Annotated in this window: 104 protein-coding genes and 2 CRISPR repeat arrays (1 of these 106 running past the window's edge); of the genes, 69 read left to right on the top strand and 35 right to left on the bottom strand. The window is 61.3% G+C overall.

The window, feature by feature from the left end; translation table 11 throughout:
• A protein-coding gene (locus DD235_RS05790; RefSeq protein ID WP_109061128.1) for a methyltransferase domain-containing protein crosses the window boundary here: on the top strand, positions 1-266 show its 3' end. Its footprint begins 661 nt before the window's first position; the window shows 266 of its 927 coding nt (coding positions 662-927); its start codon lies beyond the left edge, outside the window; its stop codon occupies positions 264-266.
• A gap of 39 nt (positions 267-305) precedes the next feature.
• On the opposite strand, the gene DD235_RS05785 is transcribed toward DD235_RS05790, so the two are convergent.
• The 6 genes from DD235_RS05785 to rsmB are packed head-to-tail and all read right to left on the bottom strand — an operon-like array spanning position 306 to position 8,224.
• Complete coding sequence (locus DD235_RS05785; RefSeq protein WP_109061127.1) at positions 306-1,772, bottom strand: TrkH family potassium uptake protein; 1,467 nt, start codon at positions 1,770-1,772, stop codon at positions 306-308.
• Between the two features lie 34 nt (positions 1,773-1,806).
• Positions 1,807-3,186: a Trk system potassium transporter TrkA gene (gene trkA, locus DD235_RS05780; protein WP_109061126.1), complete on the bottom strand. Its 1,380-nt coding sequence runs from the start codon at positions 3,184-3,186 to the stop codon at positions 1,807-1,809.
• The gene (locus tag DD235_RS05775) at positions 3,183-3,887 is read right to left on the bottom strand and encodes a response regulator (RefSeq protein ID WP_109061125.1); all 705 of its coding nucleotides are present in this window, start codon (positions 3,885-3,887) and stop codon (positions 3,183-3,185) included. Before DD235_RS05775 ends, trkA begins: the two co-directional genes overlap by 4 nt.
• A gap of 11 nt (positions 3,888-3,898) precedes the next feature.
• Positions 3,899-6,253 carry a sensor histidine kinase gene (locus DD235_RS05770; protein WP_109061124.1) on the bottom strand — a complete coding sequence of 785 codons (2,355 nt, stop codon included), beginning with the start codon at positions 6,251-6,253 and terminating at the stop codon, positions 3,899-3,901.
• Positions 6,250-6,831, bottom strand: a complete 582-nt coding sequence (locus DD235_RS05765) for a DUF4390 domain-containing protein (protein ID WP_162300423.1) — start codon at positions 6,829-6,831, stop codon at positions 6,250-6,252. The genes DD235_RS05770 and DD235_RS05765 overlap by 4 nt, the downstream gene beginning before the upstream one ends.
• 46 nt (positions 6,832-6,877) lie before the next feature.
• Positions 6,878-8,224, bottom strand: a complete 1,347-nt coding sequence (gene rsmB, locus DD235_RS05760) for a 16S rRNA (cytosine(967)-C(5))-methyltransferase RsmB (protein ID WP_239990055.1) — start codon at positions 8,222-8,224, stop codon at positions 6,878-6,880.
• A gap of 67 nt (positions 8,225-8,291) precedes the next feature.
• On the opposite strand from rsmB, the gene DD235_RS05755 reads away from it, so the two are divergent.
• Positions 8,292-8,675 carry a SirB2 family protein gene (locus tag DD235_RS05755; RefSeq protein ID WP_109061121.1) on the top strand — a complete coding sequence of 128 codons (384 nt, stop codon included), beginning with the start codon at positions 8,292-8,294 and terminating at the stop codon, positions 8,673-8,675.
• Between the two features lie 90 nt (positions 8,676-8,765).
• A complete protein-coding gene (locus DD235_RS05750) occupies positions 8,766-9,590 on the top strand; it encodes a mechanosensitive ion channel family protein (RefSeq protein WP_109061120.1) in 825 nt (274 codons plus the stop codon).
• 63 nt (positions 9,591-9,653) lie between these two features.
• Here DD235_RS05750 and fmt read toward each other — a convergent pair whose 3' ends face one another.
• The 3 genes from fmt to pdxR all read right to left on the bottom strand — a co-directional run bounded on the left by fmt (position 9,654) and on the right by pdxR (position 12,742).
• Complete coding sequence (gene fmt / locus DD235_RS05745) at positions 9,654-10,589, bottom strand: methionyl-tRNA formyltransferase (RefSeq protein WP_109061119.1); 936 nt, start codon at positions 10,587-10,589, stop codon at positions 9,654-9,656.
• Between the two features lie 84 nt (positions 10,590-10,673).
• Entirely contained in the window at positions 10,674-11,186 is a 513-nt protein-coding gene (def, locus tag DD235_RS05740) for a peptide deformylase (RefSeq protein WP_109061118.1), read from the bottom strand.
• A gap of 47 nt (positions 11,187-11,233) precedes the next feature.
• Entirely contained in the window at positions 11,234-12,742 is a 1,509-nt protein-coding gene (gene pdxR / locus DD235_RS05735) for a MocR-like pyridoxine biosynthesis transcription factor PdxR (protein ID WP_109061117.1), read from the bottom strand.
• Between the two features lie 218 nt (positions 12,743-12,960).
• On the opposite strand from pdxR, the gene gabT reads away from it, so the two are divergent.
• The 6 genes from gabT to gabD all read left to right on the top strand — a co-directional run bounded on the left by gabT (position 12,961) and on the right by gabD (position 20,305).
• The gene (gabT, locus tag DD235_RS05730) at positions 12,961-14,220 is read left to right on the top strand and encodes a 4-aminobutyrate--2-oxoglutarate transaminase (RefSeq protein ID WP_109061488.1); all 1,260 of its coding nucleotides are present in this window, start codon (positions 12,961-12,963) and stop codon (positions 14,218-14,220) included.
• A 71-nt stretch (positions 14,221-14,291) separates the two neighbouring features.
• The gene (locus DD235_RS16995; protein ID WP_109061116.1) at positions 14,292-15,401 is read left to right on the top strand and encodes an ABC transporter ATP-binding protein; all 1,110 of its coding nucleotides are present in this window, start codon (positions 14,292-14,294) and stop codon (positions 15,399-15,401) included.
• A gap of 134 nt (positions 15,402-15,535) precedes the next feature.
• On the top strand, positions 15,536-16,579 hold the full coding sequence (locus tag DD235_RS05720; protein WP_239990053.1) for an ABC transporter substrate-binding protein: 1,044 nt from the start codon (positions 15,536-15,538) through the stop codon (positions 16,577-16,579).
• Between the two features lie 95 nt (positions 16,580-16,674).
• Positions 16,675-17,940, top strand: a complete 1,266-nt coding sequence (locus DD235_RS05715; protein WP_239990052.1) for an ABC transporter permease — start codon at positions 16,675-16,677, stop codon at positions 17,938-17,940.
• Between the two features lie 24 nt (positions 17,941-17,964).
• Positions 17,965-18,807 carry an ABC transporter permease gene (locus tag DD235_RS05710; protein ID WP_109061114.1) on the top strand — a complete coding sequence of 281 codons (843 nt, stop codon included), beginning with the start codon at positions 17,965-17,967 and terminating at the stop codon, positions 18,805-18,807.
• Between the two features lie 37 nt (positions 18,808-18,844).
• A complete protein-coding gene (gene gabD, locus DD235_RS05705; protein ID WP_109061113.1) occupies positions 18,845-20,305 on the top strand; it encodes an NADP-dependent succinate-semialdehyde dehydrogenase in 1,461 nt (486 codons plus the stop codon).
• Between the two features lie 97 nt (positions 20,306-20,402).
• Here the strand turns inward: gabD and DD235_RS05700 are convergent, their stop codons facing one another.
• The 6 genes from DD235_RS05700 to DD235_RS05675 form a co-directional block, all read right to left on the bottom strand.
• On the bottom strand, positions 20,403-22,763 hold the full coding sequence (locus DD235_RS05700; RefSeq protein WP_109061112.1) for a TonB-dependent receptor domain-containing protein: 2,361 nt from the start codon (positions 22,761-22,763) through the stop codon (positions 20,403-20,405).
• 87 nt (positions 22,764-22,850) lie between these two features.
• A complete protein-coding gene (locus DD235_RS05695) occupies positions 22,851-23,801 on the bottom strand; it encodes a FecR family protein (RefSeq protein ID WP_109061111.1) in 951 nt (316 codons plus the stop codon).
• Entirely contained in the window at positions 23,801-24,400 is a 600-nt protein-coding gene (locus DD235_RS05690) for a sigma-70 family RNA polymerase sigma factor (protein ID WP_109061110.1), read from the bottom strand. The genes DD235_RS05695 and DD235_RS05690 overlap by 1 nt, the downstream gene beginning before the upstream one ends.
• A gap of 115 nt (positions 24,401-24,515) precedes the next feature.
• A complete protein-coding gene (locus DD235_RS05685) occupies positions 24,516-25,505 on the bottom strand; it encodes an ABC transporter substrate-binding protein (RefSeq protein ID WP_239990051.1) in 990 nt (329 codons plus the stop codon).
• A gap of 272 nt (positions 25,506-25,777) precedes the next feature.
• A complete protein-coding gene (locus tag DD235_RS05680) occupies positions 25,778-26,599 on the bottom strand; it encodes an isocitrate lyase/PEP mutase family protein (RefSeq protein ID WP_109061108.1) in 822 nt (273 codons plus the stop codon).
• Between the two features lie 39 nt (positions 26,600-26,638).
• Positions 26,639-27,415 (bottom strand): enoyl-CoA hydratase, encoded by a 777-nt coding sequence (locus tag DD235_RS05675; RefSeq protein ID WP_109061107.1) that lies wholly within the window; start codon positions 27,413-27,415, stop codon positions 26,639-26,641.
• Positions 27,416-27,452: 37 nt separating this feature from the next.
• Between DD235_RS05675 and DD235_RS05670 the strand changes: the two genes are divergently transcribed.
• The 6 genes from DD235_RS05670 to DD235_RS05645 all read left to right on the top strand — a co-directional run bounded on the left by DD235_RS05670 (position 27,453) and on the right by DD235_RS05645 (position 34,190).
• Positions 27,453-29,234, top strand: coding sequence for a M61 family metallopeptidase (locus tag DD235_RS05670; protein WP_109061106.1), 1,782 nt, complete (start codon positions 27,453-27,455; stop codon positions 29,232-29,234).
• 69 nt (positions 29,235-29,303) lie between these two features.
• Positions 29,304-29,696 (top strand): GtrA family protein, encoded by a 393-nt coding sequence (locus DD235_RS05665; protein WP_109061105.1) that lies wholly within the window; start codon positions 29,304-29,306, stop codon positions 29,694-29,696.
• A complete protein-coding gene (locus DD235_RS05660) occupies positions 29,693-30,715 on the top strand; it encodes a glycosyltransferase family 2 protein (RefSeq protein ID WP_109061104.1) in 1,023 nt (340 codons plus the stop codon). The genes DD235_RS05665 and DD235_RS05660 overlap by 4 nt, the downstream gene beginning before the upstream one ends.
• Positions 30,702-32,189 (top strand): ArnT family glycosyltransferase, encoded by a 1,488-nt coding sequence (locus DD235_RS05655; RefSeq protein ID WP_162300422.1) that lies wholly within the window; start codon positions 30,702-30,704, stop codon positions 32,187-32,189. The genes DD235_RS05660 and DD235_RS05655 overlap by 14 nt, the downstream gene beginning before the upstream one ends.
• Positions 32,186-32,881, top strand: coding sequence for a response regulator transcription factor (locus DD235_RS05650; protein WP_109061102.1), 696 nt, complete (start codon positions 32,186-32,188; stop codon positions 32,879-32,881). Before DD235_RS05655 ends, DD235_RS05650 begins: the two co-directional genes overlap by 4 nt.
• 1 nt (position 32,882) lies before the next feature.
• Positions 32,883-34,190: a sensor histidine kinase gene (locus tag DD235_RS05645; protein WP_109061101.1), complete on the top strand. Its 1,308-nt coding sequence runs from the start codon at positions 32,883-32,885 to the stop codon at positions 34,188-34,190.
• Here DD235_RS05645 and DD235_RS05640 read toward each other — a convergent pair.
• Positions 34,169-36,067: an LTA synthase family protein gene (locus DD235_RS05640; RefSeq protein ID WP_109061100.1), complete on the bottom strand. Its 1,899-nt coding sequence runs from the start codon at positions 36,065-36,067 to the stop codon at positions 34,169-34,171. The two genes, DD235_RS05645 and DD235_RS05640, sit on opposite strands and share 22 nt — an antisense overlap.
• A 272-nt stretch (positions 36,068-36,339) precedes the next feature.
• Here DD235_RS05640 and DD235_RS05635 point away from each other — a divergent pair, with 272 nt between their 5' ends.
• Positions 36,340-37,284: an alpha/beta hydrolase gene (locus tag DD235_RS05635; protein WP_109061099.1), complete on the top strand. Its 945-nt coding sequence runs from the start codon at positions 36,340-36,342 to the stop codon at positions 37,282-37,284.
• Here DD235_RS05635 and DD235_RS05630 read toward each other — a convergent pair.
• The 6 genes from DD235_RS05630 to DD235_RS05605 all read right to left on the bottom strand — a co-directional run bounded on the left by DD235_RS05630 (position 37,246) and on the right by DD235_RS05605 (position 43,637).
• A complete protein-coding gene (locus tag DD235_RS05630; RefSeq protein WP_109061098.1) occupies positions 37,246-37,575 on the bottom strand; it encodes a DUF3325 domain-containing protein in 330 nt (109 codons plus the stop codon). The two genes, DD235_RS05635 and DD235_RS05630, sit on opposite strands and share 39 nt — an antisense overlap.
• Positions 37,572-39,062, bottom strand: a complete 1,491-nt coding sequence (locus DD235_RS05625; protein WP_109061486.1) for a PepSY-associated TM helix domain-containing protein — start codon at positions 39,060-39,062, stop codon at positions 37,572-37,574. Before DD235_RS05625 ends, DD235_RS05630 begins: the two co-directional genes overlap by 4 nt.
• A gap of 74 nt (positions 39,063-39,136) precedes the next feature.
• Positions 39,137-39,448: a DUF3649 domain-containing protein gene (locus DD235_RS05620; RefSeq protein WP_109061097.1), complete on the bottom strand. Its 312-nt coding sequence runs from the start codon at positions 39,446-39,448 to the stop codon at positions 39,137-39,139.
• 13 nt (positions 39,449-39,461) lie between these two features.
• Positions 39,462-41,936, bottom strand: a complete 2,475-nt coding sequence (locus tag DD235_RS05615) for a TonB-dependent siderophore receptor (RefSeq protein ID WP_239990050.1) — start codon at positions 41,934-41,936, stop codon at positions 39,462-39,464.
• Between the two features lie 188 nt (positions 41,937-42,124).
• Positions 42,125-43,141 carry a FecR family protein gene (locus tag DD235_RS05610; RefSeq protein ID WP_109061095.1) on the bottom strand — a complete coding sequence of 339 codons (1,017 nt, stop codon included), beginning with the start codon at positions 43,139-43,141 and terminating at the stop codon, positions 42,125-42,127.
• Positions 43,128-43,637 carry a sigma-70 family RNA polymerase sigma factor gene (locus tag DD235_RS05605; protein WP_109061485.1) on the bottom strand — a complete coding sequence of 170 codons (510 nt, stop codon included), beginning with the start codon at positions 43,635-43,637 and terminating at the stop codon, positions 43,128-43,130. Before DD235_RS05605 ends, DD235_RS05610 begins: the two co-directional genes overlap by 14 nt.
• 193 nt (positions 43,638-43,830) lie before the next feature.
• On the opposite strand from DD235_RS05605, the gene DD235_RS05600 reads away from it, so the two are divergent.
• The 3 genes from DD235_RS05600 to ttcA all read left to right on the top strand — a co-directional run bounded on the left by DD235_RS05600 (position 43,831) and on the right by ttcA (position 46,129).
• Entirely contained in the window at positions 43,831-44,631 is an 801-nt protein-coding gene (locus DD235_RS05600) for an SDR family oxidoreductase (RefSeq protein ID WP_109061094.1), read from the top strand.
• Positions 44,632-44,748: 117 nt separating this feature from the next.
• Positions 44,749-45,144, top strand: a complete 396-nt coding sequence (locus DD235_RS05595; protein ID WP_109061484.1) for a dihydroneopterin aldolase — start codon at positions 44,749-44,751, stop codon at positions 45,142-45,144.
• A gap of 10 nt (positions 45,145-45,154) precedes the next feature.
• A complete protein-coding gene (ttcA, locus tag DD235_RS05590; protein ID WP_109061093.1) occupies positions 45,155-46,129 on the top strand; it encodes a tRNA 2-thiocytidine(32) synthetase TtcA in 975 nt (324 codons plus the stop codon).
• Between the two features lies 1 nt (position 46,130).
• Here ttcA and DD235_RS05585 read toward each other — a convergent pair whose 3' ends face one another.
• Complete coding sequence (locus DD235_RS05585) at positions 46,131-46,922, bottom strand: TorF family putative porin (RefSeq protein ID WP_109061092.1); 792 nt, start codon at positions 46,920-46,922, stop codon at positions 46,131-46,133.
• A 207-nt stretch (positions 46,923-47,129) separates the two neighbouring features.
• The gene (locus tag DD235_RS05580; RefSeq protein WP_109061091.1) at positions 47,130-47,561 is read right to left on the bottom strand and encodes a DUF488 domain-containing protein; all 432 of its coding nucleotides are present in this window, start codon (positions 47,559-47,561) and stop codon (positions 47,130-47,132) included.
• Between DD235_RS05580 and DD235_RS05575 the strand changes: the two genes are divergently transcribed.
• Positions 47,556-47,816, top strand: a complete 261-nt coding sequence (locus DD235_RS05575; protein WP_420810445.1) for a SlyX family protein — start codon at positions 47,556-47,558, stop codon at positions 47,814-47,816. The two genes, DD235_RS05580 and DD235_RS05575, sit on opposite strands and share 6 nt — an antisense overlap.
• A 74-nt stretch (positions 47,817-47,890) precedes the next feature.
• Here DD235_RS05575 and DD235_RS05570 read toward each other — a convergent pair whose 3' ends face one another.
• Positions 47,891-48,844, bottom strand: a complete 954-nt coding sequence (locus tag DD235_RS05570) for an NUDIX hydrolase (protein WP_109061090.1) — start codon at positions 48,842-48,844, stop codon at positions 47,891-47,893.
• 51 nt (positions 48,845-48,895) lie between these two features.
• Here DD235_RS05570 and DD235_RS05565 point away from each other — a divergent pair, with 51 nt between their 5' ends.
• The 6 genes from DD235_RS05565 to DD235_RS05540 all read left to right on the top strand — a co-directional run bounded on the left by DD235_RS05565 (position 48,896) and on the right by DD235_RS05540 (position 56,450).
• Positions 48,896-50,407 carry a DUF2868 domain-containing protein gene (locus DD235_RS05565; protein ID WP_109061089.1) on the top strand — a complete coding sequence of 504 codons (1,512 nt, stop codon included), beginning with the start codon at positions 48,896-48,898 and terminating at the stop codon, positions 50,405-50,407.
• The gene (locus DD235_RS05560) at positions 50,404-51,798 is read left to right on the top strand and encodes a DUF3482 domain-containing protein (protein WP_109061088.1); all 1,395 of its coding nucleotides are present in this window, start codon (positions 50,404-50,406) and stop codon (positions 51,796-51,798) included. The genes DD235_RS05565 and DD235_RS05560 overlap by 4 nt, the downstream gene beginning before the upstream one ends.
• A 349-nt stretch (positions 51,799-52,147) precedes the next feature.
• Positions 52,148-53,596: a DEAD/DEAH box helicase gene (locus tag DD235_RS05555; RefSeq protein ID WP_162300420.1), complete on the top strand. Its 1,449-nt coding sequence runs from the start codon at positions 52,148-52,150 to the stop codon at positions 53,594-53,596.
• A gap of 143 nt (positions 53,597-53,739) precedes the next feature.
• The gene (locus tag DD235_RS05550; protein ID WP_109061481.1) at positions 53,740-54,366 is read left to right on the top strand and encodes a LysE family transporter; all 627 of its coding nucleotides are present in this window, start codon (positions 53,740-53,742) and stop codon (positions 54,364-54,366) included.
• 51 nt (positions 54,367-54,417) lie between these two features.
• Positions 54,418-55,947, top strand: a complete 1,530-nt coding sequence (locus DD235_RS05545; protein ID WP_109061087.1) for a DNA-3-methyladenine glycosylase 2 family protein — start codon at positions 54,418-54,420, stop codon at positions 55,945-55,947.
• Positions 55,944-56,450 (top strand): methylated-DNA--[protein]-cysteine S-methyltransferase, encoded by a 507-nt coding sequence (locus tag DD235_RS05540; RefSeq protein WP_109061086.1) that lies wholly within the window; start codon positions 55,944-55,946, stop codon positions 56,448-56,450. Before DD235_RS05545 ends, DD235_RS05540 begins: the two co-directional genes overlap by 4 nt.
• Positions 56,451-56,484: 34 nt before the next feature.
• Here DD235_RS05540 and DD235_RS05535 read toward each other — a convergent pair whose 3' ends face one another.
• Positions 56,485-57,186, bottom strand: a complete 702-nt coding sequence (locus tag DD235_RS05535) for a pirin family protein (protein WP_109061085.1) — start codon at positions 57,184-57,186, stop codon at positions 56,485-56,487.
• Positions 57,187-57,284: 98 nt separating this feature from the next.
• Between DD235_RS05535 and DD235_RS05530 the strand changes: the two genes are divergently transcribed.
• From DD235_RS05530 to DD235_RS05510, 5 genes are all read left to right on the top strand, one after another.
• On the top strand, positions 57,285-58,247 hold the full coding sequence (locus DD235_RS05530; protein ID WP_109061084.1) for a LysR family transcriptional regulator: 963 nt from the start codon (positions 57,285-57,287) through the stop codon (positions 58,245-58,247).
• A gap of 112 nt (positions 58,248-58,359) precedes the next feature.
• Positions 58,360-59,976, top strand: a complete 1,617-nt coding sequence (locus DD235_RS05525; protein WP_109061083.1) for a peptide chain release factor 3 — start codon at positions 58,360-58,362, stop codon at positions 59,974-59,976.
• A 9-nt stretch (positions 59,977-59,985) separates the two neighbouring features.
• Positions 59,986-60,657, top strand: a complete 672-nt coding sequence (locus tag DD235_RS05520) for a hypothetical protein (protein WP_109061082.1) — start codon at positions 59,986-59,988, stop codon at positions 60,655-60,657.
• 51 nt (positions 60,658-60,708) lie between these two features.
• Positions 60,709-61,176: a hypothetical protein gene (locus DD235_RS05515; protein WP_146193435.1), complete on the top strand. Its 468-nt coding sequence runs from the start codon at positions 60,709-60,711 to the stop codon at positions 61,174-61,176.
• A 35-nt stretch (positions 61,177-61,211) separates the two neighbouring features.
• Positions 61,212-61,844 carry a hypothetical protein gene (locus DD235_RS05510; protein ID WP_109061080.1) on the top strand — a complete coding sequence of 211 codons (633 nt, stop codon included), beginning with the start codon at positions 61,212-61,214 and terminating at the stop codon, positions 61,842-61,844.
• On the opposite strand, the gene DD235_RS05505 is transcribed toward DD235_RS05510, so the two are convergent.
• A complete protein-coding gene (locus tag DD235_RS05505; RefSeq protein WP_109061079.1) occupies positions 61,828-62,574 on the bottom strand; it encodes a YggS family pyridoxal phosphate-dependent enzyme in 747 nt (248 codons plus the stop codon). The two genes, DD235_RS05510 and DD235_RS05505, sit on opposite strands and share 17 nt — an antisense overlap.
• Before the next feature lie 125 nt (positions 62,575-62,699).
• On the opposite strand from DD235_RS05505, the gene DD235_RS05500 reads away from it, so the two are divergent.
• Both DD235_RS05500 and DD235_RS05495 read left to right on the top strand, forming a co-directional pair.
• A complete protein-coding gene (locus tag DD235_RS05500; protein ID WP_109061078.1) occupies positions 62,700-64,466 on the top strand; it encodes a nitrite/sulfite reductase in 1,767 nt (588 codons plus the stop codon).
• 71 nt (positions 64,467-64,537) lie between these two features.
• A complete protein-coding gene (locus DD235_RS05495; RefSeq protein WP_109061077.1) occupies positions 64,538-65,083 on the top strand; it encodes a DUF934 domain-containing protein in 546 nt (181 codons plus the stop codon).
• 63 nt (positions 65,084-65,146) lie between these two features.
• Here DD235_RS05495 and DD235_RS05490 read toward each other — a convergent pair whose 3' ends face one another.
• Positions 65,147-66,019, bottom strand: coding sequence for an EamA family transporter (locus DD235_RS05490; RefSeq protein WP_109061076.1), 873 nt, complete (start codon positions 66,017-66,019; stop codon positions 65,147-65,149).
• Positions 66,020-66,081: 62 nt separating this feature from the next.
• On the opposite strand from DD235_RS05490, the gene DD235_RS05485 reads away from it, so the two are divergent.
• The 5 genes from DD235_RS05485 (at position 66,082) to nrdF (ending at position 70,730) form a co-directional block, all read left to right on the top strand.
• Positions 66,082-66,600: a MarR family winged helix-turn-helix transcriptional regulator gene (locus DD235_RS05485; RefSeq protein WP_109061075.1), complete on the top strand. Its 519-nt coding sequence runs from the start codon at positions 66,082-66,084 to the stop codon at positions 66,598-66,600.
• 227 nt (positions 66,601-66,827) lie between these two features.
• Positions 66,828-67,052, top strand: coding sequence for a glutaredoxin-like protein NrdH (gene nrdH / locus DD235_RS05480; RefSeq protein WP_109061074.1), 225 nt, complete (start codon positions 66,828-66,830; stop codon positions 67,050-67,052).
• 28 nt (positions 67,053-67,080) lie between these two features.
• Positions 67,081-67,485 (top strand): class Ib ribonucleoside-diphosphate reductase assembly flavoprotein NrdI, encoded by a 405-nt coding sequence (gene nrdI, locus DD235_RS05475; RefSeq protein WP_109061073.1) that lies wholly within the window; start codon positions 67,081-67,083, stop codon positions 67,483-67,485.
• 5 nt (positions 67,486-67,490) lie between these two features.
• Positions 67,491-69,698: a class 1b ribonucleoside-diphosphate reductase subunit alpha gene (gene nrdE / locus DD235_RS05470; RefSeq protein ID WP_239990079.1), complete on the top strand. Its 2,208-nt coding sequence runs from the start codon at positions 67,491-67,493 to the stop codon at positions 69,696-69,698.
• Between the two features lie 48 nt (positions 69,699-69,746).
• The gene (nrdF, locus tag DD235_RS05465) at positions 69,747-70,730 is read left to right on the top strand and encodes a class 1b ribonucleoside-diphosphate reductase subunit beta (protein ID WP_109061071.1); all 984 of its coding nucleotides are present in this window, start codon (positions 69,747-69,749) and stop codon (positions 70,728-70,730) included.
• 198 nt (positions 70,731-70,928) lie between these two features.
• A CRISPR array of direct repeats spans positions 70,929-71,556; the repeat unit is 28 nt; unit sequence GTTCACTGCCGTATAGGCAGCTCAGAAA.
• Between the two features lie 109 nt (positions 71,557-71,665).
• Here the strand turns inward: nrdF and DD235_RS05460 are convergent.
• Positions 71,666-72,967: a type II toxin-antitoxin system HipA family toxin gene (locus tag DD235_RS05460; RefSeq protein ID WP_109061070.1), complete on the bottom strand. Its 1,302-nt coding sequence runs from the start codon at positions 72,965-72,967 to the stop codon at positions 71,666-71,668.
• Positions 72,964-73,266, bottom strand: a complete 303-nt coding sequence (locus DD235_RS05455) for a helix-turn-helix transcriptional regulator (RefSeq protein WP_109061069.1) — start codon at positions 73,264-73,266, stop codon at positions 72,964-72,966. Before DD235_RS05455 ends, DD235_RS05460 begins: the two co-directional genes overlap by 4 nt.
• A 176-nt stretch (positions 73,267-73,442) precedes the next feature.
• Between DD235_RS05455 and cas1f the strand changes: the two genes are divergently transcribed.
• On the top strand, positions 73,443-74,420 hold the full coding sequence (gene cas1f, locus DD235_RS05450; RefSeq protein ID WP_109061480.1) for a type I-F CRISPR-associated endonuclease Cas1f: 978 nt from the start codon (positions 73,443-73,445) through the stop codon (positions 74,418-74,420).
• Positions 74,417-77,818, top strand: coding sequence for a type I-F CRISPR-associated helicase Cas3f (cas3f, locus tag DD235_RS05445; protein ID WP_109061068.1), 3,402 nt, complete (start codon positions 74,417-74,419; stop codon positions 77,816-77,818). The genes cas1f and cas3f overlap by 4 nt, the downstream gene beginning before the upstream one ends.
• Here cas3f and DD235_RS05440 read toward each other — a convergent pair.
• Both DD235_RS05440 and DD235_RS05435 read right to left on the bottom strand, forming a co-directional pair.
• Positions 77,803-78,825 (bottom strand): nucleotidyl transferase AbiEii/AbiGii toxin family protein, encoded by a 1,023-nt coding sequence (locus DD235_RS05440; RefSeq protein ID WP_109061067.1) that lies wholly within the window; start codon positions 78,823-78,825, stop codon positions 77,803-77,805. The two genes, cas3f and DD235_RS05440, sit on opposite strands and share 16 nt — an antisense overlap.
• The gene (locus DD235_RS05435) at positions 78,818-79,429 is read right to left on the bottom strand and encodes a DUF6088 family protein (RefSeq protein ID WP_109061066.1); all 612 of its coding nucleotides are present in this window, start codon (positions 79,427-79,429) and stop codon (positions 78,818-78,820) included. Before DD235_RS05435 ends, DD235_RS05440 begins: the two co-directional genes overlap by 8 nt.
• A gap of 400 nt (positions 79,430-79,829) precedes the next feature.
• Here DD235_RS05435 and csy1 point away from each other — a divergent pair, with 400 nt between their 5' ends.
• From csy1 to DD235_RS05340, 19 genes are all read left to right on the top strand, one after another.
• Positions 79,830-81,182, top strand: coding sequence for a type I-F CRISPR-associated protein Csy1 (gene csy1, locus DD235_RS05430; RefSeq protein ID WP_204524205.1), 1,353 nt, complete (start codon positions 79,830-79,832; stop codon positions 81,180-81,182).
• Complete coding sequence (gene csy2 / locus DD235_RS05425; protein WP_109061064.1) at positions 81,179-82,204, top strand: type I-F CRISPR-associated protein Csy2; 1,026 nt, start codon at positions 81,179-81,181, stop codon at positions 82,202-82,204. Before csy1 ends, csy2 begins: the two co-directional genes overlap by 4 nt.
• A 26-nt stretch (positions 82,205-82,230) precedes the next feature.
• A complete protein-coding gene (csy3, locus tag DD235_RS05420) occupies positions 82,231-83,256 on the top strand; it encodes a type I-F CRISPR-associated protein Csy3 (protein WP_109061063.1) in 1,026 nt (341 codons plus the stop codon).
• Position 83,257: 1 nt separating this feature from the next.
• Complete coding sequence (gene cas6f / locus DD235_RS05415) at positions 83,258-83,821, top strand: type I-F CRISPR-associated endoribonuclease Cas6/Csy4 (RefSeq protein ID WP_109061062.1); 564 nt, start codon at positions 83,258-83,260, stop codon at positions 83,819-83,821.
• A gap of 128 nt (positions 83,822-83,949) precedes the next feature.
• Positions 83,950-84,697: a CRISPR direct-repeat array (repeat unit 28 nt; unit sequence CTTCACTGCCGTATAGGCAGCTCAGAAA).
• A gap of 82 nt (positions 84,698-84,779) precedes the next feature.
• Positions 84,780-85,538: a hypothetical protein gene (locus DD235_RS05410; RefSeq protein WP_109061061.1), complete on the top strand. Its 759-nt coding sequence runs from the start codon at positions 84,780-84,782 to the stop codon at positions 85,536-85,538.
• Between the two features lie 36 nt (positions 85,539-85,574).
• Positions 85,575-86,333 carry a hypothetical protein gene (locus DD235_RS05405; RefSeq protein ID WP_109061060.1) on the top strand — a complete coding sequence of 253 codons (759 nt, stop codon included), beginning with the start codon at positions 85,575-85,577 and terminating at the stop codon, positions 86,331-86,333.
• 34 nt (positions 86,334-86,367) lie between these two features.
• The gene (locus DD235_RS05400) at positions 86,368-87,003 is read left to right on the top strand and encodes an SMI1/KNR4 family protein (RefSeq protein WP_109061059.1); all 636 of its coding nucleotides are present in this window, start codon (positions 86,368-86,370) and stop codon (positions 87,001-87,003) included.
• 97 nt (positions 87,004-87,100) lie between these two features.
• Positions 87,101-88,060 carry a LysR family transcriptional regulator gene (locus DD235_RS05395; RefSeq protein WP_109061058.1) on the top strand — a complete coding sequence of 320 codons (960 nt, stop codon included), beginning with the start codon at positions 87,101-87,103 and terminating at the stop codon, positions 88,058-88,060.
• A gap of 272 nt (positions 88,061-88,332) precedes the next feature.
• On the top strand, positions 88,333-89,802 hold the full coding sequence (gene hydA, locus DD235_RS05390) for a dihydropyrimidinase (RefSeq protein WP_109061057.1): 1,470 nt from the start codon (positions 88,333-88,335) through the stop codon (positions 89,800-89,802).
• Between the two features lie 28 nt (positions 89,803-89,830).
• The gene (locus tag DD235_RS05385) at positions 89,831-90,766 is read left to right on the top strand and encodes an N-carbamoyl-D-amino-acid hydrolase (RefSeq protein WP_193519562.1); all 936 of its coding nucleotides are present in this window, start codon (positions 89,831-89,833) and stop codon (positions 90,764-90,766) included.
• Between the two features lie 46 nt (positions 90,767-90,812).
• The gene (locus DD235_RS05380) at positions 90,813-91,649 is read left to right on the top strand and encodes a transporter substrate-binding domain-containing protein (RefSeq protein WP_109061056.1); all 837 of its coding nucleotides are present in this window, start codon (positions 90,813-90,815) and stop codon (positions 91,647-91,649) included.
• 98 nt (positions 91,650-91,747) lie between these two features.
• Positions 91,748-92,509, top strand: coding sequence for an amino acid ABC transporter ATP-binding protein (locus DD235_RS05375; RefSeq protein ID WP_109061478.1), 762 nt, complete (start codon positions 91,748-91,750; stop codon positions 92,507-92,509).
• Positions 92,506-93,192 (top strand): amino acid ABC transporter permease, encoded by a 687-nt coding sequence (locus DD235_RS05370; RefSeq protein ID WP_109061055.1) that lies wholly within the window; start codon positions 92,506-92,508, stop codon positions 93,190-93,192. The genes DD235_RS05375 and DD235_RS05370 overlap by 4 nt, the downstream gene beginning before the upstream one ends.
• A 27-nt stretch (positions 93,193-93,219) precedes the next feature.
• The gene (locus DD235_RS05365) at positions 93,220-93,906 is read left to right on the top strand and encodes an amino acid ABC transporter permease (protein WP_109061054.1); all 687 of its coding nucleotides are present in this window, start codon (positions 93,220-93,222) and stop codon (positions 93,904-93,906) included.
• A gap of 40 nt (positions 93,907-93,946) precedes the next feature.
• Complete coding sequence (locus DD235_RS05360; RefSeq protein ID WP_109061053.1) at positions 93,947-94,624, top strand: aspartate/glutamate racemase family protein; 678 nt, start codon at positions 93,947-93,949, stop codon at positions 94,622-94,624.
• A 110-nt stretch (positions 94,625-94,734) separates the two neighbouring features.
• On the top strand, positions 94,735-95,088 hold the full coding sequence (locus tag DD235_RS05355; protein WP_109061052.1) for a RidA family protein: 354 nt from the start codon (positions 94,735-94,737) through the stop codon (positions 95,086-95,088).
• A gap of 58 nt (positions 95,089-95,146) precedes the next feature.
• Positions 95,147-95,962, top strand: a complete 816-nt coding sequence (locus DD235_RS05350) for a 2,3-dihydro-2,3-dihydroxybenzoate dehydrogenase (protein WP_109061051.1) — start codon at positions 95,147-95,149, stop codon at positions 95,960-95,962.
• Positions 95,963-96,050: 88 nt separating this feature from the next.
• Positions 96,051-96,836: a uracil-DNA glycosylase gene (locus DD235_RS05345; RefSeq protein ID WP_109061050.1), complete on the top strand. Its 786-nt coding sequence runs from the start codon at positions 96,051-96,053 to the stop codon at positions 96,834-96,836.
• A 117-nt stretch (positions 96,837-96,953) separates the two neighbouring features.
• A complete protein-coding gene (locus DD235_RS05340; RefSeq protein ID WP_109061049.1) occupies positions 96,954-98,030 on the top strand; it encodes an asparaginase in 1,077 nt (358 codons plus the stop codon).
• Between the two features lie 102 nt (positions 98,031-98,132).
• On the opposite strand, the gene DD235_RS05335 is transcribed toward DD235_RS05340, so the two are convergent.
• Positions 98,133-100,457 (bottom strand): TonB-dependent siderophore receptor, encoded by a 2,325-nt coding sequence (locus DD235_RS05335; protein ID WP_109061048.1) that lies wholly within the window; start codon positions 100,455-100,457, stop codon positions 98,133-98,135.
• Between the two features lie 186 nt (positions 100,458-100,643).
• On the opposite strand from DD235_RS05335, the gene DD235_RS05330 reads away from it, so the two are divergent.
• The 8 genes from DD235_RS05330 (at position 100,644) to DD235_RS05290 (ending at position 111,438) form a co-directional block, all read left to right on the top strand.
• Positions 100,644-101,378: a response regulator gene (locus DD235_RS05330; protein WP_109061477.1), complete on the top strand. Its 735-nt coding sequence runs from the start codon at positions 100,644-100,646 to the stop codon at positions 101,376-101,378.
• On the top strand, positions 101,379-102,824 hold the full coding sequence (locus tag DD235_RS05325; protein ID WP_109061047.1) for an ATP-binding protein: 1,446 nt from the start codon (positions 101,379-101,381) through the stop codon (positions 102,822-102,824).
• 82 nt (positions 102,825-102,906) lie between these two features.
• Positions 102,907-104,076 carry an acetyltransferase domain-containing protein gene (locus tag DD235_RS05320; RefSeq protein ID WP_109061046.1) on the top strand — a complete coding sequence of 390 codons (1,170 nt, stop codon included), beginning with the start codon at positions 102,907-102,909 and terminating at the stop codon, positions 104,074-104,076.
• Between the two features lie 88 nt (positions 104,077-104,164).
• Entirely contained in the window at positions 104,165-104,686 is a 522-nt protein-coding gene (locus DD235_RS05315) for a sigma-70 family RNA polymerase sigma factor (protein WP_109061045.1), read from the top strand.
• Positions 104,687-104,705: 19 nt separating this feature from the next.
• Positions 104,706-105,656 (top strand): FecR domain-containing protein, encoded by a 951-nt coding sequence (locus tag DD235_RS05310; RefSeq protein ID WP_239990049.1) that lies wholly within the window; start codon positions 104,706-104,708, stop codon positions 105,654-105,656.
• 164 nt (positions 105,657-105,820) lie between these two features.
• Positions 105,821-108,697: a TonB-dependent siderophore receptor gene (locus tag DD235_RS16990; protein ID WP_239990048.1), complete on the top strand. Its 2,877-nt coding sequence runs from the start codon at positions 105,821-105,823 to the stop codon at positions 108,695-108,697.
• 179 nt (positions 108,698-108,876) lie between these two features.
• Positions 108,877-109,752, top strand: coding sequence for a factor H binding protein domain-containing protein (locus DD235_RS05295; RefSeq protein WP_109061043.1), 876 nt, complete (start codon positions 108,877-108,879; stop codon positions 109,750-109,752).
• A 165-nt stretch (positions 109,753-109,917) separates the two neighbouring features.
• Positions 109,918-111,438: a surface lipoprotein assembly modifier gene (locus DD235_RS05290; RefSeq protein ID WP_239990047.1), complete on the top strand. Its 1,521-nt coding sequence runs from the start codon at positions 109,918-109,920 to the stop codon at positions 111,436-111,438.
• A 9-nt stretch (positions 111,439-111,447) separates the two neighbouring features.
• On the opposite strand, the gene DD235_RS05285 is transcribed toward DD235_RS05290, so the two are convergent.
• Entirely contained in the window at positions 111,448-113,253 is a 1,806-nt protein-coding gene (locus DD235_RS05285; protein ID WP_109061042.1) for an ABCB family ABC transporter ATP-binding protein/permease, read from the bottom strand.
• A 101-nt stretch (positions 113,254-113,354) separates the two neighbouring features.
• Here DD235_RS05285 and DD235_RS05280 point away from each other — a divergent pair, with 101 nt between their 5' ends.
• The gene (locus DD235_RS05280; protein WP_109061041.1) at positions 113,355-113,798 is read left to right on the top strand and encodes an SUKH-3 domain-containing protein; all 444 of its coding nucleotides are present in this window, start codon (positions 113,355-113,357) and stop codon (positions 113,796-113,798) included.
• Between the two features lie 56 nt (positions 113,799-113,854).
• Here the strand turns inward: DD235_RS05280 and DD235_RS05275 are convergent, their stop codons facing one another.
• Positions 113,855-114,826 carry an ABC transporter substrate-binding protein gene (locus tag DD235_RS05275; RefSeq protein WP_239990077.1) on the bottom strand — a complete coding sequence of 324 codons (972 nt, stop codon included), beginning with the start codon at positions 114,824-114,826 and terminating at the stop codon, positions 113,855-113,857.
• A gap of 282 nt (positions 114,827-115,108) precedes the next feature.
• On the opposite strand from DD235_RS05275, the gene DD235_RS05270 reads away from it, so the two are divergent.
• A partial coding sequence (locus tag DD235_RS05270) for a transposase (protein WP_146193433.1) occupies positions 115,109-115,343 on the top strand: 235 nt, incomplete at its 3' end.

Below are 115,343 nucleotides of genomic sequence, written 5' to 3'. Positions count from 1 at the left end.
ATACCTCGCCCGAACGACTGCTGGAGGATATCCGTGCACTAGGCGGCAATCCGGCCAGCCAGAGGCGGCGCAGTCTGGCCTCGCGGGCCTGGCGCGACCGCCTGCTGCAGGCGCTGGAGCGACAGCGCCGCAGCGACGACGGACGCATTCACATGACCATCGAAGTGGCCTATGGCCATGCCTGGCGTGCCGCCATGCGCAAAACTGCCTCGGGCGACATCGGCATGCCGATCAGCGCCATCGGTCGTCGCACGCGGCTGGACTGAAGAGTCATCGTCAAACGCAAAGCACGCCTCACGCCTTGCTCAACGCCGCCAGAACTCCGGCGTAAACAGCACCAGCACGGTAAACAGCTCCAGCCGGCCGATCAGCATGGCGAACGAGCACAACCAGAGCTGGTAGTCCGATAGCCCGGCATAGTTGCCCATCGGGCCGACGTCGCCCATACCCGGCCCCAGATTGTTGATGCTGGCGAACACGGCGCTGAACGCCGTGACCGGTTCTAAGCCCGATAACAGCATCAGCGTTGTCAGCACGCCGATGGAGAGACCATACATGAGCAGGAACGCCATGATCCCGGCGATCACCTCCGGGCCGACCGGGGTGCGCCCCAGGCGTACAGGCGCTACCACATTGGGGTGCAGCAGGCGGGTCAATTCGCGGCGCGTCTGCTTGACCAGCAGGATGGCGCGCGACAGCTTGATCCCCCCTCCGGTCGAACCGGCTGACGTGGCGAAAGACGCCAACAGGATCATCCACAGCGGTGCCAGCAGGGGCCACAGCGTATAGTCGGTGTTGGCATAGCCGGTGGTAGTAGCCACCGAGATCGTGTTGAACATGCCGTAACGCAGCGCTTCTCCCCAGGTGCCGTAGACATGCTTCCAGTACAGGAAAACCGTCACGAACAGTCCGCTGCCCAACAGCAGCACCAGATAAGGCACCGTCTGCGAACAACGCAGATAGGCCTTGAAACTGCGTTGCCGGAACGCTAGGAAGTGTGTGGCAAAGTTGATGCCTGCCAGCACCATGAACACCATGGCAACCATCTCGACGGCCACCGAATCAAATTTCAAAAAGCCTTCATCAGAGGTGGAAAAGCCCCCCAGCCCCATGGTGGTTGCCATGTGGCACCAGGCATCGAACCAACTGAGCCCCGCTACCCGATAGGCCAAGAAGCAGACAATCGAAAAGATGAAATACACCGCATACAGCACCTTGCCGGTGCTGGCGATACGCGGTGTCAGTTTCTCGTCCTTCATCGGGCCGGGCTCAGCCTTGAACAACTGGTGGCCACCCACGCCCAGCAACGGCAGAATGGCGATAGCCAGCACCAGGATCCCCATGCCGCCCACCCAGACCAGCGTCGCTCGCCACAGGTTGATCGAATGTGGCAGGGTATCCAAGTGGTTCAGCACGGTGGAGCCGGTCGTGCTCAGCCCCGACATGGCCTCGAAATAGGCTTTGGACAGCCCCAGCGGATGGCCGATCTGGTTGTAATAGACCAGTAGCGGCACGGCCGCCAGCAACGGCAGGACAACCCAGGCCAGCGTCACTAGCAGAAAACCATCGCGAATGCGCAGATCACGCTCGTCGTCCTTGGTCGCCAGCCACAGCGTGCCACTGGATCCCAGGGCAACCGCCAGTCCGGCCAGGAACGCGAAACGCCCGTCGTCCCCGGTCCACCAGGCCAGCGCCAGGGGCAACAGCATGGTTGTGGAAAACAGCGCCATGGTGAGCGCCAGCAGATTGAGAATAACGGGGATGCGCGACATGGCAGGCGCCTGTTAGCCCTTCGAATTCACGACACTAGAAAAAAGCAGCGGAAACCTGGAACAACTTTTCGACACGGGCAATCTGTCGCCTATCTGGCACGAACACGATGACATGGTCACCATCCTCGATCACCGGGTTCTGGTCTGCCATGAAGATATGTTCATCGCGCACCACGGCAGCAATCATCGCCCCGCTGGGCAGGCGCAAGGCCGACAGCTCACGCCCCACCACGCTGGAGGTTCGGCGATCTCCATGGGCCACGGCCTCCAGCACCTCCGGCCCGCCACGTCGCAGGCGACGTGCAGCCACGACGTCACCACGCCGCACATAGCGCAGGATTTCGCTCAGGGTGATCTGCGCCGGCGACAGTGCCACGTCGATCCGGCTGCCCTGCATCAGATCGCCATAGGCGGGCCGGTTGATCAGGGTGATCACCTTGCGCGCCCCCAGCCGCTTGGCCAGCAGCGACGACATGATGTTGTTTTCGTCATCGGCGGTCACCGCGATCCAGGTGTCCATATCGGCCACCCCTTCCTGCTCCAGCAGTGCCTCGTCGGTAGCGCTGCCGTGCAGCACCAGCACGTTGTCAGGCAACTCACTCGCCAGCAATTCACAGCGGGTCCGGTCATATTCGATCAGCCGCACGCTGTAGTTGTCCGCTGCCAGCTTCCTGGCCAGGCGCAGGCCGATATTGCCGCCGCCGGCAATCATCACGCGATGCACCGATTTTTCGGCCTGCCTGAACTGGCGCACGACCCGGCGGGCCTGCCGGGAATCGACCACGAATACGACCTCGTCATCGACCTCGATCTGGGTCCGGGCATCGACCGGGATCGGCTTTTCGCGACGGAATATCTCGACGATGCGCACATCGGTATCCGGCATCAGTTCCTGCAGCTCGCCCACGGCATGTCTCACCAGCGGGCTGCCGAGCATGGCCCGGGCCGTGACCACGCTGATGCGGCCATCAGCGAAATCCAGCACCTGCAGCGCCTCGGGCAGCTCGATCAGTCGCCGGAAATACTGGGTAATGCTGCGCTCGGGGCTGATCAGGTGATCGACACAGAATCCCTCTTCACCGAGCAATTCGGGATGATCGGCATATTCGGCAGAGCGCACCCGCGCAATGCGCAAGGGCACGCTGAACATCGTGCGTGCCAGGCGGCAAGCCACCAGATTGAGCGCATCGGATGCCGTACAGGCCACCATGAGATCGGCGTTGTCTACATCCGCACGCCGCAGTACCGAAGGCTTGAGCGCATCACCCACCACAGTCTGCAGATCAAGCCGCTCGGACAGCGCCGCCAGACGCGTCGCATCGGTATCGACGACCGTGATGTCGTTCTGCTCGGAAGCGAGATTCTCGGCCACGCTGGCACCCACCCGGCCCGCACCGAGGATCAGGATTTTCATGAGTTGCTGCGGCGACGCGAGGTTTCGATGCCGAGCTGCTTGAGCTTGCGATACAGGTGAGTGCGTTCCAGGCCGGTCTTTTCGGAGACCCGGGTCATACTGTGGCCTTCACGCTTGAGATGGTATTCGAAATAGACACGCTCGAATTCGTCGCGGGCATCGCGCAGTGGCTGGTCGAGGGTGATGTTGCCCAGTAGCCCTTCGTTGCGCTCGGCGGCAGGCTCGGCCTCGACAAACGCAGGCACGGCCTGTTCGGGCGTAACGGTCGCAGTGGCCGCAGACGATGAGGGCGGCGGCAACGACGGCGCAGCCGAGGCACCAGCCGAACGCGGCGCACACCCGAGTTTGAGACCTGCCACGACTGTATCCAGCAATTTCTGCAGCGTGATCGGTTTTTCCATGAAGTCGAAGGCACCGATACGGGTCGCTTCGACAGCAGTATCGATGGTGGCATGGCCACTCATCATCACCACCGGCATGTCGAGCAGCCCCTGAGCACTCCACTCCTTGAGCAGGCTGACACCATCGGTATCCGGCATCCAGATATCGAGCAGTACCAGGTCAGGACGCGCACGCTGGCGAGCCAGCCGGGCTTCGGCAGCATTTTCTGCCAGTTCGACCGTATGGCCTTCGTCGTACAAAATTTCCGACAGCAGTTCGCGGATGCCAACCTCGTCGTCCACAACCAGAATTCGTGCCATAACCTATCACCTTATCGCTTTGCCGCATTATCCAGTGCCTGCGGCGTGGCGTCCATCCCTGACACCGGGAAGCGGGTAAACAGGATGGTAACCCGCGCACCACCCTCGCTTCGATTGGCCAGGTCGATCCGTGCCCCATGCTCTTCGACGATCTTGCGAACGATCGCCAGTCCCAGCCCCGTACCATGCGCCTTGGTCGTGACGTAGGGTTCGAAGGCGCGCTGCAGGACATGCGCCGGAAACCCCGGCCCATTGTCAGAAACGGCCAGCCGTACGACCGGCTGTTCAATTCCCGCAGACAGCCCTGCCTGCGTGCCCCGGGTGGAAATGCGGACACAGCCGTCGCTCTCCTCCCGTTCCATGACGGCATCGCAGGCATTGTTGAGCAGATTATGGATGATCTGCCGCAATTGTGTCGCATCCCCCTCGATCTCAGGCAGACCTGGATCAAGTTCCACCTCGATCCATGCATGGTGTCGCTCATTCCTGTGCAGTACCTTGGCCTGTCCGGGTTCCCACCCATAGAGCGCCAGCACATCCGCCACCAATGCATTGAGATCGATGGCCTGCATCATGGCCGGAGGCGTGCGTGCATACTCGCGAAAATCATCCACCATCTGCTTGAGCGAGGCCACCTGGTTGATGATGGTCTGCGTGGAACGGGCCAGCATGCCGGCCTCCTGCTCGGGCAGCTTGCCGGCCAATTTGAGCGCCATGCGTTCTGCGGAAAGCTGGATCGGCGTAAGCGGATTCTTGATCTCATGGGCCAGGCGCCGCGCCACTTCCCCCCAGGCCACCGCACGGCTGGCCGAAATGACTTCGCTGATATCGTCGAACACCACGACATAGCCATTGCCACGGCCATCTACCTTGAGGTGCGTGCCACGTGCCAAAACGGTCAACCCCGACTGACGCCCCGTGTCATAGCCGCCCCCCTGCTCCGAGGCGGCCTCGTGGCCTTCGTCGCGGGAGAGTTCAAGTTCGAACTGCTGCTGCCAGTACATCCGCTCGGACTCAACCGCGGCTTGCACGGCAAAAGCCTGGCGTATCCGCGTGGCGAACGCCAATAGTTCAGGAACAGTCTCCAGAGGCCGGCCGATCACGGTCCGTAGATCGGACTGGAGGATATTGCGCGCCCCTTCGTTGAACATCATGACCTTGAAACCTTCGTCGTAGACCAGTACGCCGGACGACAGGTTGGACAGGATGCTTTCGAGATAGGCGTTGGAGCGCTCCAGTTCATGGCGATTGCGTTCGACCTGCCGCTGCGCCTCCGAGAGCTGCCGCATCATCTCGTTGAATGACCGGGTCAGCAGGCCGACCTCATCCTGCGCAGAGGGTTCGGGCAAAGGCCTGAAATCGCCCACGCTGACCGCCTGGGTACCGGCCGCCAGCCGCAGCAAGGGCCTGACCAGCCGTTTGGACAGGAATAGCGCCACGGCGATGGCAGACAGTACCGCCAGCATCAAGGCCAGCGTCAGAGTAATGCCATAGAGTTTGCGCAGTCCCAGTCGCGACAGACCCAGCTCCTGGTAATCACGAAACCCCTGCTGAACCTGGTTGGCATTGCGGGCAATCTGCTCGGGTACGGGCTGGATCAGTTGCAGCCAGCGCGGCTCACTCATAGCCCCCAGCAGGCCATCGTAACGCTCCGGGCCATCGATCGGCACGATGACGCGCAGTTGCAATCCGCCCGAATCCTGTCCAGCGGCATCCTCGACGGACTCTGCCGCCGCATAGCCATTGGACAGCCGCAACTGACTCAGGACAGTCGGGGGCGGCAACGCAGGCAGCAGGTTACCGTACAGCCCAGTGGAAAAAGCCAGAGCACGACCATTACCGGTAAAGACCAGCGCCTCGTTTACCCCATGCAGTTCACGGGCCTGGTTGAGTGCTGTCGCCAGCTCGGCATCCGGCAATTGCCCCAGCGCCAAACGCATGGAGCGGGCCCGGGCCTGCAGCTCGTTCAATTGAGAGTCGAGTGCAGCACGCCCCAGGTTCAGGCCAGCTTCGAGCGCATTGTCGACGCGCACGTTGAACCAGGACTCGATCGAGCGGGACAGGAACTGTACCGACAGGGTGTAGATCAGCGCGCCGGGCAGCACACCGATCAGGGCGAAAGCCAGCGCAAAGCGGGCGGTCAGTCTCGACCCGAACTGATGGCGTCGGACCTGGCGCACCAGCTTGACAGTCAGGGTGATGACCCAGACGAACAGGGCCAGCGCCAGGATGCCATTGAGCACCAGAAAAGTATCGTAATAGGCCTGGAAGCGCGAGGCACTGCCGGTTGACCAGACCAGCAACCCCAGCAGCAACAGGCCACTGACGGCTCCGGCCAGCAGGATCAGGCGCACCACCCTGCTCATCGCCCCCCCTCCTGGTCAAGCCCTTCCATGCCTATTTCGACGGTTTGCCAGGGCGTCTCCAGCCCCCAGGCATTGCTGTTGAGCGCATCGATCTGCAGAGGGCGCGACATGTAGGAGGTGTCGAGTCGCAAACGTACCCGCGCATCGTAGGTCAGGGTCGGATCCAGCGCATCGTCCGGGGCCACGGTCCAATGTCGCACATGCCTGACCAGCGCCAGTGCCTGCTCCAGCGAGGCAACAGGCAGATTCAGTTCACCCGCGCCTGCCCGCCACTGGCGGGTCAGGGCATTGTAGGTAATACGCCAGGTCCGGCTGGCATCAATCACACTGCGATCCAGCCACCACCAACGCTGACGCGTAACCTGAAGCTCGATGGTAAAGGGCAGCGGCAAGCCACGCTCGGCCGCCTGCCGCAATTGCGGATTGAGAGAGAAATCAAAATCGGCATCCAATTGCCAGTAGCCATCGGCAAGATAGAGTCGTGCGCGTTCGACGGCCGGTTCGGACGACGTCCAGCCTGGCGTTGCCACCAGCAGCAGTACCAGCCAGACAAATCCGGCACATACGCTCCGCACCATTTGCTCCCTCCGGTTCCGAACGCGATCCCCGCCTATTTTTCGTGATTCAGCGCGACTTGGCAAACAATGCGTAGAAAAACCCGTCATGCAATACACGCGACTGCCCCTGTCCAGGCAACGGCAACAGTTGCCCCGGTGCCTCCAGCCTGACGGCCTCGGCATGCCGGGCCGCAAATGACTGCGCCTGCACCTCCCCCTCTTCGGGGAAAATTGAACAGGTGGCATACAGCAACTGACCACCAGGTACCAGCGTTCGCCACAAGGCATCGACGATACGCTGCTGTAATGCAGCCGTACGAGCCACATCTTCACGCCGACGCAGCCAGCGGATATCGGGATGCCGGCGCACGATGCCCGAAGCCGTGCAGGGCACATCCGCCAGAATGGCATCATAAGGCTCTCCATCCCACCATGCATCGGGATCGGCGGCATCGGCTGCCCGCAGATCGACACGAGGCGACATGAGGCCGAGCCTGTCCAGATTCTGCCCTACCCGTGCCAGACGACCGGCGTCGGCATCCAGCGCAGTCATCCGTACATCTGCCAATTCCAGCATGTGAGCCGTCTTGCCACCCGGTGCGGCGCAGGCATCCAGCACTCGCATGCCATCACGCACTCCCAGCAACGGAGCGGCCATCTGCGCACCCAGATCCTGGACCGACCACCAGCCCTCCTGGAAACCAGGAATCCGTGCCACCGGCAATGGCTGGGCCATCAGGACACCCGACTCGCCCAGCGCGCAGGCTTCGATGCCGGCGCTCTCGAAACGGGCCAGTAGATCGGTACGCGCAATTCGACGACGATTGACACGCAACGTCATCGGCGGCTGCCGGTTGGCCTCCTGCAGCAAGGACTGCCATGTATCAGGATAGGCACGTTGCATGCGCGCGATCCACCAGCGCGGAAAATTCCAGCGCGCCTCGTCGGGCAAGTCAGCCTGAACTTCGTCACGCTCACGCAGGAAACGCCTCAACACGGCATTGACCATGCCCTTGGCCGGGGCCATGCGCCGATCAGCCGATGCCGCTCGCACCGCCTGATTCACGACCGTATGCGGTGCATAGCGCGGCCCGGCTTCAGCCCCTTGCGCCCCGTCTGCCAGCAGGCTCAAGGCAGTCAGCAACAGAGCATCCAATTCCTTGCTGGGCGGTTTGCGCTGCACCAGCCGGGTACGCACGGCCTGCGCCCAGCCCTGACTGCGCATGACATGGAAACAGATATCCTGCGTGGCCGGCCGCAACACCGCTGGGACATGCTCCAGAGCCTCGCTCAGGGAGCGGCCGGCATGCACCTCGCTGACCGCCACAGCCACCGCGCCCAGCACGTCGGACAGCGCAGGAGCGGCAGAGGATTTGTCATTCTTGGCAGATGCAGCGGCGGGATGGGCAGACACAGGACACACAAAATGTTTAATATGGAGAGTGCACCGCAGCATAACGCAATTTGATCCAGTTCTCACGATGACGTATTTAGCGATCCGCCACCTCCACATGACCTTCGCCCTGCTCAGCATCGGGCTGTTTGCCACGCGCGGGCTGATGGCGCTGTGCAGCGACCGCTGGCGCGGTTCACGCGTCCTGCGCATTGCGCCACACATCATCGACACCTGTCTGTTGGCCTCGGCCATCACGCTGCTGGTGCTGGCCGGCTTCAATCCGCTGGACCACGCCTGGCTGATGGCCAAGATCATTGCCCTGCTGCTCTATATCTACCTGGGCCGGCAGGCTTTGCGCGCCGGCCTCGCACGCGGCGTGCGCCTGCCCTGGCTGATCGCCGCGCTGGCCTGTGCCGGCTACATACTGGGCGTGGCCTTTACCCGCAGCGCAACCTGGGGGCTGGCCTGAATGACTTATCAGGCCGAGGCTGTGCAGCTTGAACACGGCACGCCGATACACCCTGACCCGGTGCCCACACGTCATTTTTCCGGAGAGTCCATGTCTGACACCCTGAACGTCCTGCAATCCGCCATGCCTACCGTCGAGGCATTCGCCCTCAACCTGCTGGTCGCCCTGATCATTCTGGTGATCGGCTGGAGCCTGTCCGACTTTGCCGGACGGTGGGTACACCGGCTGACCTCCAAGTCCTCGCGCATCGACCAGACCATCGTACCCATCCTGCGCAGCATCACGGTATGGACGGTACGGATTTTCGTGCTGATCGCTGTACTGGCCCGTTTCGGCGTGCAGACAGCCAGCATCATCGCCGTGCTCGGCGCGGCCGGCCTGGCCATCGGCCTGGCCCTGCAGGGCACCCTGCAGAACATCGCCGCCGGCTTCATGCTGCTGGCACTACGTCCGATCCGGGCAGGCGAGTTCGTCTCCATCGCAGGAAATGGTGACGGCACGGTCGACGAAGTGGGCCTGTTCATGACCCGCCTGATCCAGATTGACGGCATCCATGTCGTGCTCCCCAACAGCCTGGTCTGGGGCAGCCCCATCATCAACTACAGCCGCAACGAAACCCGTCGCCTCGACCTGCAGGTCGGCGTGCGCTACGGCGATGATCTGGACCTAGCCATCGGCAAGCTGACAGAACTGGTCAATGGTCACGAATTGGTGCTCAAGGATCCTGCCCCGCAGGTCATGGCCTTCGACTACCGCGAAAACGCTATCATCATCAATATTCGGGTCTGGGCCAAGGCCGACCGTTACTGGGACCTGCGCTTTGACCTGTACCGCACGGCCACGCAGGCCCTGCACGAGGCAGGCCTGAAGCTGCCGATCCCGGTGCGGGAAATCAAGACCATCGAAAAATCGTAAGAACGCACTTCCTGGGCAAGCGATCCGCCCCCTTCTGGGCGGATCGGCCTGTCGGGCTTGCCACTACGGACGCTGCCAGCCCTGTATGAACGCCGCCACGGGCTGACGCTTGCCGCCCGCCTTCTGCAGTTCGAGGATGCGCAGTACGCCATCCCCGGTGGCGATATCGATACCCTGCGGTGACACGGCCAGAACCTGACCGGCACTTTCGGACGTGAGTTGCGCCAAGGCACAAGCCTGCCATACTTTGACCGGCTGTTCCACACCCGCCAAGGACAGGGTAGCGCCCGGTACGGGATTGAAGGCGCGAATGCGCCGGGCCAATATCTCCGCAGGCAAGGACAGATCAAGCGCCGCCTCTGCCTTGTCCAGCTTGGCAGCGTAGGTCACGCCAGCCTCGGGCTGAGGCCGTGCGACCAGTTCACCATGCAGCGCCAGTGCTTCGACGATCGCTGCGCCGCCCAGCTCCGCCAGCACGTCGTGCAGCTCGGCTGCCGTCTGCGCAGGGCCAATGAACGTGCGCTGCTCCAGCAGCATGTCGCCGGTATCCAGCCCTTCATCCATCTGCATGATGGTGACGCCTGTTTCGGCATCACCGGCCTCGATCGCCCGCTGGATCGGTGCCGCACCGCGCCAGCGCGGCAACAGGCTGGCGTGGATATTCAGGCAGCCCAGGCGCGGCAGGGCCAGCGTCCAGGCCGGCAGGATCAGGCCATAGGCGGCCACGACCATGATATCGGGCTGCAGACGTTCCAGTTCGGATCGAGCGGCCTGCGCCTCTTCGGGCCAGCGGCCATCCAACTTCAGGCTGCGAGGCTGGGCAACCGGGATACCCGCGTCCAGCGCCGCCTGCTTGACCGGGCTTGGAGTCAGTTTCATGCCCCGCCCGGCGGGGCGATCCGGCTGGGTCATGACCAGCACGATTTCATGGCCGGCAGCGCGCAGCGCTTCCAGTGCCACACGGGCAAACTCCGGCGTGCCGGCAAACACGATACGCATGGTGAATTTCCTACAGAATCAGGCCGCTACAGCGGCCAGTCGATCAGGCAGCAAGCCAAGAACGCGGACACGGCGCTGCCCACATCAGACACGCTCGGCCTGGCGTTCCTGCTTGCGCATCTTGGTACGGATGCGGTTCTGTTTGAGCGGCGAAAGGTATTCGACGAAGACCTTGCCGTCCAGATGATCGATTTCGTGCTGAACGCAGACAGCCAACAGACCGTCTGCCTCTTTCTCATACGAATTGCCGTCGGCATCAAGCGCCCTGAAGCGGATCTGGGCCGGCCGTTCGACCTCGTCGTAGATGCCGGGTACCGACAGGCAACCTTCCTCGAAGGTCTGGCACTCGTTGCTGCGCCATGTGATCTCGGGATTAATCAGCACCAACAGATCATCATGATTTTCCGAGACGTCAATCACGATAAGGCGTTCGTGCACATCGATCTGGGTTGCTGCCAAGCCGACGCCCGGCGCATCGTACATGGTTTCAGCCATGTCACGCACCAACTGGCGAATACGGTCATCGACCACAGCAACCGGCTTGGCGATTTTGTGCAGGCGCGGATCGGGATAACGGAGAATGGAAAGTAGAGCCATGTGTTCTGTATGCAGGAACCCTGCGGTATTCAGTGGATGACCAAATTTTAGCTGGTTTGCATGGAGATGCCGGCTTTTTCCTTGCTGCAGTGGTCAATCACTTCCGCCAGCGTTTCGAAGGCCGGCCCGATGCGCTCGTGCGGGACACAGGCATAGCCCATCAGCAACCCCGACTGCGCCGTGCTGGCCGAGCTGTAGTAGGTGCGCAGCGGGCGCACCACGATGCCGCGCTCCAGGGCCTGGCGCACGACGCCGAAATCATCCTGCAAATGCGGCAGCGCCAGCACCAGATGCAGGCCGGCTTCATCCCCCAGGATCGGCAGCCGGTCATCGTAGCGGCTGCGCACGGCACGCGTCAGGATATCGCGCCGTTCCGCGTACAGCCCCCGCATGCGCCGGATGTGCGTACCCAAGTAGCCTTCGTAGATGAATTCGGCCAGCGTGGCATGCAGCATGGTCTGGCCTTCGCGGTAGAGATCGGCCAGACCCAAAGCAAACAGGTCGGCCATCGAGTCCGGCACCACCATGTAGCCGACCCGCAGGCCGGGAAACAACACCTTGCTGAAACTGCCCACATAGATCACGTTGCCGTGCTGATCGAGCCCCTGCAGCGAGGCCAGCGGCGAGATGCCATAGCGAAACTCGCTGTCGTAATCATCTTCGACAATCCAGCAGCCATGCAGGCGGGCGTATTCGAGCAGCATGCGGCGGCGCGCCAGGCTCATGACGCACCCCAGCGGATACTGGTGTGAAGGCGTGCAGATGATCATGCGCGGTGGCCGCGCCAGTTGCTGCGCAGACGGATTGATGCCCTCGCTGTCCACCGGAATCGGCACGGGCGTCAGCCCGGACGACAGCAACAGATTACGCACGCCCCAGTAGCAGGGGTCCTCCACCCAGACTTCGTCTCCCACATCGCACAGCATGCGGATCGCCAGGTCCAGCGACTGGTGGATACCCGTGGTCATGATGACTTGCTCGGGCTGGCAATTGGCGGCCCGCGACACCCGCAGGTATTCGGCCAGGGCACGCCTGAGCGGCGGATAACCGCCACCTTGCGCATACGTCATCTGCTCCGGTCGGGCACCTCGCCAGATGCGATTCTGCAGGCGGGTCCAGACTTTGACGGGAAACTCCGTCACGTCCGGCACGCCGGGCATGAATGCACCCCACTGCACTTTGCTGACGCCGGACAGTTCGATCGTGCGCCGCCCGCGCCGCGACAGCCGCTGATGGTCGCGGGCCGCATGGTGGCTTTGCCGGCTACGTACCGGTGCCCCACTCATGTCCGGGCTGGTATCGGCCACATAGGTACCACTGCCGGTCTGTGTCTCGACATAGCCTTCGGCCTGCAACTGCTCGTAGACATGGGTCACGGTATTGCGGGCAATGCCCAGATCCTGCCCCAGTGCGCGGGACGAGGGCAGGCGGGTGCCGCCACCGATCTGACCGGAGAGAATGGCCTGCTTGAACAGGTGCGTCAGCCGGCGATAGGCAGGCTCATCGGACGGTTCCGATAGTTGCGCAGCCAGCCATTCCGACAGGGTTGGATCCATGCATTAACCCACCACAAAAAAACAGGTGCCATCCGCAAAAACCCTAATTAGTACAAACCCTTAGAGAAATGAGTGGCCCCATCAAAGCATAAAAATTGGATCTAATCCAAAGATCCACGCATCATTATACTGAGCCGCAGACACTGTTCCTGCACGCCCATAAACCGATGCCCGGGCGGACATCGCTGCAGGAAAACATTTCCGAACCAGGAGCCAACATGGATAACCAGTCATTGCAACAACGCCGCCTTGCCGCCTCCCCGCGTGGCGTTGGCGTAATGTGCTCTTTCTACGCCGACCGCGCACTCAACGCCGAACTGTGGGATGTCGAAGGCAAGCGCTATATCGACTTCGCGGCCGGCATCGCGGTGCTCAATACCGGCCATCGCCACCCGCGCATCGTCGAAGCCATCTCGGCCCAACTTGAACGCTTCACGCATACGGCCTACCAGATCGTGCCGTACGAATCCTATATCGGCCTGGCCGAGCGCATCAACGCCGCCACGCCCGGTTCTCATGCCAAGAAGACCGCATTCTTCACGACCGGTGCCGAAGCCGTCGAGAATGCCGTCAAGATCGCCCGTGCTGCCACCGGCCGCCCCGGCGTCATCGCCTTCAACGGTGGCTTCCACGGCCGCACTCTGCTGACGCTGGCACTGACCGGCAAGGTCGCCCCCTACAAGATCGGCTTCGGCCCCTTTCCGGGCGACGTGCACCACCTGCCGTTCCCCAGCGATCTGCACGGCGTTACGCAGGAACAGGCCGTCCATGCCCTGCAGCAACTGTTCAAGGCCGACATCGAAGCCACCCGCGTGGCCGCCATCATCATCGAGCCTGTACAGGGCGAAGGCGGCTTCAACCCGGTACCGCCGGCATTCTTCCGTGCCCTGCGCGAGATCTGCGACCAGTACGACATCCTGCTGATCGCCGACGAAGTGCAGACCGGTTTTGCGCGAACCGGCAAGCTGTTTGCCAGTGAGCACTTCGACGTCCTGCCCGACCTGATCACCTTCGCCAAGAGCCTGGCCGGCGGCATGCCGCTGTCGGGCGTCTGCGGCCGCGCCGAGATCATGGATGCGCCCGCACCGGGCGGACTGGGTGGTACCTACGCCGGCAACCCGCTGTCGGTGGCCGCTGCCCATGCCGTACTCGACATCATTGCCGACGAAGACCTGACCGGCCGCAGCCAGCGCCTGGGCGACCGCCTGCGCCAGCGACTCGAAGGGCTGCGTGCCAGCGTGCCGCAGATCAGCGATGTGCGCGGACTCGGCGGCATGATCGCAGTGGAGTTCGGCACGCACGAGCAGCCCGACGCCGACTTCGCCAAGGCCGTGCAGGCCCGCGCACTGGAACGCGGCCTGCTGTTGCTGACCTGCGGTGCCTACGGCAACGTCATTCGTTTCCTGTTCCCGCTGACCATCGAGGACGCCGTCTTCGATGAAGCGCTGGAGATTCTGGAGGCCGCCCTGCGCGGCTGATCGCCAGCAGGCAGGCGCAACCTCCATAATAAAAGCGCTCGATACCGATACTACCAAGGGGAATTCGCATCATGACCCACTCTTCCGCCAGCCAGGACGTGCTCGTCAGCTTTCGCGGCGTCAAGAAAACCTACGACGGCGAGAATCTCGTCGTCAAAAGCCTCGACCTCGATATCTACAAGGGCGAGTTCCTGACGCTGCTGGGCCCGTCAGGTTCGGGCAAGACCACCTGCCTGATGATGCTGGCCGGATTCGAATTCCCCACCGGCGGCGAAATCCGGCTGGGCGACCAGTTGCTCAACCGGGTGCCGCCGCACAAGCGCAATATCGGCATGGTGTTCCAGAACTATGCCCTGTTCCCGCACCTGACCGTAGCGCAGAATGTCGGCTATCCGCTGCAGGTACGTGGCATGTCCGCCGCCGAACGCAAGACGCGGATCATGGAAGCCCTGGCCATGGTCCACATGGAAAAGTTCGGCGACCGTTATCCGGCCCAGCTCTCGGGTGGTCAGCAGCAGCGCATCGCGCTGGCCCGCGCCCTGGTTTTCAAGCCGCAGCTGGTGCTGATGGACGAGCCGCTGGGCGCGCTCGACAAACAGTTGCGCGAGCACATGCAGATCGAACTCAAGGCCCTGCACAGCCAGCTCGGCATGACGTTCGTCTATGTGACGCACGATCAGAACGAAGCCCTCACCATGAGTGACCGGGTCGCCGTGTTCGACCAGGGCATCATCCAGCAGATCGATCCGGTCGATGCCCTCTACGAAACACCCGACAACCTGTTCGTGGCCGGCTTCATCGGCGACAGCAACCGCCTCGCTGGCAAGCTGACTCAGCAGGATGCGGACACGTGCGCCCTGGCCCTGCCCGATGGACAGACCGTGCATGGTCGCCTGATCGGCACGTTTGCCGCCGGCCAGCCGGCGACTGCCAGCATCCGCCCGGAGCGCATGCGCCTGGTTGCCGCAGACAGCGCCGTCACCCCAGGTCTGCAACGCCTGAACTGTACCGTTTCCAGCCTGATCTACTTCGGTGACCATGTGCGCCTGCAATGCGCCTTGCCCGGCCAACCCCAGTGCTTCGTCAAGGTGCCGCTGGGCACGCCCGGACTGGATCGCATGACCGTGGATACGCCGGTCACGCTGGAATTCCTGCCCGAGCACCTGCGCATCTACGCCTGAAACCGGTACGGCCTCGCGTAGACGCTGCACGATTTTCCGCAGTCTGCTTTGCATTCACCTCTGTCATCACAGCAATCCTGCAGCACCGTGTCGCCAGACACGCCTTTCCGCATAAAACACAAGGGGGTATTACCATGGCTTTCCCGTTCTCTCTGCGTCAAGTGTGTTTCCTCTCCGCAACCGCATGCCTGGCCTTCGGGGCCAGCGCCAAGGACCTGACGGTCGTCAACTTCGGGGGTGCCAATGGCAATGCCCAGAAAACGGCCTATGTGGATACCTTCGAAAAAGCGACCGGCAACCGCATCATCGGGGTCGAGTACAACGGTGAGCAGGCCCGGGTCAAGGCCATGGTCGAAGCCGGCAATGTCACCTGGGATGTAGTCGAAGTCGAGACCGGCGACCTGACCCGTGGCTGCGACGAAGGGTTGTACCAGCGTATCGACTGGAGCCGCGTGGGCGACAAGGCCGACTTCATTCCCGAAGCCGTGACCGAATGCGGCGTCGGCACCTTCGTCTGGTCCACCGTGCTGGCCTACGATGCCGACAAGCTCAAGACCGCGCCGACCAGTTGGGCCGATTTCTGGGATATCGAGAAATTCCCCGGCAAGCGCGGCATGCGCAAGCAGGCGCTGTACAACCTCGAGTTCGCCCTGATGGCCGACGGCGTGCCCGCCAAGGACGTCTACGAGGTACTCGCCACCAAGGAAGGCGTGGATCGCGCCTTCAAGAAGCTGGACGAACTCAAGCCGCACATCCAGTGGTGGGAAGCCGGTGCACAGCCTCCGCAGTTCCTGGTTGCCGGCGACGTGGTGATGTCCACCGCCTTCAACGGCCGCATCGATGCGGCCCGTCGCGAAGGCCGTCCGCTGGCCGTGGCCTGGAATGGCGGCATCTATGACCTGGACTACTGGGTCATCCCGGAAGGCACGCCCAACACCGATCTGGCTTATGACTTCATCAAGCATGCCAGCCAGCCCGAGAACCAGACGGTCTACGCCCAGAACATCGCCTACGGCCCGGTCAACGTCAAGGCGCTCGAAAACCTCGACGCCAAGGTGCTGGCCGATCTGCCCAGCGCACCTGCCAACGCGTCGGTCGGCGTGCTGATGAACGGTGAGTTCTGGACCGACCACGGTGAAGAGCTGCAACAGCGCTTCACCGCCTGGGCCGCCCGCTAAACCCTGAAGGGCCGTCCGGCAGGACGGTGCACAATGCACCGCCGCCCTGCCGGACACTGCCCGAGACACCCGTTCTGCCGCTTTCCGGAGTCATCATGAACCACCAAGCCGTCCTTGCACCGGGCCTGTCCACCGCCGAGCCGGACATGCGCCAGCTCAAGCGCGAACTGCGCATGGCCGAGTGGCGCCGCAAGAGCCAGGCGCTGCTGCTGATCGCTCCGCTGGCGGTATTCGTACTGGTCATTTTCCTAGTGCCGATCGGCACCCTGCTGCAGCGTGCCGTGGCCAATCCCGAAGTCGCCAATGCATTGCCCAACACCGTGGCAGCGCTGCACGACTGGAGCCGCCAGGACCTGCCCGGGCAGCCTGCCTACGATGCGCTGGCCCTCGACCTGCAGCAATCCCGTGAAACCGGTGCCGCCCTGATCGGCAACCTGGCGCGGCGGCTGAACAACGAGATCAGCGGCTACCGTTCGCTGGTCACCAAGACGGCTCGCGCCATGCCCCTCGAAGGCGACGCCCGCACGGCACTGATCGCGCTGGATGAACGCTGGGGCAAGGTTGAATACTGGCAGGCCATCGCCAAGCATGCCTCGCCGCATACGGCCTCCTATCTGCTGGCCTCGCTGGACCGTCAGCAGGACAATTTCGGCAACATCATTCCAGCCGATCCCGACAGCGCCATCTATCTCGATATTTTCGGTCGCACGCTGTGGATCGGCCTGGTCTCGACGCTGATCACGCTGCTGATCGCCTTTCCGCTGGCCTACTGGGCCTCGACGCTGTCGGCGCGGGGGGCCAACCTGGTGATGATCTGCGTGCTGATTCCATTCTGGACTTCGGTGCTGGTGCGCATCGCCGCCTGGAACGTGCTGCTGCAGCAATCCGGCCTGATCAACAGCGGCCTGCAGGCACTGGGTCTGATCGATCAGCCCTTGCTGCTGCTGTTCCACCGTCCGGGCATCTACATCTCGATGGTGCACATCATGCTGCCCTTCATGATCCTGCCGCTCTACAGCGTGATGAAGTCCATCCCGCCCACCTATCAGCGCGCCGCGATCTCGCTCGGCAGCCATCCGTTCGCCGCCTTCTGGAAGGTCTATGTGCCGCAGACCTATGCCGGCGTGGCAGCGGGTGCCCTGCTGGTTTTCATCACCACCATCGGCTACTACATCACCCCGGCCCTGCTGGGCGGCCCCAATGACCAGATGGTGAGCTATTACATCGCCTACTTCACCAACACGGTGGTGAACTGGGGCATGGCCTGCGCGCTGGGCGCACTGCTGCTGGCCGCCACGCTGGTGCTGTACGCCGTTTACCAGCGCATCACCCGCCCCGGCACCCAGGCAACGGCGCGCTGACCCGGCCCGGAACAAGGACTGACCATGAAACGACTGATACCCGACTTCCCGCCCAGCATGCTGTGGTCCGAACGGATCTGGTACGTGGCGCTGCGCGTCATCTGCGTACTGATTCTTCTGTACCTGATCCTGCCCATCATGGCCATCGTGCCGCTGTCTTTTTCCAGCAGCAGTTTCCTGGCCTATCCGATCCCGGGCTTTTCGCTGCGCTGGTACGAAAACCTGCTCGAGGCTCCCGAATGGATACGCGCTGCCAAGAACAGCTTCATCGTCGCGCCGGCCGCCACCGCCATCGCCACGGTGCTGGGCACCCTGGCCGCCACCGGGCTGGTCAAGGCCGAGTTCCGCGGCAAGGGCCTGCTGATGGCGATCCTGATCTCGCCCATGATCGTGCCGGTGATCGTGGTCGGTGTCGGCATGTACCTGTTCTTTGCCCCGCTGGGCCTGTCCGACAGCTACACCGCGCTGATCCTGGCACACGCCGCGCTGGGTGCCCCCTTCGTGCTGACCACGGTGCTGGCCACGCTGCAGGGCTTTAACCACAATCTGGTGCGGGCCAGTCTGTCGCTGGGCGCGGGCCGGCTGTACACCTTTTTCCGGATCACCCTGCCGCTGATTGCGCCGGGCATCATTTCGGGTGCATTATTTGCCTTTGCCACCTCGTTCGACGAAGTGGTGGTCACGCTGTTCCTGGCAGGTGCCGAGCAGGTCACGCTGCCGCGCCAGATGTTTACAGGCATCAGAGAAAACATCAGCCCGACCATTGCCGCGCTGGCAACGATCCTGATCGTGCTGTCGACCAGCCTGCTGCTGGTGCTCGAATGGCTGCGCGGTCGCATCAGCCAGAAAACCCGGATGAGCGCCTGACCCCTCGCGTACATCCCCCTTGCCTCAGAGGAATGCCATGCTTTCGCTAAAGAACCCACAACTCCTGCGTCAACAGGCCTATATCAATGGCCAGTGGATCGATGCTGACCAGGGCAATACCGTCGAAGTCCGCAACCCGGCCACCGGCGAAGTCGTCGCCCACGTGCCCCGCATGGGCCAGGCCGAGACACGCCGGGCCATCGAAGCGGCCAATGCCGCCTGGCCAGCCTGGCGACGCCTGACCGCCAAGGCGCGCTGCGCCATCCTGCGTCGCTGGTACGAATTGATGCTGGCCAATGCCGATGACCTGGCGGCCATCATGACGGCCGAGCAAGGCAAGCCGCTGGCCGAAGCGCGTGGCGAGATCGTCTACGCCGCCTCGTTCCTGGAGTGGTTTGCCGAGGAAGGCAAGCGCGTGCAGGGCGACACCCTGGCCACGCCGGCAGCCGACCGTCGCCTGATCGTCGTCAAGGAGCCCATCGGGGTCTGCGCGGCGATCACACCGTGGAACTTCCCCTCCGCCATGATCACCCGCAAGGCCGGACCGGCGCTGGCTGCCGGCTGCCCGATGGTGCTCAAGCCGGCCGAGGCCACGCCGCTGTCGGCGCTCGCGCTGGCCGTACTGGGCGAGGAAGCCGGCATCCCGGCCGGGATCTTCAGCGTCGTCACCGGCGAGGCCCGTGCCATCGGCGGCGAAATGACCTCCAACCCGACCGTGCGCAAGCTGACCTTTACCGGCTCGACCGAAGTCGGTCGCCTGCTGTTCCGCCAGAGTGCCGACACAATCAAGAAGCTGTCGCTCGAACTGGGCGGCAACGCGCCGTTCATCGTGTTCGACGATGCCGACCTGGATGCCGCCGTCGAGGGTGCCATTGCGTCCAAGTACCGCAATGCCGGCCAGACCTGCGTCTGCGCCAACCGCCTGTATGTGCAGGATGGCGTGTACGACGCCTTTGCCGAAAAACTCGCCGCTGCCGTCAGCAAGCTGCGGGTGGGCAACGGGGCCGACAAGGGTGTCGATCTGGGACCGCTGATCGACGATGCCGCCCTGGCCAAGGTACAGGAACACATCGAGGATGCCGTCGCCAAGGGCGGCAAGGTGCTGGTCGGCGGCAAGCCGCATGCACTGGGCCATTCCTTTTTCGAGCCGACCGTGGTGGTGGGTGCCACCCCCGAGATGCGCGTGGCCCGCGAGGAAACCTTCGGCCCGCTGGCCCCGCTGTTCCGCTTCAAGACCGATGAAGACGTGATCGCCATGGCCAACGACACCGAATTCGGTCTCGCCAGCTATTTCTACAGCAACAACATCCAGCGCGTCTGGCGCGTGGCCGAAGCACTCGAATACGGTATGGTCGGCATCAACACCGGCCTGATCTCGAACGAGGTCGCGCCCTTCGGCGGCGTCAAGCAGTCGGGTCTGGGCCGCGAGGGCTCGCGCTATGGCATGGACGACTACCTGGTGGTCAAGTACCTGTGCCTGGGCGGCATGGGTGCCTGAATCTCGACAGCCATCCAGCTTCCGGGCCGCAGCCCGGTGACAAAAAAAGCGATCCTGCCACACGGCCAGGATCGCTTTTTTCATGGGGTCATGCCGATCAGAACTCGATGCCCACCGTAGCCACCACATGCCGGCCCGGCTCGGGCAGGTAGCCACCCGGTGCAGGCGTATAGCTGCGGTCAAACAGGTTGCGCAGACTGAGCGTGGCGTTGTAGGTCAGGGTGGAGGTTTTCTTCTGCAGTCCCACCGTCAGGTTGGCGACACTCCAGCCGGAGCGATACTCACTGCCCGAAGCCACACCCGTCAGGTCGTTGACGATTTCCGAGTGTGCGCCACGCGACGTGACCAGTTGCCCGTCAGCAAACAGGTTGCTACCATCCTGCAGGTTGGTTTCCCATTTCAGGCCCAACGTGCCCCAGGCCGAAGGCACACCGTTGTCCGTGGTCGAGAACCCGCGCTTGATGGTTTTGTAGCGCAGCAGGCTGAGATTGGCATAGGGCGTGAAGCCGGTCCCGTCGATGGCATAGCTGACGGCCAGTTCGGCACCATAGCTGCGGGTCTTGTCATCGTTCTGGTTCTGCATCTCGACCCCACCCGGCCCACGACGCAGCGTCACCATCCGGATGCCATCACGGATGTCGCTGTAGAACAGGCTGAGATCAGCATCCAGATTGCCATTGTTGTAGCGGGCACCAATTTCGTAGTTATTGGATTTTTCCGCCTTCAGATCCGGATTGGGCAGGACGTGACGGTTCCCGTTGCTGGAGCCCATGTAGCTGATATACATGTTGGGATTACGAAAACCCTGCGAGAACAGGGCACGCAACTGGGTATTTTCAATTCCGGAATACACCACCCCCAGGCTGGCGACAGGACGGCTGGTGCTGCTGCTGTTGGTGCGATCGGGATAGCGGTCGGACCTGTCGAGTTCGACACGCGTCCAGGTATTGCGCAACCCTGCCGTCAGCACGGTATTGTCCGTCAGGCTCCATTCATCCTGAACGAAAAGCGCAATACTGCGCTCGGTGCCAGAGGTACGGTCGCTGCTGGTCTGTACACCTGCGGTAAAGAAGTCATCGACGCCCTTGTACTCGGTATGGTCGGCATCCAGGCCCAGCGTGACAAAATGCGCATCACCCAATTGCCAGTTGCTTTGTACGCTGCCGCCGTAAGCCTTGTGCTTGAACTCGAATTGCGTCTGGGGCACACCCGACCAGACAAAGTCGGTCGCGGAGCGTGTCGTCAGATCCTGGTGGTAGAGCGACACGGTCAACCCGCTCAGATATTCACCCAGGTTGGTCAATTCCAGCTTGGTACGATAGGTAGTGCGGTCATTTTTGGGCACATAGTAGCGTCCTGTTGCCGCCGTGTAGTCATCGGCATCAAGCGGATAATTCGTGCCGTTGGCGGCGTTGAACCAGGTCGGCGTGGCATCGAACGATCCTGTGTGCCGGTCCACGGCGAACTCGACACGCCCATCGTCCCAGGTATAGTCGAGCCGGCCGTTGTAGTTGCGCTGACGATACTGGCTGTACGGCAGCGTCATATCGGGCGTTCTGCGATCCTGGGCGTTGAGTCCGTTGCCCGACAGGCGATAGCTGAAGCCCCGCGCGGCTCCCGACAGCGACACATTCGGCTCGAAACTGCGGCTGGATGAGTCATACAGCATGCTCACCGCCCCCTGCAGCGGACGATCGGCACGCAGGCCGCTCTTGGTGATGATGTTGACGACACCCCCGATCGCATCCGAACCATACAGAACCGAAGACGGCCCCTTGATGACTTCGATGCGCTCGATATCCGCCGGATTGACCGTCTGGCCAATACTACCGACACCGCCCAGCCCCCGGAAATCGGAGGCGCGCACACCATCGATCAGTACCAGGGTCCGGGTATAGGAATTGCCCCGGATGGAAATTTTCTGGCTGCCGGCCTCATTGGTGCCGGACGCCAGCACCCCGGGCGTCTGCTGCAATTGGGCCACGACACTGGTCTGAGGATTGCGTTCCAGTTCTTGCGCACTGATGGCACTGACCGACATGGGTAATTCGCTCAGATAGCGCTCATTGCGCGAGGCCGTCACCACCACCTGAGACAAGGCCGTCACTTCATCCGACGCACGCGCGGCATTGCCTGCCAGCCTGATCACCACTTCATTGCCACTGAAATCCGCCACCAGACCACTGCCGGCCAGCAATTGCGTCACGGCCTGCTGCACCGTGTAATCACCACGCAGCGCACCGGCCTGCTTGTGTTCGGTCAGATCACTGGCGAACACGATACGGGCACCGGTCTGCAGGGCCAGCGCATTGAGTGCCTGCCCCAACGGCTGGGCATCGATCTGGACACTGGAAACGGACTGTATCTGTGACTGGGCCTGGGCCACGCAGGCCAGGGTAGCGGCCACGGCCATGAAGCCGAGGCGCAGACGGAAATGAGGGAGGGAGGACACGGGCATGCTCGCTTGCAAAGTGAGGTTCTATTCAGGACATTCCACTCACATGGCGTATCGGCCCGGTCAATGATGAGGAAAATTTACAAATAATTACTTTTTTGACGCAGCACCAGCAAAATTGCGGCCTGGGACGGGCTCGATGTTGACTCGCCCGTCCGCATGGCGCTGCAACCGTACCGGCAAGGCGCGCGGCAAGGCCTGCAGCAAGGCATCCATGTCGCGGATATCGTAAACACCCGACAGACGCAATGCGCCCAGCCCATCGGCGACCGTGACAGGCGCGGCCCGGTAGCGTTGGATTTCGTCGATTACCTGGACCAGCGGCGTACCATTGAATACCAGGCGACCCTGCTGCCACGCCCGGCTGACAGCCAGGTCGACTTCTTCGATCCCAGGCAACGCTGCATCCGGCAACGCATGATCTGGCATGCTCAGTTGCTGCCGAGCCCGCAACATCTGCCGTCGATCGGCCGGCCCGTTCCCGGACTCCAGCCTTGCCACCTCGACAGCCCCCTCCAGGACGGTCACCTGGCTGCGATCCCGATACCTGAGCACACTGAATTCGGTACTGATATCACGCACCCAGGCGGCACCACTGCGCACGATGAACGGGCGCCAGTCGGCAGCCACCGTAAAGCTCGCCTCGCCCTGCTCCAAGACCAGGCTGCGGGTCCGCAGGCGACGCTCCAGACGCAGTACGCTATTCGTATTGAGCGCCACCAGACTCCCGTCGGGCAAGGTATAGCGCTGCTGCTCGCCCACGGCCGTCTGCAATGTTTCGACCTGCCAGACCGGATCCTGCCACAACAGGGTTGCCACAGCGCAGATGGGCAGGCAGAGCGCGACAATGGCCACGGCCCGCCTCCGACGCCTTTTCTGTTGAGCTGTCTGCTGCCGAGCCTCTTCGAGCAAGGCCTCTCGGGATGGAAAATGCTGACGCAGCGCTGCCGTGACCTCTTCGGTCATGCAGGGATCAGGAGAGGCCTCTTCCCCGTGCGGTACCTGCCCCGACCACTGTGACGACTCTTGGGAATACCGCATCAGCACTCTACTGCCGAGCAGGCTGGAGACATCTGCGCGCACACATCGGCATCACTGGCCAGGCCATCTGCGGGCCGCGTCGACGCAGCGAGATAGCGTCGCGCCGGCTCCCAGCCCTTACGAATCTGGCGAACAGCCGTGCTGATATGCTGGCTGACCGCATTGCGGCTGATCCCAATTGCATCAGAAATCTCGGCCTGCGCCATGCCATGGATACGATGCAGCAAAAAACATTGCCGGGGCCGCGGCGGCAGCGCTTCGATGATATTGATCAGGATACGCAGTTGCTGCTGGAAATCCAGCAGGCAGGCACCATCTTCGCTATGCCAGGGTTCTGACGCCTCCGTCTCGGGCAGCATCGACTGGTTGCGCCAGGCAGGCTGTCGGCACCAGTCCACGGCGCGATGCAGCGACATGCGGCGCAGGTACGCCAGCGGCTTGGCAATCGGTTCCCTGGGCGGCTGGCACAGCAATTGCACGCAGACTTCGTGGATCACATCGCGCGCAAAGTCCCGACCGGGAAAACGCTGCTGCACATACAACACCAGCTCTTCACAATGAGCCAACAGCGTGCGGGTCAGAGGATGGAGGGTGGACATATACGCAGCATGCGAAATGCCGCACACCCTGAAGTGGCGGCAGAAAAGGCGTGGCAGGTATCGCTCAGACAGACACAATACTGAAAAACATTCGCATTCTACTATAGGTTGTCATCTAAAGCGCAGCCTGAACCCGCTGGGCGACATCGGCTGGTACCCACGGCTGCCAATATTGCCCATGTTCCCTCAAGAACAGCCGGGCTGCTTCTGCATATTCAAGGCTATCGGACTCCATACGCGCCAACATGGCACTGATGACCTCACGCGGTATGTTGACCCTGGAAAAGAACTCCGCCACAGCAGGTGCCTGTTCTGCAAACGCCTTGTTCAGGCCTGTCATCACATTGTTGGGCTGGAAATCCGATGGCTGGGGGTCTGCGCAGCCCTGCCGCGTCAAACACACATAAGCCTGCTCGTCAAAAGTTGGCAACTCCAGCCTGACCAGATCCAGTGAGCCTTCCAGTGGCGTCGGCGACCAGTAATAGAAAGCGATATCACGTTGACGGCGATAGTTCGACTGAATGGCTGCCTTGAGGGCAGCACCGTTACCCGGTGACAATACAGAGAACTGGCTATCCATATCCAGTGCACGCAACAGGTTCTGGTTGACCGTCTCGCAAGTCCAGCCCACTGGGCAGCCATATACGATGCTGCGCGAAGGATCCTCTGGATCCACGAAGGCATCGGCATGTTTCAACAGATCCCGTGCATCACGGATATCCGGATAGCGCTTGGCGGTATAACGCGGGATATACCACCCTTCTTCGGAAGTAAAGATATGGCCCACGCCAATGACCTTGCCTGACTCCAAGGCCTTGCCCCAGGCATGCTGCGTCTGGTTGGGCCAGATTTCACTGTTGATATCGACATCGCCCCGTTCGAGCGCTGCAATCATCGCAACCGTTTCACCCGGCTCTACCTGTGTTTTACAGCCATAGCCATTTTCCAGAATGCTTCGTTCGATTTCGACCAGAAGCAGGTTGGACTCCCAGTTCATACCGCCAAATCGTACCGGACGATCCACTTCACACGCGGCAGTCGCCGCCTGAGCGCCTGCCTGCAGCCCGACCGCTAGGCACAGGCCAGCCAGGATGCGTGCCAGCACGCCTCCGCTATGTCGCAAATGTAAAAGGGAAGCAATCTGAGGTCGAAACGGGGTTTGATCCTGCATCCGGTATATATCCTTGTATGATCCACGATAAGAAAACGCGACGCCGGCATCCCACAGGATCTCCGGCGATCACCCATTCAGGGTAACGCATTTTCGGTTATCGTCGAAACCGGCCATTCCCGTATACATTTTCAATGTCTTGCGTGATTTACATGCGAGGCTTGATACCAGCCCTTTTTTGTATTTATGTTCGCTGGCAGGCTGGATCATTCGACCATCAGTGCTGAAATAACCGACCCGGGCAACGCGGCAGCAGCGTAAGTAAAGGTGCCAGACGTACGCACCTCTTCAGCAGCACGCATCAGGCCACCCAAGGCCGCGCGCGCCATTGATCCCCCCACACTGATACGACGCACACCGGCATCCTCAAGCTCGGATACAGAATAGACAGGCCCCTTGAGTCCCATCACCACATTCACTGGCTTATCTACCTCTCGACATACCGTCCTGATTGCGTCAAGATCGGGTAGCCCAGGCGCATAAAGCACCTCTGCGCCAGCCTCGGCAAAAGCTTGGAGCCGCTTGATCGTATCGTCCAGGCTCTCGATACCATACAGATAATTCTCCGCCCGCGCAGTCAGGACAAAGGGCAGATCTCGTGCTGCCTCGGCTGCCGCACGCACGCGTTCGACTGCATGTGCAAACGCATGGACCGGCCTGTCGGGATCGCCGGTCGCATCCTCAATCGACCCGCCCACCAGCCCGGTCAACGACGCTTCACGAATCGTTTCTGCGCAAGTTTCGGCATCAGCACCAAAGCCATCACCGAGATCCGCAGACACAGGTAGATGTGTCGCATCGACGATCTCAGCAGCATTTACCAATACTTCATCGCGGGCCAGGCCGGCCAGGGAGTCTCGACGTCCCCGTGAGAAAGCATATCCGGCACTCGTCGTGGCAAGCGCCTCAAAACCCAGGCTGGTCAACAGCCGGGTTGAACCCGCATCCCACGGATTTGGAATGACGAAGGCCGTGGGCCGTTGGTGCAAAGCCCTGAATTGCTCAAATTTCTTCTGTTGCGCCGACATGTTGTTCCTGTTTGTATTCATGAATTAATGGCATCAGTCTCAGCGATGCACGAACGTCGCCGGCCGTTTCTCGACGAAAGCCACCATGCCCTCTTTCTGGTCTTCGGTGCTGAAGAGCGCATGAAAGGCGCGGCGCTCGAATAGCAGCCCTTCCGCCAGCGGGGTCTCGTAGGCGCGATTGACGGCTTCCTTGGCCAGCATGACGGCGGGCAGCGACATCGAGGCAATCACAGTGGCCGCCTCGATGGCCTCGTCGAGCACCCGCTCGGCCGGCACCACGCGTGACACCAGCCCGGCACGCTCGGCTTCGGCGGCATCCATCATGCGGGCCGTCAGCACCAGGTCCATGGCCTTGGACTTGCCCACCGCACGCGGCAACCGCTGCGAGCCACCGGCTCCCGGCATGATGCCCAGCTTGATCTCGGGCTGGCCGAAGCGGGCATTGTCGCCCGCGATGATGATGTCGCACATCATGGCCAGCTCGCAGCCGCCGCCCAGCGCGTAGCCCGACACGGCAGCAATCACCGGCTTGCGCACACGGCGGATGGTTTCCCAGTTGCGGGTGATGAAATCCGAGCGCAACGCCTCGACATAGTTCAGGTCCTTCATCACCGTGATATCGGCGCCAGCGGCAAAGGCCTTTTCACTGCCGGTGATCACGATGGCTCCGATATCGTTATCGGCATCGAACTCCAACAGCGCCACGCCCAGTGCATCCATCACATCATCGTTGAGCGCATTCAGCGCCTTGGGACGGTTCAGCGTGAGAATGCCGACACGGCCTCGTACCTCGCGCAATACGACTGACTCGATCATTTCCTGTCTCCTTGTCTGCTTTTAGTAAGATAACGATATGAACACTCAGACTCCGCACCTGCATTACCGACTGCTGCCCGCCGACCTGTCCGGGCACCGCTTCCAGATCACCCTGACGATTGCACAGCCCGACCCCGAGGGCCAGGTCGTTTCGCTGCCTGCATGGATACCAGGCAGCTATCTGATCCGCGACTTCGCCCGTCAGGTCGAGGCCCTGTCCGCACGCAGCGGACGCCGTGCCCTGGCCGTGGAAAAACTCGACAGCCAGCGCTGGCGCATCGCCCCCTGCAAGGGCACGCTCGTCATTGAATATACCGTCTACGCCTGGGACCTGTCAGTACGCAGTGCGCATCTGGATGAAACCCACGGTTTCTTCAACGGCACCAGCGTGTTCCTGCAACCTCACGGGCTGGAGCACCTGCCCTGCCTGCTCGATATCCGTCCGCCCGAGCCGCATTCTGACTGGAGCGTGCATACCAGCCTGCCCGAGGCCACCGGCCTGCCGGGTGCGGCCGTACGACACGGTTTCGGGCTGTACCGGGCCCCCGACTACGATGCGCTGATCGACCATCCCGTCGAAATGGGCACGCCGCAGGTCATTACCTTCCAGGCGCACGGCGCGGAGCACGAACTGGTCTTTACCGGCGTCATCCCCAACCTCGACCTGTCGCGCGTGGCAGCGGATGTCCGTGCCATCTGCGAAGCCCAGATCGCGTTCTTTGAGCCGGAAAGCAAGCGGGCTCCGTTCCTCGACAGTGCCGAGCGCTATGTCTTCATGACCATGGTGACCGGCAGCGACTACGGCGGTCTGGAGCATCGCGCCTCGACGGCCCTGATGGCCTCGCGCAGCGACCTACCCGTTTTTGGCGACCGCCGTCAGAGCGAGGGCTACCGCACCTTCCTGGGACTGGTCAGCCATGAGTATTTCCATACCTGGCACGTCAAGCGCATCAAGCCTGCAGCCTTCGCCCCCTACGATCTTGCCCGTGAAAATCACACCCGTCTGCTGTGGGTATTCGAAGGATTCACGTCTTACTACGATGATCTTTTTCTGGTGCGCACCGGCCTGATCACCGAGGCACAGTACCTGGAGATGCTCGCCAAGACGATCAACCAGGTGCAGGCCGGACCCGGCCGCCACAAGCAGTCGATTGCCCAGAGTTCGTTCGATGCCTGGACCCGCTTCTACAAGCAGGACGAGAACTCGCCCAACGCCATCGTCAGCTACTACGCCAAGGGGGCGCTGGCCGCACTGGGCCTGGACCTGACCATCCGGCAGGCCACCGGCAACAGCCGTTCGCTTGATGATGTCATGGCGCTGCTGTGGCAGCGTTATGGTCGCGATTTCTACGCCCGTGATCTCCAGGCCCGCAACGGCCTGCCCGAAACCGCCATGCCGGCGCTGATCCTGGAAGCCACGGGCGTGGATGTCGGTGCCGCGATTGCCGCCTGGGTCGAAGGCACAGCCGATGTGCCGCTGGCCGAATTGCTGGCTCCACAGGGCATCCGCGTGGAAAGCAAGCGGCCTGAACATGCCGCGCCTGTGCTGGGAGCCACCACCCGCAAGCAAGGCAGCGACCTGGTACTGCGGACAGTCTACGAACAGGGGCCGGCGCATGAGGCAGGCCTTTCGGCCGGCGATGTGCTGGTCGCCATCGACGGCCTGCGCGTCACGGCCGACAGCAAGCTGGACGAGCTGCTGTCACGCTACCAATCCGGGCAGACCGTCACGCTGCATGTCTTCCGGCGCGATGAACTGCGGCGCTTTGCGCTGGCGCTGGCAGCGGCACCTGCAACAGTACGGCTACGACGGGTTTGACCAAACCATGATGCATCCTTGACGCAATCTTGACAGCACGGTTCCTATGATGGACGCACTTCAATCACAGTGCGTCGTCATACCGTGCTTTCTTCCTGGCTCCCGCGCTTCGCCCGCTTCCTGATGGGAGGCGGCACAGCCACCGCCCTTCACTACGGCATCATGCAGACCCTGCTGCTGCATGGCATGCCTCCCACCCCCGCCGCCATGACGGGGGCACTGACAGGTGCCGTCGTCAATTACCGACTGCAGCGCGACATAGTGTTCCACCCCCATCGCGGCCAGCTCGCAACCATGCGACGCTACCTGGCTGCACTGGGCGTCGGCTGGCTGCTTAACGGACTTTTCTTTCTTCTGTTGCATAACGGGCTGCATTTCGCACCGCTCGCTGCCCAGGCCAGCACGACCCTGCTGCTGGTGTTTCTCAACTACTGGCTATTCAAAAGGTACGTCTTCTCATGAACGCACGCCTGCCTGTTTCCTATTCCACCCAGACCCGTCACAGTCCGACCCTGTCGATCCTGATTCCGGTCTACAACGAAATCGAGGTCCTGCCGCTGTGCCTCGAACGCCTGGGCACCGTGCTGACCGCCCTTGACTGCAGCCATGAAATCATTTTCGTCGATGACGGCAGCCGTGACGGCAGTGCCGACTGGCTGGCCGCGCACGTCTGCTCGCACGACAACCTCAAACTGATCCGCCTGAGCCGCAACTTCGGCAAGGAAGCCGCCATGTCGGCCGGCCTGCAGCATTGTTCAGGAGAGGCCACCATCATCCTGGATGCCGACCTCCAGGACCCGCCCGAACTGGTTCCGGACATGCTGGCTGCCTGGCGAGCCGGTGCCGACGTAGTCGCGATGCGTCGTCGCAGCCGGGCCGGTGAGCCCTGGCACAAGAAACTGAGCGCCCATCTCTACTATCGTCTGCTGGGCCACCTCAGCAATGCGCCCATCCCTCCGGATACGGGCGACTTCAGGCTGCTCAGCCGGCGAGCAGTACAGGCGCTCAACCAGCTCCCGGAGCGAACCCGCTACATGAAAGGCCTGTTTGCCTGGGTCGGTTTCCCCACCACGGTCATGTTCTACGACCGGGCCCCCCGCGCCGCCGGCACCACCAAATGGGGCTACCGTGCCCTGCTGGCGCTGGCACTGGAGGGCATCACGTCTTTCTCTGTCAGGCCATTGCGCTGGACGGCGGGGCTGGGCGCAGTCACGGCGACCGCAGGACTGGCTTACGGTGCATTCATTGCCATCAAGACAGTCATGCTCGGTGAAGCGGTACAAGGCTATCCATCGCTGGTCGCCATCATGTCCATCCTGGGTGGCGCACAACTGATCGCCCTGGGACTGCTGGGTGAGTATGTCGGCAAGACGTATATCGAGGCCAAGCAACGCCCCCTGTTCCTGGTACGGGACATCCTGCAAAGCCCGCCAGCCTACGCCCGCCAGCACACAGAAGAGACACATCATGCGCATGCATAGCAAGGTGCCGGCCTGGGCCTGGATACTGCTCCTGACACTGTCAGTACGACTGGTCCTGATGGCGTTGACGCCCATGGCCGACAACTCCGAACCCCGCTATGCCGAAATGGCCCGCCTGATGGCGGCCAGCGGCGACTGGATCACGCCCTGGTTCGAGCCCGGTAAGCCATTCTGGGGCAAGCCACCGCTGGCCTTCTGGATGTCGGCGCTGTCGTTGCAAGTGTTCGGCTACAGCGATCTGGCCGTCCGCCTGCCCTCGCTGCTGGCCTCCATCGCGACACTGGCGCTTCTGTTCAACTGGAGCCGTCATCAGTTCGGCCTGCAGACTGCACGCATGGCAGCACTGATCTACGCAAGCTCCCTGCTGCCCTTCCTGATGGCCGGCGCGGTCATGCTCGACCCCTGGCTGGCACTGGCCATCACCCTGAGCCTGACCACGTATACCCGCTTGCGTGAAGACGGACGCCTGATCTGGCATCTCGGATTCTTTGGCGGCCTGTCGCTGGGCCTGCTGGCCAAAGGGCCGCTCGCCATCGTGCTGGTCAGCCTGATCCTGCTGGCCTGGCATATCTGGTGCCGCAGTCCCGATTCGGCAGAAAAGCCCATCCGCTGGATACCCGGCCTGCTGCTGGTCCTGGCACTGACCTTGCCCTGGTATATCTGCGCCGAAATCAAGACGCCCGGCTTTCTGCGCTACTTCCTGCTGGGCGAGCATTTTGCTCGCTTCGTGGATCCCGGCTGGCAAGGCGACCTTTACGGCAGCGCACACAGGCGCCCATATGGCAGCATCTGGCTCGATGCCATGCTGGCAGCCTTTCCATGGAGCCTGGTTGCGATCTGGCTGTTGGGTACCAACCTGCGCACCCATGCTCTGCGCCGCGCACTGAAAACCCGCCTGGCCGATCCGGCCATCCGCCTGCTGCTGCTCTGGTCCCTGTCCACCCCCGTTTTCTTTTCCCTGGCCGGCAACATCCTGTGGACCTATGTTCAACCCTCCCTGCCGGGCTTTGCCATCCTGCTGGCCGTCGCACTGCCACGCCCCGGTTCCCGCACAGCGGAGCTACCCGGCAACACGGGCCTGCAGGCAGGCTATCTGCGCCTGGCCATGCTGGTCCCGGCCATCACCCTGGCTGCCGGGCTGGTCATTGCCATCGATCCCGACCTGCTCAAGTCCGAGCGTTCGCTGGTCGCCTACCATGCGGTGCGAAGCCAGCCATCGCAACCCCTGTATTATCTGGACGCAAGGCCATTTTCCGCCCGATACTACGCCCGGGAACGGGTCTTGGCGGCACCCCGGGACGAGCTGGAAGGCCTGCGCAGTCGCTATCCGGCAGGCTATTATCTAGCAACGCCCAGGCAGCAATCCGATGCCATCCGGTTGCTGACCGGTGCCCCCCCTCCCGTATTCTCCAACCGCCGGTTTGATTTATTGCAGGTTCCGCCCCTCGTTCCACCTGGATCTCCGACACCATGAGTACAGCCCCGATCCGCGTCCTGATCGTCGAAGACAACCCCGCCCTGGCAGCGAACATCGGCGAATATCTCGACAACGACCGCTATGTTCTCGACTTCGCCTATGACGGCGTGGTCGCACTGCATCAGGTCGCCACGCATGAATACGATGTCATCGCCCTGGATGTCATGTTGCCGGGCATGTCGGGATTCACACTCTGCCAGCGCATTCGTCACGACCTGCACAGCACGACCCCGATCATCATGATGACGGCCAAGGACCATATCGACGACAAGGTCGAAGGATTCAGCCAGGGTGCCGACGACTATCTGGTCAAGCCGTTCAACCTGAAGGAACTGGCCATGCGCATCGACGCGCTGCATCGGCGCGGTCGGCCCGAGGCAGATATCCTGCGAGCGGGCTGCATCGAATTCGAGCCGGGCACGTTGCGCCTGCGCCTGCCGGGAGCCTGCCCGCTGCAGCTTTCCGGCATGCAGGCCCACATCACCGAAGCGCTGGTACGCGCCTACCCGAACTTCCTGTCCTACGAACAACTGGGGCAAATGCTCTGGGGAGAACGCGAGGTCGAGCCCCATACCCTGCGTACCCATGTCTATACCCTGCGCAAGCTCCTGCAGCAGGCGCTGGGCGTCAACCTGATACAGACGCTGCACGGCCGCGGCTACCGGTTGACACCGCCGGGGGAAGCCTGACATGGCGTCATCCAGCATTGAAAGGCGCATTCGCAATACCGTCCTGGCGGCCGTACTGGTGACCTTCGCCGTGACGGCGACCTCCGTACTCGTCGCCAATGAAAACCTCGAGCGTGCCATCCTTGAACTCGACCTGCAATCCGAGCGCGAATCACTGCTGGACAATGCCCGCCCCAACGAAATACTGGTCTGGAACACGGACACCCTGCAGGCCTACTACACCCCACCGGGCATCGCACCGGACGACAAACTGCCATCCATCTTCCAGGGACTCCCCTTCCCCTACTCCGGCGAAATAGAGCTTGGAGAACAAACCTACCTCATCAACACCAGCGCAGTCAGGGGCGGCCATTTCTATCTGGCCCGCGACATTTCACTGTTCGAATACCGTGAGTCGGTATTCCACCGTTTCCTGCTCCTGCTGGGCGTAGGCGTGATACTGCTCGGCATCCTGCTGGCACGGCTGACGGGCCGGCGCCTGGCCTCACCGGTGCATACGCTGAGCGACCACATTCGCGGCACGGCACCGGCTCCCCACATGCCCCGGCTGCCGGAAAGCTACCCTCACGCAACAGAACTGGAGGCCATTGCCCGTGCCTTCAACCGGTTCCTGGGTGAACTGGAGCACTATGTCAGGAGGGAACAATCCCTCATGGGACTGGCCAGCCACGAACTGCGCACCCCGATTGCCGTGATTGCTGGCGCGCTCGATGTGCTGGAGCAACGTGGCGGACTCGAAAGTTCGGCCCGCAAGCCATTGCTGCGCATGCGTCGTGCAGTGGACGAGATGACGGCCAACATCGACGTCATCCTGAAACTGACGCGTCGCAAGTCGTCCTCTTCCGAGCGCAGGAGCCGCATCGACCTGTCCCTGCTGCTGCAGGAAATCAGTGACGATCTTGCGCGCCATACGGACGCAGCAGGACGCATCATCCTCGACGCGCGTGTCGAGGCCAGCGTCAATGCCGATCCCACGCTGGTCAGGATGCTGTTGCGCAACCTGATCCAGAACGCCGTCCAGCACACCGACGGCAGCATCCAGGTCAGGATCGATACGCACAGTGTAGAAATACAGGATCATGGCCCCGGACTGCCCAAAGGCTACCTCGCCTATCTGAACGATCCGGGTGCCGATATCGGAGAACTGACGGCGCTCTCGGGACTGGGCCTGTTCATCGTGTCACTGATCTGCGAACGCCTGTCCTGGAAACTGGAAGTCGTCCCCGCCCGGGAACCCGGCACGACATTTCGGCTGACCTTCGTGCCCGGAGCCCATGTGCCGGGCAATCAGCAACCCGGCAGCGTATAGCCGCGCGCGCGGTAGACCTGATGTGGCCACAGGGCATGAGCCAAGGCCTCGCGGGCCAAATCCGCATCGACATCCAGCGACTGGTAGCTGTCCGGCAGGCCATAGCGCCATAGCGTCGGAGCCCGCTGAGGCTCCAGCACCGTCAGCAGGTCGCCCTTGAGATAACCGAAATTTTCCCCATATTGCATCAGGGCCCGTCCACCTGCCGCCGGATCGTTCAGATCATGGCCAATCATCGGATGCATGGCATTGCCCCCCAACAGCCCCAGCAGCGTGACCGGCAGGTCGATCTGACTGACGATGCGGGCATCCAGCCGGGGCACGACACTGCCGCCCAGGATCAGGGCCGGTATATGGAAATGCCGCAGAGGGATGCAATCCCGTCCGCCCACGCGAGCATCATGATCGGCCGCCACCAGAAACAGCGTGTCTTCCCAGTAGGGCTGCGTACGCGCCTGCTCGAAAAAGCGGCCCAGCGCCCAGTCTGCATAGCGCACCGTATTTTCGACCGAGGCCGGCTCGCCCACCGGTTCGATCCGGCCAGCAGGATATTCCCAGGGAGAATGGTTGGACACCGAAAACGCCAGCACCAGTTGCGGCTGCTCGGAGGGTGCGGACAGGATATCGTGAAGCCGCCCGAACATGTCCTCATCGCTCACGCCCCAGGTGCCCGAAAAAGCCGGCTTCAGGAAAGTCGGCTGGTCGTGCAGGACATCAAAGCCGTTGCCCATGAAAAAACTTTTCATGTTGTCGAAGTGGGCCTCGCCCCCATAGACAAAGTGGGACTTGTAGCCCTGTGGACGCAGGTACTGTGCCAGCGTGAAAAAGCGCGACTGCGTATCCGGTAGCCGCAACACGGCCTCGGACAGGGCCGGGGGAAAACCTGCCACCAGCGCCTCCAGCCCACGCACCGAACGGGTCCCGGTGGCATAGGCCCGAGTGAAGGTCCAGGCCTCTGCGCTCAGCGCATCCAGGCATGGCGTCAGGGCCGTGTCCCCCAGAAAGCCGGTAAATCGTGCGCCCAAGCTTTCCTCGACGATCACCACCACGTTGCGCGGACGCCGCTGCCCTTTCGCCAGTTGCGACGTCCTGACGGCGTGCAGCGTCGGAATGGCCGGATCAATGACCTCGCCCGCCAGCCCGGCACAACGGCGTACCGTATCGATCACCACCTCATCAGGCAGCTTGCCATAGGCATCGGCAGGTGCGCGCTCATTTTTCAGGCAATAGGCTGCGTACAGGACGTTGTAAAGCGAATTGAGCGGCAGGGTATTGACCAGCGCATCGCCGCAGAATGCCACGTTCGACGGGTTGATCGGACGATGCCGCAAAGTACCGCGAATCGCCAGGAAGGCCAAGGCGACACCGGCCAGCCAGAGCACCGCCCGCATCAGCCAGCCCATGCCATCCAGCGTGGGACGCCCTGCGGCAAACAGACCATGCCCGATCCAGCCGACCAGAACCAGCAACACCAGCACCAGTACTGCCGTTCCCCGGTAGCCGCGCCATAGCATGCCGAACACTTCCTGCGGGTACTTGAGGTAATCGATATAGATCCGGTTGGGCCGGGTATCGTATTCCACGATAAACAGCGGCGTCGACAACTCCAGCAGGCAGATCAGCAGCCATACGATCTGCAGCCACAACCCCAGCAGCCACATGGCGGTAGGCACGCCATCCATCCACGGTGCCAGCAACAGTCCGGGAGCCACACCGAGCGCCACCAGATGCGCATCAATGCGCAGCCCCCCCAGCATCACGCAGCCAAGACCGTGCACGGCCGACACGCGTCGCCATTGCCAGAGCGCCAGCCCCAGACGGCTGAGCGTCAGCAACAGGAAGGCAGCGCCGATGAAAGAGAGTATCTGGATATACATGAATGGTGATGCCCTATAGCCGTACAGCGTCCCAAGACTGGTGAAACTGTGCGGCCGACCATGGACGAGGGAGAGTCGAACGACATGCAAGCGCGGCACGAAAAATGCCACCCGGCAGTCTAGAGAAAGAACCGTCAGAGAACCATCAAAGAAGTGTCAAGAATTCGTCAAGACAGGTCACCCACCAGCAAGGCAGCAGCACCGGGACGCAGACAGCCACGACGTTTGGCGCTACAGTGACAAGACTGAAATGAATAAAAATTTATCTTCAAATGAATATCAAAATTTTCTTTGAATTACGTAGCTGGAATCTGTACCGCATCATGCTGGGATGTGCCGCACTCTCGATCATGCAGGCCGGTCCGGCATTGGCCGCCAATACCGACACGCCTACCCAACCTTCCGCCAGCACACCCGTCGCATTGCCGAACACCCAGGAATTCTCCCTGCAGGATGCCAACGGCAAGCCCTACCGCATCTTCGTGGCAGTCCCTCCTGGAGATGCGCCGACCCAGGGCTACGGCACCCTGACTCTCCTGGATGGCAACGCCTACTTTGCCACGGCCGCAGAAGCCATGCGTATGATCCAGACCTTTCCCGAGTTCGTCCAGGACGGCGCAAAACAACAGGCGCAACCGGTGCTGGTCGTCGGCGTGGCCTATCCCGGCGACGCCCTGTTCGACGGCCCGCGTCGCAGTTGGGATTTCCTGCCGCCTGCGCGCAATCCCGAGCACATTGAGCGCCTGCGCGGTGCCGAGCCAGGTGGGGCCGACGCATTCCTTGCATTCCTGACCGAAACGCTACGCCCGGCGCTGGCCGCCCGCTGGCCGTTGCGCAACGATCTGCACACGCTGGCCGGTCATTCATTGGGCGGCTATTTCACACTGCACGCGCTGGCCAGCCAGCCTGCGGCCTTCCAGCGCTACGCCGCCATCAGCCCTTCGACCTGGTGGGACGACCTGCGCATCGCCACCGATCTGGCCCAGGCACCGGCCAGCGAAGCGCGTGTTCTGCTTGAAGTCGCAGAAGACGAATGGCCTGGCTACCCGGACTACTCGACCGTGATGCGAGACGGCGCACGTGCCGTACGCGACACCCTGACCCAAAAGGGTCCGGATGCCGGCACGCTGCGCTACCGGGAAATCCCCGGTGCAGACCACATGACTACGCCCGTGGTCTCAATGCCTGACATCGTGCGTTTTGCCACGCGTCCCTGAGCGACGGCTGCGCCTGCGGCTCAACACGATCAAACCACAGAACACCACGCCAGCCGCCAGGCTGGTGTGGCCACTGTAAGCTACCAGGCCAAGCCCCCATCCCTGCCACGCCACCAGCCACAGCAGCGCCAGGCCCAGCCAGGTCCACCCCGCCAGTCGCGACAGGCGAGCCAGTCGTATGCCCAGCCGCCGTCCCAATACGTCTTCCTGGGCACGCTCCATGGCCACCGCCAGCCCGGCAAAACCCAGCAGGCAACAGACGAAGATCCAGGTGTGCTGCTGCAGGCTCATGACACCGTCCTGCGCACCCGCCAGGCCAGCAACGCATGCAGCAACGCCAGGGCCAGAAACAACATATCGGCACCGGCAAAAACCCAGTCGCCTTGCGCCAGACTTTTCCATAGTGGCCGGGCCGTCGTCAGTGCATTGAGTATCGGCAACAGCGCCAGCGCAGCCGCCGCTAGCCACAACTGCTCGCGCCAGGCCTGCCTCACAGGCCTCAACAAGGCATGCAGCAGCAAGACACCCCACACCCCAAAAAACACCTGCACTTCCATACCGGCCCGTCCCGGTCCATCGGCCGGCAACAGCCTGTTGGCCCAGAGCATGGCCGTCATGGCCAGCGACAGCCCGGCAATCGCCGCGACATTGATCCGCTCGACCATGCGCAGCCCCAGCGAAGGCATGGCCTGCGCCATCAGTTTCTGGCGTCGCTTGACGGTCCACAGCACCAGCCCGGTACCTACCATGGCCGTACCAGCCAGGCTGACGATGAAATAAAGCCAACGGGTCACGCTGTCGCTGAACCGGCCAAGATGCAGCCCATAGAGCACACCCCGCGTTTCTGCCGCAGCCCCCACGCTATCGTGCGCCGCCAGTTGTTTCCCGGTAGCGCCTTCGAACAGCACGTACTGCGGACTCATCGACAGCCGTCCAGCCTCGCCACGTGAAACCGACACACGCGCGGCGGCATCGCCCGCGTGCGACACACTGACATAGCCGGCCACCGCACCGCCCCAGTGGGCCTGCGCCTGCCGGACCATGTCCGCCACGGATGCCAGCGGCACGGCCTCGCCACTGGCACGGACGGGCGGAATCACCGCCGCAAGCTGGGCACTCAGCGCCTGCCGTTCGGCTGGCGTCCGTATACCGGCCTGCTGCCCCCACGGCATATACATGGCCATCAGCGTAATCAGGCCGGTATAGGTAATCATCAGGTGAAACGGCAGGCCGAATACTGACAGCGCATTGTGCGCATCCAGCCAGGAGCGTTGCCCCTTGCCCCAGCGAAAGGTAAAGAAATCGACGAAGATTTTTTTGTGGGTAATGATGCCGCTGATGATTGCCACCAGCATGAACATCGCCGCCAGCCCAGCCAACAGCCGCCCCCAGAATGAAGACAGGTGGTGAAACTGAAAATGGAAGCGGTAGAAAAACTCGCCACCCAGGGTGTCACGCGATTCGACGGCGCGACCGGTTGCCGGATCGAGCCACCCCTCGGCAAAACGGCGCGGCCCGCCATCACGCTCACGCCAGAAGGCATAGACCGTATTGGCGCGACCATCCGGCAGGCGCGCAGTCCACTGCGGCGTATCGCCAAAGGCATCCGCCACCCGCTGGGCGATGGCTGCCTGATCAGGCATGCCTGCCGACGCAGGCAACTCAGGCCGCATCCACTGCGACTGTTCTTCTCTGAAATAGGCGACCGTTCCGGTCAGGAACATGGCGTACAACAGCCAACCACACAGCAGCCCCACCCAGATATGCAGGCCGGACATGCGCTGGCGCAAGCTGGCCTGCCGGAGACGGCTGCCCCCCACAGTGCCCGCGCCAGACACGGGCTTTGCATGCGTCACGCCTGGCCTCCCGCAAGCAAGACCAGGCCAGCGGCCAGCCCCAGCGGCACGGCAGCCAGCAACAGGCCGCCCCAGGCACGCCACGCGCTGCGGGTGGCGAACACCCAGATCACGGCACCGGCATAGATCAGGAAACTGAGCATCATGCCGGCCAGCACAGCCTGCGGCTGACTGATCGGCAAGGCCAGGGGTGCGATGCTCCCCAGCGCCGCCAGGGCATAGCCACCCAACACGGCCGCCACGATACGGGAAGCCAGTGGCGCAATGCGGCCCAGATGCCGCACTGCGGCCTCACCCACGCGGTTCATGCAAATACCGGGATCAGAAATCGACCGAAGCGGACAGCATGAAGGTACGGCCAGCAGCGTTGGTTGCATAGGCATTGCTTGCCACCAGCCAGTAGCGCTTGTCGGTCAGGTTATCGATCGTTGCCCGAAACACCACATCCTTGCCGGCGATTTCGGTGCGATAGCGTGCGCCGACATTGAAGATGGTCGTCCCCGGCAGGCTGATCTGGTTCGCATTGTCGAAATACATCGACGAAGTACGGATCATCCGGCCATCCAGGCTCAAGCCGTTCACCCAGGGCGTATCCCAATCCAGGCCCAGGTTATAGGCACTGGCAGGCACACCATACGAACGATTGCCATCCGTGGTACCACCCTGGGTATTCCTCAGCTTGCTATCGATAAATGACGCACCCGCCATCAGACGCAAGCCACGCTGGATTTCCCCATAGGCATTCAGTTCCAGCCCACGGTTCCGCTGCTTGCCCGAATAGTCATAGACATTGCTGGCGTCGACGACAGCAAAGGGCCGCTCAATCTGCCAGAGCGCAGCGGTGGTTGTAATGGTGCCCCAGTCGACCTTGATGCCCGCTTCATATTGCTTGGACTTGTAGGGCTTGAGCACTGCGCCCGTATTGGCATATGGATTCCCGTTTCGCTGTAGCCCAACAGTCATGCCTTTGCTCAAACCTTCGGTATAGTTGGCGTAGAGTGACACGTTTTCGACGGGCTTGATCACAAGGCCCACAACCGGCGAAATAGCGCTGGCCCGGTAGCTGCCGGTTTTATTGCCATATGCACCGACGACACCGGCAGCATCGACCATCGGATATGAATAGCTGTCCGTATCCACGGTTTGCCTGCGCGCGCCCAGTGTCAGCAACACGCTATCCTGCGCAAAGGACAGGGTATCGGTGATTGCGAAGCTGATCAGATGCGTCTTGGAGGCTCGTTCAGGATCAACCCGCACAAATGGTGCGGAAGGCAACGGCGCAGGATCATAGATATTGGACGGAACCGCCGGAATGCCTGCCGGGGCATTCGAGTAGGAGATACCCTGCTCCTGTGCAAAATAAGTAGCTCCCAGCGCCAGTCGGTGACCAATCGCGCCGGTATCAAACAACGCAACAATACCGGCGTCGCCGCTGAACGTTTCCGAATCCGTATCGTAGAACCGGTTATTCGCCGTGAAGTTACCCTGGGCGTCCATACCGGTACCGCCCGGGAACAATTGGCGATTCTTGCCTTCGCGATAGCCCATGCCGATGTGGCCGGTTACGCTGTCGGTAAAGTCATACTCCAGGCGCGACATGATGGTGCTGTCGCGCTGCGACAGACGAGTACCGGGGTAAAAGTTGATATCGCCATCGGGCGGACTGGGCAAATCGACCACACCCGCCGCCAGGCCGATCTGTGAGCGGACATTCTTGAGCACATCTTCCTGATGGATCAAGTCCATTGACCAACGCACACGATCGCCACGGTAATCAACGCCCAAAGCCATCATTTCCAGGCCCTGATCGCCATCTTTGGTCGTGGCTTCACCGCCACGCTTCATCCCGTTGAAACGCAGGCCCCATGCATTGTCCTCCCCAAAACGACGCCCCATATCCAGTTGGGCAGTCAGGTTGGCTTCGCTCATGTAGCCCAGCGTCACGCGGTTGAGCGGTTCGTCATCGGCACGCTTGGTCACGATGTTGACCGAGCCCCCCACATTGCCATTGGGTGACATGCCGCGCATCAGGGTACCCGGCCCCTTGAGCAGTTCGACACGCTCCATGATCTGTACCGGTAGGCGACTGGGCGCAACCAGACCATACAGCCCGTTCACACTCACATCACTCAAACCATAGTTGCTGCTGACGGGAAAGCCCCGGATCACGAAATCCTCGCCAAAGCCTCCAGTCGAGGTCGTGGAGCGAACAGACGGATCATTGACGATCACATCCGCCAGCGTACGGGCCTGCTGCTCGAACAACAGGTCAGACGTATAGTTGACCGTGCTGAACGGCGTGTCCATCACATTTTCTGCCCCCAGGATACCCATGCTGCCGCCTGTAGCGACTTGCCCCCCCGCATAGGCCGGAGACAGATCACCCAGGATGCCCCCGCTGACCGTCACGGTACCAAGCCGGGTTGCCTCGGCCGCTGCCTGTGCCGACGACGACAACGTCACATTATTGCCATTGCGGGCGTACTGGATACCAGTACCCTGCAGCAATTGCTGCAGGGCGGCCTCGGGCGTCAGCGCCCCCGACACCGGGCGAGCGGTATGACCGGCGACCAGGTCCGGCGCAAAGAAAATCTGCAGCGGTGTCTGTTCGCCCAGCTTGAGCAGCGCATCGCCCAGCGGTTGCGCAGCGATACTGATGCTGACGGTGTTGTCCTGGGCGCGGGCGGTGGGTGCCACGCCGAATGCAGCCGTCAGCGCAAGCGCCAGGGCAGTCATGCCGACCAGTAGGGTACGAGGGCGCGCCGATGCGGCTGCGCGAGTATTTGCAGTGTTCACGATCCTGTGTCTTCCGAATAGAAAAACCCTGCGCACGGAGTGCGCACCGAACCTTTTTTCAAGGTGTCGCCGGGGTGGCCGCGCCTGACGCGAACCTGAGCCCCTTCATCTATTCAGACGCACAACCCGTGCTGGAACCGTAATGCAAACCACTATTATTTTGTAACTTACACGTTACATAGCTATTTTTATCTGGCGGCAATCCGGATTCGACCATCGAGCAGGCGGATCACCTGTACCGGAGCAATGGCAGGCAAGGCATCGATCATGGCTTCCGGATCATCGACACCAAACACCCCCGACACGCGCAACTGCCCCAGCGCCGCCGTCGCCAGTCGGGCCGGCTGTGCCAGATAGCGGTTCATCTCGTCAATGACCTCGGCCAGTGCCACATCGTTGAACACCATCCGGCCTCTCTGCCAGGCCACCAGGTTGGTCACATCCGCCTGGCCCACCTCGCCCAGCGTCTGGTCGGCATAGGCCACGACCTGCTGGCCCGCACTCAGCCGACGTTCGTTGCGCGCCCACCAGCGACCGTTATCGACGCGTACCGAGCCCGACTCCACACTGACCTGGGTCGAGGCCGCATCACGCCGGACATTGAAGCGTGTGCCAGTGACCGTCACGCGCCCCATCCCCGCATTGACCACAAACGGACGGGCGGCATCGTGGCTGACTTCAAAAAAAGCCTCGCCCTGACGCAGCTCCACCAGCCGCAGGCCTTTCTCGAAGCGCACTACGACACGGGTGCCGAAATTCATATGCAATATGGAACCGTCGGGCAAGGTAGCCTGATGGCGCTCTCCCCTGCGGGTCATCAGCGTCAGGGATTCAGGCTCGGCCGCGAACCAGCCGCGGGAAACCCCGGCCACGCCAGCGACAGCCAGCGTACAGGCCCCGGCCAGCCCCAGCCCGAGGCGACGGCGCGCCAACCAGGGGCGAACGGGCGGCACATCCTGCTCGTGCATCAGGGCCTGCAGCCGCGACTCAGGCACCGCCAGGGTCGCCTGCCAAATATACGCCAGCCGACGATACTGCTGCTCATGCTCTGGGTCAGCCATGCGCCAGGCCTCGAAGGCGCGGCGATCATCGTCAGACACCTCCCCGGACTGCATGCGTGCAAACCACTGCGCGGCATCACAGGGGTGCTCCAGACTATCGTCGTGTGCCGGACGATTGCCGGTGCTGGATTCAAAATGGGACATGATTCTGCAACCGCTCGTTGATGTGGCGCAGGGCGCGGCTCATGTGCTTTTCGACCATGCTGCGCGACAGCCCCATATCCTGCGCAATCTCGGTATGGCTCCAGCCCTCCAGTCGATGACGAATGTAGACCTGCCGGCACTTGAGCGGCAGCTCCTCCAGGGCATCGGAGAGCGCATCGGCCAGTTGCTGAAATTCGATGCCGGTATCGGCTCCGGCCATCACGGGATGCTCCGTTTCCGCGAGATTGTCCAGCGGCATCATTTCCAGCGCACGTACATGACGATGTCGGCTGATCAGTCGGTTGGAGGTGCCGCGTGCCATATAGGCGCGAGGATCCTCGATGGCTCCCACGCCGTTTTCAAGCATGCCCAGCACGGTATCGTGCATGGCATCCTCACCATCTTCACGACCCAGCCCGCCACGCCGCCACGCGCCGATCAGCTCGCTGTAATGGGCGAGCCAACCTTTCTTGGGCTTGGCAGGGGAATGGGGCATGATGCAAAAGACAGCAGAAAGATACATCGGCGTTGGATCGAACCTTCAATTTTAATACCCATTCTCATCTGAATCACACCACTGTTGCTTTTCCCCCATGAAAGGCATGCCGGATGCCGATGCGGCAACATGCCCTGCCACCTTTACAATAGACGTCAGGCGCTTCGCCTGTCCGTTTACCCAACCGCCAGCCATGACAGACACTACGCCCTCTTCTTCAGCCTCCGCCGCCTCGAACCGCCCTGCCCCAGTCGTCCTGGTCACAGGGGCCGCGCAACGCATCGGTCGCGAAATCGCCCTGTACTTTGCCCGCCAGGGCTGGCGCGTAGCCGTGCACTATGGCCGCTCGGCAGATGCCGCACGCGAAACCGCCAGCGCCTGCACCGCACTCGGGCAGCCCGCCTATCCGCTGCAGGCTGATCTGGGCGACGAACGCCAGACTCGACAACTGGTTGCTGCCTGCCTGTCGCACTTTGGCCAGTTGGACTGCATCGTCAACAATGCCTCGGTCTTCGAATACGACAACGCCGCCGATTTCCGCTACGACCACCTGGCGCGGCACATGGCCTCCAATGCTGCCGCGCCAATCGCACTGGCCCGCACCCTGCACGCCAGCATGCCCGAGTCGGCCCGCGCAGCCATCATCAACCTGCTGGATCAGAAACTCTACAACCCCAATCCGGACTATCTGTCGTACACCCTGTCGAAGGCTGCCCTGCATGAGGCCACGCGGCTGCTGGCGCAGGCCCTGGCACCACGCCTGCGCGTCAATGCCGTAGCCCCCGGCCTGACACTGATCTCGGACACCCAGACACCCGAGAATTTCGAGCACCAGCACACCGCCATGCCGCTGGGTCGAGGGGCCGAGCCTGCCGATATCGCCGCTGCCGTCCATTTCCTGGCCACTGCCACCGCCATTACCGGCGTGACGCTCTGCGTGGACGGGGGACAGCACCTCCAGCCATCGGCCAGGGACGTGATGTTCCAAAACTGACGCAATCCGCCCCATATCTCGCTGCAATGGCAGTTCGGCGGCAACGGGCCGCCAAGGCGCACCCGGACGGCATGCGCTAGAATCCTGACCTTGCTCCCTGTCCACACCCATGCCATCATGCCCAGTGCCCTGATTCACCCCAAACTGACCGACTGCCGTCGCCTGTTCCTGCGCAACTATGAAGTGCACATCAACATCGGCGTCCACGATTTCGAAAAACGGGGCGAACAGCGCGTGCTGATCAACGTCGAACTGTTCGTGCCGCTGGCACTGAGCACACCGCGTCAGGATCAGTTGCATGAAGTGCTGGACTACGACTTCATGCGGGCCACCATTGCCGCGCGCGTCGAGCAAGGCCACATTCACCTGCAGGAAACGCTGTGCGACGATGTTGCCCACGCCCTGCTGAGCCACGCACAGGTCCGCGCCGTGCGTGTCTCGACCGAGAAGCCCGACGTCTATCCCGACTGCGATGCCGTGGGTGTCGAAGTCTTCCATATCAAGCAGGACTGAGCAGATTGCCATGAGCCAGGCCGAACTCAAGCAGCGCCAGGAACGCAACAAGCTGTCCAAGCGTCTGATGCGCGAAACCGGACGCGCCATCGCCGACTTCAACATGATCGAGGAAGGTGACAAGGTCATGGTCTGCCTGTCGGGCGGCAAGGACTCCTACAGCCTGCTCGACATCCTGCTGACCCTGCGCGAGCGCGCCCCCATCCATTTCGATATCGTCGCCGTCAACCTGGACCAGAAGCAGCCCGGCTTTCCCGACCATATCCTGCCGGCCTATCTCGAATCGATCGGCGTGCCCTACCATATCGAGACGCAGGATACCTACTCCATCGTCACACGCCTCATCCCCGAGGGCAAGACGATGTGCTCGCTCTGTTCGCGGCTGCGGCGCGGCATTCTGTACCGTGTCGCCAGCGAACTGGGAGCCACCAAGATCGCGCTGGGCCACCACCGCGACGACATCCTCGGCACGTTTTTCCTGAACCTGTTTTATGGCGGCAAGATGAAAGCCATGCCGCCCAAACTGGTCTCCGACGACGGTCGCCACACCGTCATCCGGCCACTGGCCTATGTCGTGGAAAAGGACTTGATCGCCTACGCCGACTGGAAGGCATTTCCGATCATCCCCTGTAATCTCTGCGGGTCCCAGGAAAACCTCAAGCGCCAGGAGGTCAAGCGGATGCTGCAGCAGTGGGAAAAGCAGCATCCCGGCCGCGTCTGGAACACTTTCTCGGCACTGTCATCCGTCGTGCCGTCGCACCTGATGGACCGCAACCTGTTCGATTTCGAGGGTTTGCGGCCCACCGGGATTCCCGATGCACAGGGCGACACGGCATTCGACCCTGTCGATCCGGAGCCGCCCGTATTGCACGCGACGCAGGACGACGAGAACGAGCCAGAGACGGTTGCCCCCCGATCGGGTGCCGAAGAACACAGCATCCGCATTGACGCGATCTCGCGCCTGCCATCACGGCAAGCAAGCTGACTCAAAAGGCCTTGGACACCGAGAACAGTACGCCCAAGCGACCACCATCCTTGCCCTTGTTGGTGGCGTACCAGTTATCCTTGGTGGCCCCTACCGCTGCCAGTCCCAGCGTCCAGCCCTGGATGTCCTTGGTCACGCCAAGCTGGTAATCCACATAATGCCCCAGGCTGTCCCCCTCTCGGTTGACGGTATTCTTGAGCTTCTGGTAACCCAGATGCGCGTTCAGACCCCAGCCGTCGCCCAGGTCATAGGCGGCTTCTGCTGCCAGGTACCAGGTACCCTTGGTATCCTCGGCCTTGAAGAAGTCGCTGGGCGTATATGAGTACTTCAACCCGTAGCTGCCATAGCGGCCCGTGTCGTAATCAAGGCCGAGATACAGGTCGGTATTGTTGATCGGACCGCTTTTTTCCGGATTGATCTTGTTCGCGTCCGAACCGGGGTAGTAGTAATACAGGACCCCGACGTCGATCCCGACCCCGCTGTCACCCAGCGCCCCTTTCCAGCCACCATAGAAGTCCATCTCGAGATTGCCGTCCGGGAACAGGTCATCGCTGACGTTCGAATTCCAGTTGCCCAGGTAGAAGCCGGACGAATGCTCGACATCGAAACCGAGCTGGATCGCCGGCTTGAAATTGGTCTGCGTGTAGCCCCGGAAGCGGTAGTCATTGACGATGGTCGCATTGCCGCTGATCGAGAATTCGGACAATGCGTCCTGGGCCATCGCCGCAGGCGCGAAGGCCGCTCCGGCAAACATGGCACATACGAGCGGGACACTACGGAATGTTGTTTTCATGATGCGCGTTCCTGAGCAAGGGTCGGACCTGGGTGTATCAGCCTGGTGCCATCCACCCGATGTGGATGGCACCACCGATCACAAGCAAGATCGATGCCAGCGTGATCAGGCCACCAACCAGCATGCCCGGCCCGTTTTTCGCACGCTCATGGCGCATGCCGGCTGCAGGCCACGTTGCTGCGCACCATCCAGGCGCACGCCTGCACGCTATTGGGTCTGTCCTGAATAGCACACGGGCGAGCTGCGCGTGCCGTCCTCGCAGGCCCGGTCTTCTGCAGCCAGCGCATCCAGCACAGCCTGGCACAGGACAGGCAGGTGGGAACGTCCGGGATCCCGGCTGGCCGTCAACAGCAGCACCGGCCCCTGACGCACATGCCGCATCAGCGGCACGAGGGTGTCCGGGCTGCCATCGAGCTGCTGACGATAGGCCGCCGCGAAGGCGTCATAGTCGATTTCCCCGTGATGATAGGCGCTGCGCAACGCAGGCTCAGGTGCCGCGTCGCGATACCACTCATCTGCCGGCAGGGTTGCCTTGGCCATGCCACGCGGCCAGAGACGGTCTGCCAGTATGCGCATGCCGCCGGCCAGCGGCGAAGGCGCGTCGTATATTCTGCCCAGCTCAATGGCATAGTCATGCATAATGCACCTCCGTTTCCGCAATTGATTGTCGCCATGAATACCTTGCCACCCGATCTGGAAAAACGCCTGATGGAGCTGGAAATCAAGGCGGGGCTGGCCGATGACCTGCTCGACCAGCTCAACCATACTATTTTCCGGCAGCAGCGCCAGATCGACCTGCTCGGACGCGAACTGGCCGAACTGCGCAAGCAGTCGCAGGAAAGCCGCCAGCCGCAGGCCCGCAGCCTGACGGACGATATACCACCCCATTATTGACTGCCGAACACGGCCTGGCGGTTTTGTAGTATGCCGACATAGCGCTACTACGATGCTGGCAGGCAATACGGAAGCTATTTCAACAGCGGCAGCTTGCTGCCCGCAATGGCTCGCTCGCGCACCACGTCGCCCCGGAACTGGAAGAGTTTGGCTGGCCGCCCCGCCGTGCCCTGTGACATCCGGCCGGTTTCTTCGACCAGTTCCTGCTGCTCGATGAAACGCCGAAAATTCTGCTTGTGCAGTTTGCGACCGGCAACCGTCTCGAACGCCTGCTGCAACTGCAGCAGCGTAAAGACCGGCGGCATCAGTTCGAACACCACGGGGCGATAGCGGATCTTGGCACGCAGCCGTGCCAGTGCCGTGGCCAGAATGCGGCGATGGTCGTCCGCCATTTCCTGCCCGGAGACGAACATGGGCAACACGGCCTCACCTCCGCCTTGCCGGCCGTCACGATGGGCTTCGGCCACCAGCCCCGCTTCGAACATCAGCTCGTAGCGCTGCAAGACCATTTCCTCATGCCAGGTATCGGCCTCCTGGCCGAACGTGAAGTTCAGCCGCAGGCGCCGCCTGCGCCGCGCCGAGGCATCCGGTGCCGCGCCTGCCCAGCGCTGCAGGGCCGGCAGGATCGCATCCTGCAGGATGGCCGGCATGCCGTCGCGCCAGTCTTCCCAGGGAAAATAGCGGTAGCAGTCCTGCCAGCTCACATCGGCAGCCATACGGGCATCGCGCACCTGGGTCAGCCCCAGATAGCTGATCGAAATCATCCTCTGATCGCTGGCATCGGTCCGGTCACCATCGGCAAAGGTATACAGTTGCTCGACATACCCCAGCGGATGCTGGGTCTGCGCCTCGACCCAGCGGCGCAAACCGGCCTGTAGCGAACGATGGCCGGACTCGAAAGGGCCCGAAGGCAGTTGCCTGGCCTCGCTGCGCGTCAGCACACAGGGGCTGCCGTCATGCACGGCCACCAGTACGGCCACCAGCTCTGCAGCAACGGCATGATCGGGAACTGCGGGGCGGACGGTCATGGGCTGGCTTTGAAATTTCCACTCGGGCCCACATTATAGGAAAATGCAGGGATGATCCCCCATCCCCCATCTGTCACGTCCGCCGGTGCCGATCACTCGCTCAACAGTTGGTGGCAGGCCGAGGCGGTGCGCCTGCGCGAACTGCGCAGCGGCCCGCTGGATGACACCGAAGCGGTGCGTATCGCCAGTATCCGCCACAAAGTGCCCACCGACCGGCTGCTGGCCCGGGCCCGCCATCTGGCCGAGAGGGACGGGCTGGCTGCCGCCATTGCAGGATGGCGCAACAACGCCCGATTTTTCGTATTGCTGCTGGCAACGACCGCCATTCTTGCCGGCATCGGCGCGGCGGCAACAGCGCTGGGTGCCGGCACACGCAGCGTCAATCTCCTGTGGGCCTTGGGCAGCCTGCTGGCCCTGCCCTCGCTGACCCTGCTGCTCTGGCTGGCCAGCCTGGCAGCGAGCCATCGCAACAATGCCATCCTGCCTGGCCGCATCTGGCTATGGTGCGCACGCAAACTGGCCCGCGCGCCCGCTCGACTGCTGACGCTCAACGCACTCGTATCGCTCCTGTCTCGGCATGGCCTGCTGCGCTGGCTGCTCGGCACCCTCAGTCATGCATGGTGGCTGCTGATGCTGGTCACGACCTGCTGCGCCTTGCTGGTCATGCTGTCATTGCGTCGTTATGGTTTCGCCTGGGAAACCACCCTGCTGACACCCGACGCTTTTGTCAGTCTGCTGCAGGTTCTGGGCAAGGCGACGGGCCTACTGGGCCTGCCGGCACCGGATGCGGCAGTGATCCGTGCCAGCCATGATGCCGCCGCCCTGCCGGCTGACGCGCATGCCCAATGGTCACGCTGGTTGCTGGGTGCCGTGCTGGTCTATGGCTTGCTGCCACGCATCCCGGCCCTGCTGTTCTGCCTGCTGCGCCTGCAACACGGTCTGTCACGCCTCAGCCCTGACTGGCAGTTGCCTGGATGGGCCAGCCTGGAGACACGCCTGCAGTATCGCGCGCCGTCCCACGTGATTGATGCCCCTGCTCCAGAGCAGGATCCGGTCAGGATACTGGCAGATGTCCGCGCTGACGCCTCTCCACGGCTGACGCTGGCACCGGACAGCCGCATCATCGCCGGGCTGGAGTTGCCGGATGACCTGCCATGGCCTCCCGCGCCGATGCCCGGCAATGTGATCGATGCCGGCATTGCCGACAGCCGCACCCAGCGCCATGCCCTGCTCGATGCGCTGTCGCGCCAGCCAGCGGCCCGCCTGCTGCTGTGCTGCGATCCTCGCCAGACGCCTGATCGGGGGCTGATGCATCTGATCGCGGAACTGTCCAGGCAGGCAGGCCAGACCCGGCTGCTGTTCTGCGCGCCGCAGCACAGCAGCGCCTTGCCAGAAACCATGGACATTCGACATACCGCATTGCCACGACTGGCTGCCTGGCATGACCGCCTGGCCGACGCCGGCCTGCAGTCTCTTCTGGTGGCCCCCGGACCAGCCGATGCCGACACCCTGCGCAAAGTACTGGACTGGCTGGGCGCAACAGAGATGGACTTGCACCGATGACAGCCGCATTTTCCAAATTGACGCTGGCCATCGTCGGGCACACCAATACCGGCAAAACATCGCTGCTGCGAACCCTGACCCGCGATCCATCCATCGGCGAAGTGGCCGACATGCCCGGCACCACCCGGCATGTGCAGCAGGTCACGCTCGAGGCCGGCACGGCAGGCCGCATCGTGCTGGCCGACACCCCAGGCCTGGAAGACGGCATCAGCCTGCTCGACTATCTGGACCAGCTCTGCCCGCCTCAGGCGCGCCTTGACGGCCCGTCACGGCTGACGCAATTCCTGGCCTCCCCAGGCGCACACACGCGCTTCGAACAGGAAGCCCGTGTCATTCGACAGTTGCTCGACAGCGATGCAGCGCTCTACGTGATCGATGCCCGCGACCCCGTACTCGGCAAGCATCGCGACGAACTGGCCATCCTGCAGGGCACCGGCCGCCCCTTGCTGCCAGTGCTCAACTTCATGCACGATCCGGGTCAGCGCAGCCAGGCCTGGCGCACGGCACTGGCCCGGCTGGGACTGCATGTCACGGTTGAGTTCGATACCGTGGCACCGGAACTGGATGGCGAAGTCCAGTTGTACGGCAAGCTGGCTACCCTCCTCGATACGCACAGTCACCTGCTGCAGAGATGGCTGGACACCCTGGCGGCACAACGCCATCGCCGTCACGATACAGCCGCCAGTCTGATTGCCGAGCTGCTGCTCGATACCGCAGCATTGCGCCTGAGCTGCGCGCCGGACGAAGCCAGCGTACGCCACGCCGGCCAGCAGTTGCAGGATACGGTGCGCCAACGTGAACAGCACTGCGTCAGCGAACTGCTGGCCCTCTATCGCTTCAGCCCCGCCGACTACGCAGCCCATCCGCTGCCGCTGATCGAGGGACGTTGGGACATGGATCTATTTCATCCCCAGGCGTTGCGCCATATGGGCATCCGTGTCGGCAAAGGCATGGCGGCGGGCGCCATGGCCGGTGCCGCTGTCGATGTCTTTACCGCCGGACTGAGCCTGGGCGCTGCTGCCATGCTGGGCGCAGCAGCCGGAGGCCTGTGGCAAGGCGCGGAAACCTGGGGAAAACGGCTGGCAGGCCGCCTGCGCGGCAGCCGCGAACTGACCGTGGACGATGCCATTCTGCGGCTGCTGGCGCTACGCCAGCAATCTCTGGCACAGGCACTGGAAAAGCGCGGCCACGCCGCAACCGTCCCCATCGCCATGACACAGGCAGCACGCACCACATGGCAGCAAGAGCCGTTGCCTGTTGCCCTGGAAACTGCGCGAGCCCATCCTGAATGGTCCAGTCTGAGCCCGGACTACGCGGCGGATACCGAACGCCAGGCCTCGATCACCGCCCTGGCACAGACCCTGGACCTCAATCCACCAGAAGCAGGCTGATCCCATCCTGCTGAGGCGATCACCGTTCCCGCCTCTGGTCATAAAAGGCCGAAGTCGCCTGCCTGGCGACAAAGAATACCCCCACGCTTGTCGCTGCGCGCCGGCGCTGCCCCCAAAGGGGGCGTCTTTTGTCTTGGGACGGCCCGGCGACAAAAAGACACATTTGCGTGCAGACCCTGCATGTACAATCGCCACATCGCATGCCCTATCCAATCGGCATGTGGCAGCGGGCACCTCAAGGTGCCCCGATCGTTTCGGCAACATGCCGACCCGTTTTCTCCTTATCGCGTTCCCCCGGATTGGAGCGGTCCGAAGCACGGACTGCAGGCGGAATGCCGGAGCTTCTTTTTTGTCTACCTCGATTTCTTTCTCCGACCTCGGTCTGGCCGAGCCGTTGCTGCGCGCCATTGCCGAAGCCGGCTACACCCAGCCCACGCCGATCCAGGCCCAGGCCATTCCGCAGGTGCTGCAAGGTGGCGACCTGCTGGCAGCCGCCCAGACCGGCACCGGCAAGACGGCAGGCTTCACCCTACCCATCCTGCATCTGCTGTCGCAGAGTGCCCCCGCGCAGCGCAAGGCCGGCCGGCCTCGCTGCCTGATCCTGACGCCTACGCGGGAGTTGACCGCACAGGTCGCCGAGTCGGTACAAACCTACGGCAAGTACACCAAGCTGAGCTCGATGGTGATGTTCGGCGGCGTCAACATCAATCCGCAGATCACCGCGCTGCGCAAGCCGCTCGATATCCTGGTCGCAACGCCGGGCCGCCTGCTCGACCACGCCGGCCAGAAAACAGTCGATCTGTCCGGGGTCGAGATCCTGGTGCTCGACGAAGCCGACCGCATGCTCGACATGGGATTCATCCGTGACATCCGCAAGGTACTCGCACTGCTGCCCAAGCAGCGCCAGAACCTGCTGTTCTCGGCCACGTTCTCGGACGAAATCCGCGAGCTGGCCAAGGGCGTGCTGCACAATCCGGGCGAAGTCTCGGTCGCCCGTCGCAACACCGCCTCCGAACTGGTCGAACAGTCGGTGCATCTGGTCGCCCAGAACCAGAAACGTGACCTGATCAGCCACATCATTCGCAACCACGGCTGGCATCAGGTGTTGGTGTTCACCCGCACCAAGCACGGTGCCAATCGCCTGGCCGAAAAACTGGTCAAGGACGGTCTTTCGGCCGCTGCCATTCATGGCAACAAGAGCCAGGCAGCACGCACCCGCGCACTGGCCGGCTTCAAGAGCGGCGACGTGGCCGTTCTGGTCGCGACCGATATCGCCGCACGCGGTCTCGATATCGACCAATTGCCACAGGTCGTCAACTTCGAGCTGCCCAACGTGCCCGAAGACTACGTGCACCGCATTGGCCGTACCGGCCGTGCCGGTGCCTCGGGTGCTGCCATCTCGCTGGTTGCGCCCGACGAGCTGAAGCTGCTCAAGGCCATCGAGCGTCTGATCAACCGCACCATCGAACGTGCACCGGTCGAAGGCTGGACGCCGTCCGAAGCAGCCGCCAAGGAATCGGAAGAGGCCGAGCGCCGCGAACCCGGTCGAGGTGCCCGCAGTGGCCAACGCCAGGGCCAGGGTCAGCGCCGGGAAGGCGGCAACCGTGATCGCCAACCGCGTGCCCCGCGCACGGACCGGCCCGCCGGTGAAGCCCGCAATGAAGCCTCCGGCAACCGGCCTCGCCAGAACGCCGGCAACGATCGTCGCCCCAGCGATGGCCAGCGCCGGCAGGATGATCGGCGACCGGCCCAGGGCACGGCACGCAGCAGCCGCCCGGCTGCGCTGCTTGGCAAGTAAGCTGCCCTCCTGAACCCAGGATCGGGCAGCCATCACGGCCGCCTCGCCGATGCGGTCAAAACTGATCTAGAATGATTGGCCTCGCAGCCGATGGACAACACACCGTTGTCCATCGGCTGCGCTTCCTGATGCGCCCACCAATCATGACTCTCTCCACCTGGTTCACCTTCATGCTGGCCGCATGGGCCATCTCCATCTCGCCCGGTGCCGGTGCCGTCTGTGCCATGTCGTGCGGTCTCAAATACGGTTTTCGCAAGGCATTCTGGAATACGCTGGGCCTGATCATGGGCATCATGCTGCAGATCCTCGTTGTCAGTCTGGGGCTGGGTGCCTTGCTGGCCACATCGGAGCTTGCCTTCAGCCTCGTCAAGTGGCTGGGCGTGGCCTACCTGATCTACCTGGGCATCAGGCAGATACGGGGTCCCACCGGCCCGATTGCCGATGACCCCGTCTCGCCCCATGACGCATCGGCCCGCACGCTTTTCACCCGCGGCTTCCTGATCAATGCCAGCAACCCCAAGGGCACCGTTTTCCTGCTCGCGGTCGTGCCGCAGTTCCTCAATCCAGGCGCGCCCATGGCGGGCCAGTATGGCGTCATCGCCGCGACCCTGGCCTTCACCGACCTGGTGGTCATGAGCCTGTATGCCTTACTGGCTGCCAGGGTGCTGACCTTGCTGCGCAGTCCGCGCCACATCATCTGGATGAATCGCACGTTCGGCAGCATGTTCGTCCTCGCAGGCGTGGCGCTGGCCTCTTTCAAACGCACATAGAAGTCCGAAAACGGCCAGCAGCCCCGAGGGGCACGGTGCTAATCTGCATGCATGCAGCCCACCGACACCGCCCCCCTCTCATTGTCGCCCTCCCTGTGTGAACAGGCGCGGCTCAGCCGTGATCCGCGCTTTGACGGCCTGTTTTTCACGGCAGTCCTCAGCACCGGGATCTATTGCCGGCCGGTCTGTCCCGCCCCGGTGCCGCGCCCCGAGAATGTCCGCTACTACGGCAGTGCAGCCGCCGCAGAATCTGCCGGTTTCCGACCCTGCCTGCGCTGCCGCCCGGAGCTGTCCCCCGGCGATGGCAGTTGGCGGCGCGGCGACACCGTACTGGCACGCGCCCTGAAACTGGTCGAAAGCGGATTTCTGTCTGAACACGACGTCGGTGCCCTCGCCACACGCGTCCATCTGGGCGAACGACAGTTGCGCCGGCTCTTTCACGAACGACTGGGCGCGTCGCCGCTGCGCGTGCACCAGACGCGCTGCCTGCTGTTTGCCAAGCAACTGCTGACGGAAACCGCCCTGCCCGTGACCGATGTCGCCCTGGCCAGCGGCTTTGGGAGTCTGCGGCGCTTCAATGCAGCATTCCGCGATGCCTACCGGATGCCGCCGGGACAGTTGCGCCGCCAGCATGGCAGGGTGGAGGGTGGCACACTGACGCTGCGGCTCGGCTATCGCCCACCCTACGATTTCGCTGCCATGCTGGACTTTCTCCAGGCCCGCGCCATTCCCGGGGTCGAGCACATCGAGGCCGACAGCTATGCCCGCCTGATCGGCTGCGCCGACACACCAGGCTGGCTGCGGGTATCGGCCCCTGCCGATACCCACCAGGCATTGCGGCTGGAAATACACGGTGCGGCCCCCGCACAACTGCCCGATATCATTGCGCGCCTGCGCCGCATGTTCGACCTCGACGCCGATCCAGCCGCCATCCATCACACGCTGGCGGCCGACCCTCGCCTGCAGCCGTTGCTGCAGCAACGGCCCGGCCTGCGCCAGCCTGGCGGCTGGGACGGTTTTGAAGTCGCGGTTCGTGCCGTGCTGGGCCAGCAGATCAGCGTGGCAGCCGCACGCACGCTGGCAACCCGGCTGGTGGAGCGCTATGGGCCGATTGTCGGCGCAGCACCGGGAAAAGGGCTGGAGCGCCTGTTCCCCACTCCCGACACCCTGGCCAGCGCCGACCTGACAAGCATCGGCCTGCCCCGGACACGGGCAGCCACACTGCAGGGCGTGGCCCAGGCGCTCCTCGATGGCCGGGTCGATTTTCGCCATGACCGGACACTGGACGATTTCGTGGCCCGCTGGCAGGCCCTGCCCGGCATCGGGCCCTGGACAGCGCAATACATTGCGCTGCGGGCCCTGGGGCATCCCGACGCATTTCCTGCAGAAGACCTGGTGTTGCAGAAAGCCTTGCCCACAGACGGCTCCCGCCTGAGCGCCCGCGCACTGACGGCGCAGGCGCAGGCCTGGCGACCCTGGCGTGCCTATGCCGTCATGCACCTGTGGAAACAAGCGGCCGGCGCACCACGCTCCCGCATTCCCTCGGAAACACCTCCCACGCCCAGCCTGAGTGCAGCATGATCGCCCATACCCACATCGATAGCCCGCTCGGCCCGCTGCTGCTGGCCGCCGACCGACACGGCCTGTGCCTGATCGAGTTTCCCTCGACCCGGCACCCTTATCCGCGCACGGGCACCTGGCGCGAGCAACCGGATCATCCTGTGCTGCAACAGGCACGGAGCCAGTTGAGCGAATATTTTGCCGGCCAACGCCGCACCTTCGATCTGCCTCTGGCACCGCAGGGCACGCCTTTCCAACTGGCTGTCTGGCAGGCGCTGGCCAGTATCGGCTATGGCGAAACTCTCAGTTATGCCGGACTGGCCGAACGCGTCCGGCACCCTCGCGCAGCACGCGCCGTCGGTGCGGCCAATGGCCGCAATCCCTTGCCCATCGTCCTGCCCTGCCACCGGGTCATCGGCACCAACGGCAGCCTGACCGGCTTTGCCGGCGGCCTGCCGGCAAAGCGCTTCCTGCTTTCACACGAAGGTGCCCTGCCGCAAGCAACACTGCTGCCGGGCATGTAGGGTCCCGTTTCGTGGGCAACGGGACCCGGCCTGTTCAAGGTGCCGTATCGACCAGCACCAGTTCGGCATCCTCGTGCGCCGTAATGTGAATTTCATCCTCATCACGCAGTGCAGCACCATCGCGGGCATGCAACATCACACCGTTGACTTCGACCCGCCCCGAGGCCGAAACCAGGTAGCCAAAACGATCACGCCCCAACCGGTAGACCGTGCTTTCCCCGGCCTTGAGCGTCGCGCCGGAGACACGGGCATCGGCCCGGATCGGCAAGGCATCGACATCACCGGCCATGCCGCTGGCCAGCGGCACAAAACGGCCAGAACGATCCCCCCGTGGAAACGGCTTGGTTCCCCAGCCCGGTGCCCCGCCCTTCTGGTCAGGCAATATCCAGATCTGGAACAGCGTCGTGATTTCCGACTCCAGGTTGTACTCGGCGTGGCGGATGCCCGTGCCAGCGCTCATCACCTGCACGTCGCCTGCCGCCGTCCGCCCCTTGTTGCCCAGGCTGTCCTGATGAGAAATGGCACCAGTGCGAACATAGGTGATGATTTCCATGTCGGCATGCGGATGCGGCGGAAAGCCGGTCTGCGAAGCGATTTCGTCGTCGTTCCAGACGCGCAGCGCGCCCCATCCCATACGAGCGGGATCGTGATAGCTGGCAAAGGAAAAGTGATGCCGGGCATTGAGCCAGCCGTGGTCGGCGTGTCCCAGCGATTCGAAAGGTCTGCGTTCGATCATGATGCTGCTCCCTGGAAATGAATTGATGAAGCCAGTTTACGCACCCATTCGAAGCAATGAAATAGAATGAATGGAAAACCATCATTTCGATTATTGACATGAAAAAATTGCCAGATCTGGAAGCCTGGGCCATCTTCGCCAAGGTCGCGGAAACCGGCTCCTTCGCCCGTGCCGCCACGGAACTGGGCCTGTCCCAGGCCACCGTATCGAAAGCCGTCAGCCGACTGGAGCAGCGCCTGCACACCAACCTGCTGCAGCGTACCTCGAGGCGACTGTCACTTACCGCCAGCGGGCAGGCTGCACAGGAACGCGCCGCCCGCCTGCTGCAGGAAGGCGAGGCCATCGAAGCCGACATCACCGAACAATCCGGCAGTCTCCGAGGACAGATCAGGCTGACCGCCCCCATGTCGTTCGGTGTCGCGCATCTGGCCCCGGCCCTGCCGGATTTCATGCAGGCCCATCCCGGCATCAGCCTGGACGTGAATTTCAGCGACGAACAGGTCGATATCGTGGCGGGTGGCTACGACCTGGCGCTACGCATCTCGACGCTCGACGACTCCAGCCTGTTGGCGCTGCGCCTGTGTACCGTCCGCATTCTGCCGGTCGGGGCCCCCGACTGCTTTGCCCGGCATGGACAGCCCCGGCACCCACGCGACCTGGCCGGCTTGCCGGCCCTGGAGTACGCCTATGCCCGCACGGGCCGTGCCTGGCAATTCACACACCCACAGCAGGGCGAATTCAGCCAGGCCATGGCTTCTCCCTTGCGCGTGAACAACGCCGACGCGCTGCTGCCTGCACTGCGCCGCGGCCTGGGCCTGGCATTGCTGCCCGAATTCCTGGTCTGGGAAGACCTGCAGGCAGGCACCCTGCAAACCTGCCTGCCGGGCTGGCAGGCCCACCCGATTGCGCTGTACATCGTCACTCCGCCCGGCAGGCTGCGACCCGCGCGGGTACAAGTCCTGATCGATTTCCTGGCAACCCGCTTCCGGCAACCGCCCTGGGGGTGGCCAGAAGAATCCCGCAGCCAAGTTCAGGACGGATCCACCACCATCTTGCCGTGATCGTGGACAACGGGCTTGAACAGGCGCGACGCATCGCGTTTGTTTCCCACGCCCATATCGGCGAAAATAGCAGGCTAAGCACCATCAACACGCACCTGAAAGAACACCATCCATGTCACATGACGCGCTCCTGCAGGAAGTCTCCAAACGCAGGACTTTCGCCATCATTTCCCACCCTGACGCGGGCAAGACCACGCTGACGGAAAAGCTGCTGCTGTTCGCAGGAGCCATCCAGATCGCCGGCAGCGTCAAGGCACGCAAGGCTTCGCGCCATGCATCGTCAGACTGGATGGAGATCGAAAAACAGCGCGGCATTTCGGTGGCCTCGTCGGTCATGCAGATGGAATATCGCGACTGCGTCATCAACCTGCTCGACACCCCGGGGCACCAGGACTTCTCCGAAGATACCTATCGTGTGCTGACTGCCGTGGACGCAGCCCTGATGGTGATCGATGCCGCCAACGGTATCGAGCCGCAGACCATTCGCCTGCTGCAGGTCTGCCGTGCACGCAATACCCCCATCATTACCTTCATCAACAAATTCGACCGCGAAGTCCAGGAACCGCTCGATCTGCTGTCCGAAATCGAATCGCACCTCGGCATGGATGCCGTGCCTTTCTCCTGGCCCATCGGCATGGGGCGCAAGTTCGGTGGTGTATTCGACATCCGGCGCAACCAGATGCGCGTCTTCAAGCCGGGAGAAGAACGCCGCGCCGGTGATGATGAACTGATCGCCGGCCTCGACAATCCCGAAATCGCCCGACGTTTCGGCGAACACTTCGACAAGGCCCGCGAAGAGATCGAGCTGGTCTCCGAAGCCGCTCCGGCGTTCGACCATGAGGCCTTCCTCGCCGGCCAGCAGACGCCTGTCTTCTTCGGCTCGGCCATCAACAACTTCGGCGTGCAGGAAGTACTCGACACCCTGGTCGACTTTGCGCCGTCTCCCGGCTCGCGCCAGGCGCTGCAACGCGAAGTCAGGCCCGACGAAGCCAAGTTCACCGGCGTGGTCTTCAAGATCCAGGCCAACATGGACCCGGCGCACCGCGACCGCGTGGCCTTCGTGCACGTCTGCAGCGGCCGCTTCGAGCGCGGCATGCGCATCAAGGTCAGCCGTACCGGCAAGGACATGCGTCCCAACAACGTGGTGTCTTTCCTGTCGCAGCGACGCGACCTGCTCGATGAAGCCTACGCAGGCGACATCATCGGCATCCCCAACCATGGCGTGTTGCAATTGGGCGACACTCTGACCGAGGGAGAAACACTGCAATACACAGGGTTGCCTTTTTTTGCACCCGAACTGTTCCAGGCAGTCGAGGTCAAGGATCCACTGCGCACCAAGCAACTGCGCCACGGCCTGGCCCAGCTCGGCGAAGAAGGCGCGATCCAGGTCTTTCGCCCCGAGGCAGCAGGCGGTGCCTTGCTGCTGGGTGCTGTCGGCCAGTTGCAGTTCGAAGTCGTCGCCCATCGTCTCAAGACCGAGTACGGCGTCGACGCCCGGATGATGCCTTCGCGCTATACGATGGCACGCTGGGTCACAGCCGAAGATCCCCGCGCGTTGCGCAAATTCATGGATGCCAACGCTGCCCATATCGCCTATGATGTGGTCGATGCGGCCGCTTTCCTGATCACCTCGCATGCTCAGTTGAGGGTGGCCGAAGAACGCTATCCCGAGATCCGCTTCCATGCCATGCGCGAACACAGCGGCCGGGTGTTCGGCAGCAACAATTAAGCACTCTCCATGTCCTGGCGTATCCTGATTCTGATCCTGGCGATTTTCCTGGGCCTGTCGGCCTGGGGTGGCATGAAGCTTGGCGACCAACTGGTCGCCAACGCCCCCATTGCCGAAGCGCCACCCAACCAGTCCGGCCTGGGCACCGACGAGCCCGTGCTGGATGCCGACGGCAAGGCCTACACCGCCCAGCCCCCACAGCCCCGGGTAGACGGCACACTGGGCGTCCCCCCCACAGCCGACACCATCCGGACTGCCGACGCCGACAGCGCACCACTCAAGTCGCTCTTCGATGCGCCCACCGAAGCCAGCATACTCATCTCGCGTGACCCACTCACCAAGGATGAACTGGCCCGCATCATGAATCTGGAAGCAGACAGCGCCGGCATACAGCAACAATTCGTGCTGGTGCCACCGCCTGGCCAGGGCAATCAACTCCCTGCGCTGCAACCCATCGAATTGCCCGCCAGCGAGCAGGCTGCTGCAGCCACCGCTGCCACAGCCGGCAACGACGTGCAGAGTGGCAACTGGCAGCAGGCCCTGCGCGCCGAGCTGGCCCGTTGCGCCGAGACTGGCTTCTTCGAACGGCCCACCTGTGCATGGAATGCACGCAATCACTACTGCGAACCCAACAATGGCTGGGGCACGATCGCCGAGTGCCCACGCCGCAACCGCTTCTGAGCGTAGCCACTGCCCAGGGGCAGCGACGCATCACACACTGCGTATCCAGGCATGAAAACTCCGCCCAGCATGCGCAGTGAGCTTGACCGCTGGAATGGCGGCAAGGGCATCGACCTGGAAAGCTGGATCGGCTGCGAAGGCAACTTCTCCCTCGCCATTGGATATGCGGCCGCATTCTGGCCCGAATTCGAAGACATCTCGGGCTACATCCTGCGGGCCGGCACACCGGCCGACCTGATCCAGGAATACGAAAAGCGGCTTGGACAGTCCTCCCGCCATCAGGTCGAAGCCACGCTGAACCATATCCACATTGCCGACCTGCACGGTGCCGGCTGCCCGGACATTGCACCTGACAAGCTGCAGGCACTGGGCCAGACGCTGCAACAGATGACCGCAGCCAAACTCGCCTGCATCTATCCGGATCGCCCCTGCACCGTGGATCTCCAGATCCCGGACAATCCGTTTGCATTCAACGGCTACACACTGACCTTCTGGCAGACATCACTGCACAGCGCATAAGGCCAGCCAGATACGTACCGCTTCCTCAACTCGCCATGACCGCGCCAAAACGTTTTCTCGCCACAGGCGAACCCCTGATATCGTTTGCTCTGGGTGAAGTCCAGGTCCTGTGTCCGCGCTGCCAAACCCCCGGTATCGTGCAGGCATCATTCGACAAATATCGGACACCTCGCTGGCACAACCGCTTCAGTTGCACCCAGTGCGGCATGGCACTGTCGTCAGAAAAAAATCACTGGCTGGGGCCGGTCAAGCTGCAAGGCCGCCGGCCCTGCGGCTTCTGTGGCCACAAATGGCTCATGCCCTGCCGGCATTACACCTCACCGCCCGCCTCGCCACCCGAACACCTCACGGCCACTTGCCCGGAATGCCAGCACCAGACCGAGGTCAGCGTCGTGATGAGTCAGACATTGCCACAAGACCGGTGTATCGACCCACACTTCGGCCTGCCACTCCGATTGACCACCCCGACACGACACGGCACCGTCTGGGCCTACAACCCGCGCCACCTGGATGCGCTGTACGGATATGTAAGCGCTGATCTGCGCGAAAAGCAGCGTCCTACCTACAGTAACTACGCACTATTCTTCGTACTGCCCAAATGGATGAAGCTGGCCAAGCACCGCAGCGAGATCGCCAAGGCGCTGCTGAAACTCAGGACGATGTGCTGACCGGTCCGTTCTCGGGCCAGTAATAGGCATCCCCATAAGGCCGGCTACCGAAAATCGCCGTGCCGATCCGGACCTCGGTCGATCCCTCGGCAATCGCCGTCTCGAAATCCCCGCTCATGCCCATCGACAGCCGCGGCAAGGCCAGGCCGGTTTCCTGCCGGGCCCGCTCGCACCACTCGCGCAGCCCTCGGAAACAATGGCGCACCGAGGCCTCGTCAGTGGAATTGATTGCCAGCGTCATCAAGCCCTGCACATCCAGTGTGTCGTAAGCCTGCAATGTCCGCAGAAAGTCGGGCAGTTCTTCAGGGGCCAGACCGTATTTGCTCGGCTCGGTCGAGGTCTTGAGCTGCACCAGTACGCGAATGCGCCGCCCTTCGGCCTGCAGGCGGCGATCCAGCGCCTGCGCCAGTTCCAGCCGATCGACCGACTGCACCTCGGCTGCCAACCGGGCCACATCCTTAGCCTTGTTGGTCTGCAAATGGCCGATCATGACCCACTCGATGCCGCAGTCGGCCAGCGGCGCGCTTTTCTGGCGAATTTCCTGGGCCTTGTTTTCGCCGAATCGGGTCAACCCCAGCGCCACGGCCTCACGAATCGCAGCCTCGCCAAAGGTCTTGCTGACCGACAGCAAAGTCACCTCGTCTGCCGAGCGGCCGGCGCGCTCGCAGGCCTGCCCAATGCGCCGCCGGATCGTTTCAAGGCGCTGCGCCATGGAATCTTCAATATTCATATAACCATTAGTTTTAAGAAAGCAACGGTTGACCCCGGATCGTGTCATCATATCCGACCCCTCACAAGTGTACTCCGGCGTTCCGGGCCTGCCCATGGCAGACGCCATCGCCTACAGGATAGGACATGTATCAATACGCCTCCATCGACCAGCAGCTGATTGAACAGCGCGTACAACAGTTTGCAGGACAGACCCGCCGCTTTCTGGCCGGCGAGCTGAGCGAGGACGATTTCCGCGTGCTGCGCCTGCAGAATGGCCTGTACATCCAGCGCCACGCCCCGATGCTGCGCGTCGCCATTCCCTACGGCATGCTGCGCTCGGAGCAGTTGCGCAAGCTGGCCTATATCGCCCGTACCTACGATCGTGGCTATGGTCATTTCAGCACGCGGCAGAACATTCAGTTCAACTGGCCGAAGCTGGAAGACGTGCCCACGATCCTGGGGGAACTGGCCACCGTGCAGATGCACGCCATCCAGACCAGCGGCAACTGTATCCGCAATACCACCACCGACCATTTTGCCGGCATTGCGCCCGACGAGCACGTCAACCCGCTGGTCTGGTGCGAAATCATCCGTCAATGGTCCACCTTCCATCCGGAATTCGCCTTCCTGCCGCGCAAGTTCAAGATTGCCGTCAGCGGTGCCGACCATGATCGCGCCGCCGTGGGCGTCCATGACATCGGCCTGCAGGCCACGCAAAAGGATGGACAGATCGGTTTCAAGGTCTGGATCGGCGGCGGTCTGGGACGTACCCCCATCGTCGGCAAGCTGATCAACCCCTTCCTGCCCTGGCAGCACCTGCTCACCTATCTGCAGGCAGCCCTGCGCGTGTACAACCTGCATGGCCGGCGCGACAACAAATACAAGGCCCGCATCAAGATCCTGGTCAAGGAACTGACCCCTGAGGTCTTTGCAGAACAGGTTCATGAAGAATGGCTGCGCATCAAGGACGGCCCCAACCAGGTCACGCAGGCAGAACTCGATGAAATCGCCAGTCGCTTCACCTGGCCCGCCTACGATCCCGCCGCAGCCGACGAACCTGCCGACTTCAGTGCCGAAGCCGCCACGCACAGCCGCTTTGCCCGCTGGCTGCGCACCAACGTGCATCCTCACCGGCAAGCCGGCTACGCCGCCGTAACCCTTTCGCTCAAGGCGACCGGCACACCGCCGGGGGATATCACGGCCGACCAGATGGATGCCGTGGCACAACTGGCCGACGACTATGCCCTGGGTGAACTGCGCGTTTCACATGAGCAGAACCTGATCCTGGCGGACGTGCGCCGCAGCAGGCTGTTCGAGCTCTGGCAGAAACTGGAAGCACTCAAGCTGGCCACACCCAACATCGGCCTGATCACCAACATCATCGCCTGTCCGGGCGGCGATTTCTGTGCCCTGGCCAACGCCGTATCGATTCCCGTAGCCGAAGCCATCCAGCGTCGTTTCGACGATCTGGACTACCAGTTCGAGATTGGCGAACTTGACCTCAACATCTCGGGCTGTATCAATGCCTGTGGTCACCATCACGTCGGCCATATCGGCATCCTGGGCGTGGACAAAGCCGGAGAGGAGTGGTACCAGGTCACCATCGGTGGACGCCAGAGTGAACCGGCCCACGCCCTTGCTGCCCAGCAACCGGCCGACGACACCATCGCCTCGGCACGCGCCGACGGCGCTGCCATCGGCAAGATCATCGGCCGCTCCTTTGCCCGCGCCGAAATTCCCGATGTGCTTGAAAAGATGATCCAAACCTATCTGGCACTGCGCGACAGCGAGGCGGAGCGTTTCATCGATGTCGTGGACCGGCTGGGGCCAGAGCCCTTCAAGGTAGCGGTCTATGGCGACAAGGCTGCCACACCTGCCGCCGAAACCCGGACCGCTCCTGCCACCGCCTGATGGATGTGTCGGCAGTACCATAGCGGGTTCTGCCGACACGTGCCCCACATCCTTTTCATTTTGATCGCGCCATGAGCACAACTGACGCCTCCATCGCCCACCTGATCCTGCACGGTCGCATCAGCCCCGATCCGACCCATGTCTTTACGCCAGAAAGCGCAGAAGACACCACGCTGCCCCCCGACGAACCCGACTGGCTGCTACCCCTGTCCACCTGGTTGGCCCACCGCGACACACTGCGCCAACGCCACCACCCTGTCGGCATCCTGTTCCATCCGGACGACGATCCCGCCGGGCTGGCCGATGCCGCAGGCCGGATCGATCCGCAGGGCATCGCCTATCTGGCCGTCGATTTTCCTGCCTATACCGACGGCAGGGGCTACTCCATCGCCCAGTTGCTGCGCGACAAGCACGGCTGGCACGGTGACCTGCGCGCACGCGGCGACGTGATGATCGACACGGTGTTCTACCAGGCACGCTGCGGTTTCGACAGCTTTGTCGTCAAGCCTGGGCACTCCCCCCAGGAGGCGCTCGAAGCGCTTGGCAGCTTCACCCGCGCCTACCAGCGCGGCTACCGGGCTCCTGAAGAAGCCAGCGCCCTCAAAGACGGACAATAATTTTTCCACGCGGTGTTTGCTCACCTGCTTGCCATGCGCAAGCAGGTACGTGGCCAGGGTGACCTACCGGGCCCGGGCCGTTGTCCGCTGCACGGCAAACACGCTCACCAACACCACCACCAGTCCCGCAAGCGCCGTACCCGTTATGGATTGCGCCAGCAAGACCCACCCCAGCACGACTGCCGTCAAGGGGCTCAGCAGCCCCAATGAGGCAACCGCCACGGTCGGCAAGCGCGCCACACCTCGAAACCAGAGCGTATAAGCCAGCAAGGCTCCCGCCAGACAAAGGTAGGCATAGGCCGCCCATTGCGACAAGGTGAGCACCGGCAGAGGCGGATCCACCCACAACGCAACCGGCAACAACATCACGCCGCCGATCAGCAGTTGCCAGCCCGTCAGCGCTAGCACAGGCATGTTCATTTGCCAGCGACGTGTCAGCCAGACTCCGGCAGCCATGCAGGCAGCCCCCAGCAAGGCCGCCGCAATCCCCACCGGCTCGAATACCGTCTGCGGAGACAGCAGCAGAATGGCCATGCCCGCTACACCAGCCACCGCCGACCACAATGTCACTCTGGCCGGCACGCGACCATCCACAGCCCAGGCCAGCAGCATCACCAACAAAGGCTGTATCGCGCTCAGCACCGCAGCCAGACCTCCCGGCAGCCTATAGGCAGCGACGAACAACAGTGCCTGGAATACGCCGATATTCAATGCCCCCAATACCAGCAGACGCCACCACTGCCGGCGATCCGGCAAGCAGCGTGTAAAAGTCAGCAGCAGAATTCCGGCAGGCAGCACGCGGATAAGCGCTGCAGTAAATGGGCGATCCGGTGGCAGCCCTTGTGTGGTGACAATGTAGGTGGAGCCCCAGATCGCGGGTGCCAGTGCGGTCAGCATGACATCACGCCAATAGCACCATGAGGAAGTCGCAGCCATTTAATTACCTTCAAATCAAGATAAAATAATTGTGAACACCATTTAACTTGAAGTCAAGACAAATGCCCAAGCCATCACTGTCCCGATTACCCGATAGCGTCGATGCCATCCTCGATCAATGGCGGCGGGAACGCCCCGACCTGGACGCCAGCCCCATGGGACCGATTGGCCGTCTCCAGCGCTGTGCAGCACTGCTGGAACAGCGGCTGGAAGCCAGCTTTGCCCACGTCGGCCTCAGCCTCTGGGAGTTCGACATGCTTGCCACACTGCGACGCGCCGGCGCACCGTATCGGTTGAGCCCGACCGAACTGTTTTCCACGCTGATGGTGACCTCGGGGACGATGACCCACCGACTCAAACAACTGGAAAAGCGCGGCTTCATCGCACGCCTGCCCAATCCACAGGACGCACGCAGCCTGCTTGTGCAATTGAACGATGCCGGATTGGCACTGATCGACCAGGTCGTGGTGCTGCACATCGAAAACGAGCGACGCATCCTGTCCGAATTGCCTGCCGACACACAGGCAGGCCTTGATACGCACCTGTCCGCATTGCTGCTGGCACTGGAACAATCGTCATGAACGGCAGCAATACTGTCACAAGCTGTCTTTTTGCTTTTGCGTGACACTTTTCTACATCTAGCGCACTAGACAACAAAAAACCCTAGATGTAGTATTCCCCTGTCGTGCCTGTTCAGCGCACGATTTGCCGCCCGACCTCACCGGAGCGGCAGCTTTCTGTTTCGCCCAGCATCTGGCTCGCATACTTGTGAGCCAGATGATTTCCTCTCAATTCAGGAATCATAATCATGACGATTACCGTATACAGCAAGTCTGCCTGCGTCCAATGCACCGCCACCTACCGCGCACTCGACAGGCTGGGCGTGGACTACACGGTCATCGACCTGGCCCAGGATGAACAGGCGCTGGATACCGTACGCGACATGGGCTATCAGCAGGTACCCGTGGTGGTGGCGGGCAACGACCACTGGTCAGGCTTTCGTCCCGACAAGATCAGCGCCCTGCTGAACTGAGTTCCACGCGACAACGCCGGAACCCGCCATGGGAAGGCTCGTCTATTTCTCGACCGTCTCGGAAAACACACACCGCTTCGTCGGCAAGCTCGGCCTGCCGGCCACCCGCATTCCGATCCGCCAGGAAGAAGCACCTTTCACGGTAGACGAACCTTATATCCTGCTGGTCCCCACCTATGGCGGCGGCAGCGTCAAAGGTGCTGTGCCGACCCAGGTCATCCGTTTTCTCAATCACGCGCCCAACCGCGCCCTGATCCGGGGCGTGATCGCATCGGGCAACACCAACTTCGGCGAGGCCTATTGCATCGCCGGCGACATCATCGCCCAGAAATGCGGCGTGCCCCACCTGTATCGCTACGAGTTGATGGGCACACCCGAGGATGTCGATAAAGTCCGTACCGGAGTGACCGAATTTTGGAACAGACAACCTTGACCCCCGTGCCCGGCAGCGGCACTGCGCCACACACGCCCGGCCAGCCATCCGGACCGGAGAGCGCCTCCCAGCACGCCCGTGCCGGTTCGGCTGCTGCCAATACGGAGCTGGACTACCACGCACTCAATGCCATGCTCAATCTCTACGACGAGCATGGCCGGCTGCAACTGGATCGCGACCGTCAGGCGGCACGCCAATACTTCCTGCAGCACGTCAACCAGAACACCGTGTTCTTCCATAACCTCAAGGAAAAGCTCGACTACCTTGTCGAACACGGCTATTACGAAAAGCAGGTCCTGGCACAGTACGATTTTGCGTTCATCCAGAAACTCTACGACCACGCCTATGCCAGGCGTTTCCGCTTCCAGACATTCGTCGGCGCGTTCAAGTACTACACCAGCTATACGTTGCGCACGTTCGACGGCAAGCGCTACCTTGAGCGCTACGAAGACCGCGTCTGCATGGTGGCACTGGCCCTGGCAAAAGGTGACGAGGCCTTCGCGCTGAACCTGGTCGACGAAATGATCGCCGGGCGTTTCCAGCCAGCCACGCCGACTTTCCTCAATTGCGGCAAGCAGCAACGCGGCGAGCTGGTCTCGTGCTTCCTGCTACGCATCGAAGACAACATGGAGTCGATCGGGCGCGCCATCAATTCTGCCTTGCAGCTATCCAAGCGCGGCGGCGGCGTGGCGTTCCTGCTGAGCAACATCCGCGAGACGGGTGCCCCCATCAAGCAGATCGAGAACCAGTCGTCCGGTGTCATCCCCATCATGAAAATGCTGGAAGATGCCTTTTCCTACGCCAACCAGTTGGGTGCGCGCCAGGGAGCCGGTGCGGTCTATCTCAATGCGCACCATCCGGACATCATGCGTTTTCTGGATACCAAGCGCGAGAATGCCGACGAAAAAATCCGCATCAAGACCCTGTCGCTGGGCGTGGTGATCCCCGACATCACCTTTGAACTGGCCCGCGACAACGAGCCCATGTACCTGTTCTCGCCCTACGACGTGGAGCGCGTCTACGGCAAACCGTTTGGTGATGTCAGTATCTCGGACAGCTATCGCGAGATGGTGGCCGACCCCCGCATCCGCAAGCGCAAGATCAATGCGCGCGAGTTTTTCCAGACCCTGGCCGAGATCCAGTTCGAGTCCGGCTATCCGTACATCATGTACGAAGATACGGTCAATCGCGCCAACCCCATCCAGGGCCGGATCAACATGAGCAACCTCTGCTCCGAGATCCTGCAGGTCAACACGCCCAGCACCTACCACGACGACCTGGGCTACACCCACATCGGCAAGGATATTTCCTGCAACCTGGGATCGCTCAACATTGCCCAGACCATGGACGGCCCCGATTTCGGCAAGACCGTCGAAACTGCCATCCGGGCGCTGACGGCCGTATCCGATGCCAGCCATATCGGCTCGGTCCCTTCCATTGCGCAAGGCAATGCCGACTCGCACGCCATCGGCCTGGGCCAGATGAACCTGCACGGCTATCTGGCACGCGAGCATATCCACTACGGTTCAGAAGAAGGCATCGATTTCACCAATATCTACTTCTATGCCGTCGCCTATCATGCGATACGCGCCTCCAACCAACTCGCCATCGAGCGCGGCACTGCCTTCAAGGGATTCGAGCACTCGACCTATGCCAGCGGCACCTATTTCGACAAATACATAGAACAGTCCTGGCAACCGGCCACCGAACGCGTACGCACCCTGTTCGAACAGGCGGGCGTCGCCATCCCGACGCAGGATGACTGGCGCACGCTGCGCGATTCGGTCATGGCCCACGGCCTGTACAACCAGAACCTGCAAGCCGTCCCGCCCACGGGATCGATTTCGTACATCAACAACGCCACGGCCAGCATCCATCCGATTGCCTCCAAAGTCGAGATCCGCAAGGAAGGCAAGATCGGGCGCGTGTACTACCCCGCCCCCTACCTGAGTGAGGACACCCTGCCCTACTACCAGGATGCCTATGAAATCGGTCCGGAAAAAATCATCGACACCTACGCAGCGGCCACCCAGCACGTGGACCAGGGGCTGTCGCTGACACTGTTCTTCCGCGATACCGCCACCACCCGCGACATCAACAAGGCACAGATCCATGCCTGGCGCAAAGGCATCAAGACCATCTACTACGTTCGCCTGCGCCAGATGGCACTGGAAGGCACGGAAGTCGAAGGCTGCGTGTCATGCACACTTTGAGCCCCCTGTTTTCAATTGGATGTCGATACGCCCTATAGGAAATCCTGCATGAATACGCCTACCCGCCTGCACGCGCCCCCAAGCAGCGTACGCGCCATCAACTGGAACCGGATCGAGGATGACAAGGACCTGGAGGTCTGGAACCGCCTGACCGGCAATTTCTGGCTGCCCGAGAAGGTACCCCTCTCCAATGACATCCCTTCCTGGGCCACGCTGACACCCGCCGAGCAGCAGCTCACGATCCGCGTGTTTACCGGCCTGACACTGCTCGACACCATCCAGAATACGGTGGGTGCCCCCAGCCTGCTGCCCGATGCGCTGACTCCGCACGAAGAAGCGGTGTACACCAATATCTGCTTCATGGAAGCCGTGCATGCCCGCTCGTACAGCTCGATTTTCTCGACCCTGTGTCTGACGCCCGACGTGGACGATGCCTACCGCTGGAGCGAAGAAAACGAACACCTGCAAAACAAGTCGCGCATCATCCTGCGACACTACCGCGACAACGACCCGCTGCTGCGCAAGGTCGCCAGCGTGTTCCTGGAGTCATTCCTGTTCTATTCGGGCTTCTACCTGCCGATGTACTGGTCGAGCCGCGCCAAGCTGACCAATACCGCCGACCTGATCCGTCTCATCATCCGCGACGAGGCCGTGCACGGCTATTACATCGGCTACAAGTTCCAGAAATGCCTGGAGCGTGAATCCGAGGCGCGCCGCGAAGAAATCAAGATGACCGCCTATGAACTGCTGCACGATCTGTACGACAACGAAGTGCGCTACACCGAAGAACTGTATGACGGCGTCGGACTGACCGAGGACGTCAAGCGATTCCTGCACTACAACACCAACAAGGCGCTGATGAACCTCGGCTACGAGGCCTTGTTCCCCGCCAGCGTGACCAACGTGAATCCCGCCATCCTGGCTGCGCTGTCGCCGGGGGCAGATGAAAATCACGATTTTTTCTCGGGCTCCGGCTCATCTTATGTCATCGGCAAGGCCGTGGCGACCGAAGACGACGACTGGGCGTTTTGAAGCCAATAGCAGGAAAAGGGGTTGTGCTTGTCTTGTTGACGTGCAGTACAGGAACCGCCCCTGTACTCGACCCTTTTTTTGACTGCCAGAAAAAACCCTTATAAAACAATGCCCCACAAAGTAGAGCAAAAAAAGGGGTTGAAGGCTGTTTTCGTTAAAATGGATTGAATATCAGGCTGTTGTGAATTTTTTCTTGTAGTTCACTGCCGTATAGGCAGCTCAGAAATCGGGCAACTGGTTGCGGATGTCGCGCAGCAGGTTCACTGCCGTATAGGCAGCTCAGAAACTCTTCCCAATCCAAAGGCTCCGAGACGTGCAGTTCACTGCCGTATAGGCAGCTCAGAAATGTCGGCTGTCTCAACGCATGAGCACTGGCATGTTCACTGCCGTATAGGCAGCTCAGAAAAGTCAATGATCTCGGCTGCCGTTTTCCAGGGCGTTCACTGCCGTATAGGCAGCTCAGAAAACCAGCTGGATGGCAATGGCGGGCTGACAACAGTTCACTGCCGTATAGGCAGCTCAGAAAGCCAGTCGCCTTAAGGCCTAGCTCAATGCCAGGTTCACTGCCGTATAGGCAGCTCAGAAAATGGCCAGCAGACTTGAGCGCGGCCATCACCTGTTCACTGCCGTATAGGCAGCTCAGAAAAGCGCCAGCGGTGGCATGTCGCCCAGGATTTCGTTCACTGCCGTATAGACAGCTCAGAAAAATTGCTGGTGCAGATCCTCAGCGGTCTTGTCGTTCACTGCCGTATAGGCAGCTCAGAAAGCATCGAGGTCAGCGACGACCTACTTCATTCGGTTCACTGCCGTATAGGCAGCTCAGAACGGCGTCGTTCGTCATGGTGATAACGCGGTACTGTTCAGAGCCGTATACAGTATTTGAAAAAATGCTCGGACGCGGCAACCCGCCAGACGACTGAAACGCATTGGTACGATCAAATCTGTGTCAGCGCCACGCCTCCTAGCAAGCGCTCTGTCACCGTCCGCCGCACAGCCGGCGGCGCGTCGTGCAACAACACAGGCCATTCGGACTGGGCCTGCCTGACCAGCCCCTTGGCCAGCCTGATGTGATTCGGCACACGGGAGAGCTTGGCCTGTTTCAGCAAAGCCTCCAGTGCATCCCAGTCGAATGCTCGCAATCGGCTGTCAATCGCCCGGTTAACAGCATATTCCGCCGGCTTGACCGACTCAAAGAACGCGCTCACGCACACGGGATCGTAGAGCGGAGACAATACCGGTGAGTGTCCATCGGGATACAGCAACGCCCAGTTCTTGAGATGTGCATCCGTATTGCCCAGCAGGATGAATGCAACAAAGCGATGGATAAATTCGCGTACATCCTCGATCCGGTTGGCAGACAATGCATCCAGCACCCGCAGCATATCGGCATAGTCCGACAGGCCCTTGCCATATTTGTGCCTGGGTGCCAGGCCCAGCACCTGGGCGAACTCTTCCATATGCACACGCAAGCCGCCTGGCCCGCGATCAAAGCGGGGCACTGCCAGGATTGTGTCGAACGGAACCGCTTCCGGGAGTTCCGCCTCTGCCCGTGAAACCACCCGAGCCTGAGCGCAATTCAGGCCGACGGCCTCGCACAGGCGATAACCGGTGTACTCGTTTTCGACCAGATCAGGGTGCCGTGTGGTCGGTAGCTTCAGAATGTACTCGCCCGCGACACCGTGCTTTTTGACCACATACCGTTGACCATCATAAATGGCTGAAAATTTGGTGACCACACCTGGTAGCGACGCGGCGTCTTCTACGGGTGCCTCCACAACTGCCGGCTCCAGCACCTCCAGCCCCAATGCCATATGCCATTGGCGCACAGGGTCAGGAACCCCTGCCTGCAAAGGTACGGGTTCCACTTCGATCGCGCCCATCAGGTCATGGCCCGCCGCTGCCAATAACTCGAACTCATCATCAGGCGAACATTTACGCTCATGCGCCAGACGATCCCGATTGTGCCCCTCAGGCAAAAGATTGGCGAAATAGGCCGGCCAGCGGCCATCGCTGCGCACCAGGCGAGCATCCCGGACCGAAGCCAGGATTTCCTGCGTCTGGGCCTCTGTCGCACCACGATATGCCAGCGACAGCAATGGACGATGGGCATCCTGGATATAAGCCTCATCGAAAGACACCCTCAGGATGTCCCCATACTGAGACAAGTATCCTACAGCTCGCCGCGTACGGTCAGGCAGATGCAGATACATGCGCAGATACTTGATGGTTGTGCTCATGGCTGACTCAAAATCTGATCCACCACCGATTTGGGTGCCTCTGCTCCAGCAGGCTGCCCCAGGTATCGACCACCTGACCGCAAAAATGCCTCCAGATCGGCTTTCAAGTGCCTGGGCACCACCAGAAACTCGACATCCAGAGCGCGGGCCACCTCCTCAAGCGTAGACACCTGTGGATCAACAGCCCCGGTTTCTATCTTGTTGATGGTCATGCGTGACAGGCCCGCCTGCCTGGCCAGGGCAGCCTGGCTCAAGTTGTGGGCTTGTCGAATATCTTTCAACGCTGACACAATGCTCATGATAGATATCTAAAATCAATTTTTGATAATTAAGATTATCACAATAGACTTAGTGAGGCCAGTACAGCCGAGCATGAGGAAAGCCACCACCGCCACATTGCAGCACAGGCAATGACTTGATGAATCACCACATCCAGTTACACTTGAGCATCCAAGCCCTGACTACCGTGCGCTACATGGAAGACATCAGCCCCTCCGCCCTGAAAACCATCCTGCACTCCAAGCGTGCCAACCTGTACTACCTGGAGCACTGCCGGGTTCTGGTCAATGGTGGTCGGGTTGAATATGTCACCGACGAAGGCAAGCGCTCGCTGTACTGGAACATACCGATTGCCAACACCACATCCGTGCTGCTTGGCACCGGCACTTCCATCACCCAGGCCGCCATGCGTGAACTCGCCAAGGCAGGCGTGCTGGTTGGTTTCTGTGGAGGCGGCGGCACGCCTCTGTTTTCGGCCAATGAGATTGATGTAGGCGTTGCCTGGTTTTCTCCACAAAGCGAATACCGCCCGACCGAATATCTGCAGCGCTGGATACGATTCTGGTTCGACGACACGCGCCGCCTGGAAGCTGCCAGACAGATCCAGCGCATCCGCCTGACCCGTATACGTGAGCGCTGGATCAGCCATCGCGCCCTGCGCGAGGCAGGCTTCGAGGTAGATCCGGTGCTACTGGACAAGGCTCTGGAAAGCTGCGCGAAAGGCGTCGAAAATGCCCAGGATGTGACCTTCCTGCTGACCGAGGAAGCCCGGCTGACCAAGCAGCTTTTCAAGTTTGCAGCGCGCGCCACCGGCTATGGCGACTTCGTGCGCAGCCAGCGTGGTGAATCCGGCGATCCCGCCAATCGCTTTCTGGATCATGGTAACTATCTGGCCTATGGGCTGGGTGCCACGGCAACCTGGGTGCTGAGCCTGCCGCACGGTCTGGCCGTCCTGCATGGCAAAACCCGGCGCGGCGGTCTGGTATTCGATGCCGCCGACCTGGTTAAGGATGCCATCATATTGCCGCAGGCATTCATCAGCGCAGTACGCGGCGATGATGAACAGCAGTTTCGCCAGGCCTGCATCGAAGCCCTGACACGCAGCGAATCGCTGGACTTCATGATCGACTCCCTCAAGCTGATTGCAGACAGACTGGGCCGGGAAGCGCCATGAACGTCCTGTTTGTTTCGCAATGCAGCAAACGGGCCTTGAGCGAAACCCGCCGGATACTGGATCAGTTCGCCGAACGCCGGGGCGAACGCACCTGGCAAACCCCCATTACCCAGGCCGGGCTGGATACCGTGCGCCGCCTGCTGCGCAAGACAGCGCGCAAAAATACAGCCGTGGCCTGCCACTGGATACGCGGTCTGGATCACAGCGAACTGCTCTGGATCGTCGGCAATGCCAGCGAGTTCAATCCACTGGGTGCCGTACCCACCAATACGACCCAGCGCGACATTCTGCGCACACAGGATGAAAACGACTGGCATACGGGAGAATACATCCGCCTGCTCGCCACGCTGGCAGCACTGCTGCACGATCTGGGCAAGGCCAGCGTGGCGTTTCAGAATCGGCTGAAAGGCACCCTGACCGAGCGTAATCTCTATCGGCATGAATGGGTCTCGCTGCGACTGTTCCTGGCATTTGTCGGCCAGGCCAAAAACGATGCCGACTGGCTGCAGCGCCTGGCTGATCCTGCTGCCTACGATGAAACAAGCTGGACTGCCACCGGACGCTATCAGCGCGATGGCATCGACGCCACACAAAGCCACCCATTCCGCGACCTGCCGCCGCTGGCTGCGGCCATCGCCTGGCTGATCGTCAGCCATCACCGCCTGCCGGTTATTCCTGTCTACAAAAACGACAAACAGGAATGGCTGGGCAAACGCAACGACGGCAGCATTCGCTATTGGCTGGAACAGCCACTCTCCCAGATCAAGCACGACGCCAACGAAATCTATCAGGAGGCCGATCCGGCACGGATCGCAGCCTATTGGGAACTGGCCGGCACACTCCCCGTGATGGCACCCAAATGGCAGGCGCAGGCAGCCCGATTGGCCAAACGTCTGCTGGAGCGCGCCAACGCTGACACCGGCACATGGCTGACCAATCCCTATGTCATGCACCTGTCGCGGCTGTGCCTGATGCTGGCCGATCATTATTTTTCCAGCCTGCCTGCAGATCCTCAGGTAAACACATCAGAATCCGCCAAGCGCAAACGCAGGGCCGCGCTATTTGCCAACACTGACCGCGACGGCCAGCCCAAACAAACGCTGGAGAAACACCTGCTGGGCGTCGCCCATGATGCCAGCCTGATCGCCCATGCCCTGCCCGGCTTCGAGTGCTACCTGCCACGCCTGGCTCGGCATCGAGGCCTGCGCAAACGCAGCGGCAATCCGCGCTTTGCCTGGCAGGACAAAGCAGCCGATGCCGCAACAGCATTGCGCACGGCGGCCCAGGCGCACGGTGCCTTCATCATCAATATGGCCTCCACAGGCTGCGGCAAAACGCTGGCCAACGCACGCATCCTGTACGCTCTGGCCGACCCACAACAGGGACTGCGGGCCAGTTATGCGCTCGGGCTGCGCACCCTGACCCTGCAAACCGGGCGTAGCTATCGCACCGATCTGCACCTGAGCGACGATGAACTGGCCATTCTGGTCGGCGGTTCAGCCAGCCGCCAACTGTTCGACTATTACGAACGTCAGGCCGAGCGCCAGGGCTCGGCTTCCACTCAGGCCCTGATCGAAGAAGACAGTCATGTGCTGTACGAGGGTGTCACTGCAGACCATCCCCTGCTGACACGCGCCCTGCACGACCAGGACATACGGCGGCTGATTTCTGCCCCCATGCTGGTATGCACTGTCGATCACCTGGCCCCTGCCACGGAATCCTTGCGAGCGGGCCGCCAGATCGCCCCCATGCTGCGCCTGATGAGCAGCGATCTGGTACTGGATGAGCTGGACGACTATTCGCTTGAAGACCTGCCTGCCCTGACCCGGCTGGTGCATTGGGCCGGCCTGCTCGGCACCCGCGTGATCCTGTCTTCGGCCACGCTGCCACCGGCACTGGTCGAAGGCATGTTCCTGGCCTATCAGTCAGGCCGCCAGCACTTTCAGCGAAACCGCAGAAACCATGCTGAAGGCGCACTCGCCGCGCTCCCCGTGCCCTGCCTCTGGACAGATGAGTTTGGCGTGCAAACCGTCGCCTGCAATAGCGCCAATACGTTCAAGCAGGCGCATGGCTCCTTTGTGAACAAACGTGCCGCGCAGCTCCAACAGGCGGCGCCTTTGCGACGTGCCGAATTGCTGCCACTGGATCTCGCCAAGAACCTGCCGCCAGAAGCACGCCACGCCGCCTTTGCCCCTCTGGTGCGCGATGCCTGCCTGCGCCTGCATCACGATCATGCGGAACGCGATCCCGTCAGCGGCAAGCGCATCAGTTTTGGCCTGGTGCGCATGGCCAATATCGAACCGCTGTTCGATGTTGCCCTGAATCTGTTTCAGCAAGGCGCGCCTGCGGGCACCCACATTCACCTCTGCGTCTATCATGCCCGCTTTCCGCTGCTGCAGCGTTCGGCCATTGAGCACCAGCTCGATACGGTTTTCAACCGGCGGGTGGACAAAGGACAGGCCGTTTACCAGTTGCCAGAGATCCGTACACAGATCGACGCCCATGAGGCAACCGACCAGCTATTCATCGTGCTGGCCAGTCCGGTCTGCGAAGTCGGCCGGGACTGGGATGCCGACTGGGCAGTGGCCGAACCCTCCTCGATGCGTGCACTGATCCAGTTGGCGGGCCGCGTCCAGCGCCATCGCGCCCAGCCGGGCGACAAGCCGAACATGCTGGTATTCGAGACGAATCTGCGGCACTTTCGGCCATTTACAGGGCATAAAAAAGATACGCCAGCCTGCTTTGTTCGACCGGGTTTTGAGAAAGAAAACGCGCAACATGCACAAGGCAGAATCTATCACCCCTTCCGCCTGTTCTCTCACCGGCTCGACAAGCTGCTGCGCCCCGAAGAGTACCGCACCATCAGCGCCTTGCCGCGTATCCAACCAGCCTCCGACCTGCAGCCCAAACTCAGGCTGGCAGACCTGGAGCAGGCCCGGATACAGGACACCATGCTGTCCCGGTCGGCAGAACAATCCTCCAGGGACCAAAACGCCGCAAGCATCTGGCAGCATCCGCAAGCCTCACTGACAGGAGCCTTGCCGCAGCAGCAGCCGTTTCGTGCCAGCACAATGGACATGGAAACACTGGTTTTTCTGCCTGATGAGAATGGTGATACCTTGTTGATGCATCGCGTGGAGCAGGATCCAAACCTACGAGGCCAGGATATTCACATCGAGGATCACCATCGCCTGCATGCATTGACGCTGGATTGTGGAACCGGGATCAGCGCCTGGGGAAATTTCGATCTGCTGACTTTGCTGGCGGAACAGGCGGATGATCTCGATCTGCCGCTGGATGTGTGCGCCAAACGATTCACCGTGGTGGAAGTGCACGCCAGCCGTAACGGGTGGCGGTATCACCCTTGGATAGGGTTGGCTTCTCAGCGAAGCGACTGATTGATCTGCTGCTCCAAACGGGTCAGCCGTTCAACAATGTCATCAAACGGCAAAGTCTCGCCATAGAACATCTGGGCATCCAGCATCGCCTGATAATCCAGTCTCAACGCACCAAGCAGCGCAGCATCCGGAACCAGTTTCAGTGCCCCCGTCAGGCAACGGTCGTAATGGCTGAACCCGCTGCGGAAAAAGGTCTCTTTGATACTCAGTACATCCTGCAACAATGCGACATCCCCCACGGCCTGACGACCGACATCGTGATCGGCCAGCCGCGCCAGATCGTACCAATGCCGCGACAGACGCTCGGCACCAGCACGCAGCTCCGGACGGTGGCATTCGACATGAATGAGCGTCGCTTTCTCCCAGAAAGTACGCATCGGCGACAGTACGGCCACCTCTGCCGTTGGCAACACCAAACCCTGCACATGTGCCACAACGTCTGGGACGATAGTCAATGTTTCCTGCGGCAAGGTCGCGTTTCTGCCACCAAACTCGATCAATACACTGGGCCGCAGATAGATGTCGACATTTTCTACGGCACTGGGATAATAAAGCCAGAGTTTTTCCGCATCATCACTGATTTCAATCGTGATTTCGTGATTCGGCAACGCCTGCGGTAAAACCTCGCGTAGTGTCGGCACCAGTTCCCTGGTGACGTGCTCCGCCAATGCCACTTTAAGTTTTTCGGACAGCCGCTTTCGTTGAGTGCCGGAAAGCGTAGCCAGATCAGGAATGTCCTGTACCAGGCTGCGGTAATCTACCGTGACGTCGATATCCTCGGAAAAACGCTCGATGGCCTGATAGACCTTCGACAGTGATGTGCCGCCCTTGAAGGCCATGGGTTTACGACATGGCAGTGTAAAAAGCACTCCCAGCACCTGGCACAACCAGATATCCTTTTCCAGAATTTCAGCTCGCCGTCCCAGCATGGGGGCCAAACCATGAAGCAGGTCTGCTTGCTCGGCAGGCAGCAGATCAAAATAGGATACAGCCGCCGTATCAGACATGCGCCGCCTCGCTGCGTTCGTAGCCGCTCAGGGCTTCCAGCATCCACGCAGGCATTGATGCCTTGGCCGAACACAGCGCCTGGAATTCAGGAGGTGCCAATTTTTGCGCGAGCCGGCGAAAAGAACTGGATGTGACGTGATGCCGGCCCAAATACCAGAGCGCCGACAACGCCTGCCCCGCTGGCCGACCGGCCAATACCAGTTTGCGGGCAGCGACATGCTGCAAGCGGACGGTCATTTTCCCGAATCGGACCACCCGCGACGAGCCACTGGTGTAGAACACCGCTTGCGCCGGCATCTGTGTCGAGAAACCAAAACGCCGTGCGGCCTCGGCACCGTGAATCTCAATCGTCGCACCTTCAGCCTGAGCAATTGTCTGCGCGACCTGCTCGGGTGCGGGCAACGCCTTGATACCAAAGCGGCCGACCTTGGGAACGACATACAAGCCATGACCAATGCGCTCAATACTGCCAGCCTTGGCAAGCCGCATCAACGCCTGATCGATAGCCGCGCGCGACCCCAGCCCAGCAAAAATCGCGGGCGTAAAAGGCTCGCCGGGCAACTGGACGGCGATGCGTTCTCGAATGGCTTGGGATGTGCTCATGGCAGACTCCTTTTGTTAGATATTTTATTGAAAAATCTAACATATAACAATCAGATTCGAATCCAGTCGAAGCATTCGCAGAAAACTGTAGGCCAGCAGCAGCAACTGAGCCAATCAATGAGGGCTCCATGCCAACACCAAGCCCCATCAGATTTTGCCTCTGGAACACGGATATATGTGAGCGTCTGCCTATTCGACAGTAAAAACCCACATCAACGAAGGTACTCTTTTTCTGATCTATTTATGAAAAATCTTATTAATCAACAATATTGATAATAAATAAGAGGCTCATGGACATATTTTAATTTGAAACTTATTATGTAAATATAAAACACAACATAAAGCGTGTGCGATATCCAACAATCAGCCGACTCACATTCGGTTTTACATGGAGGATCCAATGAGTAACCGATCAGAACGATCTCCCCGCTCTGAGCGTTTTCGTACGACCATCTCCGACTTCATCAACACACGACGTGATGCCAAGCTCAAGGGCAAGGAAGACGACGCCGAAGCCGCCGCCAAATACGATTACGCCACATGGCTAGGCGATGCCGCCCGACGGGTGGGCCAGATTCAGGCCGTCACTCATGTATTGAAAGCAACCCATCCAGATGCACGCGGCAGCAGCCTGCATGTTCATCCGGAAACACTGCCCCAACATCCTGAAATCGGCAGCCACTCGCTGGGCGAGAACTTTGCTGAGGATGTCGTGGGCAACGCCGCTGCCCTGGACGTATTCAAGTTCCTGAAACTGGCAGTCGATGGCCGCAAGCTGCTGGACTGGATGCAGGTAGCAGACGCCGACCTCCTGGCTGCGCTGCATACAGATCCCACGACGGCCCAGGAATGGGCCACCGCCTTTTCCGGTTTGGTACGCACTGAAACACAGGCTGTTTCGCACGCCAAAGCCAAGCAACTCTACTGGCTGACAGGCAACGACCCGAGCGACAACAGCCAGTATCTGCTGCTGCAGCCCCTGTTCTCCAGCAGTCTGGCGCATGCTGTACATGACGACATTCAGGAAGCCCGCTTTGGCGAGCCCAATAAACTGGCCCGCCAGGCGCGCCGCAGCAAGGAAGCGCACGACAGTCCCTACCGTGATTATCGGAATCTGATCGTTCGCAAGCTGGGCGGGACAAAGCCACAGAATATCTCGCAGTTGAACAGTGAACGGGGTGGCATCAACTACCTGCTGGCCTCCCTGCCACCCCAACGCTGGCAAGATCAAGACAAAATCAAACTGCACAACGTAAAGTCGGCGCTGGATGGCCTGCGCAACCTCCCGCAAGTCCGTTCGCTCATCCAGGAATTGGCAGCCTTCCTGCTCACGAACCCGCCCCCCACGATGAAAACACGGTTGAAACGCGAAGCCATCGAACAGGCGTTGGGTGCGCAACTGCCGGTTTTTGTCGAACGCATCAAAGTACAGATGCAACACCCCGGCTGGACCCGCACAGATTGCGAACTGGCACTGTGCGAACAGCTCTGGCTGGATGCTGACCGCACTGGGCTTGATCTTCGCGAAACCCCGGAGGAGCAGAAAAAAGACCAGGATTTCAATGCCGCCTACCATTGGGGCGACTGGCCAGACCAGGTTGCAGGCCGCTTTGCCAACTGGGTAAACGAACAATTGCATGTCGCCGGCCTGACCATCGTCGGCACCAGCGAAGCCAAACACTGGGCGCGGCAAGCCATCATTGATGCAGCCTGGCCGGTTCCCATGCAGCGCCGTATGGGAGAAACCGCATGAGCCACTATCCCGAACATGACTTCCTGCTTGTGCTGCCGCACCTGCAGATCCAGAATGCCAATGCAGTCTCCAGCCCGCTGACACATGGATTTCCATCCATCACGGCTTTTCTGGGCCTGATGTGGGCGCTTGAGCGCAAGGTGCGCGAGCAGGGTCTGGCACTGTCTTTCAAGGCCATCGGTGTGGTCTGCCACGATCACCAGGAGCAAAGCACCCAATCCGGGTTTGTCGGCAGTTTTTGCCTGACCCGCAACCCGATCGACAAGGATGGCAGCACCGCCGCGATTGTCGAGGAAGGCCGTATCCATCTGGAGATCAGCCTGGTACTGGCCGTGGATTGCCCGCGCTGGCTATCCGATCCTGATGAGAGGAAGCAGGATGCCGAACAGATCGCACAGCTTCTGACCAACATGCGAATTGCAGGTGGCACGCTTTTGCCCCCCTACCGACCGTCTGCCAAGCGACACCAGGCCTATGTCGTAGACCTGTCCGGCAACGAAGAAGAACTCGGGCGGCAGTTCAGCCAAACACGCATGCGCCTGCTGCCAGGCTATGCACTGGTGGCACGAGATGATCTGCTGACATCACGTCTGGCAGAGTTGCAAACCACACAACCAAACGCAACCAGGCTGGATGCCTGGCTGTCACTGTCACGGATCAATTGGCATTACGCCGAAACCGAGCTGCCCTCCGAAGGCACGGTTACCGCCAAAGCGCCTAAAAGCGAGTGGCAGCATGACCGGAAGGATCTCGGCTGGATCGTTCCGATTCCGGTCGGCTACGGCGCACTGGGTGAAACACATCCGCCAGGCAGCGTGGCCAACACACGCGACAGCGATATGCCCTTCTGCTTCGTGGAAAGCCTGTATTCGGTAGGCGAGTGGTTGAGTCCACACCGTCTGAACACGCCCCAGGAATTGCTGTGGTATGTCGATAGCCAGCCCGACAACGGCCTGTATCGCTGCCGGAACGACTACCGCCTTGCCCATGACTCGCTGAATCTGCAGTACGACTTCGACTGAACGACGACTACGAAAAGGAATTCATCATGACCGACAACACCAAGCTCAAGACCGCCTCCGTCCTCGCCTTTGAGCGCAAGCTCGATCCTTCCGATGCGCTTTTCCAGGCCGGACAATGGGCCACACGCAATGACACCGCAGAATGGCAACCTGTGGGCATCATCCCGAAATCGGTACGCGGCACCATCTCCAACCGACTCAAGACCAAGGATCAGGATCCTGCAAAACTGGATGCAGCCATCCAGAATCCCAATCTGCAGACCGTTGATGTCGCCGCCCTGTCCGCAGAAGCGGACACCCTGCGCGTGCGGTTCACTCTGCGTGTGCTGGCAGGCACCGGCAAGCCCTCTGCCTGCAATGATGCAGACTATCAGCAAGCCCTGCAGGCCACCGTGACAGGCTATGTTCAGCAGCATGGTTTTGGTGAACTGGCACGCCGCTATGCCGCCAACCTGGCCAATGGCCGTTTCCTGTGGCGCAATCGTATCGGTGCCGAGCAGGTGGAAGTGCAAATTCGCCGTCTGCAGGACGGGCAGGCCACGCAACAATGGACATTCGATGCATTGTCGCTGTCGCTGCGGGACTTCGAGGCCGGCACTACCGATCTTGAGGCTCTGGGCAATGTCATTGCCAGCGGCCTGTCTGGTGAGGCGCATGTCCTGCTGGAGGTCATTGCCTTTGCCCGTCTGGGCGCAGGGCAAGAGGTATTTCCCTCACAAGAGCTGATCCTGGATCGCAGTCGCGGTGACAAAAGCAAGACGCTCTATCAGGTCAACGGCATTGCCGGCATTCACTCCCAGAAAATCGGCAACGCCTTGCGCACCATCGACACATGGTATCCGCAGGCCGACGAATCCGGTCCTATCGCGGTCGAGCCCTATGGCTCGGTCACGACCCAAGGCAAGGCATGGCGCCAGCCCAAGGATAAAGTCGATTTTTACAACCTGCTCGATAATTGGGTGCTCAAGGGCAAGGCACCTGCCAATCCAGATGATCAGCATTTTGTGATCGCCGTGCTGATCCGGGGCGGCGTCTTTGGCGAGGCCAATTGACATGGACCACTACATTGATCTGCGCGTCCGGTCAGATCCTGAGTTTCCTGTACCGCAATTGCTCAATGCCCTGTTCGCCAAGCTGCACCGTGCCCTGGTTGCGCTCAAGGCAGACGATATTGGCGTGAGTTTTCCAGGTCACAAGAGCAAAGGCGCTGGCCTGGGCCATACCCTGCGGCTGCACGGTCACCAGGCACGACTGCAGCACTTGATGCAGGAGAACTGGCTGACAGGCATGGCCGACCATATCGATGCAGCAGGCATTCTGCCAATACCGGCGGGTGTGCAGCATCGGATTGTGCAACGTGTGCAGGTACACAGCAGTGCCGAACGCATCCGCCGACGCCAGATGAAACGCCATGGATTGACGGCAGAAGAGGCACGCCAGCGCATCCCCGATACGGTAGAGCAGCGTTTGGATCTGCCCTGGCTCACCTTGCGCAGCCAAAGCACTGGACAGCACTTTCGGCTATTCGTCGAGCACTTGCCCTGCCAGACAACAGCCGTGTCAGGCAGCTTCAATGCCTACGGCCTGAGCAACGTGGCCACTGTTCCCTGGTTCTGACCCTTTTCTGGAGGGTTTTCCCAGCCTCTTTAAAAACAAAGACTTACGAAACCCTTTCAAAAAAGGGTTTCGACTACTTTTTTGTCGTAAAGCCAATGGCCTGGGGCTTTGCAGAGGTTCGGGGTCTACTTCACTGCCGTATAGGCAGCTCAGAAACGGCTCAGGCGCAGTTGCAGATATTGTTTGACCTTCACTGCCGTATAGGCAGCTCAGAAATATGCTCTATGACAGCCTGGACGCGTTAGACGCTTCACTGCCGTATAGGCAGCTCAGAAAGCGACCGGTCGGACGCTTGGCAGTCGTATATCCTTCACTGCCGTATAGGCAGCTCAGAAATTCGATGTATTCATCCACGGCTTTGTTGATTGCTTCACTGCCGTATAGGCAGCTCAGAAAGCTGAGAATGAGGGTCTAGACGCCAATGCAGTCTTCACTGCCGTATAGGCAGCTCAGAAAGTCTGGGCGTCTGTAGCCGACAATGTGGCTCTCTTCACTGCCGTATAGGCAGCTCAGAAACAATGGCATCCATGAAATCGTTGAACGGCGGCCTTCACTGCCGTATAGGCAGCTCAGAAATGCTCGTAGGTGGCCTGACTGCCGGCGACACCCTTCACTGCCGTATAGGCAGCTCAGAAAAAGTGAAAAGACTGATCACGACCGCACGCTGCCTTCACTGCCGTATAGGCAGCTCAGAAAAAGTCGGGATCACAACAGATCCGATAGGCATACTTCACTGCCGTATAGGCAGCTCAGAAAACCTTGCTGCCATTGGTGTGAATCGGGCAGCTCTTCACTGCCGTATAGGCAGTTCAGAAATGCTCGCGGCGAAAGTCCCTGACTCATAGGCACTTCACTGCCGTATAGGCAGCTCAGATAACCGGGATAAGCCGAGTGCAACTGGCCACCACGTCACTGGCAGTATGATCTATCTCCTCGCTCATCGCCTCCATTGTCGTTCATGCCTTCCCAGAATCATCCCCTCTCTTTCCCAAAAATATCGCACCAAGGTTTTGTCTACGAGGCCGATATAGACCAGCCCGCCCACATCGGCGCAGCAACCATCGGGCAGGTCATTACGCAAGAGAATGCCCCGCCCTACATCGTCGTAGACCACCATATTGACAATGTATTGCCCACTCGCTGGCCCGGTCGCCTGTGGCATGTCCGGATACTGGCGGTCGCCCGGGATCAGCCGGCTTCCTACGCAAATTACACGAGGGCAACCTCCATAGAGGTGTGCGAAGCACTCTCTCCTGCACTGCTGTTCGGGCCACAGGGAGACGCCGTGGGCAAGGTCCAGGACCTCATCCCCCACCTGACCCTTGCCCAGATCGAACATCTCGCCCAGCATGCCACACCGGCAGCAGAAGCCGGCTATGCAGCGGCCTGGGAAACCTGGCTGGAGCAAACCGACCCGGCCAGCAAGCAACCTGGCAAGCAATACGCGGGCGTACTGGCAATGGGCAATGGTCTGTCGCGCTCGCCGCTGGGCCACGCCTTCACCCTGGCACACGCGCAATATTGCAAACGTGTCAGGGCACTGGCAGGCAGCGACGCCTTTGAAGCCGATGAAGATGGCGACGAATGGTTGCGCGCACCCTGGTCGGAAGCCCTCACCACCCTGCTGTCAATCATCATGGGGCTGGGTGCCCCGCATCTGTGCAGCGAACAGGGCAAAACTGCCATGACAGCAGCATGGGCTGGCCTTCAGGCATGAACCGGGCAGACTCCGGCATCTTTTCCATTGCAATCAATGTCCCATTCCAGACTCCCCCTCTCTTTCCCGAAAACCTCACGCCAGGGCTTTGTCTATGAGTCCCGCGAAGACACTCCCACCCGTATCGGTGCAGCAACCGTCGGGCAGATCATCACGCAAGAGGATGCCCCGCCCTACATCGTCGTGGACCATGACATTGAAAATATATTGGTTACTCGCTGGCCCGGTCGCCTGTGGCATGTAAAAGTACTGGCAACAGCCCAGGATCAGCCGGCTGCCCACGCCAATTACACGAGGGCCACCTCCATAGAAGTATGCGAGGAACGTTCTGCAGCGCGTCTATTCGGGCCACGGGGAGAGATCGTAGGCTCCATCCAGGATCTCATCCCCAACCTGACCCTCGCCCAAATTGAACATCTCGCCCATCATGCAACATCCGCAATTTCATCCGATTATGATGCGGCATGGGAAACCTGGTTGGCACACGCCCATCCTTCCGACACACATCCCGAAGCGCAATCTGTTGGTGTACTGACAATGAACAGCAACCAGTTGCACTCACCACTAGGCTACGCCTTCACCCTGGCACATGCGCAATATTGCAAACGAGTCAGGACACTGGCAGGCAGCGACGCCTTTGAAGCCGATGAAGATGGCGACGAATGGCTGCGCGCCCCCTGGTCGGAAGCCCTCACCACCCTGCTGGCCGTCATCATGGGGCTGGGAGCCCCGCATCTTTACGAAGCAGAGAACACGGCACTCATGACAAAAATCTGGCAGGATCTGCCAGCCTGATCCTCCACCTCGCCCGCCCACACGTCAACACCCCATGCCGCAAAACAGCCTATTTCAATACCAGAACCGCTGGATAGAAACGTCACAACCGCCGGCGTCCGAACAGGCACTGGAAAGCATTGAAACGACGCTGGGCGCGACACTGCCGGAAGACTATAAAAATTTTCTGCGCATCGTGAATGGCGGTTATCTTGAATATGATCTGTCAGTCTCGTTCGAAGACGGCAGTCATGAATATCTTTCTTTTTCGGCCCTGTTCCATGCAGATATGGCAGACGAATGGGAGAGCAATCCCTTCGAACTGACGCAGGCCAGGCAACATCCTGATTTTCCGCGATCCGGCGTATTGCCGATTGCCCGCGATGGCGGCAGCAGCGTCTTGTATCTTGACCTGCGCCAGGGCTGCCAGATTGTGGCACATGTAGCCGGGCTGCCTGCCTGGACAGGCAAGCGACAACAGGACACCCTGCTGATCGTTGCCAGCTCGTTTGACGACTATCTGAAGCGCCTGACACTCAGCGAAGAAACCATCCTCGGCCATATCCAGGCCTTTGATGCCACGCCCGATACCGTGCAGACCACTCTGGACTGGTTCGATTCAGCGGGAAAATCCTGGCGGCAGACATATCGGGCGACATGGAACGAAAAAGTGCCGTTTCATCCCATTTAAAAATTCGTAGCCACAAGTACATGGTCAACTCAAAGCGGCAAACCACGAGGGATATCGCCAGTTTTATCCCTCACTGGCCTGCGCTATATTAGGCCTTATGAATACGACGCCCGCCCGGGGCCCCGGACTGCTCAACCTGCGCCAGATCGAAGTGTTCCGCGCCATCATGGTCAGCGGTTCGGTCAGTGGCGCGGCGACCATGCTATTCGCCTCGCAGCCGTCCATCAGTCGTACCCTGGCATCGGCCGAAAGCCGGCTTGGATTTCCGCTGTTCGAGCGGATCAAAGGCAGGCTGCATCCCACGCCCGAGGCTCGCAAACTGTTTGCCGAAGTAGAAGAAATCTACCAGGGTGTCGGCCGTCTCAACGACCTGGCACACGATCTCTCCCTCAATCGTGCCGGCGTACTGCGACTGGTGTCCAGCACCTGCTTCAGCGCACATTTGATTCCGCGAGCCATCGAGGCACTGTGCGCGCGCCAGCCAGAACTGCATATCCGCTACCAGCCTCTCACCCTGGACAGCCTGCTGCCACAATTGCTCATGGGCAATGCCGATCTGGCCATCTCACTGGCAGCACCACGCCACCCTAACCTTGTGGTCAAAAATCTGGCCAATGGCCACATGGTGTGCGTCATGCCCAAAACGCATCCCCTGGCCTCGCTGGAGGCGCTGGACGCACAGGATCTGGTCGGCCAGCGCCTCATCGCCTACGATGCCGCGTCCCCCATGGGTGCTGCCATGCGGCAGGTCCTGGCAGATGTGCCCGGTCCTTTCCATCACTGCCTGGAGGTCGCCTCGCCCCTGAGTGCTTGTGCCATGGCACAGGCAGGCGTCGGCATTGCGCTGGTCGATCCCTTCAGCATCACGGATGAGTTGAGCCATTCCCTGGCGGTACGCCCACTGGTTCCACCTGTACGCCTGGGCATGCACTGTGCCTATACGCGACTCTCTCCACTGTCGCTGCAAGCCAAACGATTTCTGACCGAGTTGCGCGATGTGGTCGCCCAGGACGCATCTCTCGAGCCCGGCGACATGCCTGGCGCGCCACGCCGCTGAACAGAAACCGCTTGCGCCATTTCTGTGCCTGCGGGTTAACCCCGGCACCAGCCCAGTGCATCCGGGAAATCCCGCCATCCGTATTCGCGCACAAGGCATAACCGAAGTGTTATGACCTGATAAGGATCGCCATAAAAAAGCAAAAATAATTTATTTAAAATCAATTAATTAAGACACATTCACCAAAATCGCGCACGCGATTTTTCGCATCTTTACCGGACACAGGCCAACGTTGCACACTGGATTCGTCAACACGTTTCCAGGCGGCCGACATGACCGATTTCGATCTCACCGTGCGCAATGCACACATCATTACCGCAACCGACGATTTCCATGGCGACATCGGCATCATCGGCGGGCACATTCATACCATTTCGGACCACCTGCACGCAGGGCAACGCGATATCGACGCAGGTGGTCGCATGGTGTTTCCCGGCGGTATCGACAGCCACTGCCATGTCGAGCAGCTTTCCAGTATGGGCGTACCCTGCGCAGACGACTGGCATTCGGCCAGCGTATCGGCAGCCTTTGGGGGCACCACCACCATCATCCCCTTTGCCGCCCAGCATCGCGGCCAGCGTCTGCGCGACGTCGCTGCACACTATGCCGCCCAGGCTGCAGCCAAGTCGGTCATCGACTACAGCTATCACCTGATTCTCTCCGAAACCGATCCCGTCACGCTGCGCGAAGACCTGCCCGCACTGATCGGTGCCGGCATCACGTCGTTCAAGGTTTTCATGACCTACGACAAGCTCAAGCTCGACGACACCCAGTTGCTGGATGTGTTTGCGGTGGCCGCAGAATATCGGGCCCTGCCCATGATCCATGCGGAAAACAACGACGTGATCCTCTGGATTGCACGTCACCTGCTGGCACGCGGTCATACCGCCCCCAAATACCATGCTGTCAGCCATGCTCCCGCAGCAGAAGACGAAGCCACCGCGCGGGCCATCAAGCTGGCCTCCATCCTGGACGTCCCTATCCTCATCGTGCATGTTTCGACCCAGGGTGGCGCACAGGCCATCCTGTCTGCACAGACGCTGGGCGCAGCGGTCCATGGCGAGACCTGCCCGCACTACCTGCTGCTGACGGCCGAAGACCTTGACCTGCCCGGTGTCGAGGGTGCCAAGTTCTGCTGCAGCCCGCCACCTCGTGACCCGGCGTCACAGGAGGCGCTCTGGCGTGCGCTCAAGAACGGTGTCCTGCGCTGCTACTCATCCGACCATGCGCCCTATCGCTATGACGAAACCGGCAAGATCCCGAATGGCGATGCCACCACATTCAAGCAGGTTGCCAACGGGTTGCCTGGACTGGAGCTACGCATGCCGCTGCTGTTTTCCGAAGGGGTACGCACGGGCCGGATCACGCTCAACGAGTTCGTGGCCCTGACTTCGACCAACCACGCCACGATGTACGGCCTACATCCACGCAAGGGCGTCATTGCCCCTGGGGCCGATGCCGACCTAGTGATCTGGGACGCCGATCGCACAGTGGAAGTGACGGCATCCGGACTGCATGATGCCGTTGGCTACACCCCCTACGAGGGACGCATCGTGACCGGCTGGCCTGACACCGTCATCAGCAGGGGACGCGTCATCGTCGATCAGGCAGGCCTGCATGCCGAACCCGGCAGCGGTCGCTTTCTCCCGCGCGATACACCCAGCCCAGTGCTGACCCAGCGTCCGCCACCCGATGCGTCCCGCTTCCTGCGCGGCCTGCTGTCCTCGCATCTCGATCACTGAACCTTCTTTCTTCGCAATAGGAACCGACATGAGCACTTCCCGGAAATTCGGACTGGCCGTGGCCCAGATGGGGCCGGTACACCTGCAGGACGATCGCGCATCGGTCGTGCGACGCCTGATCGACATGCTGCGCCAGGCCCATGCACGCCAGGCCCGCATGGTGGTTTTTCCCGAACTGGCCCTGACCACTTTTTTCCCGCGCTACTGGATGGAAAAAACCGAAGCCGAGGCGCGCTTCTTCGAGCATGCCATGCCCAATCCAGACGTGCAGCCGCTGTTTGACGAAGCCCGCCGCCTGGGCGTGGGCTTCTACCTGGGCTACGCCGAACTGACCCCGGAGGGCCGCGCCTTCAATACCGCCATCATCGTCGACGACAAGGGCAATATCGTCGGCAAGTACCGAAAAATCCATCTGCCCGGTCACGACGACCACAAGACAGAGGCACCTTTCCAGCATCTGGAGAAAAAATTCTTCGAAGTCGGCGATCTGGGCTTCCGTGTCTTCGATGCCATGGACGTACGCATGGGCATGTGTCTGTGCAACGACCGCCGCTGGCCCGAAACCTACCGCGTCATGGCACTGCAGAGCGCCGAACTGGTCGTGCTGGGCTACAACACGCCCTCGGTCAATATCCACTGGAACGAGCCGGTACACCTGCGCACCACCACCCACCTGATCTCGTTGCAGGCCAACGCCTACCAGAACGGCATCTGGGTAGCCGCCGCAGGCAAATGCGGCTCCGAGGACGGCCATCACATGATCGGCAGTTCGGTCATCGTCGCCCCCACCGGCGAAATCGTGGCCCGCACCAGCGGTGAAGAAGACGAAGTCATCGTCGCCGATATCGATCTGACCCTGGGCGAAAACCTGCGCCAGCACGTTTTCAATTTCGCCAAACACCGCAGCCCCGAACACTACCGCCTGATCGTCGAGCGCACCGGTGCCGGCGAGCCGGTTGCCTGACCCCGCGCCCCTGCCCCTTCCTGTCCATCATCCAGAGAGCCCGACCATGAAACTTTCGCTTCGCCATCTTTCTGCCATTTTCCTGCTGGCCTGCAGCACCGGCACGGTCCAGGCCGACCCCCTGCGCACCGGCGTGGATGCCAACTTCCCGCCACACGCTTTCCCCAAGCTGAGCGGCGGCTACCAGGGATTCAACATTGAACTGGGCGAGGAAATCGCCCGTCGCCTGGGCACCACCATCGATATCGAAGGTGCCCAGTATTCGGCCCTCATCCCCGCCATGAATGCCGGCAAGTACGACTTCGTGCTGGCCCCCACCACCGTTTCCGACAGTCGCGCCCGGTCGGTGCTTTTCACCGAAGGATATCTCGACAACAACTTCACGCTGGTGGTACTTAAAGACCGTGAAGATCTGAAGGGTCTGGAGGACCTGCGCGGCAAGACCATCACCGTGAACAAGGGCTCGGGTCCCGAGGAGTGGGCACGCGCCAACCAGGAACAATACGGCTTCGAAATCGGTGTCTACGGCACCAACGCCGATGCAGTCCAGGCCGTGATCTCGGGCCGTGCCGATGCCAACCTGGCAGGCATCACGCCCTCGATCTGGGCTGCCAAGAACAACCGTGCCATCAAGACGCTGGGCGAAATCCGGACCGGCTCGGTCTGGGCCATTCCCTTTCGCATCGATGACGTCGCCGGCCGCGATCGCGTCAGTAACGTTCTCAAATGCATGAAACAGGACGGTTCACTGCGCGCCCTCCATGAAAAATGGTTCGGCTACGCCCCCCAACCGGAATCCGCGACCGAAGTTATCGCTGAAGGCCACGGCATTCCGGGGCTGAACGGTTACGACCCGACACCCGTCACGCCCGTCTGCAACTGATTGGTAGCGGCACTTGCTGCAACGGTGCCGTGCCTCGCAGGCAAGGCGAACTCGGCACCGGCCCTGATCGCATCCTCAATCGCAACGACCACTCGATCATGAACACTCCGCTCATCCTGCAAGTCAACCGACTCCACAAGAACTATGGCGCAACGCCCGTCCTCAGGGGCATCAACCTGGACGTGCGTGCAGGGGAGCTGATTTCCGTCATTGGCCCATCCGGATCCGGCAAGAGCACCCTGCTGCGCTGCTGCAACCGGATGGAGGAGGCCAGCGGCGGTGAAATCCTGGTCGAAGGCCATGACATCAGCCATGCCAGGGGCAAAACACTGAACCAGTTGCGACTGCGGCTGGGCATGGTATTCCAGTCGTTCAACCTGTATCCGCACCTGACAGTCAAGGGCAACGTCACACTGGCGCTGCGCAAGGTCAAGAAATTCGATGCAACCAGCGCCGACCAGCTGGCACTGGCTGCGCTGGAATGTGTAGGCATGGCGCACAAGGCCGACGCCCGACCCTCCCAGCTATCGGGTGGACAACAGCAGCGCGTAGGCATTGCGCGAGCCATCGCACTGGAACCCGCCATGATCCTGTTCGATGAGCCCACCAGCGCGCTCGACCCGGAAATGGTCGATGGCGTCCTGGAAGTGATGCGCGAACTGCGCGCCAGCGGCATGACGATGATGGTGGTGACGCACGAAATGTCCTTTGCCCAGGCGGCCTCAGACCGGGTCATATTCATGGACCAGGGCGTCATCGTCGAACAGGGCACGCCAGCACAGATATTCGGCGCACCGACACAGCCCCGCACGGCCGCCTTCATCTCGCGCTCGGCCCAGCGTGCCGGAGCCCTGTCATGAACCTTGATCGGCTGGTATTCACGTTCTTCAATCCGGAAATTGCTGCCCAGTACCTGCCGCAGATACTGGAAGGTGCACGCGTCACTCTGGAACTGGGGCTGGCCATCATTGTCGCTGGCCTGCTGCTGGGCCTGTTCCTGGCCTATCTGCGCACACTGCCATGCCGTGCGCTGCGCTGGCTGATCACGGCCTTCGTCGATGTATTCCGCACACTGCCGCCCCTGATCCTGATCATCCTGTTCTACTACGCCCTGCCATTCGTCGGGCTGTCGATGGGCGCATTCACCGCTACCTGGCTATCGCTGACACTGGTCCTGGCCGCCTTCTCGGAGGAAGTATTCTGGGCCGGCATCGCCACCCAGCCACGCGGCCTGAGCGAAGCAGCACGCTCAACCGGCATGAGCCATACCCAGACCATGGTCTGGGTCGTGCTGCCTCTGGCCTGCCGCATGATGATCGCGCCACTGACCAACCGCGTCATCGCCATTACCAAGGGAACGGCCTACGGCTCGGTTGCCGCGCTCAACGAAATTCTCAACCAGGCTACTTCGGCCACCAGCTTCGCCGGCAATCCGACGCCTCTGGTGATGGGGGCCATAGGCTACCTGCTGATTTTCCTGCCGGTGGTCATCGCCGCCCGCATGCTCGAAACCCGCTATGGCCAGGGCCAGGGCCAGCACTGAAGCCGACAGCCGAGACAGGACATCGCCATGGAACAGATCATCTACTACTTCTTCAACCTCGACGTCATCCGCGAGGTAGGGCCTTACATACTGAAAGGCCTGGTCAATACGCTCTTGCTGTCGGCCTGCGTCATTCCGCTGGGCCTTGCCAGCGGCTTCGTGCTGGCCATCGCCGGCCATTGCGTGCGCAACCGCGTCGTGCGCGCCCTGCTGATCGCCTACACCGATCTGTTCAGGGCATTCCCGCCGCTTGTACTGCTGGTGCTCATCTACACCGGCCTGCCCTATCTGGGACTGGAACTGTCGCCGCTGCAGAGCGTGGCCCTGGGCTTCATGCTGAACAACTCCAGCTATTTCGGCGAAATCCTGCGAGCCGGTCTTGCCAGTGTCCCGCGCGGTCAGGTCGAAGCTGCCCGTTCGACCGGGATGAGCGCGCTGCAGACCATGCTGCATGTCCAGATCCCCCAGGCCGTACGCAATGTCTCGCCCGACCTGGTCAGCAACATGATCGAAGTGGTCAAGCTGACCAGCATTGCCAGCGTCGTCTCCGTGCCCGAGATGCTGTATGCCGCCCGTACAGCGCAATCCATGCTCTACAACCCCACCCCCATCGTGTTTGCCGCACTGGTGTATTTCGTCCTGCTCTGGCCGCTGGTGGTCATGCTGGGCCGGATGGAAAAGCGCCGCCGCCTCGCCATGGGAGCCATGTACTGATATGTCACCGACCCTTCGCACACCTGGAGAACCCCGGATCATGACCGCAGGCATCTATGTCATCAATCCTAATTCGCTGGTCCATGTGACCGACTCCATACGGGATGCGCTGGCGCACATTCCCGCCTTGCCCGGCATCCGGCTCGAGTGCCTGACGCTGCACGAAGGCCCTCCTGGCATCCAGACCCAGCGCGATGCAGACGCAGTGATTCTGCCCCTGTGCCAGAAGGTAGCAGAACTGGAGCACGACGCTGCCAGTTTCGTGTTGGCCTGCTTCAGCGATCCGGGCCTGCATGCCGTGCGCGAAACAACACGCAAGCCGGTCTTCGGCATCGGCGAGGCTGCCATGTTCTCGGCCTGCATGCGGGGCCAGCGCATCGGCGTGATTGCAGTCGGAGCCAGTTCCATTCCACGCCATATGCGCTACTTTGCCTCGATGGGCCTGCAACACCGCGTGGTACGCGAGCGGGCTGCCGGCTTTACTGTTGCGGAGGTTGCAGACCCTGCCCGGTCGCTGCAGCGGCTGATCGAGGTTGGCCGACAACTGCGCGATGAAGACGGTGCCGACGTTGTGGTACTAGGCTGCGCAGGCATGGCTGCCATGCAAGAACCCATGGAGGATGCGCTCGGCATCCCTGTCGTCGAGCCCTGCCGTGCCGCAGCCGGCATGGCCATCGGTCGCCTGCTGGCAGCCTCGCCATCGTCGGAATCGGCCTGAGCGCAGACGCATGCAACAGCACGCGAAGCCGCTACAATGTTCCCGGCGGTCAATGCCCACCCCAGGGCTTATCGCCCTGGGGCATCCACAACACACAAGGGAATGATTCAATGAGCGACATCAAGCGTTTCAACGTCGAAAAGCGCCTCTCCGACATGGCGGTCTACAACGGTGTGGCCTATCTGGCCGGCCAGATCCCCGAGAACACCGATCAGGACATCACCGGCCAGACCGCCGAAGTCCTGCAGATCATCGACCGCCTGCTGGCCGAGGCCGGTACCGACAAGTCACGCATCCTGATGGCACAGATCTTCGTCGCCAACATGCAGGAGTTTCCCGGCATGAACAAGGCCTGGGATGCCTGGGTCGCCGACGGCAACGCCCCGCCGCGCGCCACCATCGAGGCCCGCCTGGCCAATGCCGACATCAAGGTCGAGATCGTCATTACCGCCGCACTCAAGTAATTCATCATCGCGCAGCTCACACCTGTGCGCTGCCATCACCCTGCCTCGGACCCATCTCATGCACCAGCCTGCCACACCCCATCCCGATGTGGAATTTTTCGGTCGCCACGTCCTGGTCACAGGAGCAGCCAGCGGCATTGGGCGGGCACTGAGCCTGCGATTGCTGGCACTGGGTGCCCGGGTCAGCGCTCTGGATCTGGATACCTCCGCATTGGCCGGATTGGCCTGGGACGCCGATGGCATCGGCGAACCGGATGCCCTGTGCCTGCAGTCGGTCGATGTCGGCGATGCTGCCGCCGTCGAGACCGCCATTGCCGCCGCCGAGCAGCAGCATGGCCCGGTGCAATACCTGTCCTGCGTGGCCGGCGTACTGCAAATGGGCCGCATCGTCGATCTGACCGATGCGCAATGGCTGCGGGTATTCAATATCAACACGACCGGGGTATTCAATGTCTGCCGCCGTGTGGCGCGCAGCATGATCGAACAGGGCCGGGGTGCCATTGTCAATGTCAGTTCGAACGCGGCCGGTACGCCTCGCGCCGGCATGGGTGCCTATGCCGCCTCCAAGGCCGCCGTCACGCAGATGAGTGCCTGCCTGGCCCTGGAACTGGCCCCGCATGGCATCCGTGTCAATGTCGTCAGCCCAGGCTCGACCGACACCGAGATGCAACGTGCCATGTGGCGTCAGGGATCATCGCTCGACACCGTGCTGCAGGGTGATGCCGCCCAGTTCAGGCTCGGCATCCCGCTGGGCAAAATCGCCACACCCGACGATATTGCCGATGCCATCCTGTTCCTGCTGTCAAAGCGGGCCGGACACATTACGCTGCATGACCTGCGCGTCGATGGCGGGGCCACACTGGACCAGCGTTGAGCCTCACTCGCCACATGCCCCCTTTCGCCCTTCCCTCACATCGCGTCCAACCTATGTGTGCGGACGCATTCCCAAGCCAGGCATTTGCATGACGCACACGCAGCTCCAGGAACCGATTCACGCACACGCACAGCACCTGCCCCCCGCCTGGCACGCACGCCTGCAGGATGCACTGACAGCCCCCTCGTTTGCCGCCCTGGACCGCTACATCGAACAGCGACGCCAGGCCAGTGCCACGATCTATCCGCCCGAGCCGTTCCGTGCGCTGCACCTGACGGCACCTGACACCGTCCGGGTCATCATCCTGGGACAGGATCCCTACCATGGACCGGGCCAGGCACAAGGGCTGGCGTTTTCGGTGCCGACCGGCCTCAGGCGACCGCCCAGCCTGCGCAATATTTTCCTGGAAATCGCCGGTTTGCCTGCCACAGCAGGCGGCTCGCCCCCCCTCCAGCCGTCGCTCTTGCAGGAGCCCACACTCACAGTCGATGCCAAAACCCGCAGTGCCGGCTACGACAACGATCTGACGCGCTGGGCACGACAGGGCGTGCTGCTGCTCAATACCGTACTGACTGTCGAAGACGGCCAGCCGGCTTCCCATGCCCGGCAAGGGTGGGAAGCCTTTACCGACGCAATCATCCACAGTGTGGCCCGTACCGGCCCCAAGGCCTTCCTGCTGTGGGGCGCACATGCCCAGGCCAAGCAGGCGCTGCTGCCAGAGGGGGCTGGACATCTGGTCCTGACGGCCAACCATCCGTCACCGCTGTCGGCCCGGCGTCCACCCCAGCCCTTTCTGGGCTGCGCCCATTTTGCCCAGGCCAATGCGTGGCTGCGGCAACAGGGGCACGCACCCATCGACTGGGCAGGGATCTGACGCTACTAGGATAGACCCCGATGGTCGCTATCCGAACGGTCTTGTATCTTGAATGTCCCATTCCCCCTGGACAGGACCTCTCACATGAAAAGACTGTTATCCACCCTGCTCTGCAGCATGGCATTGACCCTGACTGCCATGACCGCCATGACTGCGCAGGCGCGCAGCCCGGCACCGGCCACTGCACAGGCCGCCACGCAGACGCAAAAACCCCATGTCGTAGTACTCGCCACTGGCGGCACTATTGCCGGTGCAGGCGCATCGGCCATGAACAGCGCCTCGTACACCGCCGCCAAGGTCCCCGTGGACAAGCTGCTGGCCGGTCTGCCGGAAGTACAGAACGTCGCCCGCGTCAGTGGCGAACAAGTGTTCCAGATCGCCTCCGAAAGCTTCACCAACGCCGAACTGCTGGAGCTGGCCAAGCGGGTTTCGGCACTGCTCAAACAGGATGACGTCGCAGGTGTGGTGGTCACCCACGGCACCGACACCATGGAGGAAACCGGCTTTTTCCTGAACCTGGTGATCGACAGCGACAAGCCCATCGTGATGGTCGGCTCGATGCGCCCCGGCACGGCCATTTCGGCCGATGGTGCCCTTAACCTGCTCAATGCCATCAGCGTGGCAGCCAGCGAGGATGCACGTGGCAAGGGCGCGCTGATCGTGATGAACGACGAGATCCACACGGCCCGCGATGCCGCCAAACTGGTCAACATCAAGACCAATGCCTTCCAGAGCCAATGGGGGCCGCTGGGTATGGTGGTCGAAGGCCGCAACTACTGGTTCCGCGACCCGGTCAAGCGCCACACCACCGACAGTGAATTCAATATCGACGACATCACCGAACTGCCAGCCGTCGAGATCGCCTACAGCTATGGCAACGTAGCCCCCACGGCAGTCCAGGCGCTCGGCGCATCGGGCGTCAAGGCCATCGTGCATGCCGGCACGGGCAATGGCTCGGTTCCCAACCGCATCGTGCCCGAACTCAACAAGCTGCGTGAAAATGGCACGCTCATCGTGCGCTCGTCACGCGTACCCGCCGGTTTCGTGCTGCGCAATGCCGAACAGCCTGATGATCAATACGACTGGGTCGTGGCACACGACCTGAACCCACAGAAAGCCCGCATCCTGACGGCACTGGCGCTGACTAAGGGCAACGACACCAAGGAATTGCAGCGAATTTTCTGGGAATACTGATGCCCGCCTGACGTCGCAGTTACATGGAAAAGGCCGTCCAGCAGGACGGCCTTTCTGTCTGGCGCGGACAGACCGTTTACACAGTCCGCCCGGAAACTTCCCTCAGAACTTCGCCTGCAGCGACAGCGTCACCCGGCGCGGCTCGCCGTAGATCAGGCCGTTGTAGAAACCGTACTGGCGATAGTAGGTCTTGTCGAACAGATTGCTGACATTGAGCGTCGCCGACAGGTTCTTGTTGATTTCGTAGCGGGCCATGGCATTGAACAGGGCGTAGCCACTCAGAGAAACAGGGGAGTCATCGAAACCGCCGTTACCATCGGGACGGCCAGGATACGGCACACCGATTGTCTTGCCCTGCCACGACACGCCGCCCCCCACCGTCAGCCCGGCGAGCGCGCCCGACAGTCGATAGGTCGTGTTCAGGCGCAACAGGTGGCGGGGGTCAGGCCGCTCAGCCGTGTCGTTGTTCTCGACATCCAGGTAGGTATAGCCCAGATAGACATTCCACGAAGGCGTCAACGCACCCGCCAGCTCGGCATCGAAACCCTTGACCTTGATGCCGGTGCCGGTCACGTATGCTTGCGCGCCATCCGGGGTCAGTCGGTCGCCATCTCGCAGTGCCACATCCTCCTGCTTGCTGCGGAATGCAGCCAGCGAGGCGTTGAGCGCACCATTCAGCCACTCGCCCTTGATACCGGCTTCGTAGCTGGCCCCCGTGATTGGCTTGAGCGTACCGCCACTCTCGTCTTTCTGGGTCTGGGGCGTGAAAACGTCGGTATAACTGGCATAGACCGAGTAAGTCGGCGTCAGGTTGTAGACCAGGCCATAGTAAGGTGTCCAGGCCCGCGCCCGGTTTTCGCCACTGCGGCCCGTGCGCGCACCCGAAGCGTTGTAGCCATCAACATAGGTCTTGTATTCGCTGCGACGCAGACCGGCCACCAGGCTCAGGTCATCGGTCAGCTCGAAGCGTCCGGCCACATAGCCACCATAGAGCGTGGTGCGGGTCACATTGCGCGCCCCGGTACGGAACGTCTGGTAGTTGCCGTATTCGCTGCCATCCCAGTAGCGCCAGTCGGTAACGGGCAGTTCCGTACGATACTGGCAGCCACCCCGGAATCCAGGCATGCCATCAATGCTGCAATTGCTGCCATTGAAGGTATAAGACGTTTCACGCAGACGCGAGCCATTCAGGCCAAACAGCAGTTCATGCTGGCGACCGAACAGGTTGAACGGTCCCGACAGATCCACCGCAAAAGCGTTGTTCTCGCTCTCGCTCTCGGAGTGGATCGCATTGAGGTAGGCTCCGCTGCCATCCTGGCTCCAGTGCGGCCAGACCACTCCGCCATTATTGACCTTGACGACGCCCATGTTGTTCAGATCGTCGCGGCTCGTATAGGCGTAATTGGCGCTCACTTTCCAGTCGTTCTCGAAGCGATGGTCCACCGAGGCGAACAGGGTATGACCTTCGCGCTTGGTCTTGCTCCAGTCAGCCACCGGATTGAACTTGCGGCTGAAATTGGTTTCGGTGCCATCGGCAAACCAGATCGGTACATTGGCCCCCCAGGAGGCTCCGCGTGTGATGCTGTGCTCGTACTGGTAACCGATACCCACCTGCGTGCGCTCGGTCACGTCCATCTCGACACTGGCCAGTACGCCCTGGCGCTCCAGCTTCTCGCGATCCCGAAATCCGTCCGAGTCCTCGGCGCTGACGACCAGACGCGAGCGAATGCGGCCATCCTCGGTCCAGGGTACGTTGATGTCACCCACCAGATTTTTCTTGTCCCAGCTGCCGCCACGCAGCGTCAGGCTGCCACCAAACTCACGGCCGGGACGCTTGCGCACCAGATCGATCGTGGCAGACGGATCACCGATGCCGCCCAACAAGCCATTGGCTCCACGCACGATACCGACATGATCATAGAGATCCATGTTGAACGAATTGCCGGCACCGCTGAAGGCCGAGCCTCCCACCGTAGCGAGGCCATCCACCTTGTAATTCGTGATATCGAAGCCACGTGCACGGTAAGTCGTACGGGCACCATTATCCAGTTCCGTGAACGTGATCCCGGTCGTACTGCCCAGCACGTCGCCAATGGTTTCCATGGCCTGATCGTCCATCTGCTGGCGCGTTACGACCGACACCGATTGCGGCGTCTCTTTCAGGCTCATGTTCAGGCCGGTCGACAGGTTCGAGTCCGGCACGGTATACGAATGGGTGTCCTCGGTCGGCGCATCGACCTGCCCGCCAATCTGGATGGCGGACAGGGTTGATACGCCCGGAGCCGTCTGCTCGGCTGAAGTGGCCTGCTGCGCCTGGGCATGGGAAGAAGCGGTCGCCAGCAACAGGCCGGCAGTACCGAACAGGACGGGCGAATACCAGGCCATCCGCTCTGGAGCGGCCTGGCCTGATCTGGAATCAGTGTGCATAGCGTGCGTCTCTATATAATTAAAACCAACAAGAACGAAATACGTTCACATTTACGAAGCCGCATTCTAGAAACGCACATCGACGGCAATATGTTGCAGACACACTGGAATGTATTGATTTATTTTGAGATTTCGCACAGACCGCGCAGCCATTACACAATGCTGCCGGGACAGTACACTTGGCACATGCAACCAAAACACATCCTGGTCGTCGACGACGATCCAGAAATCCGCCAGCTGCTTTCCGCCTATCTTGGCCAGTCCGGCTATCGTGTCAGCACGGCACGAGATGGGCAGTCCATGTGGGCGCTGCTGGGCCAGGACACCATCGATCTGATCATCCTTGACCTCATGATGCCGGCCGACGATGGGCTTGATTTGTGCCGACAACTGCAAAGCCGCTACCCGGCACCAGTCATCATGCTGACGGCACGCAATGCAGCAGTCGATCGTATCGTCGGCCTCGAAATCGGTGCCGACGACTATGTCACCAAGCCCTTCGACCCGCGCGAACTGCTGGCCCGTACCAAGGCCGTACTGCGCCGCGCCGGAGAACGGCCCCAAGCCGGCGCGCCCTCGGTCAGCGCGGGTAGCGAACCGGAATACCTGGCTTTCGCCGGCTGGAAACTCGACATGCGGGCACGCCAGCTGGAATCACCAGAGCAGTTGATCATCAGCCTGCCCAATTCCGACTTTCATGTGCTGCGTTCATTGCTGCTGCAACCCAACCGGCCCTTGAGCCGCGATTATCTGGTCCGCCAGGCTTTCGGCAGGCCGCTCAACAACGGCGACCGAGCCATCGATGTCTGCATCAGCCGGCTGCGCCAGCACCTGGAGCACGACTCGCGCCATCCGGTCCTGCTGCGCACGATCCGCAACGAGGGCTACATGATCCATCTCGACCGCACCGGCAAGGCCTGAATGCGGCACCTGCTGCACAAACTCTGGCCAGACACACTCTCCGGGCAATTGCTGCTGGCGCTGATCAGCGGCCTGCTGGCGGCTCAGGCACTGACCAGCACCATCTGGCACGATGTTCGCGCCCATCGCGCATTGGAGATTCCGACTCGAGTGCTGGCCACGCGTCTGGCCGACCTGATCGGCCTGCTCGATACTGCCGCCTGCTCCCCAACCCTGGTCCGCCAGTTACAGTCGCACGGCTTCAGCTTTTCGCTGACGGACACGCCATCACCTGCCCCCAGAGAACCGCCCTCAAGACTGACGCAGGACATGCGCAGCCTGCTCGAACATCTGCTGGCCGACCGCCTTGATCCACCACCCGTCATCCAGACCTTCACGCTCGACCTCGTCCCTTCACAGGATGCACCGCCTGTCGTCGAGCCCGCCTGGCTGGGCTGGCTGCTGCAGCCCCCACCACTGCCGGACAGCCAGTTCACAGTCGAGCTGGAACTGTCACCGACACGCTGGCTGCGCGTCGAGGCCCGGGAAGAGCAGGGCTGGCGCATCACCGAACCCTGGCAGGTGTTCCTGGACTATTTCGTCCGTATCTACCTGCTGCGCATCCTGTTGCTGATCATTGTCGTCCTGTGGGCTGTGCGCCTGGTCACCCGCCCCATCCTGCGCCTGGCCCGCGCCGCACAGGCACTGGAACAGGACCTCGGCAGCCCCCCCATGCCCGTCGAGGGCCCCGTCGAAGTCCGCCATGCGGCCACCGCATTCAATTCGATGCAGCGCCGGCTGGCAACGCAACTGGAAGAACGCACACGGTTTCTGGCAGCGGTATCGCACGATCTGCGCTCGCCTGTGACCCGCCTGATGCTGCGCACGGAGATGCTGCCCGACTCCAGCCTCAAGGAACGCTTTCGCAGCGATCTGGAGCACATGGAATCCATGATCGCCGCCACACTCGATTTCATGAAAAGCGGTGATCCCGGCGAACAGCGACAACGTATCGATCTCAACTCGATGCTGGAGAGCCTGCGCCAGGATGCCGCAGACCTCGGCCACGATATCCTGCTGCACGGCCAGACCCGGCGCACGCTACGCGGCTACCCGCGCAGCCTCAAGCGTTGCCTGGAAAACCTGCTCGACAACGCGCTGCGCTATGGACACCACGCCACGCTGAACATCCATGACGAAGCGAACCAGATCGTGATCGTGATCCGGGATGATGGCCCAGGCATTCCTGCCGATCATCTGGCACGCATTACGGAACCGTTCTACCGGGTCGAATCGTCCCGCAACAGCACGACCGGCGGCTATGGGCTGGGCCTGAGCATCGCCCGCGCCGTCATCGACACGCATGCAGGCACGCTGTCGTTCATCTCGCCCCCGGAAGGCGGGCTGGAAGTGCGGGTCACGCTGCCTGTCACGCTGGACACAGCCGGGCAGGCCGACAGGCTCTGAACAGACGGAGGGTATCGGGCAGGCACCGGTATTGCAGAATCATTCGCTACAATCAAAATGTTATTAAATAACACTTTGATTCATGCCCAGCCTGTCCTCTGTCCCTGCCCGGCCATCTGGCCGCATCCCCGCCATTGATATCCTGCGTGGTCTGGTCATCGTTCTGATGCTGCTCGACCATGTGCGCGAAACCTTTTTCCTGCATCATCAGGTCAACGACCCGATGGATATTGCACAGACGCCACCCGATTTGTTCTACAGCCGCCTGCTGGCACACCTGTGCGCACCCGTATTCATTTTCCTGACCGGACTGTCTGCCTGGCTGTACGCCGACCGGCAGGGCAGCATGCGTGCAGCCTCCGGATTTCTCTTCAAGCGCGGCCTGCTGCTGGTGGCACTGGAAGTCACCGTCATCAACTTTGCCTGGACATTTATATTCCCGCCCACTGTGATCTATCTGCAGGTCATTTGGGCCATCGGCTGCAGCATGCTCGCCCTCGCGGCCCTCGTCTGGCTGCCACGCCCGTTGCTGACCACTCTGGGCCTGATACTGGTATTCGGTCACAACCTGCTCGATGGGCTCCACTTCGGCCCGGGCACGTTCATGCACTCTCCCTGGGCCATTCTGCACGATCGGGGCTGGCTTGAATTCGGGGATGCGCTGCGGCTGCGCACCTCATATCCGCTCCTGCCCTGGATCGGCGTGATCGCACTGGGCTTTGCTGCTGGCCCCTGGTTCGGCCGCACCACGCTACCTGCCAATCGACAGTCTCGCCTGCTGTACTGTGGCCTTGGCGCGCTATTGTTGTTCGTGCTGCTGCGGCAGTCCAACGCCTATGGCCAGGCCCAGCCCTGGCAGACAGGCGACACGCTGGCACAAGGACTGATGAGCTTCGTCAACATCACCAAATATCCACCTTCGCTGCTGTTCCTGCTGCTGACACTGGGACTGGGGCTACTGTTGCTGCGCGCACTGGAGCGGCATCCGGGCCACCGCTGGCAGGCAGTCCTGCAGACATTTGGTGGCGCGCCGATGTTCTTCTACATCCTGCACCTGTACGTCCTCAAGCTGCTGTACCTGGCAGCAGTCGGACTGTGGGGGCTGAATCAGGGCGAATATTATGGCTTCGAGCGTCTTTGGGCCGTCTGGGTCGTCACATTGGGGCTGGCGGCAGCACTGTATCCCGCCGTGAGATGGTTCGGCCAACTCAAACGCCGCAGACCCGATATCGCCTGGCTGAAGTATTTCTAAGCTCTTGTATACAAAGCAATGGCAAAATCCAGCAATACGCATACAATAAAAGAAACCATTCCCATTCAATATTTTATTTTCAAGGCCAATGAAAAAGCACCTGGCCCAGCCGGCCAGTGAAGTGGACAGCTGGTATAGCGAACATCACGGCTGGCTGCGAAATTGGTTGCGCACCAAAGTCGGCCGCCCCGAGGATGCGGACGATCTGGTTCAGGATACGTTTGTCCGCGTGCTGTGCGCACATACCCAGGCTCGGCTGGCGGCGCTCCCGGTCAGAGAGCCGCGTGCCTATCTGGTGACCGTCGCTGGCCGACTGGTTGCCAATTTCTATCGCCGCCAGGCCATAGAGCGCGCATACCTCGATACGCTGGCCAGCCTGCCACCACAGGCAGTTCCATCGCTTGAAAACCAGGCGTTGATCCGCGAGGCCCTGTACGAACTGGATCGCATGCTGGACGGTCTCGCTCCCCAGGTACGACAGGCATTCATCCTGGCTCAGTTCCAGGGTCTGCCTTATGCCCGCATCGCCGAGCAGCTCGGTGTTTCCCTGCGGACCGTCAAGAACCATATCGCACGCGCCATGGCGCATTGCTGCCTGCTGTCCCTGTGAGCGCCACATGCCGTGCCAGATGCAACCCGCCGAAGCGCAGTCCATTATCGAGGCCGCACACTGGTACGCCTGCCTCGCAGCGGAAGACGCCACCCCCGAGGATCGTAAAAACTGGCAATCGTGGCTTGAAGCCAGCCCGGCGCATCGCAAGGCCTGGGATCGCCTCCAGCAAGTGCAACGTAGATTCGAGCAGGTACCAGGCAGCATTGCCTCTGCCGTACTGTCCAGCCCGTCCCGTCGTCGCTTTGTTCTGCGCAGCCTGCTGCCGCTGGCTGGTGCCGGCCTGCTGGCCACCGGAGCCTATCGTCTCCTGCTGCCCGCCACGCGGGCAGACTGGCGCACAGCCACTGGCGAGCAACGCCGAATCCAATTGGAAGATGGGTCCGAACTCTATCTGAACACGGCTACAGCCGTGCAGCAGGACTTCACTACCACGCACCGGCGACTGGTCCTGCACGCGGGTGAAATCCTGATCCAGACACACACTGACAGCCCGTTCCCGGAGTCGGGCCGCCCTTTCATCATTCGCACTCGGCACGGCGACATTGAGGCCCTGGGCACCCGCTTCACGGTGCGCGTGGATAATACACGCACGCAGGTCCAGGTCCTTCAGCATGCTGTCGCCATCCAGCCCGCGCACAGCACGTCAGCACGCCTGTACCTGCAGGCTGGGCAGGCTGTCACCTTCGATGCCACGGATACCGGCCCCATTCTTGATGCCCCCACCCGTGCCGATGCATGGCTGCAAGGGCGACTTGCCGTCGTGGATGCGCCATTGTCGGAAGTCATCGCAGAACTGTCACGCTACCGCCCCGGCATCCTGGACTGTGCATCCGGGATCGCATCGCTGAAGGTATCCGGCGTTTTCTCCCTGAACGACACCGACGAAGCCCTCGCCGCGCTGGCTGACAGTTTTCCCGTGCAGGTCCGGCGTCGCACGCGGTACTGGGTCACGCTGCTGCCACGGTAAAACCGTGCACGGGCCATCCGGCATGGTCTGCCACATAAAAGAATGCATTTTCATCACATTTGCACTTTCATATCGAGTTGCGTGTCTTTACTGAATCCATGCATGCCATGGCCCAGTACCGACCATTGTGTCGCGTCCGATCATCCGACATCGATTGCACTCCCATGCCTGCCTCCCCCCTTGTCCCGCGCAATTCATTCATCTTCAAGCACACACGGCATGCCACGCTGTTGTGCCTGCTGGCGGCATCCATTGCCCCACGGATTTCATATGCACAAGGCAGCAGTACGCCCGCCATGACCGACCCCGCCGGCACACAGGTCATCGATATCGGTGCCGGCCCACTGCCAACCGTGCTCAACCTGTTCGCCCAGACTGTCGATATCAGCCTGTCCTTCGATGCAGCCTTGCTGGCCGGCCAACACTCGCCTGGCCTGCGGGGGCGCTTCAACGCCACGACTGGTTTCCAGCGCATCCTGCAGGGCAGCGGTTTCGAGGCGATTCCCAGCGGCCCGTCCCGCTGGATGCTGCGTGCCCTGCCCGATACCACTGCAGCCTCAGCAACAGACGACAACATCGCGGCACTGGATACCGTCACCATTGCCGGCGCATACCGTGAAGGTGATGCTCCCAATACCGGCTATACGGTCACCACCACAGCCAGTGCCACCAAACTCGACCTGGCACCCAAGGAAACCCCGCAGAGCATCACCACCTTTACCGCCCAGCAGATACAGGATCAGGGCCTGCTGACACTCAGCGAAGTGCTCGACCAGACACCCGGCATTACCCTGGTGACCGCGGGCGTAGCCGGTGCCGGCAGCCAGCCGATCTACTCCCGGACCTTTCCTGTCACTTCTGTGCAGATGGACGGGGTCATGGCCAGCACCTACATCCTGTCAGGTTCGGCCAGCGGCGACATCGGCATGCAGGACTCCTTCCTGTACGAACGCATCGACGTGATCCGCGGCTCCAACAGCCTGACCGGCGGCGCAGGCGACGCCTCGGCCAGCCTCAATTTCGTGCGCAAGCATCCCTACCTCGACCCATATCTGTCGGCCAGTCTGAAATACGGCAGCTGGAACACCCGCCGGGCCGAAGTGGATTACTCCACGCCGTTGAGCGACAGATTGCGGATACGCCTTGCCGCTGCAGCACAGGAAGGTGATCACTGGGTAGACGGCGTCAGCAGCGACCGCAAGGCCCTGTCGCTGATCGGCGCGCTGGACGTGACCGACAATGACCGGATCAGCCTGGGGGTCACGCATTACGACTTCAAGCTGAACGGGGCCTCACCGCATGGGATCACGCGCTATTCGGAAGTGTATGACTACACCGACGGCTCTGGCCTCCATGCCGAAGAGACCGAAGCCGTCGACCGCAATTTCAACAACGCCACGCCCTGGTCGCGCACCCATCGCAAGTACACCAATCTGTTCGCCTCCTGGGAGCACACCTTCGACAACGACTGGCTGGTGAAGGCCAGCTTCAACTACGCCAACAATAAGGATGACAAACTTTATGGGGAGATCGGGACGACTTACTACGTCCCACGGGCCGACCGGGCATCCTACTCCGCCAGGCGTGACAACCGCGAGAACGAAGTCAAGGCCTTCGACCTGCACCTGAAGGGCAGCTTCGAACTGGCGGGCCGCCAGCAGGATTTCGTCGTCGGGGCGAACTATTACGCCGTGCATCGCAAGCTGCATTGGGGATACGCGAGCGAAGATACAAGCCAACTCGACAGCGGCGTGCTTCAGGTCGGCGCGGGACCGCAGCATCAGAGCCTTTGTTCTGATGCTGCGTTCGCCCAGATCAATGATATCTACTACGACTCAAAAATAGGGATGCTCGATCAGTTAATTGAGTGGTGGTACGAAGACAGGGATATGGGGTGGGATCCAGGGGTCTTTCCATCAGAAGAAAACTTTGCAAAAGAAAGGGACGAGATCATTCAAAAAAGGACCGAGCAATGCACCTATCGCTCCGGGATCTCCATCGAAGAATGGAATAACAATAGTGGCAACAAAGCACCAGCCATCGATACAGATAGTGCCAATATGTTCAACCAACAGATCACCACACACACTCGAACCCGTCAGACAGGGATCTACTTTGCCAGCCATCTGCGTCCCTTTTCCCGCGCACACCTGATCCTGGGGGGACGATGGGCAAAAGATCGCAATGATGACCCTTATTTCACCTGCTCAACAAAAGCATCTCAAACATACGTGGACTACTGCAATGGAAATTATGTCCGCCGCGCCGCCACACAGTACAAACTTGAACCCAAATTCCTGCCCTATGCCGGGCTGATCTATGAAATCACGCCCCAGATCAATGCCTATGCCAGCTATACCACCACCTATGTGCGCGACATCAACTCCAACAACACGACCAATCTCGCCACCGGCGACTGGCTGCCACCCGTACGCTCCATCACCTACGAAGGTGGCCTGAAAGGTGCCTTCTTCGACGATCGGCTGAACGTCGCTGCGTCGTACTTCAAAATGCGGCAAAAGGATTTTCCCTATCAGACCTATGATGCCAATACCTCAGGTACGACAGACAATGGCTGGCGCGTCTATGGCTGGGAATTCAACATCGCCGGTGCCATCACGCCGAACTGGAACATGGCGGCCGGCTTCGTCAAACAAAAGCAGGTCGTGCCCTCGAATCCCGGCGAAATCCTGCTGGGCGCGCGCGACGATTTCACCGCCTCCTACCGCGCCCCCGAAAAATCCTTCAAGCTTTTCACCACATACAGTTTCGACAAGCTGATGCTGGGGCTGGGCTGGCGCTGGCAGAGCAGCACCCAGTCGGCCTGGATACCCACGAACAAGACCCAGGTCGAGCAGGAAATGATGAAGCAGGATGCCTATCAGGTCTTCGACCTGATGGCCCGCTACCAGATCGACAGGAATTTCAGCATGCAGTTGAACGTCAACAACGTGTTCGACAAGGTTTACTACCAGCACGAACGCTCCTATATCTCGGGGGCACCGCGCAACGCGATGCTGACCTTGAACTACCGCATGTAGAAATTTTCGAGAAACTTGCACTTTCACATACTGTCGCGTGTCTTTCAGGATGTCGGCTGCCTGTAACCCCCGCACAAAGCCGACAAATGGGCGAAGCAATCCAGCCGGATTGCCTGCCCAGGACACGGCGTCCACCCCCGGACGCCGATTCGACGTTCCTCTCATCAAGGAGTATTGCAATGCAAACCCGTAAACTCGGCATGCTGGCCGTTGCGCTGCTGGCCGCTGGCTTCAGCAGTGGAGCCTCGGCATGGAATCAGTTGAACCTCAACCAGAACGGTAATGCCGCCAATGCGCCCTATCTGGGCTCGTTCAACTACAACGGCCAGACCTATGGCCCATCCACGGCACAGACGGTCCCCGGGCAGGCCAGCTCGACCATTGCCAACACCTTCGACCTGAACAACCTGCAGGCCTTCAAGCTGTATGGCAAGGATGGGGCCAACGGCCACGGCCACAACGACATCCTGCTGAGTTCGAATGACAATTCGGCTGCTGCCAATGCCCCCGTGGTCTACCGTTTCTACCGCCAGAACTACTCGGCGGCCGTGGTCAATCTCTCGCGCGGCACCGAAGCCCGCCACTTCGTCAAGAGCGTGGTCGGCCAGCAGACAGCAGCAAATACACTGGTCAATGGCACCTATAACTACGCAGGCGTTGCGTTCACCAACTTCCCACGTGGTGATTTCAATTATCAAGTCCGAGTCACTGGCCCTAGTTCGGCTACCGGCCAAGGTACGTTCTCCCTGAACGAAATCAAGATCCCCGCCTCCCAGTCATCGACAGGACAGGATATCTTTTTCAACATCAACAGCGGCAAACTGAACCGTACGGCATTAGCTGTCACCGCCAATGGCCTGGTCTTCAACGGCAACGTCACGGTCACCAATGCGGATGTCAGCAATGCCGCAGCATGGACCGAAATCGGCGGCCCGGCGTCGAATGCAAAATACGACCTGACCCTGTTCGGCCCGCAAGGCGCAGAAATCGCCGGGTCCATCCAGGGCCTGCCGGACCGCATCGGTTCGACTGCAATCATCGGGACGAAGCAGTAGTTGCCGTGCACTTCCAGACTCTTCTTTTTAATGAATAGATATCAATATAAATTGAAATTCCATTCAATTAAATTGAAATAGCCCACGTGCACGCCCCGGGCTGTCGGGGCAGTCATCCTGCCTCGACAGCCGTTCTGTTGAACTCCCATCCCTCTTGGGAAATACATGCCGTCCATCCCCACGCTCCACCGTCTGCTGTCTGCCCTGCTCGCGCCAGGCCTGCTCATCCTGGGCATGCTCGGACCGGCACAGGCCCAGGTCGCCGCGCCCCCACCGCCCCTGCCTGCACCGGTACGACCGCTGGAACCGGAACAGCCGTTCCTGCCACAGCCGCAGACACCTACCCCATCGATCGTGCATCGCCAGCCGGCACAACCAGCACAGCCGCCGGTGGAGCTCACTGACCAGGACCTGGCCGGAGACATCAAGCTGACCGAGCTGATCCTCAACCAGGCCATGCTGCAGGAAGACTGGGATACGTTGCGCCGCATCATGCGCTTCTATCCCTGGATGCGTGGCGTCGATCCTATTCTGCGCGACTACATACAGGGCGCATTGCTGCGTCACGACGGTCGCCTGGCCGACGCCATCGCGCTGTATCGCCAGCTCGTCGAACAGCATCCGGACCTGGACTATGTACGTCTGGAACTGTCCACCATGCTGATGGAGGATCGCCAGTTCGAACGCTCCAATGCCGAACTTGCCTTGCTGCACCAGCGCCAACTGTCAGATCCGGCCGCGCAGCACAGTGTTGAACAGTACCGTCAGGCACTTGCACAACAGCGCCGCTGGAACTTCCGGATCAGCGCAGGTCTTGCCTACAACAACAACGTCAACTCAGCCAATCGCGATCGCATGCTTTACCTGCCTGTCGCTGCAGGCGGCTGGACGTTCTGGGTCCCGTTCGCCAAGGGCAGCGATGCCTTGCCCAAATCCGACTGGGGCCTGAAGTACAGTGGCGGCGCGAACGTCGAGCGCAACATCGGCGGCCATCACTACTACACATTGGGTGCCGACATCGACGGCGTGTCCTACCAGGAAGCGCGCGATTACAGTGATCGTACGTTGACCCTGCGTGGCGGCTACAAATGGCAGAACGCCGATATCTGGTTCTCGGCCACGCCGCAGGTCAGCCAGGCCTGGATGGGGGGCCGCCGCTACAGCCACAACCACGGTATGGCCCTGGAGTATGGCTGGCGTCCCTCGCCCGAGTGGCAACTGATGGGCGCATGGCTATGGCTCAAGCGCAAGTACGACGACCGCGACTATGCAGCCTATGATGGGCACCTGGACATCCTGTCCCTGACCGCAGTGCGCACCCTTTCCCCCAGCCTGCTGGCTTTCGGCAGCCTGGGGCTGCAGCGCGAATCGACCACCGCCCGCGAGTATGCCTACCGTTTTCCGTGGGCGCAGTTGGGCGTGATCAAGACATTCGGCAGCACACTCGGTGCCCGCCTGAGCGCCCGCTATGGCAGGCAGTCGTATGACCAGCCCTATGCCCTGTTCCTTAACCAGGAGCGGCACGACCGCGAACTGAGGCTGGATGCCTCGCTGTGGGCCCCGGGCTTTACGATCGCCGGACTCGAACCGAAGCTGAACATCAGCTATCTCAGGATCACGAGCAACCTGCCCATGTATGCTCGCGATCGCACAGAAGTCAGTCTGATGTTCGAAAAACGCTTTTGAGGCGATCCATCATCCTGCCTGTCCGTCACGCTGCTGCAACCGCCACATCTGCGCATAACGACCATCCTGCACCAGCAATGCCTCGTGCGTACCGCGTTCGACCACGTCGCCGGCATCCATGACCAGGATCTGGTCGGCATTCATCACAGTCGATAACCGATGGGCAATCACCAGCGTGGTACGACCCACGCTGATCTTGTCCAGTTCGGACTGGATGGCGCGTTCAGAATTCGAATCCAGCGCCGAAGTGGCCTCGTCGAAAATCAGGATCGAAGGATTTTTGAGCAGTGCCCGGGCAATGGCCACGCGCTGTTTCTCGCCCCCCGAGAGCTTGAGGCCACGTTCGCCCACCGGGGTATCGTAGCCATCGGGCAGCGAGGCAATGAAGGCATGGATCTGCGCGGCCCGTGCCGCTGCCTCGACTTCTTCTGCCGAAGCGTCGGGACGGCCATACCGGATGTTGTAGAAGATCGTGTCGTTGAACAGCACGGTGTCCTGCGGCACGATGCCGATGGCCTGGCGCAGCGAATGCTGCGTGACTTCGCGGATATCCAGGTCATCGATCAGGATGCGACCAGAATCGATATCGTAGAAACGGTACAGCAGCCGCGCCAGCGTCGACTTGCCCGACCCGGAATGCCCCACCACCGCCAGCGTGCCACCGGCCGGTATCTCGAAATCGATGCCATGCAGGATTTCGCGCCGCTCGTCATAGGAGAAATGCACAGCCTCGAAACGCACGCGAGGGGGCTGCGCCGGCAGGATTTTTGCATCGGGAGCATCGCGCACTTCCTGGCGCTGGTCCAGCAGGCTGAACAGGTTTTCCATGTTGGTCAGGGCCTGCTTGACCTCGCGATACATCATGCCCAGCATGAACAGCGGTGCCGACAGTTGCAGCAGGTAGGCATTGACCAGCACCAGGTCGCCCACCGTCATGCTGCCCTCAACCACGCCCTGTGATGCCAGGGCCATCATGGCCGTCACGCCCACTGCCACGATCAGGCTCTGGCCCAGATTGAGCACAGCCAGCGTATTGATGGCCTTGACCTGGGCATTTTCCAGGCGCAGCAGGTTCTCGTTGTAGCGGCCCACCTCGTGCGCCTCGTTGTTGAAATACTTGACCGTCTCGTAGTTCAGCAACGAATCCACCACGCGTTCGTTGGCGCGGTTGTCGGCCTCGATAGTGGCGCGGTAGTAGCGGGTGCGCCATTCCGTGACCAGGATGGTCCAGGCACCATATACCAGCAAGGTCGCCAACGTGATCGCGGCAAACCACCAGTCATAGGAATACACCAGTACGGCCGTGACCAGCAGCACCTCCAGCAGAACCGGAATGATGGAATAGAGCGTCCAGTCCATCAGGTCGGAAAAAGCCTTGCCGCCCCGCTCCACATCGCGCGCCACGCCACCGGTACGGCGCGTCAAGTGAAACCGCAGGCTCAGGCGGTGCAAGTGCTCGAACACCTGTCGGGTAATCTGGCGCGAAGCGCGTGCCATAACGCGTGCGAACACCACCTGGCGCAGTTCTGAAAACAGGGTATTGCCGACCCGTGCCAGGCCATAGGCCAGCAACAGCCCCAGCGGCAGTGCCAGCAGCGTATGCGGTACGTTCAGGTCATCGACGATCTGCTTGAGTGCCTGCGGCATCAGCAAATTGCACAGCTTGGCCAGCAGAATGCAGCCCAATGCCAGCCCGATACGGGTTTTGTAGGGTTTGAGATAGGGCAGCAGGCCGGCGACGACCGACCAGCCCGAGCGTGCGCCATGGGCACGCTCGACCGGCCGCTCGCCGGTGTGCGAAGGAAGGGAGCTCATGGGTGGGGATGAAAATGTGCCAATCCCCCATCATAATCCATGCTGCCACGTTAGAATTTCCCAACCCTAAACCTGCCCGGCCACGGCCTGCGAGTCACCGCATGAACACCCTCATCGAACAGGCGTCCCGATATGGTGCCGTCACACAGGAAGCGACCGATCTGGCCTCCTGCCTCGCGACCCTCGAAAGCATGGGCTATGCCGTGTCGGATGCCCTGACCCTGTTTCTGCAGGCACACAATGGCATCCACGGGCACCACGCCCCCTACAGGAACCACCCCGGGGTCGCCCGCTGTTTCTACATCGACCCGCAAAAAGCCGTTCGTGAAGTCTACAGGGAACAGGTCGAGCAGTATGAAACGGTCACTGGCTGCCCCCTCGTGCCCGTGGGCGAATGCGACAACGGCCACCTCATACTGATGCATGGCAATGGCGTGCTGTACGGCGTCTTTGATGATCGGGTCTACCGGTATGGCATCACCCTTGCCGAAAGCCTGGACGTCCTGATCCACGGCAAGGACGCCGTGGAACTCCCGACTCAGTGAAATGGCGTTCGGATCAGGGGGAACGTGTTACCTTCGTCTCCCTGCATGGGCAACACTCAACTGCCCTGAGCCGTCAGTTCATCTTCGAAGAAATAATCGCGCCATGATTCCGGCTTGTTCTTGATGGCCCCCACGCGGTGCAGGAATTGCGAAAAATCGAAGGTATTCTGCGGTGCCAGCTTGAATTCCACATCCGAGTTCTTGATGATTTCAGTCAGAAATCCTGGCTCGATTTTTGCGTTGGCCACACGGATGTAGATCTGTGCCGCCTCTTCGGGATTGTTCGTGATGAATTCGGCGGCCTCGGCCAGCGCATTCTGGAATGCGCGATAGGTCTTCGGATTTTCGGCGCGGAATTTCTCGGTCGCGAACAGCACCGTCGGAGAGTTGGGACCACCGACCGCATCGTACGACTTGAGCACGATATGCGCATCTGGGTTGCCGGCCAGCTCCTGCTCCTGAAACGGCGGATTACCAAAATGGCCCGTGATCTCGGTACCGCCGGCGATGATGGCGGCGGCGGCATCCGGGTGTGGCAACGCCACCGTCAGCCGATCCAGACGGTTGTACTGGTCTTCGCCCCAGAGCTTGGCCGCGGCGAGTTGCAAGAAGCGTGACTGCACCGACACACCGACTGCCGGTACGGCAATCCGATCCTTGTCGGTGAAATCCGCAATACTCTTGATGTCCTTGTTGTTGGTCACCAGGTAATACGGGAAATTGCCCAGCGAGGCCACGCCCTTGACATTCTGCTTGCCCTGGGTGCGATCCCAGATGGTCAGCAACGGGCCGATACCGGCACCGGCGATATCCACCGAGCCGGACAACAGCGCATCATTGACAGCCGAGCCGCCCGACAGCCTGACCCAATCCACATCGATGTCCAGCCCCTCTTCCTTGCCGTGCTTTTCGATCAGTTGCTGATCGCGTGCGACGTTGAGCAGGAGATAGACGATACCGAACTGCTCGGCAATCCGCAGCTTGCCCTCCTCGGCCATGGCCTGTCCCATCGTGCCCGCCAGCAGCATGGCACCTGCACCGGCAAAAACGGTCAGGCGGCTCAATATCTTTTTTGCATATGACATGGAATTATCCTTGTTCGATTCAATCTGTCGTGACAGATGATTATCAGCAGCCGGCCTGATCGCACAAAATAAAAACATCGTCTTTGGTTATTCGGAAAGCGCTGATTTTCAATCCGGCCATATATCCGCAAATGGCATATAGGCCTTCGCTTTATAAGCGACGTCTCCCCGAGATTGAGTAGCATCAGGATTTGGAGTTCAATCACCCCATGCAGGAGATTGGACATGAAGAAGCGATTCACAGAAGAACAGATCATTGGTTTCCTAGGGGAAGCCGATGCGGGCTTGCCGGTGAAGGAACTGTGCCGGCAACACGGTTTCTCCGAAGCTAGTTACTACCTCTGGCGCAACAAATTCGGCGGCATGAACGTCTCCGACGCCAAGCGTTTAAAGGATCTGGAAGTCGAGAATGCCAGGCTGAAGAAGTTGTTGGCAGAATCACTGCTGGAGAATGAGGTCA

It is taken from the genome of Corticimicrobacter populi, assembly GCF_003123725.1.
Classification (GTDB): domain Bacteria; phylum Pseudomonadota; class Gammaproteobacteria; order Burkholderiales; family Burkholderiaceae_B; genus Corticimicrobacter; species Corticimicrobacter populi.
Note: the sequence above shows the minus strand (reverse complement) of the source record. Positions and strands in the feature narration are given on the sequence as shown.

Excerpts from the sequence above, each read along its gene's own strand:
- DD235_RS05380 (WP_109061056.1), top strand. The coding sequence starts at position 90,813 with ATGAAACTTTCGCTTCGCCATCTTTCTGCCATTTTCCTGCTGGCCTGC.
- DD235_RS05395 (WP_109061058.1), top strand. The coding sequence starts at position 87,101 with ATGAATACGACGCCCGCCCGGGGCCCCGGACTGCTCAACCTGCGCCAG.
- ttcA (WP_109061093.1), top strand. The coding sequence starts at position 45,155 with ATGAGCCAGGCCGAACTCAAGCAGCGCCAGGAACGCAACAAGCTGTCC.
- DD235_RS05655 (WP_162300422.1), top strand. The coding sequence starts at position 30,702 with ATGCGCATGCATAGCAAGGTGCCGGCCTGGGCCTGGATACTGCTCCTG.
- trkA (WP_109061126.1), bottom strand. The coding sequence starts at position 3,186 with ATGAAAATCCTGATCCTCGGTGCGGGCCGGGTGGGTGCCAGCGTGGCC.
- nrdI (WP_109061073.1), top strand. The coding sequence starts at position 67,081 with ATGGGAAGGCTCGTCTATTTCTCGACCGTCTCGGAAAACACACACCGC.
- DD235_RS05580 (WP_109061091.1), bottom strand. The coding sequence starts at position 47,561 with ATGCATGACTATGCCATTGAGCTGGGCAGAATATACGACGCGCCTTCG.
- DD235_RS05315 (WP_109061045.1), top strand. The coding sequence starts at position 104,165 with ATGAAAAAGCACCTGGCCCAGCCGGCCAGTGAAGTGGACAGCTGGTAT.
- DD235_RS05330 (WP_109061477.1), top strand. The coding sequence starts at position 100,644 with ATGCAACCAAAACACATCCTGGTCGTCGACGACGATCCAGAAATCCGC.
- DD235_RS05695 (WP_109061111.1), bottom strand. The coding sequence starts at position 23,801 with ATGCGGTATTCCCAAGAGTCGTCACAGTGGTCGGGGCAGGTACCGCAC.
- DD235_RS05280 (WP_109061041.1), top strand. The coding sequence starts at position 113,355 with ATGAACACCCTCATCGAACAGGCGTCCCGATATGGTGCCGTCACACAG.
- DD235_RS05620 (WP_109061097.1), bottom strand. The coding sequence starts at position 39,448 with ATGAACCGCGTGGGTGAGGCCGCAGTGCGGCATCTGGGCCGCATTGCG.
- DD235_RS05680 (WP_109061108.1), bottom strand. The coding sequence starts at position 26,599 with ATGTCGGCGCAACAGAAGAAATTTGAGCAATTCAGGGCTTTGCACCAA.
- DD235_RS05535 (WP_109061085.1), bottom strand. The coding sequence starts at position 57,186 with ATGATCGAACGCAGACCTTTCGAATCGCTGGGACACGCCGACCACGGC.
- DD235_RS05710 (WP_109061114.1), top strand. The coding sequence starts at position 17,965 with ATGAAACGACTGATACCCGACTTCCCGCCCAGCATGCTGTGGTCCGAA.
- pdxR (WP_109061117.1), bottom strand. The coding sequence starts at position 12,742 with ATGGATCCAACCCTGTCGGAATGGCTGGCTGCGCAACTATCGGAACCG.
- fmt (WP_109061119.1), bottom strand. The coding sequence starts at position 10,589 with ATGCGTATCGTGTTTGCCGGCACGCCGGAGTTTGCCCGTGTGGCACTG.
- DD235_RS05600 (WP_109061094.1), top strand. The coding sequence starts at position 43,831 with ATGACAGACACTACGCCCTCTTCTTCAGCCTCCGCCGCCTCGAACCGC.
- DD235_RS05630 (WP_109061098.1), bottom strand. The coding sequence starts at position 37,575 with ATGAGCCTGCAGCAGCACACCTGGATCTTCGTCTGTTGCCTGCTGGGT.
- DD235_RS05435 (WP_109061066.1), bottom strand. The coding sequence starts at position 79,429 with ATGAGCACATCCCAAGCCATTCGAGAACGCATCGCCGTCCAGTTGCCC.
- DD235_RS05385 (WP_193519562.1), top strand. The coding sequence starts at position 89,831 with ATGAGCACTTCCCGGAAATTCGGACTGGCCGTGGCCCAGATGGGGCCG.
- DD235_RS16995 (WP_109061116.1), top strand. The coding sequence starts at position 14,292 with ATGACCCACTCTTCCGCCAGCCAGGACGTGCTCGTCAGCTTTCGCGGC.
- DD235_RS05320 (WP_109061046.1), top strand. The coding sequence starts at position 102,907 with ATGCCCAGCCTGTCCTCTGTCCCTGCCCGGCCATCTGGCCGCATCCCC.
- DD235_RS05605 (WP_109061485.1), bottom strand. The coding sequence starts at position 43,637 with ATGCCCCATTCCCCTGCCAAGCCCAAGAAAGGTTGGCTCGCCCATTAC.
- DD235_RS05775 (WP_109061125.1), bottom strand. The coding sequence starts at position 3,887 with ATGGCACGAATTCTGGTTGTGGACGACGAGGTTGGCATCCGCGAACTG.
- csy3 (WP_109061063.1), top strand. The coding sequence starts at position 82,231 with ATGACCGACAACACCAAGCTCAAGACCGCCTCCGTCCTCGCCTTTGAG.
- csy2 (WP_109061064.1), top strand. The coding sequence starts at position 81,179 with ATGAGCCACTATCCCGAACATGACTTCCTGCTTGTGCTGCCGCACCTG.
- DD235_RS05295 (WP_109061043.1), top strand. The coding sequence starts at position 108,877 with ATGCAAACCCGTAAACTCGGCATGCTGGCCGTTGCGCTGCTGGCCGCT.
- nrdF (WP_109061071.1), top strand. The coding sequence starts at position 69,747 with ATGAATACGCCTACCCGCCTGCACGCGCCCCCAAGCAGCGTACGCGCC.
- DD235_RS05490 (WP_109061076.1), bottom strand. The coding sequence starts at position 66,019 with ATGGCTGCGACTTCCTCATGGTGCTATTGGCGTGATGTCATGCTGACC.
- DD235_RS05335 (WP_109061048.1), bottom strand. The coding sequence starts at position 100,457 with ATGCACACTGATTCCAGATCAGGCCAGGCCGCTCCAGAGCGGATGGCC.
- DD235_RS05755 (WP_109061121.1), top strand. The coding sequence starts at position 8,292 with ATGACGTATTTAGCGATCCGCCACCTCCACATGACCTTCGCCCTGCTC.
- DD235_RS05610 (WP_109061095.1), bottom strand. The coding sequence starts at position 43,141 with ATGTCCCATTTTGAATCCAGCACCGGCAATCGTCCGGCACACGACGAT.
- DD235_RS05540 (WP_109061086.1), top strand. The coding sequence starts at position 55,944 with ATGATCGCCCATACCCACATCGATAGCCCGCTCGGCCCGCTGCTGCTG.
- DD235_RS05350 (WP_109061051.1), top strand. The coding sequence starts at position 95,147 with ATGCACCAGCCTGCCACACCCCATCCCGATGTGGAATTTTTCGGTCGC.
- DD235_RS05405 (WP_109061060.1), top strand. The coding sequence starts at position 85,575 with ATGTCCCATTCCAGACTCCCCCTCTCTTTCCCGAAAACCTCACGCCAG.
- DD235_RS05455 (WP_109061069.1), bottom strand. The coding sequence starts at position 73,266 with ATGAGCATTGTGTCAGCGTTGAAAGATATTCGACAAGCCCACAACTTG.
- DD235_RS05530 (WP_109061084.1), top strand. The coding sequence starts at position 57,285 with ATGAAAAAATTGCCAGATCTGGAAGCCTGGGCCATCTTCGCCAAGGTC.
- DD235_RS05510 (WP_109061080.1), top strand. The coding sequence starts at position 61,212 with ATGACCGCGCCAAAACGTTTTCTCGCCACAGGCGAACCCCTGATATCG.
- DD235_RS05675 (WP_109061107.1), bottom strand. The coding sequence starts at position 27,415 with ATGATCGAGTCAGTCGTATTGCGCGAGGTACGAGGCCGTGTCGGCATT.
- gabT (WP_109061488.1), top strand. The coding sequence starts at position 12,961 with ATGGATAACCAGTCATTGCAACAACGCCGCCTTGCCGCCTCCCCGCGT.
- DD235_RS05310 (WP_239990049.1), top strand. The coding sequence starts at position 104,706 with ATGCAACCCGCCGAAGCGCAGTCCATTATCGAGGCCGCACACTGGTAC.
- DD235_RS05635 (WP_109061099.1), top strand. The coding sequence starts at position 36,340 with ATGAATATCAAAATTTTCTTTGAATTACGTAGCTGGAATCTGTACCGC.
- DD235_RS05690 (WP_109061110.1), bottom strand. The coding sequence starts at position 24,400 with ATGTCCACCCTCCATCCTCTGACCCGCACGCTGTTGGCTCATTGTGAA.
- cas3f (WP_109061068.1), top strand. The coding sequence starts at position 74,417 with ATGAACGTCCTGTTTGTTTCGCAATGCAGCAAACGGGCCTTGAGCGAA.
- DD235_RS05375 (WP_109061478.1), top strand. The coding sequence starts at position 91,748 with ATGAACACTCCGCTCATCCTGCAAGTCAACCGACTCCACAAGAACTAT.
- def (WP_109061118.1), bottom strand. The coding sequence starts at position 11,186 with ATGGCTCTACTTTCCATTCTCCGTTATCCCGATCCGCGCCTGCACAAA.
- DD235_RS05355 (WP_109061052.1), top strand. The coding sequence starts at position 94,735 with ATGAGCGACATCAAGCGTTTCAACGTCGAAAAGCGCCTCTCCGACATG.
- DD235_RS05640 (WP_109061100.1), bottom strand. The coding sequence starts at position 36,067 with ATGTATATCCAGATACTCTCTTTCATCGGCGCTGCCTTCCTGTTGCTG.
- DD235_RS05495 (WP_109061077.1), top strand. The coding sequence starts at position 64,538 with ATGAGCACAACTGACGCCTCCATCGCCCACCTGATCCTGCACGGTCGC.
- DD235_RS05785 (WP_109061127.1), bottom strand. The coding sequence starts at position 1,772 with ATGTCGCGCATCCCCGTTATTCTCAATCTGCTGGCGCTCACCATGGCG.
- csy1 (WP_204524205.1), top strand. The coding sequence starts at position 79,830 with ATGAGTAACCGATCAGAACGATCTCCCCGCTCTGAGCGTTTTCGTACG.
- DD235_RS05370 (WP_109061055.1), top strand. The coding sequence starts at position 92,506 with ATGAACCTTGATCGGCTGGTATTCACGTTCTTCAATCCGGAAATTGCT.
- DD235_RS05410 (WP_109061061.1), top strand. The coding sequence starts at position 84,780 with ATGCCTTCCCAGAATCATCCCCTCTCTTTCCCAAAAATATCGCACCAA.
- DD235_RS05525 (WP_109061083.1), top strand. The coding sequence starts at position 58,360 with ATGTCACATGACGCGCTCCTGCAGGAAGTCTCCAAACGCAGGACTTTC.
- DD235_RS05505 (WP_109061079.1), bottom strand. The coding sequence starts at position 62,574 with ATGAATATTGAAGATTCCATGGCGCAGCGCCTTGAAACGATCCGGCGG.
- DD235_RS05650 (WP_109061102.1), top strand. The coding sequence starts at position 32,186 with ATGAGTACAGCCCCGATCCGCGTCCTGATCGTCGAAGACAACCCCGCC.
- DD235_RS05765 (WP_162300423.1), bottom strand. The coding sequence starts at position 6,831 with ATGGTGCGGAGCGTATGTGCCGGATTTGTCTGGCTGGTACTGCTGCTG.
- DD235_RS05340 (WP_109061049.1), top strand. The coding sequence starts at position 96,954 with ATGGCATTGACCCTGACTGCCATGACCGCCATGACTGCGCAGGCGCGC.
- DD235_RS05500 (WP_109061078.1), top strand. The coding sequence starts at position 62,700 with ATGTATCAATACGCCTCCATCGACCAGCAGCTGATTGAACAGCGCGTA.
- DD235_RS05325 (WP_109061047.1), top strand. The coding sequence starts at position 101,379 with ATGCGGCACCTGCTGCACAAACTCTGGCCAGACACACTCTCCGGGCAA.
- DD235_RS05460 (WP_109061070.1), bottom strand. The coding sequence starts at position 72,967 with ATGAGCACAACCATCAAGTATCTGCGCATGTATCTGCATCTGCCTGAC.
- DD235_RS05275 (WP_239990077.1), bottom strand. The coding sequence starts at position 114,826 with ATGCTGCTGGCGGGCACGATGGGACAGGCCATGGCCGAGGAGGGCAAG.
- DD235_RS05290 (WP_239990047.1), top strand. The coding sequence starts at position 109,918 with ATGCCGTCCATCCCCACGCTCCACCGTCTGCTGTCTGCCCTGCTCGCG.
- hydA (WP_109061057.1), top strand. The coding sequence starts at position 88,333 with ATGACCGATTTCGATCTCACCGTGCGCAATGCACACATCATTACCGCA.
- DD235_RS05720 (WP_239990053.1), top strand. The coding sequence starts at position 15,536 with ATGGCTTTCCCGTTCTCTCTGCGTCAAGTGTGTTTCCTCTCCGCAACC.
- gabD (WP_109061113.1), top strand. The coding sequence starts at position 18,845 with ATGCTTTCGCTAAAGAACCCACAACTCCTGCGTCAACAGGCCTATATC.
- DD235_RS05700 (WP_109061112.1), bottom strand. The coding sequence starts at position 22,763 with ATGCCCGTGTCCTCCCTCCCTCATTTCCGTCTGCGCCTCGGCTTCATG.
- DD235_RS05670 (WP_109061106.1), top strand. The coding sequence starts at position 27,453 with ATGAACACTCAGACTCCGCACCTGCATTACCGACTGCTGCCCGCCGAC.
- DD235_RS05485 (WP_109061075.1), top strand. The coding sequence starts at position 66,082 with ATGCCCAAGCCATCACTGTCCCGATTACCCGATAGCGTCGATGCCATC.
- DD235_RS05660 (WP_109061104.1), top strand. The coding sequence starts at position 29,693 with ATGAACGCACGCCTGCCTGTTTCCTATTCCACCCAGACCCGTCACAGT.
- nrdH (WP_109061074.1), top strand. The coding sequence starts at position 66,828 with ATGACGATTACCGTATACAGCAAGTCTGCCTGCGTCCAATGCACCGCC.
- DD235_RS05345 (WP_109061050.1), top strand. The coding sequence starts at position 96,051 with ATGACGCACACGCAGCTCCAGGAACCGATTCACGCACACGCACAGCAC.
- DD235_RS05520 (WP_109061082.1), top strand. The coding sequence starts at position 59,986 with ATGTCCTGGCGTATCCTGATTCTGATCCTGGCGATTTTCCTGGGCCTG.
- DD235_RS05585 (WP_109061092.1), bottom strand. The coding sequence starts at position 46,922 with ATGAAAACAACATTCCGTAGTGTCCCGCTCGTATGTGCCATGTTTGCC.
- DD235_RS05770 (WP_109061124.1), bottom strand. The coding sequence starts at position 6,253 with ATGAGCAGGGTGGTGCGCCTGATCCTGCTGGCCGGAGCCGTCAGTGGC.
- DD235_RS05565 (WP_109061089.1), top strand. The coding sequence starts at position 48,896 with ATGATCCCCCATCCCCCATCTGTCACGTCCGCCGGTGCCGATCACTCG.
- DD235_RS05575 (WP_420810445.1), top strand. The coding sequence starts at position 47,556 with ATGCATAATGCACCTCCGTTTCCGCAATTGATTGTCGCCATGAATACC.
- DD235_RS05750 (WP_109061120.1), top strand. The coding sequence starts at position 8,766 with ATGTCTGACACCCTGAACGTCCTGCAATCCGCCATGCCTACCGTCGAG.
- DD235_RS05550 (WP_109061481.1), top strand. The coding sequence starts at position 53,740 with ATGACTCTCTCCACCTGGTTCACCTTCATGCTGGCCGCATGGGCCATC.
- DD235_RS05570 (WP_109061090.1), bottom strand. The coding sequence starts at position 48,844 with ATGACCGTCCGCCCCGCAGTTCCCGATCATGCCGTTGCTGCAGAGCTG.
- cas1f (WP_109061480.1), top strand. The coding sequence starts at position 73,443 with ATGGAAGACATCAGCCCCTCCGCCCTGAAAACCATCCTGCACTCCAAG.
- cas6f (WP_109061062.1), top strand. The coding sequence starts at position 83,258 with ATGGACCACTACATTGATCTGCGCGTCCGGTCAGATCCTGAGTTTCCT.
- DD235_RS05515 (WP_146193435.1), top strand. The coding sequence starts at position 60,709 with ATGAAAACTCCGCCCAGCATGCGCAGTGAGCTTGACCGCTGGAATGGC.
- DD235_RS05645 (WP_109061101.1), top strand. The coding sequence starts at position 32,883 with ATGGCGTCATCCAGCATTGAAAGGCGCATTCGCAATACCGTCCTGGCG.
- DD235_RS05595 (WP_109061484.1), top strand. The coding sequence starts at position 44,749 with ATGCCCAGTGCCCTGATTCACCCCAAACTGACCGACTGCCGTCGCCTG.
- DD235_RS05365 (WP_109061054.1), top strand. The coding sequence starts at position 93,220 with ATGGAACAGATCATCTACTACTTCTTCAACCTCGACGTCATCCGCGAG.
- DD235_RS05560 (WP_109061088.1), top strand. The coding sequence starts at position 50,404 with ATGACAGCCGCATTTTCCAAATTGACGCTGGCCATCGTCGGGCACACC.
- DD235_RS05360 (WP_109061053.1), top strand. The coding sequence starts at position 93,947 with ATGACCGCAGGCATCTATGTCATCAATCCTAATTCGCTGGTCCATGTG.
- DD235_RS05715 (WP_239990052.1), top strand. The coding sequence starts at position 16,675 with ATGAACCACCAAGCCGTCCTTGCACCGGGCCTGTCCACCGCCGAGCCG.
- DD235_RS05625 (WP_109061486.1), bottom strand. The coding sequence starts at position 39,062 with ATGTCCGGCCTGCATATCTGGGTGGGGCTGCTGTGTGGTTGGCTGTTG.
- DD235_RS05440 (WP_109061067.1), bottom strand. The coding sequence starts at position 78,825 with ATGTCTGATACGGCGGCTGTATCCTATTTTGATCTGCTGCCTGCCGAG.
- DD235_RS05545 (WP_109061087.1), top strand. The coding sequence starts at position 54,418 with ATGCAGCCCACCGACACCGCCCCCCTCTCATTGTCGCCCTCCCTGTGT.
- DD235_RS16990 (WP_239990048.1), top strand. The coding sequence starts at position 105,821 with ATGCCTGCCTCCCCCCTTGTCCCGCGCAATTCATTCATCTTCAAGCAC.
- DD235_RS05400 (WP_109061059.1), top strand. The coding sequence starts at position 86,368 with ATGCCGCAAAACAGCCTATTTCAATACCAGAACCGCTGGATAGAAACG.
- DD235_RS05285 (WP_109061042.1), bottom strand. The coding sequence starts at position 113,253 with ATGAGCTCCCTTCCTTCGCACACCGGCGAGCGGCCGGTCGAGCGTGCC.